General features: G+C 35.8%; 121 protein-coding genes, 1 tRNA gene, 3 pseudogenes and 2 other annotated features (2 of these 127 cut by a window edge). Of the genes and pseudogenes, 98 read left to right on the plus strand and 27 right to left on the minus strand.

The window, feature by feature from the left end:
• The 6 genes from ACLBXA_RS02550 to ACLBXA_RS02575 form a co-directional block, all read left to right on the plus strand.
• On the plus strand, nt 1-652 hold the 3' portion of the coding sequence (locus ACLBXA_RS02550) for a peptidase U32 family protein (protein WP_000217970.1). It extends 629 nt beyond the left edge of the window; the window shows 652 of its 1281 coding nt (coding positions 630-1281); the start codon falls outside the window, past its left edge; it ends in the stop codon at nt 650-652.
• 17 nt (nt 653-669) lie between these two features.
• Nucleotides 670-1308 carry a uridine kinase gene (udk, locus tag ACLBXA_RS02555; protein WP_000537080.1) on the plus strand — a complete coding sequence of 213 codons (639 nt, stop codon included), beginning with the start codon at nt 670-672 and terminating at the stop codon, nt 1306-1308.
• 278 nt (nt 1309-1586) lie between these two features.
• Nucleotides 1587-2063, plus strand: coding sequence for a transcription elongation factor GreA (gene greA, locus ACLBXA_RS02560; RefSeq protein WP_014894880.1), 477 nt, complete (start codon nt 1587-1589; stop codon nt 2061-2063).
• Nucleotides 2064-2220: 157 nt separating this feature from the next.
• Nucleotides 2221-2901: a hypothetical protein gene (locus ACLBXA_RS02565; RefSeq protein WP_000680875.1), complete on the plus strand. Its 681-nt coding sequence runs from the start codon at nt 2221-2223 to the stop codon at nt 2899-2901.
• Nucleotides 2902-2989: 88 nt separating this feature from the next.
• Nucleotides 2990-4744 (plus strand): peptidoglycan D,D-transpeptidase FtsI family protein, encoded by a 1755-nt coding sequence (locus tag ACLBXA_RS02570; protein ID WP_098900092.1) that lies wholly within the window; start codon nt 2990-2992, stop codon nt 4742-4744.
• Nucleotides 4745-4860: 116 nt separating this feature from the next.
• Nucleotides 4861-5523 (plus strand): YrrS family protein, encoded by a 663-nt coding sequence (locus ACLBXA_RS02575; protein WP_000897094.1) that lies wholly within the window; start codon nt 4861-4863, stop codon nt 5521-5523.
• Between the two features lie 35 nt (nt 5524-5558).
• Here the strand turns inward: ACLBXA_RS02575 and ACLBXA_RS02580 are convergent, their stop codons facing one another.
• Nucleotides 5559-5774, minus strand: coding sequence for a YrzA family protein (locus ACLBXA_RS02580; protein WP_000010984.1), 216 nt, complete (start codon nt 5772-5774; stop codon nt 5559-5561).
• Between the two features lie 136 nt (nt 5775-5910).
• Between ACLBXA_RS02580 and ACLBXA_RS02585 the strand changes: the two genes are divergently transcribed.
• The 13 genes from ACLBXA_RS02585 to ACLBXA_RS02645 all read left to right on the plus strand — a co-directional run bounded on the left by ACLBXA_RS02585 (nt 5911) and on the right by ACLBXA_RS02645 (nt 17920).
• Nucleotides 5911-6549: a class I SAM-dependent DNA methyltransferase gene (locus tag ACLBXA_RS02585; RefSeq protein WP_000536323.1), complete on the plus strand. Its 639-nt coding sequence runs from the start codon at nt 5911-5913 to the stop codon at nt 6547-6549.
• A gap of 14 nt (nt 6550-6563) precedes the next feature.
• Complete coding sequence (gene mtnN, locus ACLBXA_RS02590) at nt 6564-7259, plus strand: 5'-methylthioadenosine/S-adenosylhomocysteine nucleosidase (RefSeq protein WP_001217027.1); 696 nt, start codon at nt 6564-6566, stop codon at nt 7257-7259.
• Nucleotides 7260-7341: 82 nt separating this feature from the next.
• Nucleotides 7342-8265 (plus strand): O-acetylserine dependent cystathionine beta-synthase, encoded by a 924-nt coding sequence (locus ACLBXA_RS02595; protein ID WP_001103877.1) that lies wholly within the window; start codon nt 7342-7344, stop codon nt 8263-8265.
• Between the two features lie 3 nt (nt 8266-8268).
• Entirely contained in the window at nt 8269-9402 is a 1134-nt protein-coding gene (locus ACLBXA_RS02600; protein ID WP_001201921.1) for a bifunctional cystathionine gamma-lyase/homocysteine desulfhydrase, read from the plus strand.
• Nucleotides 9403-9664: 262 nt separating this feature from the next.
• On the plus strand, nt 9665-12268 hold the full coding sequence (gene adhE, locus ACLBXA_RS02605) for a bifunctional acetaldehyde-CoA/alcohol dehydrogenase (protein ID WP_000260461.1): 2604 nt from the start codon (nt 9665-9667) through the stop codon (nt 12266-12268).
• A 126-nt stretch (nt 12269-12394) separates the two neighbouring features.
• Complete coding sequence (locus ACLBXA_RS02610; RefSeq protein ID WP_000661454.1) at nt 12395-12622, plus strand: YrhC family protein; 228 nt, start codon at nt 12395-12397, stop codon at nt 12620-12622.
• 157 nt (nt 12623-12779) lie between these two features.
• Complete coding sequence (locus tag ACLBXA_RS02615; RefSeq protein WP_000748461.1) at nt 12780-13727, plus strand: ABC transporter substrate-binding protein; 948 nt, start codon at nt 12780-12782, stop codon at nt 13725-13727.
• A 5-nt stretch (nt 13728-13732) separates the two neighbouring features.
• Nucleotides 13733-14761, plus strand: coding sequence for a FecCD family ABC transporter permease (locus tag ACLBXA_RS02620; RefSeq protein ID WP_002082127.1), 1029 nt, complete (start codon nt 13733-13735; stop codon nt 14759-14761).
• A complete protein-coding gene (locus ACLBXA_RS02625) occupies nt 14748-15566 on the plus strand; it encodes an ABC transporter ATP-binding protein (protein WP_000626531.1) in 819 nt (272 codons plus the stop codon). Before ACLBXA_RS02620 ends, ACLBXA_RS02625 begins: the two co-directional genes overlap by 14 nt.
• Entirely contained in the window at nt 15533-15928 is a 396-nt protein-coding gene (locus ACLBXA_RS02630; protein WP_001192766.1) for an ankyrin repeat domain-containing protein, read from the plus strand. Before ACLBXA_RS02625 ends, ACLBXA_RS02630 begins: the two co-directional genes overlap by 34 nt.
• A 402-nt stretch (nt 15929-16330) precedes the next feature.
• The gene (locus ACLBXA_RS02635) at nt 16331-16894 is read left to right on the plus strand and encodes a GNAT family N-acetyltransferase (protein WP_118961582.1); all 564 of its coding nucleotides are present in this window, start codon (nt 16331-16333) and stop codon (nt 16892-16894) included.
• Nucleotides 16895-16962: 68 nt separating this feature from the next.
• Nucleotides 16963-17421, plus strand: coding sequence for a GNAT family N-acetyltransferase (locus ACLBXA_RS02640; RefSeq protein WP_000276126.1), 459 nt, complete (start codon nt 16963-16965; stop codon nt 17419-17421).
• Nucleotides 17422-17542: 121 nt separating this feature from the next.
• Nucleotides 17543-17920, plus strand: coding sequence for a MaoC/PaaZ C-terminal domain-containing protein (locus tag ACLBXA_RS02645; protein ID WP_000025008.1), 378 nt, complete (start codon nt 17543-17545; stop codon nt 17918-17920).
• 36 nt (nt 17921-17956) lie between these two features.
• On the opposite strand, the gene ACLBXA_RS02650 is transcribed toward ACLBXA_RS02645, so the two are convergent.
• Nucleotides 17957-18502, minus strand: coding sequence for a helix-turn-helix domain-containing protein (locus tag ACLBXA_RS02650; RefSeq protein WP_001020693.1), 546 nt, complete (start codon nt 18500-18502; stop codon nt 17957-17959).
• Nucleotides 18503-18658: 156 nt separating this feature from the next.
• Between ACLBXA_RS02650 and ACLBXA_RS02655 the strand changes: the two genes are divergently transcribed.
• The gene (locus tag ACLBXA_RS02655; RefSeq protein ID WP_001071553.1) at nt 18659-19063 is read left to right on the plus strand and encodes a DoxX family protein; all 405 of its coding nucleotides are present in this window, start codon (nt 18659-18661) and stop codon (nt 19061-19063) included.
• Between the two features lie 22 nt (nt 19064-19085).
• Nucleotides 19086-19943 (plus strand): VOC family protein, encoded by an 858-nt coding sequence (locus ACLBXA_RS02660; protein ID WP_000009842.1) that lies wholly within the window; start codon nt 19086-19088, stop codon nt 19941-19943.
• A 14-nt stretch (nt 19944-19957) separates the two neighbouring features.
• Here ACLBXA_RS02660 and ACLBXA_RS02665 read toward each other — a convergent pair whose 3' ends face one another.
• The 3 genes from ACLBXA_RS02665 to ACLBXA_RS02675 form a co-directional block, all read right to left on the minus strand.
• Complete coding sequence (locus ACLBXA_RS02665; protein WP_000979537.1) at nt 19958-20272, minus strand: 4a-hydroxytetrahydrobiopterin dehydratase; 315 nt, start codon at nt 20270-20272, stop codon at nt 19958-19960.
• Nucleotides 20253-22007 (minus strand): aromatic amino acid hydroxylase, encoded by a 1755-nt coding sequence (locus tag ACLBXA_RS02670; protein WP_447617096.1) that lies wholly within the window; start codon nt 22005-22007, stop codon nt 20253-20255. Before ACLBXA_RS02670 ends, ACLBXA_RS02665 begins: the two co-directional genes overlap by 20 nt.
• Before the next feature lie 163 nt (nt 22008-22170).
• Nucleotides 22171-22398 (minus strand) — a binding site (T-box leader).
• Nucleotides 22399-22448: 50 nt separating this feature from the next.
• Nucleotides 22449-22677 (minus strand) — a binding site (T-box leader).
• A gap of 220 nt (nt 22678-22897) precedes the next feature.
• A complete protein-coding gene (locus tag ACLBXA_RS02675) occupies nt 22898-25651 on the minus strand; it encodes a S8 family peptidase (protein ID WP_447617097.1) in 2754 nt (917 codons plus the stop codon).
• A gap of 227 nt (nt 25652-25878) precedes the next feature.
• On the opposite strand from ACLBXA_RS02675, the gene ACLBXA_RS02680 reads away from it, so the two are divergent.
• Nucleotides 25879-27111 (plus strand): eIF2A-related protein, encoded by a 1233-nt coding sequence (locus ACLBXA_RS02680; RefSeq protein ID WP_000826291.1) that lies wholly within the window; start codon nt 25879-25881, stop codon nt 27109-27111.
• 46 nt (nt 27112-27157) lie between these two features.
• Here ACLBXA_RS02680 and ACLBXA_RS02685 read toward each other — a convergent pair whose 3' ends face one another.
• Together ACLBXA_RS02685 and ACLBXA_RS02690 are read right to left on the minus strand one after the other, a co-directional pair.
• A complete protein-coding gene (locus tag ACLBXA_RS02685) occupies nt 27158-27280 on the minus strand; it encodes a DUF4023 domain-containing protein (protein WP_000071866.1) in 123 nt (40 codons plus the stop codon).
• Nucleotides 27281-27349: 69 nt separating this feature from the next.
• Nucleotides 27350-27688, minus strand: coding sequence for a hypothetical protein (locus ACLBXA_RS02690; protein WP_000871144.1), 339 nt, complete (start codon nt 27686-27688; stop codon nt 27350-27352).
• A 120-nt stretch (nt 27689-27808) separates the two neighbouring features.
• Between ACLBXA_RS02690 and ACLBXA_RS02695 the strand changes: the two genes are divergently transcribed.
• The 3 genes and pseudogenes from ACLBXA_RS02695 (at nt 27809) to ACLBXA_RS02705 (ending at nt 29720) form a co-directional block, all read left to right on the plus strand.
• Nucleotides 27809-28411, plus strand: coding sequence for a histidine phosphatase family protein (locus ACLBXA_RS02695; RefSeq protein WP_242297877.1), 603 nt, complete (start codon nt 27809-27811; stop codon nt 28409-28411).
• Nucleotides 28412-28428: 17 nt separating this feature from the next.
• Nucleotides 28429-28955, plus strand: a pseudogene (locus ACLBXA_RS02700) (delta-aminolevulinic acid dehydratase).
• Between the two features lie 264 nt (nt 28956-29219).
• Nucleotides 29220-29720, plus strand: coding sequence for a DoxX family protein (locus ACLBXA_RS02705; RefSeq protein ID WP_000236591.1), 501 nt, complete (start codon nt 29220-29222; stop codon nt 29718-29720).
• Nucleotides 29721-29761: 41 nt separating this feature from the next.
• On the opposite strand, the gene ACLBXA_RS02710 is transcribed toward ACLBXA_RS02705, so the two are convergent.
• Nucleotides 29762-30646: an alpha/beta fold hydrolase gene (locus ACLBXA_RS02710; RefSeq protein WP_242297879.1), complete on the minus strand. Its 885-nt coding sequence runs from the start codon at nt 30644-30646 to the stop codon at nt 29762-29764.
• Nucleotides 30647-30661: 15 nt separating this feature from the next.
• Complete coding sequence (locus ACLBXA_RS02715; RefSeq protein WP_447617098.1) at nt 30662-31495, minus strand: GNAT family N-acetyltransferase; 834 nt, start codon at nt 31493-31495, stop codon at nt 30662-30664.
• 261 nt (nt 31496-31756) lie between these two features.
• On the opposite strand from ACLBXA_RS02715, the gene ACLBXA_RS02720 reads away from it, so the two are divergent.
• Together ACLBXA_RS02720 and ACLBXA_RS02725 are read left to right on the plus strand one after the other, a co-directional pair.
• Nucleotides 31757-33142 carry an alkaline phosphatase gene (locus ACLBXA_RS02720; protein WP_000714908.1) on the plus strand — a complete coding sequence of 462 codons (1386 nt, stop codon included), beginning with the start codon at nt 31757-31759 and terminating at the stop codon, nt 33140-33142.
• Nucleotides 33143-33196: 54 nt separating this feature from the next.
• Complete coding sequence (locus ACLBXA_RS02725) at nt 33197-33664, plus strand: hypothetical protein (RefSeq protein WP_000732777.1); 468 nt, start codon at nt 33197-33199, stop codon at nt 33662-33664.
• A gap of 77 nt (nt 33665-33741) precedes the next feature.
• Here ACLBXA_RS02725 and ACLBXA_RS02730 read toward each other — a convergent pair whose 3' ends face one another.
• Nucleotides 33742-34392, minus strand: coding sequence for a GTP pyrophosphokinase (locus ACLBXA_RS02730; RefSeq protein WP_000456230.1), 651 nt, complete (start codon nt 34390-34392; stop codon nt 33742-33744).
• A 349-nt stretch (nt 34393-34741) separates the two neighbouring features.
• On the opposite strand from ACLBXA_RS02730, the gene ACLBXA_RS02735 reads away from it, so the two are divergent.
• From ACLBXA_RS02735 to ACLBXA_RS02745, 3 genes and pseudogenes are all read left to right on the plus strand, one after another.
• Nucleotides 34742-35368, plus strand: a complete 627-nt coding sequence (locus ACLBXA_RS02735; protein ID WP_000245980.1) for a nitroreductase family protein — start codon at nt 34742-34744, stop codon at nt 35366-35368.
• Between the two features lie 146 nt (nt 35369-35514).
• Nucleotides 35515-35664 (plus strand): 50S ribosomal protein L33, encoded by a 150-nt coding sequence (gene rpmG, locus ACLBXA_RS02740; protein ID WP_001265617.1) that lies wholly within the window; start codon nt 35515-35517, stop codon nt 35662-35664.
• Between the two features lie 88 nt (nt 35665-35752).
• Nucleotides 35753-37246: pseudogene (locus ACLBXA_RS02745) on the plus strand (YcdB/YcdC domain-containing protein).
• 49 nt (nt 37247-37295) lie between these two features.
• Here ACLBXA_RS02745 and ACLBXA_RS02750 read toward each other — a convergent pair.
• Nucleotides 37296-38189, minus strand: a complete 894-nt coding sequence (locus tag ACLBXA_RS02750; protein ID WP_000631115.1) for a hypothetical protein — start codon at nt 38187-38189, stop codon at nt 37296-37298.
• 182 nt (nt 38190-38371) lie between these two features.
• On the opposite strand from ACLBXA_RS02750, the gene sigK reads away from it, so the two are divergent.
• Together sigK and ACLBXA_RS02760 are read left to right on the plus strand one after the other, a co-directional pair.
• Entirely contained in the window at nt 38372-39085 is a 714-nt protein-coding gene (gene sigK / locus ACLBXA_RS02755) for an RNA polymerase sporulation sigma factor SigK (protein WP_000051382.1), read from the plus strand.
• A gap of 290 nt (nt 39086-39375) precedes the next feature.
• The gene (locus ACLBXA_RS02760) at nt 39376-40164 is read left to right on the plus strand and encodes a phosphatidylserine decarboxylase (protein ID WP_001254999.1); all 789 of its coding nucleotides are present in this window, start codon (nt 39376-39378) and stop codon (nt 40162-40164) included.
• 186 nt (nt 40165-40350) lie between these two features.
• On the opposite strand, the gene sda is transcribed toward ACLBXA_RS02760, so the two are convergent.
• Complete coding sequence (gene sda / locus ACLBXA_RS02765) at nt 40351-40506, minus strand: sporulation histidine kinase inhibitor Sda (RefSeq protein ID WP_000850094.1); 156 nt, start codon at nt 40504-40506, stop codon at nt 40351-40353.
• 246 nt (nt 40507-40752) lie between these two features.
• Between sda and ACLBXA_RS02770 the strand changes: the two genes are divergently transcribed.
• The 8 genes from ACLBXA_RS02770 to ACLBXA_RS02805 all read left to right on the plus strand — a co-directional run bounded on the left by ACLBXA_RS02770 (nt 40753) and on the right by ACLBXA_RS02805 (nt 45888).
• Nucleotides 40753-41265, plus strand: a complete 513-nt coding sequence (locus tag ACLBXA_RS02770) for a YqeG family HAD IIIA-type phosphatase (protein WP_000765316.1) — start codon at nt 40753-40755, stop codon at nt 41263-41265.
• A 3-nt stretch (nt 41266-41268) separates the two neighbouring features.
• Nucleotides 41269-42375 (plus strand): ribosome biogenesis GTPase YqeH, encoded by a 1107-nt coding sequence (gene yqeH / locus ACLBXA_RS02775; protein WP_153598979.1) that lies wholly within the window; start codon nt 41269-41271, stop codon nt 42373-42375.
• 15 nt (nt 42376-42390) lie between these two features.
• Nucleotides 42391-43224: a shikimate dehydrogenase gene (aroE, locus tag ACLBXA_RS02780; RefSeq protein ID WP_000812105.1), complete on the plus strand. Its 834-nt coding sequence runs from the start codon at nt 42391-42393 to the stop codon at nt 43222-43224.
• 5 nt (nt 43225-43229) lie between these two features.
• Nucleotides 43230-43523: a ribosome assembly RNA-binding protein YhbY gene (gene yhbY, locus ACLBXA_RS02785; protein WP_000955224.1), complete on the plus strand. Its 294-nt coding sequence runs from the start codon at nt 43230-43232 to the stop codon at nt 43521-43523.
• A 137-nt stretch (nt 43524-43660) separates the two neighbouring features.
• Nucleotides 43661-44230 (plus strand): nicotinate-nucleotide adenylyltransferase, encoded by a 570-nt coding sequence (nadD, locus tag ACLBXA_RS02790; RefSeq protein ID WP_001226031.1) that lies wholly within the window; start codon nt 43661-43663, stop codon nt 44228-44230.
• The gene (yqeK, locus tag ACLBXA_RS02795; protein WP_001078483.1) at nt 44220-44789 is read left to right on the plus strand and encodes a bis(5'-nucleosyl)-tetraphosphatase (symmetrical) YqeK; all 570 of its coding nucleotides are present in this window, start codon (nt 44220-44222) and stop codon (nt 44787-44789) included. The genes nadD and yqeK overlap by 11 nt, the downstream gene beginning before the upstream one ends.
• On the plus strand, nt 44786-45142 hold the full coding sequence (gene rsfS / locus ACLBXA_RS02800) for a ribosome silencing factor (RefSeq protein ID WP_000998173.1): 357 nt from the start codon (nt 44786-44788) through the stop codon (nt 45140-45142). Before yqeK ends, rsfS begins: the two co-directional genes overlap by 4 nt.
• Nucleotides 45139-45888, plus strand: a complete 750-nt coding sequence (locus tag ACLBXA_RS02805) for a class I SAM-dependent methyltransferase (RefSeq protein WP_000873064.1) — start codon at nt 45139-45141, stop codon at nt 45886-45888. The genes rsfS and ACLBXA_RS02805 overlap by 4 nt, the downstream gene beginning before the upstream one ends.
• Nucleotides 45889-46208: 320 nt before the next feature.
• On the opposite strand, the gene comER is transcribed toward ACLBXA_RS02805, so the two are convergent.
• Nucleotides 46209-47036 (minus strand): late competence protein ComER, encoded by an 828-nt coding sequence (gene comER / locus ACLBXA_RS02810; protein WP_001020554.1) that lies wholly within the window; start codon nt 47034-47036, stop codon nt 46209-46211.
• A gap of 77 nt (nt 47037-47113) precedes the next feature.
• Here comER and ACLBXA_RS02815 point away from each other — a divergent pair, with 77 nt between their 5' ends.
• The 3 genes from ACLBXA_RS02815 to ACLBXA_RS02825 all read left to right on the plus strand — a co-directional run bounded on the left by ACLBXA_RS02815 (nt 47114) and on the right by ACLBXA_RS02825 (nt 50670).
• A complete protein-coding gene (locus tag ACLBXA_RS02815; protein ID WP_000989935.1) occupies nt 47114-47713 on the plus strand; it encodes a helix-hairpin-helix domain-containing protein in 600 nt (199 codons plus the stop codon).
• Between the two features lie 63 nt (nt 47714-47776).
• Nucleotides 47777-48334: a ComE operon protein 2 gene (locus ACLBXA_RS02820; RefSeq protein ID WP_000439773.1), complete on the plus strand. Its 558-nt coding sequence runs from the start codon at nt 47777-47779 to the stop codon at nt 48332-48334.
• A gap of 14 nt (nt 48335-48348) precedes the next feature.
• The gene (locus ACLBXA_RS02825; RefSeq protein ID WP_097826030.1) at nt 48349-50670 is read left to right on the plus strand and encodes a DNA internalization-related competence protein ComEC/Rec2; all 2322 of its coding nucleotides are present in this window, start codon (nt 48349-48351) and stop codon (nt 50668-50670) included.
• 31 nt (nt 50671-50701) lie between these two features.
• Here ACLBXA_RS02825 and ACLBXA_RS02830 read toward each other — a convergent pair whose 3' ends face one another.
• Nucleotides 50702-50836 (minus strand): YqzM family protein, encoded by a 135-nt coding sequence (locus ACLBXA_RS02830; protein WP_000997609.1) that lies wholly within the window; start codon nt 50834-50836, stop codon nt 50702-50704.
• Between the two features lie 345 nt (nt 50837-51181).
• On the opposite strand from ACLBXA_RS02830, the gene holA reads away from it, so the two are divergent.
• Nucleotides 51182-52192 (plus strand): DNA polymerase III subunit delta, encoded by a 1011-nt coding sequence (gene holA / locus ACLBXA_RS02835; protein WP_001279923.1) that lies wholly within the window; start codon nt 51182-51184, stop codon nt 52190-52192.
• Nucleotides 52193-52277: 85 nt separating this feature from the next.
• Here the strand turns inward: holA and rpsT are convergent, their stop codons facing one another.
• Complete coding sequence (gene rpsT / locus ACLBXA_RS02840) at nt 52278-52535, minus strand: 30S ribosomal protein S20 (RefSeq protein ID WP_001274012.1); 258 nt, start codon at nt 52533-52535, stop codon at nt 52278-52280.
• Between the two features lie 180 nt (nt 52536-52715).
• On the opposite strand from rpsT, the gene gpr reads away from it, so the two are divergent.
• From gpr to ACLBXA_RS02910, 14 genes are all read left to right on the plus strand, one after another.
• The gene (gpr, locus tag ACLBXA_RS02845; RefSeq protein WP_447617099.1) at nt 52716-53819 is read left to right on the plus strand and encodes a GPR endopeptidase; all 1104 of its coding nucleotides are present in this window, start codon (nt 52716-52718) and stop codon (nt 53817-53819) included.
• On the plus strand, nt 53816-54181 hold the full coding sequence (locus ACLBXA_RS02850) for a YqxA family protein (protein ID WP_001207093.1): 366 nt from the start codon (nt 53816-53818) through the stop codon (nt 54179-54181). The genes gpr and ACLBXA_RS02850 overlap by 4 nt, the downstream gene beginning before the upstream one ends.
• A gap of 210 nt (nt 54182-54391) precedes the next feature.
• Nucleotides 54392-56215: an elongation factor 4 gene (gene lepA, locus ACLBXA_RS02855; protein ID WP_001030948.1), complete on the plus strand. Its 1824-nt coding sequence runs from the start codon at nt 54392-54394 to the stop codon at nt 56213-56215.
• 130 nt (nt 56216-56345) lie between these two features.
• Nucleotides 56346-56720 carry a winged helix-turn-helix transcriptional regulator gene (locus tag ACLBXA_RS02860; RefSeq protein ID WP_001293539.1) on the plus strand — a complete coding sequence of 125 codons (375 nt, stop codon included), beginning with the start codon at nt 56346-56348 and terminating at the stop codon, nt 56718-56720.
• A 51-nt stretch (nt 56721-56771) separates the two neighbouring features.
• Entirely contained in the window at nt 56772-57911 is a 1140-nt protein-coding gene (gene hemW / locus ACLBXA_RS02865; RefSeq protein WP_000249440.1) for a radical SAM family heme chaperone HemW, read from the plus strand.
• 133 nt (nt 57912-58044) lie between these two features.
• The gene (gene hrcA, locus ACLBXA_RS02870) at nt 58045-59061 is read left to right on the plus strand and encodes a heat-inducible transcriptional repressor HrcA (protein WP_000954943.1); all 1017 of its coding nucleotides are present in this window, start codon (nt 58045-58047) and stop codon (nt 59059-59061) included.
• A 114-nt stretch (nt 59062-59175) separates the two neighbouring features.
• The gene (grpE, locus tag ACLBXA_RS02875) at nt 59176-59742 is read left to right on the plus strand and encodes a nucleotide exchange factor GrpE (RefSeq protein WP_000392711.1); all 567 of its coding nucleotides are present in this window, start codon (nt 59176-59178) and stop codon (nt 59740-59742) included.
• 26 nt (nt 59743-59768) lie between these two features.
• Entirely contained in the window at nt 59769-61604 is a 1836-nt protein-coding gene (gene dnaK / locus ACLBXA_RS02880; protein WP_000034701.1) for a chaperone protein DnaK, read from the plus strand.
• Between the two features lie 204 nt (nt 61605-61808).
• The gene (gene dnaJ / locus ACLBXA_RS02885; RefSeq protein WP_000043947.1) at nt 61809-62924 is read left to right on the plus strand and encodes a chaperone protein DnaJ; all 1116 of its coding nucleotides are present in this window, start codon (nt 61809-61811) and stop codon (nt 62922-62924) included.
• Nucleotides 62925-62952: 28 nt separating this feature from the next.
• A complete protein-coding gene (gene prmA / locus ACLBXA_RS02890; protein WP_000872098.1) occupies nt 62953-63891 on the plus strand; it encodes a 50S ribosomal protein L11 methyltransferase in 939 nt (312 codons plus the stop codon).
• A gap of 144 nt (nt 63892-64035) precedes the next feature.
• Nucleotides 64036-64785 carry a 16S rRNA (uracil(1498)-N(3))-methyltransferase gene (locus tag ACLBXA_RS02895; RefSeq protein ID WP_063675696.1) on the plus strand — a complete coding sequence of 250 codons (750 nt, stop codon included), beginning with the start codon at nt 64036-64038 and terminating at the stop codon, nt 64783-64785.
• Between the two features lie 6 nt (nt 64786-64791).
• Nucleotides 64792-66144 (plus strand): tRNA (N(6)-L-threonylcarbamoyladenosine(37)-C(2))-methylthiotransferase MtaB, encoded by a 1353-nt coding sequence (gene mtaB, locus ACLBXA_RS02900; protein ID WP_000108679.1) that lies wholly within the window; start codon nt 64792-64794, stop codon nt 66142-66144.
• Between the two features lie 321 nt (nt 66145-66465).
• Nucleotides 66466-66639: a 30S ribosomal protein S21 gene (rpsU, locus tag ACLBXA_RS02905; RefSeq protein ID WP_000048061.1), complete on the plus strand. Its 174-nt coding sequence runs from the start codon at nt 66466-66468 to the stop codon at nt 66637-66639.
• 15 nt (nt 66640-66654) lie between these two features.
• The gene (locus tag ACLBXA_RS02910) at nt 66655-67098 is read left to right on the plus strand and encodes a GatB/YqeY domain-containing protein (protein ID WP_000054582.1); all 444 of its coding nucleotides are present in this window, start codon (nt 66655-66657) and stop codon (nt 67096-67098) included.
• 135 nt (nt 67099-67233) lie between these two features.
• Here the strand turns inward: ACLBXA_RS02910 and ACLBXA_RS02915 are convergent.
• Nucleotides 67234-67864: pseudogene (locus tag ACLBXA_RS02915) on the minus strand (DUF4253 domain-containing protein).
• Nucleotides 67865-68279: 415 nt separating this feature from the next.
• On the opposite strand from ACLBXA_RS02915, the gene yqfC reads away from it, so the two are divergent.
• From yqfC to ACLBXA_RS03005, 18 genes are all read left to right on the plus strand, one after another.
• Complete coding sequence (gene yqfC, locus ACLBXA_RS02920) at nt 68280-68573, plus strand: sporulation protein YqfC (protein WP_000732269.1); 294 nt, start codon at nt 68280-68282, stop codon at nt 68571-68573.
• A gap of 147 nt (nt 68574-68720) precedes the next feature.
• Nucleotides 68721-69920: a sporulation protein YqfD gene (gene yqfD / locus ACLBXA_RS02925; RefSeq protein WP_000792496.1), complete on the plus strand. Its 1200-nt coding sequence runs from the start codon at nt 68721-68723 to the stop codon at nt 69918-69920.
• A 3-nt stretch (nt 69921-69923) separates the two neighbouring features.
• On the plus strand, nt 69924-70883 hold the full coding sequence (locus ACLBXA_RS02930; protein WP_000840522.1) for a PhoH family protein: 960 nt from the start codon (nt 69924-69926) through the stop codon (nt 70881-70883).
• A 194-nt stretch (nt 70884-71077) separates the two neighbouring features.
• Nucleotides 71078-73222 carry an HD family phosphohydrolase gene (locus tag ACLBXA_RS02935; RefSeq protein WP_000091515.1) on the plus strand — a complete coding sequence of 715 codons (2145 nt, stop codon included), beginning with the start codon at nt 71078-71080 and terminating at the stop codon, nt 73220-73222.
• Nucleotides 73219-73689 (plus strand): rRNA maturation RNase YbeY, encoded by a 471-nt coding sequence (ybeY, locus tag ACLBXA_RS02940; protein WP_000054680.1) that lies wholly within the window; start codon nt 73219-73221, stop codon nt 73687-73689. The genes ACLBXA_RS02935 and ybeY overlap by 4 nt, the downstream gene beginning before the upstream one ends.
• Nucleotides 73686-74039 carry a diacylglycerol kinase family protein gene (locus ACLBXA_RS02945; protein ID WP_000715475.1) on the plus strand — a complete coding sequence of 118 codons (354 nt, stop codon included), beginning with the start codon at nt 73686-73688 and terminating at the stop codon, nt 74037-74039. Before ybeY ends, ACLBXA_RS02945 begins: the two co-directional genes overlap by 4 nt.
• A gap of 99 nt (nt 74040-74138) precedes the next feature.
• Nucleotides 74139-74537: a cytidine deaminase gene (locus tag ACLBXA_RS02950; RefSeq protein WP_001086287.1), complete on the plus strand. Its 399-nt coding sequence runs from the start codon at nt 74139-74141 to the stop codon at nt 74535-74537.
• A complete protein-coding gene (era, locus tag ACLBXA_RS02955) occupies nt 74530-75435 on the plus strand; it encodes a GTPase Era (RefSeq protein WP_001080236.1) in 906 nt (301 codons plus the stop codon). Before ACLBXA_RS02950 ends, era begins: the two co-directional genes overlap by 8 nt.
• Nucleotides 75436-75611: 176 nt before the next feature.
• Entirely contained in the window at nt 75612-75755 is a 144-nt protein-coding gene (locus ACLBXA_RS02960) for a YqzL family protein (RefSeq protein WP_000883924.1), read from the plus strand.
• A gap of 33 nt (nt 75756-75788) precedes the next feature.
• Nucleotides 75789-76535 carry a DNA repair protein RecO gene (gene recO / locus ACLBXA_RS02965; protein ID WP_000487007.1) on the plus strand — a complete coding sequence of 249 codons (747 nt, stop codon included), beginning with the start codon at nt 75789-75791 and terminating at the stop codon, nt 76533-76535.
• 107 nt (nt 76536-76642) lie between these two features.
• Nucleotides 76643-77275: a helix-turn-helix transcriptional regulator gene (locus ACLBXA_RS02970; RefSeq protein WP_000583756.1), complete on the plus strand. Its 633-nt coding sequence runs from the start codon at nt 76643-76645 to the stop codon at nt 77273-77275.
• A 29-nt stretch (nt 77276-77304) separates the two neighbouring features.
• Entirely contained in the window at nt 77305-78117 is an 813-nt protein-coding gene (locus ACLBXA_RS02975) for a pyruvate, water dikinase regulatory protein (protein ID WP_000368949.1), read from the plus strand.
• A 635-nt stretch (nt 78118-78752) separates the two neighbouring features.
• Nucleotides 78753-78896, plus strand: coding sequence for a hypothetical protein (locus ACLBXA_RS02980; RefSeq protein WP_000479749.1), 144 nt, complete (start codon nt 78753-78755; stop codon nt 78894-78896).
• 81 nt (nt 78897-78977) lie between these two features.
• A complete protein-coding gene (gene dnaG / locus ACLBXA_RS02985; RefSeq protein WP_000528221.1) occupies nt 78978-80774 on the plus strand; it encodes a DNA primase in 1797 nt (598 codons plus the stop codon).
• A gap of 59 nt (nt 80775-80833) precedes the next feature.
• Nucleotides 80834-81961 carry an RNA polymerase sigma factor RpoD gene (gene rpoD / locus ACLBXA_RS02990; protein ID WP_000764066.1) on the plus strand — a complete coding sequence of 376 codons (1128 nt, stop codon included), beginning with the start codon at nt 80834-80836 and terminating at the stop codon, nt 81959-81961.
• 386 nt (nt 81962-82347) lie between these two features.
• On the plus strand, nt 82348-82704 hold the full coding sequence (gene cccA / locus ACLBXA_RS02995; protein ID WP_000828142.1) for a cytochrome c550: 357 nt from the start codon (nt 82348-82350) through the stop codon (nt 82702-82704).
• A gap of 165 nt (nt 82705-82869) precedes the next feature.
• Complete coding sequence (locus ACLBXA_RS03000) at nt 82870-83577, plus strand: tRNA (adenine(22)-N(1))-methyltransferase (RefSeq protein ID WP_001006546.1); 708 nt, start codon at nt 82870-82872, stop codon at nt 83575-83577.
• A complete protein-coding gene (locus ACLBXA_RS03005) occupies nt 83574-84695 on the plus strand; it encodes a Nif3-like dinuclear metal center hexameric protein (protein WP_098832682.1) in 1122 nt (373 codons plus the stop codon). The genes ACLBXA_RS03000 and ACLBXA_RS03005 overlap by 4 nt, the downstream gene beginning before the upstream one ends.
• A 40-nt stretch (nt 84696-84735) precedes the next feature.
• On the opposite strand, the gene ACLBXA_RS03010 is transcribed toward ACLBXA_RS03005, so the two are convergent.
• Together ACLBXA_RS03010 and vrrA are read right to left on the minus strand one after the other, a co-directional pair.
• Nucleotides 84736-85686, minus strand: coding sequence for a 4-hydroxy-3-methylbut-2-enyl diphosphate reductase (locus ACLBXA_RS03010; protein WP_000706658.1), 951 nt, complete (start codon nt 85684-85686; stop codon nt 84736-84738).
• An 89-nt stretch (nt 85687-85775) separates the two neighbouring features.
• Nucleotides 85776-86507 carry a VrrA/YqfQ family protein gene (vrrA, locus tag ACLBXA_RS03015; protein WP_000484178.1) on the minus strand — a complete coding sequence of 244 codons (732 nt, stop codon included), beginning with the start codon at nt 86505-86507 and terminating at the stop codon, nt 85776-85778.
• Nucleotides 86508-86688: 181 nt separating this feature from the next.
• Here vrrA and ACLBXA_RS03020 point away from each other — a divergent pair, with 181 nt between their 5' ends.
• Both ACLBXA_RS03020 and ACLBXA_RS03025 read left to right on the plus strand, forming a co-directional pair.
• Nucleotides 86689-87999, plus strand: coding sequence for a DEAD/DEAH box helicase (locus ACLBXA_RS03020; protein ID WP_000192443.1), 1311 nt, complete (start codon nt 86689-86691; stop codon nt 87997-87999).
• Between the two features lie 168 nt (nt 88000-88167).
• A complete protein-coding gene (locus ACLBXA_RS03025; protein WP_098832681.1) occupies nt 88168-89064 on the plus strand; it encodes a deoxyribonuclease IV in 897 nt (298 codons plus the stop codon).
• An 18-nt stretch (nt 89065-89082) separates the two neighbouring features.
• On the opposite strand, the gene ACLBXA_RS03030 is transcribed toward ACLBXA_RS03025, so the two are convergent.
• Entirely contained in the window at nt 89083-89337 is a 255-nt protein-coding gene (locus ACLBXA_RS03030) for a DUF2624 domain-containing protein (RefSeq protein WP_001048959.1), read from the minus strand.
• Between the two features lie 149 nt (nt 89338-89486).
• On the opposite strand from ACLBXA_RS03030, the gene ACLBXA_RS03035 reads away from it, so the two are divergent.
• From ACLBXA_RS03035 to ACLBXA_RS03050, 4 genes are all read left to right on the plus strand, one after another.
• A complete protein-coding gene (locus ACLBXA_RS03035; RefSeq protein WP_000435962.1) occupies nt 89487-90365 on the plus strand; it encodes a YitT family protein in 879 nt (292 codons plus the stop codon).
• Between the two features lie 179 nt (nt 90366-90544).
• Nucleotides 90545-91315, plus strand: coding sequence for a metal ABC transporter ATP-binding protein (locus ACLBXA_RS03040; RefSeq protein ID WP_001059662.1), 771 nt, complete (start codon nt 90545-90547; stop codon nt 91313-91315).
• Nucleotides 91315-92148 carry a metal ABC transporter permease gene (locus ACLBXA_RS03045; RefSeq protein ID WP_000613815.1) on the plus strand — a complete coding sequence of 278 codons (834 nt, stop codon included), beginning with the start codon at nt 91315-91317 and terminating at the stop codon, nt 92146-92148. The genes ACLBXA_RS03040 and ACLBXA_RS03045 overlap by 1 nt, the downstream gene beginning before the upstream one ends.
• Before the next feature lie 13 nt (nt 92149-92161).
• A complete protein-coding gene (locus ACLBXA_RS03050; RefSeq protein WP_001054516.1) occupies nt 92162-92575 on the plus strand; it encodes a Fur family transcriptional regulator in 414 nt (137 codons plus the stop codon).
• Between the two features lie 79 nt (nt 92576-92654).
• Here ACLBXA_RS03050 and ispG read toward each other — a convergent pair whose 3' ends face one another.
• The 3 genes from ispG to yqgB all read right to left on the minus strand — a co-directional run bounded on the left by ispG (nt 92655) and on the right by yqgB (nt 95112).
• Complete coding sequence (gene ispG / locus ACLBXA_RS03055; protein WP_153578351.1) at nt 92655-93758, minus strand: flavodoxin-dependent (E)-4-hydroxy-3-methylbut-2-enyl-diphosphate synthase; 1104 nt, start codon at nt 93756-93758, stop codon at nt 92655-92657.
• Between the two features lie 164 nt (nt 93759-93922).
• Entirely contained in the window at nt 93923-94288 is a 366-nt protein-coding gene (gene yqfZ / locus ACLBXA_RS03060) for a protein YqfZ (protein ID WP_098832680.1), read from the minus strand.
• A 65-nt stretch (nt 94289-94353) separates the two neighbouring features.
• Entirely contained in the window at nt 94354-95112 is a 759-nt protein-coding gene (gene yqgB, locus ACLBXA_RS03065; RefSeq protein ID WP_000021895.1) for a protein YqgB, read from the minus strand.
• Nucleotides 95113-95354: 242 nt separating this feature from the next.
• Between yqgB and ACLBXA_RS03070 the strand changes: the two genes are divergently transcribed.
• The 14 genes from ACLBXA_RS03070 (at nt 95355) to glcK (ending at nt 109675) form a co-directional block, all read left to right on the plus strand.
• Nucleotides 95355-95428: transfer RNA gene (locus ACLBXA_RS03070), tRNA-Ile, on the plus strand.
• Nucleotides 95429-95648: 220 nt separating this feature from the next.
• Complete coding sequence (gene sodA / locus ACLBXA_RS03075) at nt 95649-96260, plus strand: superoxide dismutase [Mn] (RefSeq protein ID WP_001052031.1); 612 nt, start codon at nt 95649-95651, stop codon at nt 96258-96260.
• Nucleotides 96261-96376: 116 nt separating this feature from the next.
• Nucleotides 96377-97654 carry an MFS transporter gene (locus tag ACLBXA_RS03080; RefSeq protein ID WP_000871390.1) on the plus strand — a complete coding sequence of 426 codons (1278 nt, stop codon included), beginning with the start codon at nt 96377-96379 and terminating at the stop codon, nt 97652-97654.
• 109 nt (nt 97655-97763) lie between these two features.
• Nucleotides 97764-99890 carry a peptidoglycan D,D-transpeptidase FtsI family protein gene (locus ACLBXA_RS03085; RefSeq protein WP_000038981.1) on the plus strand — a complete coding sequence of 709 codons (2127 nt, stop codon included), beginning with the start codon at nt 97764-97766 and terminating at the stop codon, nt 99888-99890.
• Between the two features lie 331 nt (nt 99891-100221).
• Entirely contained in the window at nt 100222-101139 is a 918-nt protein-coding gene (locus ACLBXA_RS03090) for a PstS family phosphate ABC transporter substrate-binding protein (RefSeq protein ID WP_000871825.1), read from the plus strand.
• A 27-nt stretch (nt 101140-101166) separates the two neighbouring features.
• The gene (pstC, locus tag ACLBXA_RS03095; protein WP_000940890.1) at nt 101167-102117 is read left to right on the plus strand and encodes a phosphate ABC transporter permease subunit PstC; all 951 of its coding nucleotides are present in this window, start codon (nt 101167-101169) and stop codon (nt 102115-102117) included.
• Nucleotide 102118: 1 nt separating this feature from the next.
• The gene (gene pstA / locus ACLBXA_RS03100) at nt 102119-102985 is read left to right on the plus strand and encodes a phosphate ABC transporter permease PstA (RefSeq protein WP_001242568.1); all 867 of its coding nucleotides are present in this window, start codon (nt 102119-102121) and stop codon (nt 102983-102985) included.
• Between the two features lie 28 nt (nt 102986-103013).
• Nucleotides 103014-103829 carry a phosphate ABC transporter ATP-binding protein gene (gene pstB, locus ACLBXA_RS03105; protein ID WP_000226681.1) on the plus strand — a complete coding sequence of 272 codons (816 nt, stop codon included), beginning with the start codon at nt 103014-103016 and terminating at the stop codon, nt 103827-103829.
• A 286-nt stretch (nt 103830-104115) separates the two neighbouring features.
• A complete protein-coding gene (phoU, locus tag ACLBXA_RS03110; RefSeq protein WP_000251245.1) occupies nt 104116-104772 on the plus strand; it encodes a phosphate signaling complex protein PhoU in 657 nt (218 codons plus the stop codon).
• A gap of 340 nt (nt 104773-105112) precedes the next feature.
• Nucleotides 105113-107467, plus strand: a complete 2355-nt coding sequence (locus tag ACLBXA_RS03115; protein WP_000679330.1) for a sugar phosphate nucleotidyltransferase — start codon at nt 105113-105115, stop codon at nt 107465-107467.
• Between the two features lie 69 nt (nt 107468-107536).
• Complete coding sequence (gene rpmG, locus ACLBXA_RS03120; protein ID WP_001265616.1) at nt 107537-107686, plus strand: 50S ribosomal protein L33; 150 nt, start codon at nt 107537-107539, stop codon at nt 107684-107686.
• 103 nt (nt 107687-107789) lie between these two features.
• On the plus strand, nt 107790-108368 hold the full coding sequence (locus tag ACLBXA_RS03125; RefSeq protein WP_000656859.1) for a 5-formyltetrahydrofolate cyclo-ligase: 579 nt from the start codon (nt 107790-107792) through the stop codon (nt 108366-108368).
• A gap of 103 nt (nt 108369-108471) precedes the next feature.
• A complete protein-coding gene (locus ACLBXA_RS03130) occupies nt 108472-108672 on the plus strand; it encodes a YqgQ family protein (RefSeq protein WP_000253699.1) in 201 nt (66 codons plus the stop codon).
• A 19-nt stretch (nt 108673-108691) separates the two neighbouring features.
• Nucleotides 108692-109675, plus strand: a complete 984-nt coding sequence (gene glcK / locus ACLBXA_RS03135; RefSeq protein WP_000391701.1) for a glucokinase — start codon at nt 108692-108694, stop codon at nt 109673-109675.
• An 80-nt stretch (nt 109676-109755) separates the two neighbouring features.
• Here the strand turns inward: glcK and ACLBXA_RS03140 are convergent, their stop codons facing one another.
• A complete protein-coding gene (locus ACLBXA_RS03140) occupies nt 109756-109929 on the minus strand; it encodes a DUF2759 domain-containing protein (RefSeq protein WP_000524852.1) in 174 nt (57 codons plus the stop codon).
• Between the two features lie 169 nt (nt 109930-110098).
• Here ACLBXA_RS03140 and ACLBXA_RS03145 point away from each other — a divergent pair, with 169 nt between their 5' ends.
• Nucleotides 110099-110728, plus strand: coding sequence for an MBL fold metallo-hydrolase (locus ACLBXA_RS03145; RefSeq protein WP_000871228.1), 630 nt, complete (start codon nt 110099-110101; stop codon nt 110726-110728).
• A 9-nt stretch (nt 110729-110737) separates the two neighbouring features.
• On the plus strand, nt 110738-111850 hold the full coding sequence (locus ACLBXA_RS03150; protein ID WP_000525134.1) for a class I SAM-dependent methyltransferase: 1113 nt from the start codon (nt 110738-110740) through the stop codon (nt 111848-111850).
• A gap of 142 nt (nt 111851-111992) precedes the next feature.
• Here ACLBXA_RS03150 and ACLBXA_RS03155 read toward each other — a convergent pair whose 3' ends face one another.
• From ACLBXA_RS03155 to metI, 4 genes are all read right to left on the minus strand, one after another.
• Nucleotides 111993-112283 (minus strand): ArsR/SmtB family transcription factor, encoded by a 291-nt coding sequence (locus ACLBXA_RS03155; RefSeq protein ID WP_000894377.1) that lies wholly within the window; start codon nt 112281-112283, stop codon nt 111993-111995.
• 433 nt (nt 112284-112716) lie between these two features.
• Nucleotides 112717-113229: a cysteine hydrolase family protein gene (locus tag ACLBXA_RS03160; protein WP_000379187.1), complete on the minus strand. Its 513-nt coding sequence runs from the start codon at nt 113227-113229 to the stop codon at nt 112717-112719.
• A 166-nt stretch (nt 113230-113395) separates the two neighbouring features.
• On the minus strand, nt 113396-114559 hold the full coding sequence (gene metC, locus ACLBXA_RS03165; protein WP_000122298.1) for a cystathionine beta-lyase: 1164 nt from the start codon (nt 114557-114559) through the stop codon (nt 113396-113398).
• Nucleotides 114556-115343, minus strand: partial view of a cystathionine gamma-synthase/O-acetylhomoserine thiolyase gene (metI, locus tag ACLBXA_RS03170; protein WP_098832678.1) — the 3' portion only. Its footprint extends 325 nt past the window's final position; 788 of the gene's 1113 nt are visible here — the last part of the coding sequence; its start codon lies off the right edge, out of view; it ends in the stop codon at nt 114556-114558. The genes metC and metI overlap by 4 nt, the downstream gene beginning before the upstream one ends.

Raw genomic sequence — 115343 nt, forward strand, 5'->3', positions numbered from 1 at the left:
ATCTTGCCGCTGGGATTATGATTTAGTTCAAACAGTATCACAACATAAAGATGCAAAAGAGCTTCCTCTATTCCAAGAAGAAGATGCTCACTTTGCGATGAGTCCAAAAGATCTAAATTTAATTTTATCAATTCCGAAAATGATTGAAATTGGAATCGATAGCTTAAAGGTAGAAGGACGTATGAAATCAATCCATTACGTAGCGACTGTAGCAACTGTATATCGTAAAGTAATTGATGCTTATTGTGCGGATCCAGATAACTTTGAGTTTAAACAAGAATGGTTAGATGAGCTTGATAAATGTGCAAATCGTGATACAGCTCCTGCATTCTTTGAAGGGGTTCCAGGACATCAAGAGCAAATGTTTGGAAATCATAGTAAGAAAACAACGTATGATTTTGCTGGTTTAGTGTTAGATTATAATGAAGAAACGGGCATCGTAACGATTGAGCAACGTAATCATTTCAAACCAGGACATGAAGTGGAGTTCTTTGGACCAGAAATAGAAAACTTTACGCAAACGGTGGAGAAAATTTGGGATGAGGATGGAAACGAATTAGATGCAGCGAGACATCCGTTGCAAATCGTGAAATTCAAAGTGGATCAACGAGTGTATGTGAATAATATGATGCGCAAAAGCATACTTCAATAAGAAAGAGTGATAGTCGAATGGGGACGAATAAGCCTGTTGTAATTGGAATTGCTGGTGGTTCGGGATCAGGTAAAACGAGTGTAACGAAAGCGATTTTTGACCATTTTAAAGGTCATTCTATTTTAATCTTAGAGCAAGATTATTATTACAAAGATCAAAGCCATTTACCAATGGAAGAGCGTTTAAAAACAAATTATGATCATCCGCTTGCGTTTGATAATGATCTGTTAATTGAACATTTGCAGCAGTTGCTTGCATATGAGCAAATTGATAAGCCTGTATATGACTATACATTGCATACACGTTCAGAAGAAATTATTCCAGTTGAGCCGAAAGATGTAATTATTTTAGAAGGAATTCTTATTTTAGAAGACCCACGTCTTTGCGAGTTAATGGACATTAAATTATTCGTTGATACGGATGCTGACCTTCGTATTCTGCGCCGCATGCAGCGTGATATTAAAGAGCGCGGTCGTACGATGGATTCAGTTATTGATCAGTACGTAACTGTTGTACGTCCAATGCACAATCAATTTATTGAGCCTTCTAAGAAATTTGCGGATATTATTATCCCTGAAGGTGGACAAAACCATGTTGCAATTGATATTATGGTGACAAAAATTGCAACAATTCTTGAACAAAAAGTAAATTTGTAATAGCATAGTAAAAGATATACGGTAGGAAGGGATTTTTTCCCTTCCCATCGAATACAATGAAACATGCAACCTCATCTATATATAGGTGAGGGCATATTTATATCAACTTTCCATACATATCTTCTTTATATAAAGAAGAATTGGAAATACGGGGTTGTATGTGACAACTCCGCTAGTGCAAGGGTACTAGAAACCTCCGCTAACAATGGAAGCGGAGGAGTTTTCATATGGAACTCCTCTTTTTTTCGGGGGATTGGTATATAAAAGGAGTGGAAAATATGTCAACAGAAAAAACATACCCTATGACACAAGAGGGTAAGCAAAAACTAGAGAACGAACTTGAGCAATTAAAAACAGTAAGACGTAAAGAAGTAGTAGAACGTATTAAAATCGCACGTAGCTTCGGGGACCTTTCTGAGAACTCTGAGTACGATGCAGCAAAAGATGAGCAAGCGTTCGTAGAAGGACGTATTACACAATTAGAAAATATGATTCGTAACGCAGTTATCATTAAAGATAATGGCGAAGTATCTACTGTTGTTACATTAGGTAAAACAGTAACATTTAAAGAATTACCAAACGGAGATGAAGAAGCGTACACAATCGTAGGTAGCGCGGAAGCTGACCCATTTGAAGGAAGAATTTCTAACGATTCTCCAATCGCAAAAAGCTTATTAGGTAAGCAAATTGGTGAGAAAGTAACAATCCAAACACCAGGCGGAGAAATGCAAGTAGAGATTGTCTCTGTAAAATAAAAAAAAGATTCTCCTATCGGGAGAATCTTTTTTTTTTGTAGAATGAAAAAAATTGTGTAAACCTTAGAGTAATTCGACAAAAAATGTCAAAAAAACACTTTAAGCTTTGATATCATAATTGGAGAATATAGGTTTTAAAAGGGAAAAGGGGCTAATTATGAAACATAAAATCTTTACAGGATTGGTGTGTAGTATATCCATATTAGGACTTGCTGCATGCGGAACGAATGAAGAAACTACATCATCAAAGGGAGAAAAAGTAAAGCAAGAAGAAAAAAAGGATATTAAAGCAACTGAGAGTTCAAAAGCCTTAGAAAATCCAAAAGATAAAAAGGAATTTAATGATTTTGATGTAGCGTATCAATTAGCTATTGTTATGAAAATATTTCAAGATGTAACGATTAAGTATGATTACGCAATTGGAAATCCAGATTATTTATTGCGAGATTCGATGGATCAAAAAACAATAGATGATATGAAGAATATGTTACAAGAACAGGCGAAGAATAATGATAAAATTTTAAAAGATGAAGTGAATCAAGCGTATACATATTTAAAACAATCGAAAGTAAGTAATAAAGATGATATTCAAAAAATAATAGATGCACAAAATAATTATTTACATATTGTAGATAAGATGATTACTTGTATTGATTCTGTAACAGTTGAGAATGCAAAAGAAAAAAGAAATGAAATGGATAATCTTAGTAAGGATTATTTAAAAATAGCGGCTAATGTAACAACCACTGTAATTGAAGTTGCTAAAAACACTGGAGTGAATGAAACTGAATTTAGATCGCTTCTTATGAAATTTTTAGAGAAGCCAAAGAAACAATAATAACCTTATATAATATCTGTTTTTGTTTTGGGGATTGTATAAATAAAATAGTACCTCGTCTAAACTATAATAGACGAGGTGTTTTTTTATGAAAATAAAACGGAGAATTGCAATTGTTTTAATTTGTTTTATGGGCATTATGTTTTTATTGCTTTGTCGTTTAATTCAAATCCAAATTATAGATACAGAATCATTTACTAATCGCAAAATAAATTTAATTGAAAAAAGTGTTACGCAACGTACGCAATCCATTGCAGTAGACGATGGACGTGGGCAGTTTATAGATCGTAATGGTAAAGAAATAGGGGAGGAAAAGTATCCTGTTTTAATTGTTTTTCCATTTTTACAAATAAAAAATGACATGTTAGAGAAAATCGCGCATATCATTGGTGTGTCGAGACAAGAGATCAGAAGACAAATGAAAAATAAAAAAAATGCATTTATACTGCAAGGGGAAACTGCTCCATTTCGAGTGACACGAGAGCAGATGGAGAAGGTGAATCAATTACATGTATTAGGTATTGTAGCAGCTGAAGTGCGATTAAAACAAACTGGGGAGATAAATCATTTAATTGGTGATGTAGGGGAGAACGAAAGAGAATTTCAAAAGCGATATGGAGAAGTGAAAAAAATTTCAAAACAAACGCCGATAGGTATTTCAGGATTACAGCAATCATTTGATGAATTTTTATTGACTGATGGAGAGGCAAAAGTATTGTATCAAGTAGATCGGCAAGGAGAACCAATTTTCGGAAAGCAAGCGAAATATACTTCACCAGGAAATCCATTTTACCCAGTTAGGATTCAAACTACTTTACATAAAGGGTTGCAGCAAAAAGCAGAAGAAGTGATTGAAGCAAATGAAATAAAGAAGGGGGGATTAGTATTACTTGATGTAAAGACAAATGAAATATTAGCGATGGTCAGTAAGCCGTCTTTACAAGTAAGAGATAAGAATTTATATGAGACTACACTTGAAAATCAAATGTTAACGCCGCATTTTCCAGGCTCTGTTTTTAAAACAGTAGTTGCAGCTGCAGTCATTGATCAAAAAGTAAATTTGTTTAATCGGACATTTAATTGTAATAAAGATTTATATGGTGAAAACGACCCACAAGTTATGATGGGTACACTTAACTTCAAAGAGAGCTTTGCTAGGAGCTGTAACAGGACATTTTCCGAGTTAGGTAACGAGCTATTACAAAAGGATAGGACGGTGCTAGAAACATACGTAGCAGCTTTAGGAGCAAATGAAAAGGTCGGATGGAAAGGTTCTGTATTTCATACACCTCATTTCGAGCAAATGCCAGAAGAAAAAGGCTCTACTATTTGGGGGAATGAAGAAAACAAAAATAGTAAAAAAGCGGTAGAGCAAACAGCGATTGGACAGAAAGATGTACGTATATCACCTCTAGCAATTGCTAATATGATGGCGACGATTGCGAGGAATGGAAAAAAGATGGAAGTGAAAGCTGTTGAAAAAATAGTATATAAAAATGGAGCGGATTTTTTTACATTTGAGAACCATACGTTACATGGAAAACAGCTTTCGTATGAAACAGTGAAAACATTACAAGAGTTATTAAGAGGCGTTGTAACAAGGGAGAAAGGAACAGGAACGGCATTCCACTCGTTGCCGCTCAGTGTCGCTGGAAAATCCGGGACAGCGCAAACAGGGAAAGGGACGAGGGTGAATCGCTGGTTTGCAGGTTATTTTCCGTATGAGAATCCAAGATATGCTTTAGTTGTTGTTGATCTAGAGACTGATAACAAAGTGAATAAAGTCACACCTATTTTTAAAGATATGGTAGGAGCAATCTATCAATTGGAGAATAAAAAGTAATCTTGCAATTTATAGTGAATTGTTTTCATTTCATGAAAATATCATTGTAAATGTTCAACCTTTCTAGATTTAATGTTACAATAGCAATTAGGAAAAACTGCATGGAGGTTTGGAGAATGGCAGGAGGATCAAGATTCCAACAGAAACAACAAAAACGTCGTCAAAACGGTGTTTTAAATATTGCAATCGCTATTGTATTACTATTAGTAGCTATTGTAGCATATCAATTGTTCGTTCCTAGTACGAAAGAGCAAGCATCTTCTACTGATAAGAAAGTCTCTCAACAAACAACAAAGAATGAGAAAGCTGGAAAATCAGAAGATAAAGAATCTGCTAAGAAAAAAGAAAAAGAAAAAGAGCAAGCAGAAGCTAAGCAAAAAGCTGAAGAAGAGAAGTTAAAGGCTGAGGAAGAAAAGAAAAAAGCTGAAGAAGAAGCGAAAGCTAACGAGAAAGTATCAGCTGAAAAAACTGTATCCAAGGCAAAAGAGGCTTATACAAAACCTTCTTGGAAAGCTGTAGGAACAGAACAAGGTTCATCACCAGCGATGACGTTTAAACAGGGGTCATCAGATTGGAATGAGATGCAAAGTGCAATTGCTGCAGGTATTGAAGTACCGAAGGAGCAATTAGTATTCCATTTTGTTGGAAGAGACAAAACTGGAAAGAGTAAAGCTTATGGTGACGTTCAAGATAAGCAAAGTGGAAAAAGATATTACGTAAATATTGATTGGGTAGATAATGAGGGCTGGAAACCAGTACTTGTTCAAACTCTAAACTAAAAAAGAGAAGCTCCTTAGGAGCTTCTCTTTTTTAGTTAACGCAATTTCTTTAATTTAAAATGAACAACCGCGCTATAATACGGTCTTTTGCTTTCAGGATCCATAACCATTTGATGTGAGATGTGATGAACTTCAAGCATAAGTGCTTTATTATTATCGATTTGTTCACTAATTTTTCGTTCTAAAGAAGCTAAGTCTCCCGCTTCAAAAAATTCTACTTTATCTTCTAACATTTCAAAGGTAAATGACATGAAGACGGCCCCTCTCCTATGTAATCAACTATAGTGTAACAAAGAAAAGAAGGAAATACCATGTACATTTCAATTGACATTTTTAGAAAGAGGGAATATCATACTGATAAAACCGATAAGAAAAAGGGGAATTTTTATGGGCACAGAATTTAATGGTTTATTTGATGAGTGGGCTCATACGTACGACTCATTCGTACAAGGCGAAGATATACAATATAAAGAAGTTTTCGCCCATTATGAGGATATTCTAGAGGATGTAGTTAACAAGTCATTTGGTAATGTATTAGAATTTGGTGTCGGTACAGGTAATTTAACAAATAAATTATTACTTGCTGGCCGCACAGTTTACGGTATAGAACCGTCGCGTGAAATGCGTATGATTGCAAAAGAGAAATTGCCAAAAGAATTTTCGATTACAGAAGGTGATTTTCTTTCGTTTGAAGTCCCAAATTCAATTGATACCATTGTAAGCACCTATGCATTTCATCATTTAACAGATGATGAAAAAAATGTAGCGGTTGCGAAGTATAGTCAATTGCTAAACAAAGGTGGTAAAATAGTGTTTGCTGATACGATATTTGCAGATCAAGATGCATATGATAAAACTGTTGAAACAGCAAAACAAAGAGGTTTTCACCAGTTAGCAAACGATTTGCAAACGGAATACTATACACGTATTCCAGTTATGCAGACTATTTTTGAAAACAATGGCTTCCATGTAACGTTTACGAGATTAAATCATTTCGTTTGGGTAATGGAGGCAACTAAGCAATAGAAAGAGGGATTAGATTGAGAATTGCTGTAATTGGAGCAATGGAAGAAGAAGTACGTATTTTACGTGACAAATTAGAACAAGCAGAGACAGAAACGGTTGCAGGTTGTGAATTTACGAAAGGACTATTAGCAGGACATGAAGTAATCTTGTTAAAGTCTGGTATTGGTAAAGTAAACGCAGCGATGTCAACGACAATTTTATTAGAAAAATATAAGCCTGAAAAAGTAATTAATACTGGTTCAGCTGGTGGATTCCATCATTCTCTAAACGTTGGTGATGTAGTTATTTCCACTGAAGTTCGTCACCATGACGTAGATGTAACAGCATTTAACTATGAATATGGTCAAGTACCAGGAATGCCGCCTGGATTTAAAGCTGATGAGGCGTTAGTTGCATTAGCTGAGAAATGTATGCAAACTGAAGAAAATATTCAAGTTGTAAAAGGCATGATTGCAACAGGCGATTCATTTATGAGTGATCCGAACCGCGTTGCAGCCATCCGTGATAAATTTGAAAATCTTTATGCGGTAGAAATGGAAGCAGCAGCTGTCGCACAAGTATGCCACCAATATGAAGTTCCGTTTGTTATCATTCGCGCACTTTCTGATATTGCTGGTAAAGAATCAAATGTTTCATTTGATCAGTTTTTAGATCAAGCAGCTCTTCATTCTACAAACTTTATCGTAAAAGTGTTAGAAGAGTTAAAGTAATGTAACAAAAAGGCAACTGTCTCATATAAAGAAAATACATACAGTTGCCTTTTCTTTATTGGCAAACAAGGGGGAGAACACGATGAATGTATATCGTGGAGTTCATGAGTTAATTGGTCATACACCAATTGTAGAAATTACTCGTTTTTCACTTCCGAAAGGGGTCCGCTTATTTGCAAAGCTTGAATTTTATAACCCAGGCGGAAGCGTTAAGGATCGTTTAGGAAGAGAATTAATCGAAGATGCGCTAGAAAAAGGGCTTGTTACCCAAGGTGGAACAATTATTGAACCGACTGCTGGGAATACTGGTATTGGACTGGCACTTGCAGCATTAGAACATGATTTACGTGTTATCGTTTGTGTACCAGAGAAATTTAGTATTGAAAAACAAGAATTAATGAAAGCACTAGGTGCAACGGTCGTGCATACACCGACTGAGCAAGGAATGACCGGTGCAATTGCAAAAGCAAAAGAATTAGTAAATGAAATACCGAATTCATACTCTCCAAGTCAGTTTGCGAATGAAGCAAACCCGCGTGCTTATTTCAAAACACTAGGTCCTGAACTTTGGGATGCACTGAATGGAGAGATTAACATATTTGTTGCTGGAGCAGGAACTGGCGGTACGTTTATGGGGACTGCATCTTATTTGAAAGAAAAAAATATAGATATTAAAACAGTTATCGTAGAGCCAGAAGGATCTATTTTAAATGGTGGTAAGGCTGGTTCACATGAGACCGAAGGAATTGGACTGGAATTTATCCCGCCATTTTTGAAGACATCTTATTTTGATGAAATTCATACGATTTCTGATCGAAATGCATTTTTACGAGTGAAAGAATTAGCGCAAAAAGAAGGACTTCTCGTTGGGAGCTCTTCAGGAGCAGCATTTCATGCGAGCTTACTTGAGGCAGAGAAGGCAGCACCAGGTACAAATATTGTAACCATTTTTCCTGATAGTAGTGAGCGCTATTTAAGTAAAGACATATACAAAGGATGGGAATAAAAAATGAGAGCAAAGACAAAGTTAATTCATGGTATTCGCATAGGAGAACCTTCAACTGGATCTGTAAACGTACCGATCTATCAAACAAGTACGTACAAACAAGAAGCGGTTGGTAAGCATCAAGGATATGAATATTCACGTACAGGTAACCCAACACGTGCAGCTTTAGAAGAAATGATTGCCGTATTAGAAAATGGTCATGCTGGATTTGCATTCGGTTCTGGAATGGCTGCTATTACAGCGACAATTATGTTGTTCTCAAAAGGTGACCACGTTATTTTAACAGATGATGTTTATGGTGGAACGTATCGTGTTATTACGAAAGTATTAAACCGCTTCGGTATTGAACATACATTTGTAGACACAACAAACTTAGAGGAAGTTGTAGAAGCAATTCGTCCAAATACGAAAGCGATCTATGTGGAAACACCAACGAACCCATTACTAAAAATTACTGATATTAAGAAAATATCTACTCTTGCTAAAGAGAAAGATTTATTAACAATTATTGATAATACATTCATGACGCCATATTGGCAGTCGCCGATTTCTTTAGGAGCAGACATTGTACTTCATAGTGCAACGAAATATTTAGGAGGTCATAGTGACGTAGTTGCAGGTCTAGTAGTGGTAAATAGCCCACAACTAGCAGAAGACCTTCACTTTGTACAAAACTCAACAGGAGGTATTCTTGGACCACAAGATAGCTTCTTACTACTTCGCGGTTTAAAAACATTAGGAATTCGTATGGAAGAACATGAAACGAATTCACGCGCTATTGCTGAATTTTTAAATAATCATCCAAAAGTAAATAAAGTATATTACCCAGGTCTTGAATCACATCAAAACCACGAATTAGCAACAGAACAAGCAAATGGATTTGGTGCTATTATTTCGTTTGATGTAGATAGTGAGGAAACATTAAATAAAGTACTTGAGAAACTGCAATACTTTACACTTGCTGAAAGCTTAGGAGCAGTAGAAAGTTTAATTTCTATCCCATCTCAAATGACACATGCATCAATCCCAGCAGATCGCCGTAAAGAATTAGGAATTACAGATACATTAATTCGTATTTCTGTCGGTATTGAAGATGGTGAAGATTTAATTGAAGATTTAGCGCAAGCGCTAGCGTAATAAAAAATGCACTGCTAATGTGGAGCAGTGCATTTTTTATTATGTTAATTTGTGAAATATTTCACAAATTATACATACACAAATGAAATGATTTCATGTATATTGAATTCATGAAATGTTATTCACGAGTAAACTTGTGAAGTGTTTCACAAACAATAGGATTCATGTAGGACGGTAACTCTATTTTTTTTCGCTAATCGGGACTTATTATGACCTATAGGGACTTATAAAGACCGTGATAACAGAATAGGAGGAAATTTACATGGTAGTCAAAGAGAAAGTTGTAAATGAAATGCAAGAGGTAAAAGAGATGATTGATACGTTAGTAAATAACGGTCAACAAGCTTTACAAGCATTAGAAAGTTTTACACAAGAGCAGATTGACAACATTGTTCATGAAATGGCATTAGCAGGTGTTGATCAACATATGCCACTTGCAAAATTGGCTGTTGAAGAAACAGGCCGTGGTGTCTATGAAGACAAATGCATTAAAAATATTTTTGCCACTGAATATATTTGGCATAGTATAAAGCAAGATAAAACGGTAGGAATTATTCACGAAGATCCTCATGAAGAAATAATAGAAATTGCAGAACCTGTCGGTGTAGTAGCTGGGGTAACACCAGTAACGAATCCAACGTCGACAACAATGTTTAAAGCGTTGATTGCGATAAAAACGAGAAATCCAATTATTTTCGCATTTCATCCTTCTGCACAAAATTGTTCGGTGGCAGCAGCGAAAACCGTATATGATGCAGCAATGAAAGCTGGTGCACCAAAACATTGTATTCAATGGATTGAAAGACCGTCTGTCGAAGCGACGAAACAATTAATGAACCATGATGGTGTGGCACTCGTTCTAGCAACTGGAGGCGCTGGTATGGTGAAATCAGCTTACTCTACTGGAAAACCAGCGCTAGGTGTAGGTCCTGGTAATGTACCGTGTTATATAGAAAAATCAGCACATGTAAAACGAGCTGTTAATGATTTAATTTTATCGAAAACATTTGATAACGGTATGATTTGTGCATCGGAACAAGCAATCATTGTCGATAAAGAAATCTATGATGATGTTAAAACAGAAATGATCGAAAACAATTGTTACTTTGTAACAGAAGAAGAAAGAAAAAAATTAGAAAAGCTCGTTATAAATGAAAATACATGTGCAGTAAATAGTGATATTGTAGGAAAATCAGCACAGTATATTGCCGAATTAGTTGGGATTACTGTTCCTGAACATACAAAAATGCTTGTAGCTGAAATTCAAGGTATCGGAGCAGCATACCCGTTATCTCGTGAGAAACTGAGCCCAGTATTAGCCTGTGTGAAGGCGAATTCATTAGAAAAAGGATTTACATATTGCGAAGAAATGTTGAACCTCGGTGGGTTAGGACATTCAGCAGTTATTCATTCTACAAATAAAGAAGTGCAAAAGCAATTTGGATTACGTATGAAAGCTTGCCGTCTCATTGTAAATGCACCTTCATCACAAGGTGGAATAGGGGATATATATAACGGATTTATTCCATCACTTACACTTGGTTGTGGTTCTTACGGAAAAAATTCAGTTTCCCAAAATGTAACAGCGACTCATTTATTAAATATAAAAAGGCTGGCAAATAGAAAAAAGAATATGCAGTGGTTCAAATTGCCACCAAAAATTTATTTTGAAAAACATGCTACAGCGTATTTAGCAAATATGCCTAACATTTCACGTGCATTTATTGTAACGGATCCTGGAATGGTTGAACATGGCTATGTGGATACAGTCACGCACTATTTAAACAAGCATGCAAATGATGTGAAAATTGAAGTTTTCTTTGAGGTCGAACCAGATCCATCAGATGAAACTGTCTTTAAAGGTGCGGAAATGATGAGAAGCTTTAAGCCAGATGTAATTATCGCACTTGGTGGTGGTTCAGCTATGGATGCAGCAAAAGGAATGTGGTTATTCTATGAGCATCCAGAAACGACATTCTATGGCATTAAACAGAAGTTTTTAGATATAAGAAAACGTACATGTAAATATCCGGAATTAGGAAATAAGGCACAGTTTGTTGCGATTCCAACAACATCAGGAACAGGATCAGAAGTGACACCATTTGCGGTTATTACAGATAAGAAAAATAATATAAAGTATCCGCTCGCAGATTATGAATTAACACCAGATGTAGCAATTGTTGATCCACAATTTGTAATGACAGTACCACCACATGTAACAGCAGATACTGGTATGGATGTTTTAACACATGCAATTGAGGCGTATGTTTCTGTTATGGCAAATGACTATACAGATGGATTAGCATTAAAAGCTATTGATCTCGTATTCAAATATTTACCAAGAGCATATAAAGATGGAAATGATGAAGAAGCACGAGAAAAAATGCATAACGCTTCTGCAATTGCAGGGATGGCATTTGCAAATGCTTTCCTCGGTATTAATCACAGCTTAGCACATAAGATTGGACCAGAATTCCATATTCCGCACGGACGTGCAAATGCCATTCTAATGCCGCACGTAGTCCGCTATAATGCTATTAAGCCAAGAAAACACGCATTGTTCCCAAAATATGAGCACTTTGTAGCAGATGAACGCTATGCACATATTGCGAGAATGCTCGGGCTTCCAGCAAGCTCAATAGCAGAAGGTGTGGAATCACTCGTCAAAGCAATTACTGAGCTTGGAAAAAGCTTAAATATTAATATGAGTATTGCAGGACAAGGGGTAGATAAAGAGCAATTTGAAGAGGTTGTTGGAGTATTAGCAGAAAGAGCTTTTGAAGATCAATGTACAACTGCTAATCCAAAGTTACCGCTTATTTCAGAGCTGAAAGAAATTTATATGGAAGCATATAAAGGTGAATAATGATTAAAAAAGAGCCGCAGTAAAGCGGCTCTTTTTTTGTTGGAAAACATCTCCCAGAATGGCTGTATTTACTGGTCTTTCAGTTTCATAGAATATGATAAAGTGAAATGGAGGAGTGAGAATATAATGAAAGAATTACAAGGGAAAATAGAAGATTATACTAGGTTCGGACAAATTCTTCTCGCTGTAAGTACATTGTTAATGGTTGGCTTGTTGATTCCGGATGGAGCAAAAGAGACAATCCAATTTTTTGTTATGATGGGGAGTATCGTTATATTTTTAAGTTTATCGTTCTTTTTCTTTCAGCGTGTGAAAGTGATGCGTGACCAGTTAGAGGAAAATGAATGTGAATAATATTGTTAACTAGAGCGCGGCGAAAAGAAAGAATCTTTTTGTCGCGCTTTTTGTTTTTTGTAGAAAAATGTATGCGTTTCATGTTGACAATGATAATCCTTATCAATTAAAGTAGAATAGTAGTTAATGATTATCATTATCAATTAGAGGTGAAGGAATGAAAAAATCTATTACGCTATTTACAGCGATTTTATCTATTTTTTTCTTGTTAATAGGTTGCAGTGCCAAAGGGGACGAAAAAGCGTCTGCAACCAAAACAGAAAAAGGAAAAGAAAAAATCGAAATTACCGACCTGTCAGGGAGAAAGGTAACATTCGATAAAGTACCAGAAAGTTTTGCAACATTAAGTATGGGAGACATGGATATTATTCATGCTTTAGGTGGAAAAGTAGTAGGTCGTCCGGATACGAAATTAACTCTTCCAGAGGAGTTAAAGAAAGCAAAAGTAATCGGGAATGCACATCAACCGAACTTTGAGCAAATTGCTAGTTTAAAGCCCGATGTACTTGTTGCTAACAATGGATTCCAAAAGAATGTGCCAACGGTTGAAGGACAGGGAACGAAAGTAATCATTTCTTCTGCGAATTCTGTACAAGATATTCAAAAGAATATTGAATTATATGGAACGGCAATGAAGAAAGAAGATAAAGCAAAAGAACTTAATCAAAAAATCAATAATCAAATGAAGAAATATGAGAAAAAGAGCGATGTGAAAGCATTGCTAGTGTATGGCGCACCAGGTACTTATTTAGCGGCATTACCAACATCTTTATCAGGTGATATTTTAGAAAAAACAGGCGGAAAAAATATTGCTTCTGATTTTCCAGAAATGAAAGAATATCCGCAATATGCACAGCTAAGTGTAGAACGTATTATTGAGGCGAATCCAGATGTGATTTATTTAATTACACACGGAGATCCAACAAGTGTGAAAAAAGCATTCGAAGGCGAAATGATGAAAAATGAAGCGTGGAAAAATTTAGATGCAGTAAAACAAAACCGCGTAGTTATTTTGCCACCTGATTTATTTGGATCTAATCCTGGGACAAAAGTTACAGAAGCAATGGACTTTATGTATAAAAGTATACAAGATGTAAGGAAATGATACGTATGGAAAGTAGTGAAGTAGTAAGAGAAAAGGAACATCCTTTTGCGAAAAAAAGATGGATAATAGCAGTTACTTTAGTTGTATTAACAATTCTAGGCCTCTTTTACGGACTTTTCGCAGGAAGTTTATCTTTTTCTGTAAGAGACATTCTAACAGGTATACAAGATGAGGGTTCGACAGTTCATCGAATTGTATGGGATCTTCGCATACCGAGAGTTCTCGTTGGGTTTATAGTAGGAACATGTTTAGCTGCATCTGGTACACTGCTGCAAGGGGTTATGAGAAACCCTCTTGCAGATCCTGGTATTATCGGAGTTTCATCTGGGGCAGGCCTTGTAGCAATTGTCATCATGATTTTATTCCCACAGCATCTAGCTTTTTTACCACTAGGGGCGTTTTTAGGAGCTTTCATAACAGCGATGGTTATTTATGCTTTATCATGGCAAAAAGGGGCACCACCTTCAAGAATCGTCTTAGTAGGGGTGTCGATCAATGCATTAATTGGTGCAGCAACGTCAGCATTAATGTTATTACATAGTGACAAAGTACAATCCGTGTTACCGTGGCTAGCGGGTGGTATTGGTGGTGTAAGTTGGGCACATTTAAACATGATTATTTATTATGCAATATTCGCCATTATATTAGCTTTCTTTGGCATTAAGCATATTCGAGTGTTAATGCTTGGAGATGAAATGGCAAAGTTATTAGGACATAACGTGGAAAAAAGTCGGTTTTATTTAATCGTAGTAAGTACATTATTAGCTGGAATTGCAGTAAGTGTATCTGGTCTTATTGGATTTGTCGGTCTTGTCGTACCACATATGCTACGTTTATTAGTTGGAAATGATTATAGATATTTGCTACCTTTATCATGCCTTGGCGGCGGTGTATTACTTGTTTTTGCGGATGCAATAGCTCGAAGTTGGTTCGATCCAATCGAATTGCCTGTTGGTATTTTACTGTCCTTCTTAGGTGGTCCGTTCTTCTTATATTTAATTCATAGAGGAGGAAAACAACGTGATTTCCGTTAACAAAGTGTTTTATGCACACTCTGAAAGATTTCAAATGCAAAATATGAATGTACATATTAAGGCTGGAGAAATCGTTAGTTTAATTGGTCCGAATGGATCGGGAAAATCTACTTTGCTTCGTTTAATAGCAAGGCTACTGAAACAAAGCGAAGGGGACATCATTTTAGATGGGAAAAACATTCATATGATGAAGAGTGCTGATGTAGCGAAGCAATTAGCAATGTTACCACAAATGCATGATCATCAATTAGATTTAACAGTGAAAGAACTAATTGAGTTCGGAAGAGGTCCACATAAATCATGGAGTAGCCGCTTAAATAAAGAAGATGAAGAAATTGTTGATTGGGCATTGTCTGTTACAAATCTTGAAGGGTATGAATATCGTCTTTTACATTCTTTATCAGGAGGGGAACGGCAACGTGCTTGGATTGCCATGACGCTAGCGCAACGTACAAATGTCTTACTATTGGATGAACCAACAACCTTTTTAGATATCGTTCACCAGTTGGAAGTAATGGAACTTGTGAAACGATTAAATGAGGAGTATGGAATGACAATTATAATGGTTTTACATGACATTAACCAAGCTGCTCAATATAGCGATCGTTTACTCGTATTAAAGCGAGGAAAGATTCAGTATGATGGTATACCAGAAGAAGTGCTATGCCATGAAATGTTTCAACATGTATTTGGCATAGATGTAGATATCTTTCAAGGAAGTGACAAGCCGTTTTTTACACCGAAACGAATTTCTAAAAGGGGAGAAGAGCGATGCAAACAGAAGAGCGTATTACCACTGAATTAGTAAGAGAATTTGTTATGGCAGCTCACGGGGATTTAGAGAAAGTACAAGAGCTATTGGTTGAATCGCCAAGCTTACTTCACGCCTCTTATAATTGGGGTGGATCAGATTGGGAAAGTGCGTTAGGGGCATCGGCACATGTAGGTCGTAAAGATATTGCTCTTTATTTACTAGAAAAGGGTGCTCGGATGGATATTTTTGCAGCAGCTATGCTTGGTGAATTAGAAGTTGTACAAGCTATTTTAGTAGCTCAACCAGAAGCATTGCGTGCATCTGGTCCTCATGGCATTTCTCTTCTTCAGCATGCACGAATGGGTGGAGAGAAATCTAAGCGTGTATATGATTATTTAGCAATACTATCTTAATGAACGAAGGAAGTTCTTATGTGCGGTAAACTTTTCACTTGAAACAATTGGAAAGTTTACCGCCCGTTAGAACGGGATAAGTATCTAGTATATTTGAAAATCCTACACCCCCTCAACTGTAGTTTTCTTAATACTAGTTATGATATGGATGCAGTAGACGAAATTTGTCTACTGCTTTTTTTAGTCGTTAAGAATGAATATTCTGTATTTTATTGTAGGTTCATTTATCCCGCTATTTGCGGGCAGTAAGTCTCCCGCCTCAAAATTCAGCTAGAGCAAAGAAGTTAGATGGGAGATCCACTGCCCGTAAACGCTCGATTGGTGAGGGCTGATAATCAGTGGGGGTGAACAAAATTCCCCACTGATTAAAGTTTCACTTTATAATTAATAGTAACATTTCGTATGCATACAAAACATGATCGTGAAATTAAGAATAAATTAGTGGAAAGGAGTGCAGGCATGTTTCATACAGATTGTTTACAAATTCGCAAATATACAATGGATGATTTACAGTTCTATGCTTCACTATGGGGGAACGAGAAGGTAATGCGCTATATTGGAAATGGGACGTTAAAAACATATATACAGTGTAAAAAAAGTTTGGAGGAGTGGGTCATTCCTAGCTATAAAAACGGTCTCGGTTTATTTGTATTGATTGAAAAGGAAACGGGAACAAGAATTGGTCATGCAGGGCTGGTAAAGCAGCAGATTGATGGAAAAGAGGAAATTGAAATTGGTTATTGGTTACTTCCTCAGTATTGGGGAAAAGGGTATGCAAAAGAAGCGGCGGCAGCATTTCGAGACTACGGTTTCCAAGCATTACGAATGAATAAATTAATTTCTCTCATTAACCCGAATCATCCCGCCTCAATATTTGTTGCTAGAAAGACAGGGCTCAGCTATGAGAAAACAACTTTATTTCATGGGATGGATGTTCTTGTTTATTCCATTAAACGTGTTGGATGAAAAATTACTTTTTTAAAGGTAAATTGCATTTTTTGAAGAATGGTATATGAAAATAAAGGGGGGATTACATGTACATTTATCATAATGGACTTATTATTCGTGAGGGAACGAGTAGCGTACCAGCATATGCAATTAAAGCATTGTTTGAAGATGCCGGTTGGAGTAATGATAATATCCCTTCTTGGCAAATTGAAAAATTTACGATAGCATTTGAAAATTCAACATGGGCTTTCACAATTTGGGATGAAGAAGAGATGATTGCGATGGTTAGGGTCATTTCGGATGGAATTATGATCGCGAATATAGTAAATTTAGTTGTGAAGTGTGAATATAGAGGGAAGGGATTAGGTAAGAAGCTTGTAGCTCTTTGTTTGCAAAAACTTCCCCACGGTGATTGGTTTGCGCATACATCTGCGAACAATTTTGATTTTTATAGAAGTTGTGGATTTGAAGTTAGAGAGCTATCGAGAAATGGAACATGTGCGTACTATGGATATCAAGTCGCGAAAAGAGATGGTCACCGATAAATGAACGGAAAGTAAAAAAGTATAGCGAGGTAATTTTGAGACTTTTGATAATAGAGAATGGATTGAGGCTCTTTTTATGATAAAATAAAAGAAAATTCCGTTTATTATTAGGGGGATAAAAATGAGTATAAAAGTTGGGGATGTATTTAAATATGAAAGAAGATTTACTGAGGAGGAAGTTTTTGAATTTGCAAATATTACAGGTGATAAAGGTAGACACCATATGGAATACGATGAAAACGGAAGACTAATGGTTCATGGTTTATTGACTGCTAGTATCGGAACAAAGGTGGGCGAAGAGTTACATTACATAGCAAGAGAATTAGTAAGTGAGTTTATTAGACCAGTTTTTACAGGAGATACGATCACTTGTGAATTAACTTTAACAAATATTGAGCAAATGGAAGGTTATAAAAAAGTTTCAATCGAGTCAGTTTATCGCAATCAGCATGAAAAGACGGTACTAGTTGGGACAAGTTATGGAATTATAAGGGGATAAAAAAGAAGCCTGTTAATCAGGCTTCTTTTTTATTATTTAGTAAACACGTTTTCGATTTTCCGCATAACTCGAGATGAGTAATAATGCAGTTTCTTCTCCTATATTACGAACAATATGAGGAACGCATGCATTCCATGAGAAAGAATCACCTTCTTCTACAATTGCAATATCTTCACCGTGCTGAACTTCTAGTTTTCCGCGTAATACAAGGTGACATTCTTCCCCTTCATGGGCATTTGGTGAGTTTTCTTTCGGGAATCCAGTAGGGATTTCTACTAAAGATAGGCGAAGGCCCCCTTGCTCCGCAACATGTTCAATTCTTTGCTCATCTTTGCCGTATACACTGTATTTCCGTTCTTCTTTTTTGACAATTTTTAATCGATCTTTTTGCTCTAACAATAAATAGGGAAGGGGAACGTTTAAAAAATTGGAGATCGTTTCTAAAGTTGAGATAGATGGTGATGTTTTATTATTTTCAACCTGACTCATAAATCCTTTAGAAAGACCTGTTCCCTCGCAAATTTGTGCAATTGTTATGCCTCTACGTTGACGAATTTCACGTATTGCAGAACCGATATTCATAAAATCAAGCTCCTTTTTGTAAACAACTATTTGTATCATAGCAAAAAAAATATATTTTTTCCCAGTGAAAATGAATTGACGAATAAAAAAAATTAGTGTATGTTTTGTAATGTAAATAAAAGTTTTGTATAAGAAAACTATAAAGGAGAGAATGAAATGAATCAACATATTGGTAACTTAATTATTCGTATCGTGTTAGGGGTAACATTCTTCATGCACGGTTTAACAAAATTCCAATCAGGAATTGACAATATTGCAGGATGGTTTACAAGTATTGGTTTACCAGGAGGACTTGCATACGGTGTAGCAACGTTTGAATTAGTTGGAGGTCTATTATTAATTCTAGGTTTAGGTGTAAGATATATTGGATTATTATTTGCACTTGTTATGGTTGGAGCAATCGTAAAAGTGAAATGGTCAGCTGGTTTATTGGGAGATGGAAAAAATCCTGGTTTCGAATTAGAACTTGCATTATTAGCAATGGGTGCATACTTATTTGTTGCAAAAGCTGATGGTTTTGTAGATAATTTCTTAAAAGAAAAAATGTCAAAGAAGAACTAATTTAAATGGGGGGGCTAACAAGATGAGTTTTCAACTTCATCCCGATACAACACTTGATGTTGTTCATTTATACGTATCTAATGTAAAGAAATCACTAGAGTTTTATACGGAAGTACTAAGTATGAAGGTGCTAAAAGAAGAAGAAGCAGTCGTTACATTTGGGAATGAAAATGATGAACCACTTCTTATCATTGAAGAAAAGAAAGAAGCTTTTCCGAAGCAAAGAGGAAGAACAGGGTTATATCATTACGCAATTTTATTACCAAGTAGACAGGATTTAGCGAATGTTCTTCGTCATCTTGTAGAGATGGTATATCCACTACATGGCGGAGCCGATCATTACTTTAGTGAAGCTCTTTATTTAGCTGATCCAGATGGAAACGGGATTGAAATTTATCATGATCGACAAAAAGAAGTTTGGCGTGATGAGAATGGAGAACTCCCATTTGTTAGTAACCCGTTAGCTGGTGAAGAATTATTACAGCAAGGAAGTACATGGAATGGCTTTCCAGCTGGTACTGTGATGGGGCATATTCATTTCCATGTAGCTGATTTAGAGGAAGCGAAACGTTTCTATGTTGATGGTCTTGGTTTTGAAGTAACGATCCCAGCTCGTAATGGAGCATTGTTCGTATCTGCAGGTGGTTATCATCACCATATCGGTTTAAATACATGGCAAGGTGAAGGGGTACCACCGCAAATGCCAGGTTCTGTTGGTTTAAAATATTTCACAGTTGTACTAGCGAATGAAAAACAAAAAGAGCAAGTATGTGAAAGCTTAAAAAATATTGGCAAGATTGCTACGTACAAAGATGGAATATTACAAGTCGAGGATCCATTTGGACATTGTATCCATTTCAAAATAAAAGGAGAAGCCTAAAAAGGCTTCTCCTTTTATTTTCTTATAATTGCTTTTTCGTTTTGTAAAAATAGTTCATCAAATTGTTTTGCAAGCTCAAAATCTAGTTTCGTTAAACCTTTTGCATTCCAAGATGACAAAGTAATAATAACTGCTTTATACTGGATAAGGATAAATGGATGGTGATTATGTTCTTCTGATAGTTTGGCGGCTTCAGAGACAAATTCGACTCCTTTTAAGTAGTCGGAAAACATATATTTTCGTTCAATCCATTTCTCATCTTTTACCATCCATTTATCTACCTTCAATAATTCTTCGTGAACTTCTTCTTCAGTTAATCTTAGCATCATTTTTCACATCCTTTACTGGAAGTAACGCAAGACCATTGTTAATAAGGCGTGTTACAGCTTCGTCAGTTGTGAAAGTAGAAAGTTGATGTAGTAATGCTGCCGATGTTTCATGCCCTTTGTTATGCTCTAAAAGTAACTCTAATACTTCAAGGCGCAGCAACCATTCTTTCGCATAAAATTTATTTAATACTTCTTGAATTGCTACTAATTGATCGATATGCGCGTCGTGTAAAATCCCCTCACTTCGAATATCTCGCACTGTTTGATACATACGTTCAAGTTCATTCAGTACAAGTGGAGCAGGAATTTCGTGAACTTCTTCATCCATTGGGAAAAATGCTGCGGCATCTGCGGCACCTGGGAATACTGAAGTGATTTGTGAGCCAACAGCCATATCAAATGCGCCCCATGAAGCATCAAATAAAACGCGGGCGTTATAAGTAACTGTGCAATCGATAAAGGAAATAAGAGCAATTTTCTTATCGTTTTTTACAATATCTGTTACTGTTCCTTTTACATGAATACCACTTGCAAAAGTAAACTCAGCGATAGTTCCAATTGTAATTCCTAATGATTGTAGTTGTTCGTCTGTACAATTTTCTAATGCAATATTTTCAGTGAGTAATCCAATCGGTGTTCCAAATCCGTCACTGTGTACAGAAGTAGAATGATTTGCTAACTGTTTATTATGAAGCGCTAATGCCGTTGGCGAATTTGTTCGCATGTAAATTAATTCACCTGCATCGTTTTCAATTGTCTCGCTAAATGTACCTGTAATTTGTAATCCACTATTTAGCTCAGCTGTTGCATAGTTCTCAGAGCGAATTGCTTTTTCTAAACCTTCTTTTCCACCTGTTTTAAAGGCCATTGTTTTAGAAAATGTTTCAAGCGCATCTGTTAATTCTTCAAAGGATTCACAAACAAATAGTTGTGGTTGCATTTTTGTTACGTCATAAGTTGTCCCTGTACATGCTTCGATAGAAAATGGAACCTTTTCTACAGCGTCTGTTAAGCAATGTTTGCTTTCGCCAACAGAAGAAAGGAGACCAGCACCATATATCTTTGGATCATCTATATTTCCGATCAATCCATATTCTACTGTCCACCAGAAAAGACGTGAAATTTGTTCAGCTTCCGATAAACCAGAAACTAAGTTTTGTTTTTCAATTACAGCATTTTCAGCAGCCTTAACTTCATCAGGAGTAGAAGTAGGGCTTTCTTTTACTATCGTTAATGTACGAACAGCTTCAAATGCATCATGTTCTTCTTTTGTAGAGAAAGCTTTTGCACCAATTTGCCCAAAACGTTTCACATATTTTGCATATGTAGAATCAAGTAAAATCGGTGCGTGTCCTGCGGCTTCGTGTACGATATCTGGAGCTGGTGTGTACTCGATATTTTCTACTTTCCGGATATCTGTTGCAATCGGTAGTAATCCGTGTCCTTGAAAATCGAAGAATGCTACGCCAGGAATAAGTCCGTCAATTGTTACAGCGCCCCAGCCGCTTGGTGCCAAACACTCATTCATTTCTTCTACTTTTGGAATTGCATCTATATTAATACCAGATGATTGTAGTCCGTTCACATAGGCTGGATGAGCAACGTCTTTTAAGAAGCTATGATTTTGTCTCATAATATAACGCCACACAGCGTGATTCACCGGTGTGTATTGATCATAATGTTGTGTGGATACAAATGGTTTTAAATGCGATGGAATTTCTGTTTTCTTTGTCATTTAGACATCCTCCTTTTTTTCAATAAAATTGAATATCGATTTCGAATAGCTTGTATCACCCCCTTTCATTATTTGTAAGCGCTTATAAAATTTTATCATAAGATTCGGAATTATTTAACATATGTTTCTGTGATAAATAGAAAAAGCCCCTATCGGAAAATCCGATAGGGGCGAAAGAATCGCGGTACCACCCTATTTGTAAGTGAAAATATACTTACATCTCAATTAATGATAACGGAAAAATTCCGTCTTTTCCTTCATGCATAAAAGCACTACGAAAAAGAAGCTCCAGAATTGTAATTCATACTTATATATGTGCTAATTTCCACCGACCATTAGCTCTCTGTAACAGGGATATAAGGTACTACTGCGATTCTTTCAACGCGTATATATGAAATTGTGTAAGAGGATGGATGCAAAAAAGTCCCTATCGGAAAATCCGATAGGGACGATAAAAATCGCGGTACCACCCTATTTGTAAACAACTAATTGTTTACCACTCACTTTACGATAACGGAAAGATCCGTCTTTCTCTTCATGCATAAAAAGCATTACGGGAAAGAAGCTCCAGAATTGTAATTCACGCTTGTATATGTACTGATTCGCACCAACCATCAGTTCTCTGGGACAGTGATATAAGTCGCTACTAGCATTCCTTCAAAGCCGATATATAATTCGTTTAACTAAACTATGTTTTGTATTATAAAACTATATTAAAAAAATTGTCAACAAAAATTTTTTATCCCGTGTTAATGAGCAGTAAAATTCCTACCTCAAAATTCGGTTGGAGCAAAGAAGTGAGATGGGAGATTAACTGCCCGTAACTCCCGATTGGTGAAGGGTAATAATCAGTGGGGATGAACGAAATCTCTACTGATTAAAGTTTCACTTTATTTCACTTCTAAATTAACAGTTAAATTAGAGGTATTGCCAGCTGCATCAGTTGCTACAATGTGAATAGTATTTTTTCCTTCTTGTAATTGAGTACGGTCGAAATAAATGTCATAGCTTTTCTCCCAAGGGTTCAGGAATGCCTGGTCCCATACACCATTTCCGTTAATTTCATATTGCATTCTCACTGGAATACCAGGTGCTATCCAACCAGATTCTGACATCCAATCTAGTAGAATATCATCAACTTTTCCTCTAATTACGAGATTTTCTTGGTCAACTTCGTATGTTAACTTAGGTGCAGTTCGATCAAGAAATACAGCAGCTGTTTGCTTTGTTTCTCCGCCAGAATTTGAAGCAACTGCTTCAATTTGATATAGCCCGTCAGCTAAAGGAGTGCCATCTGCTTTTGTACCATTCCATTTGAAAGGTTTATACCCAGGAGTTGCATTTTTAGCTTGATGGATAATCCCTTGATAAGTTACACGTTCTTTCGTAACTAAATTTGCATGCAATGTGACATCATCCACAGGTGCAACTAAATAGTAGTTGATGAGATTATCATCTAGTACGTGGTCGCTATTTGGGCTAAAAGTAGAATTAATAATTTCAAGTCCATCAATACGTTTATAATCTTTAGGATCTATACTAAATGTGAATGGAATTCGAATTTCTTCTTTCGCCCCGTGTTCTTTTACATATACATTTCCAGTATACACACCTTGTGGTAGTGAGCTATCTACAGTGATAGTAAATGGTTTTTCGGTACTACTATTCGGTTGTATGCTAATCGATGAAGGGACAGAAGTTTTTACTTTTGTTTTTGTGTTTGCATCTAATAATTCCACCCGAGTTGAAAAACTTTTCTTTTTACTAGAAAGGTTTTGTAATGTAACATTTTGTGTTAGTTTTACTTTTCCGCTATTGGGCTTAATAAGACCAAAACTGACATTGTTAGGTTTTACTAATATATTTGTTTGAGCTGCTTTCGGAATGTTAATTAAACCAGATCCTTGTGCCATAACAGGGTATGTATTTTCATTGACATCATGTAATGTTTTTGCATTGTTAGCAAGTGCCGCTTTCAATTGTTCTGTCGTCCAATCAGGATGCATTTGACGCAAGAGGGCAACCGCTCCAGCTACTTGCGGAGCAGCCATACTTGTTCCGTTATGCGATTCATATCCGCCTCGCGGTACTGTACTAGTAATTTGTACTCCAGGTGCAACAACATCAGGCTTTATTAGCCAACTTCCTTGTGATGGTCCTCTTGAACTAAAGTTACCGATAAGTTCTGTGTGCTTTGGTTGTCCAATTTTTATATTTTTCTTTCGTTTTGTAATTAAAGTTTTTAATTCTTCCCCATTTGTATTTGATAATTGCATTACTGGGACAGCTAGATGTTCACGTGAAAAATATTCCGGCATCATATTAATTTCTTTTTCGCTAGAGATTAATAACACACCAAGTGCACCAGCTTGCTTCGCTTGTTCTGCTTTTACTAATGTACTAGAAGTACCTTGTAAAATAAGTGCGAATTTCCCTTTCACATCTTGTTTTGCATAATCACTTGGATTGCCATAACCAACATATACAAGAGGAGAATCATTGCCTATTGGAAAATCGGATTTTGATAATGGTAACCCTTGATATGTTTTGCTGGAACCAGTTACTTGGAATGTTGGAAACGGGATAGAAACCGTAGATGCTCCAACAGAAATGACACTACTTGCGTTACCGGGAGCATCAACAGACCAAGGTTTTGGTCCGTCATTTCCATTTGAAACGACAGCAGTAACACCAAGTTTCGCTGCTCGTTCTAACGTTAATGTTACAGGCTGATCAGGTACATTTAAATCCTGCCCAAGGGAGAGGTTTAACACATCCGCACCATCTTGAATTGCTCGCTCAATTCCTTGGATAATATCATCTGTTGTACCAGTTCCACCGTCATTCATTACACGATAGGCTAGAATAGAAACGTTTGGAGCAACGCCTTTAATTTTTCCATTACCTGCAATAATTCCAGCTACATGAGTACCATGTACGTTACCATCCATTGGATCGTTATCTTCATCAACCGTGTCATATCCACCGATATAATTTGCCTTTAAGTCAGGGTGTGTATAGTCTACGCCAGAATCGATAATGGCTACTTTCATGCCTTTTCCATCAAGCGGTTTGCCAGATGGATCTTTTAAATTCCACGCTTCAGGTGCACCAATTGTCAGTCCACCGATATTTGGTGCTTCTTCGTTAGTAGCAATTTTTGATGTTTCATGCAATTTATATGTTAAGTTCGGATAGACTGCTTTTACTTCATGTAAAGAGGCAAGAGAGGTAATTTGATCTCCAGGAACTGAAATAGAGAATCCAGAAAATAACGTATTATACACTTCTTTAATTTTTGCACCAGGTGCTTTTTCTTTTATTTTCTTAGTCGTATCTTCTTGTGCTTTTTTTAGCTCAGCATGATAAGACTGCGCATTACTATTTTGTAAATCTGGAGCATGCTGAATATTAGTTTGAGCAGCGAGAGGTGCATGTTGTAATTCTACAATTACTGATATTTCTTTTGTTGTTTTCGTTTCAACATTTTGAGCGATTTTATGTTCTCCCCACTGTTCAATCGTTGTTTTTAATTGTGGACTAAATTGCTTCTCCTTTTGTAGTGATTCAGCATGAGCGCTTAAAGCTCCAAAACTAGAAAAGACAAGCGCCATGCTTAATAGTGTAGATGTAGTTTTTTTCATTGATACTCCCCTTAATAAAAGTGCTAATATTCAGAAATAAAATCTTACATTTAATTTGGAAATTATAAATATAAATGTTGGCTAAACTATACTTTCGACATAATTCATACCAATCCTCTATGGATTGAAAATTTCTTGGGAAATTTTTTCTGATTATGTCGAATCGATATTTTTCACATATTGTAGGGAGAAAGTGAGGAATGCTATGAGGGAAATGGAGTGATGGTATGAAAAGGCTAATGGTAAGTGGTAGTGTAGTGTTGTTTATGTTTTTATGTTCTATCACTATTACTAGTGCAGAAAATAATAGTGTGAAAGTTGCTTTTATTCGTCATCATAACCTTTGGATTAAAGTTGATGGGAAAGAAATACAGATTACAAAAGGAGAGTACATAACAGGGCCGAAGTGGTCATATGACGGGGAGTGGCTAGCATATGTAAAAGGGAAGAAACAAAGTATTCTTGAGTTATATCGGCTGAAAGATGGAAAAAAAGTTACGCCGTTTCACTCAGAAGCATCGAATTATCAATGGTCACCAACAGAAAATATAATTGCATTTATATTTACAGGTACATTAAATACATTTGATGTAGAAAAAAAGAATGCAGATTTTGAAAATGTATCGGCTGGTGTAGGGGATTATGCATGGTACCCCGATGGAAAGAACTTTCTTGTATCCTCTGAAGCGAACTTACTTCCAACAGGATGGACAGGGGCTCAGCTATATGAAGTGCAAAAAGATGCACATATGAATCCTCACAAAATGAAGCATTTGTATGCATTGCCAAATGAACATGATGATTTTCTAGCGCTAGTAGCAAGTGGCTTTAAGTGGTCACCAGATCAAAAGTGGATTTCATTTTTAGCAGTACCGACAGCTTCATGGTCAGCTGATAGTAATACGCTTTGCTTAGTTCGAGCAGATGGAAGTCGGTTTGAAAAAGTAGATCAAATGTTATTAAACGAACAATGGTTTCAATGGTCACCATCAAAAAATATATTAGCTTATATTGAAGGGAGCGGAAGAGTGGCATTAGAAAATAAACATTTAAAAGTAAAGGAATTGCCAGCACTTCAGCAGAACATATTTACGCCGAAAGGATATGTTGATTGGGATTTTGTATGGAAGAACGATAGAGTAATTATCGTTTCACGAGCAAAAGAGGCAGGAATAGAAACTCCACCAGAAAAAAGGCCACTACCATCTTTATATGAGGTCGATAGTACAAGTAATGCACAGCATCAAATCACAAAGAAAACGAACAAGCAAGGGGATTACCACCCGATCTTCATGAAGAAGAGTAATCAATTAATTTGGATACGTTCAGACCGTAAGAAAGCGGATGTATGGCTTGCTCATAAAGATGGGAAACAGGAAAAGAAGTGGATTGAAAATATAGATGTACCAGCGTGGTATTATGAGAAATGGAATTGGGGAAATGTTATCTCGGTGAAATAACAATAAAAAAACTGCCTAAAAAATCATTTTAGGCAGTTTTTTATTGTTATTTATGTGTTTTATTTGGCTTTTTTTTCGCTGGGTTTCCGTTCCCTTGTCGCTTTCTATTTTGTTCATCTTTTGCTTGTTTTTCATGTAGTGTATCTAAAAATTCATTCGAGTTACTCATGTTTATATCTCTCCTTTCATTTTGTCATGATTACTATAACCATTTAGGAGGATAATCATGAGTTAGAAATTAGGCACTTAATTTTCTTCGATAATGTAAGTAAAATATTCCATACATAACAAATAGCATGAGTAAAACTTGTATCTCTACATTTTCTTTTAAAAAAGCTGCGATAGGGTCTGGTAAGTACGGTGATTTATCGTTTGTGCTTAAACCTAACCATTTATTTAAGAGGCTAATGGTACAAAACATAAAAACACCGGACCAGCTTGCCGTAATTGCTTTTTGTTTAATTTTTGTTTCACGTTCATCATCTGCAATCCAAGGATTAGCAGTTTTATCACTACTAAAGAAGCCGTTTATATATCCCCATACAATCATTCCAATAAAGACAATTATCCATTTCATATATGTAATTCTCCTTTCAGTGTAAAAAGTGTTTTACATATTGGTTTTCATACAGCAGGAATAAAGAATGCAATAGGGAAGAAATATGTGTGAGGATTTTATAGTAAGAGGAGGCTGAATATGAAACTTGTTTTTGTTCGGCATGGTGAAGGTGAACATACAACGGATTTACCAGAAAGTTTACAAGTGTTTGACCCACCATTGACGAGAGTAGGAAAGGCTCAAGCTAAGTTACTTCAACGTGATGTATCATTACAAGAAGCGGATATATTAATTGTTAGTCCTACACTTAGAACTTTACAAACGGCGACAATATGGAGTGCGAAAGTAGCTTGTCAAAAAATAGTCCATCCATATGTATCTCCACGTATTTTTCCTTATCGAGAAGGAGCGAAAACATTACCGTGCGATTATATAGTAGATCAGGGAATGATAACAAAGTTATTTCCGCATTTTTCGATAGAGAAAAGCTCAAATAATCAGTTATGGAAGGAAGGTATAAACACTATTTCAGAGAATAGTTTTCAGCAAATAGTAGATGAATTTCTTCTTTGGTGTTATGGACTGGGTGCTGAAAGAATTTGCATTGTATCTCACGATGGAACAATTACAGCATATAGACAATATTTACAGAAAGTCGTTTTAACTAGATCAGATTTTTTGAAAGAAACAGGTATATATGAAATGGATTTATCCCATAAAAGTCTGATTGATAAGGGCTGATTATAGGATGGGGTTGTATGTTGAATATTGCATTAGTAATTGGTTTTAATTCGGATTTAGAGGCGCAATTAATCCGAGCATCTCTTGAATATTTTGGTGCAAGGGTTGTGACATATTGGATTGGTAGACCGAAAGATTTTGTGGAAGTTCTTTCTGTAAAGAACTTATTTAACAATATTAATTATATTATTTTTTGCTTTCATGGTGAAGAAGGGAAGTTTGTCATGGAAGAGTTAGGCGAAGAAGTATATGAACAAGATGAACCGAGAGGGTATTTTGGTGCAGCAGAAATTTATAAATATGCAAAATTGCATAATACACATATTGTAAATAGCGGGTGCACGTTAGGGTACCAAAATCTTTTTTACATAGTGGTGCGAAATCATATATTGGATCGATTAATTATGTAGATGGAAATGCAGCACTTATGTTTACTATACGCTTATTTTATGGGGTTATTAACCATGGGAAAACGTTAGAAGAAGCGTTTCAAGAATCGAGTTTAATTGATGAGGAGACACATACATTTCGATTCTATAATTAGTGTGAAACACGTTTATTCTATATTCGAATAAACGTGTTTCACATTTAACTCACAATTTTTTTACATTTTTTTCAATGAAAATGATTATCACCTGTGGTATGATATGTTCAAGTTTTTACAGGTAATAAAAGTTACTATATAAACGTTAGTTTTTAATGTTTCATACATATGTCATGAATTATTCATAATTAACGTTTGAAAAATAAGTAACTAATGTTATTATATTAAATGTAACTAACTTAATTACAACTTTAGGAGGAAGATATGGTTATTCAATTTTTAAGAGAAAACAAAGCAGTTTCTTTTGCATTAGCAGTAATTCGAGTATATCTTGGTTACACATGGTTAATGGCTGGAATCGGTAAACTACAAGGAAAAGGATTCGATGCAACAGGTTATTTGCAAGGCGCAATTGAAAAATCTAAAGGCGCACAACCGGCTGTTCAATCTTGGTGGGCATCATTCTTACAAGAGTTTGCAATTCCAAATGTAGATTTGTTTAATACGCTTGTAACATGGGGAGAAATTTTAGTCGGAATTGGTTTAATTGTAGGCTGTTTAACAAAAACAGCGGTCTTTTTTGGTCTTGTAATGAACTTTTCCTATATGTTTAGTGGGTCAATTGGTGTGAATCCTGAGATGGTTATCTTATCTATGTTTGTTCTTGTTGCCGGTATGAACGCTGGGAAATTTGGAATGGATGGCTTCGTTATCCCGAAAGTATTAGGATCAAAAACTCAAAAACGCCAAAAGCAAGCTGCTTAATATATGAAAATGGGTATCTCACAATGAGATACCCGTTTATGTTATTTTTCAATTTTGATCGGATTGTTCTTAAAGAAGTCTTGTACATACCCGACAAATTCTTGTGGTTCTTGGCGAAATGGTGCATGATAACCTTTTTCAATAATATGTAAAGTGCTATTTTTTAAGAATTGATGATACGTTTCTCCTTCTTTCCAAGAAACGCTACTATCATTTCTGCCCCATATAATTAAAGTTGGCTGTTTCATTTCATTCGCATTAATTTTAAGACGTCTAGGCCATAGTTTCATTTTGTTATAATGTTCTTCATCATTACGTTTGAATTTCACTTTGCTCTCAACATAATCTGTAATAGAAAAAACGGCATTTAAATCAGTCGACAATTGTGGTTTTGGTGAGCCTTGTTTATTAACGAATGTATGAGGGCCACCTGTAGCATCAGTTAAAATAAGGTGAGTAACTGCTTCAGGATATAAATATGTTAAATTTAGAGAAATTTCTCCCCCCATGGAATGCCCCAGTATTGCGAATGAATCATATCCTAGTTTTTTCATTAATTTATAATACAAATTTGCATGAGTTGGAAAAGAATAATAAAAATCCATTGGCTTAGATGAGCGCCCGAATCCCAAAGCATCTACAGAAATAATTGTATGATCTTTTGCTAAATCGGAGTAGATCTTTTGAAAACCATCTGATGACCCTCCAAAGCCATGAATCATAAGTAAAGGTGGTTTTTCATTACCAATCTTTTTAAAGTAAATGGTTTGACCATCTATTTCTACCATTTTTTCCTCGGTAGCTAGTTTCGCTGTAATTGTATTTTTAACTTGCTTTACTTGTTCTACTGGCTTTTCTGCTGCACTACATCCTACTAATAGTGTAAGAGTAAGACAACCTACCATAAAATAGCTAAATCGCTTCAATTAGGTGTCTCCTTTCTAACATAACGCTGTATCTATCATAGCAAATAGCATATTACGATTTCCAGGAAGTTGGCTACCATTTTTTATCATAAGAGGTGAAAGGAGCGTTTCTTGGAAATTTTCTGTTTGAAGAAATTGACGAAATGTAAATTGTGAGTGTGGGACATCAATTCGTACTATACCATTCCAACATTCACATATCTTTTTTAATAATTGAATAGAATCTTCTTCTTGCTTGGCGATAAGTGGATTGATACATAATATATTGCCCTTTCGTATGCATAATGAAAAAGCTTCTATACAGTTATTTCTTTCAATTTTAAAAGAGTGTACGGCCCTTGGTAATAGCAAAGAGTAAAGTAGAGAACGATTCATACCAGTTGCAATTTGATCGAGAGAAGTAAGAGATATAAGGTCTTCTTCTTGTACTTGTTGTAAGTGAGAAGGGTACGTCTTAATAGTTTGCTTTTCAAAACGATGAATCGTTGTTGATGTTTGAAATCCGCATGATGTGTATAGAGGTTCGCCAGCTTTTGTCGCAATAAGTGCAATGGGTTGTTTTGGATGAATTTGTTCCAAGCAATGATTTAGCAACATGCGCCCGATTCCGCGTCCTTGAAAATTAGGGTGAACGATTAACATACCAATGGAAGTGAAGTTACTTGTAAAGGGAAATACTCCTCCAGTCGCAATGAGTTTGTTTTCATGAATGTAACCTACAAGTGTGCCGATAGAAAGATACATTTCGAATTGTTTTTTCATAAAAATTTCATCGTGTAACCATCCAACAGATTTGCAAAGATTAAGTAATTCAAAAATAAAAGATTCATTTAGCTTTACTATTTTCATAAAGGCTCACCGCATTTCTATTTATTTTCATAAACATAGAGTCAAAATGTAAAAAAAGAGATTTACGTTAAATGAAATCCAACTTGTTTATATTTAAATTGTAAAGGGCAGGATAGTTGATACGAAAAGACAAAGTTATACAAATTATAACTGATATTTACATAAGTTAACAAAAAATTTACATACAGCTAATTTTCTCTTAATAGTCTTCCATTAAATTTGATAGTGGGAAATGAATAACCTAATTAGGGGGACAAGACAGTGAAAAAGTTTGTGAAAAAAGCATGGCCATTTGCAGTTGTGGCATCATTAGCAGTTACTTCGGTAGCAACATGGAATTTTACTCGTTCTAGTGAGGTTAATGCAGATGAGAACGGAAGCAATGCAAAGATTAAAAATGTTATCGTATTAATTGGGGATGGTATGGGCCCTTCATATATGACGGCTCACCGGTATATGAAAGATAATCCAAAAACTTTTGAAATGGAATCTACAGAATTTGATAAGCATCTTGTAGGAACACAAAAAACATACCCAGAAGATGAACATGAAAATATTACAGACTCTGCATCAGCAGCAACAGCTATGTCAGCAGGGATTAAAACATATAATGCTGCAATTGCAGTTGATAATGATAAAGCGGAAGTGAAAACGGTTCTTGAGCAAGCGAAAGAAAAAGGGAAATCAACGGGACTTGTTGCAACTTCTGAAATTACACATGCAACACCAGCTGCTTTCGGTGCGCATGACATTAGCCGTAAAAATATGGACGCAATTGCAAATGATTATTTTGATGAGAAAATTAAAGGGAAGCATAAAGTAGATGTTATGCTTGGCGGCGGCGTAAAGAACTTTGTTAGAAAAGATCGTAATCTTACAGAAGAGTTTAAGAAATCTGGTTATAGCTATGTAACGGATCGAGATCAATTGTTAAATGATAAAAATGATCAAATTCTTGGTTTATTTGCACCAGGTGGATTAGATAAAATGATTGACCGTAATGATAAAACACCTTCATTAGAAGAAATGACTAATGCAGCAATTGAGCGTTTGAACAAAAATAAAAATGGTTTCTTCTTAATGGTGGAAGGAAGTCAAATCGACTGGGCTGGACATGATAATGATATCGTTGGTGCAATGAGTGAAATGGAAGACTTCGAAAAAGCTTTCAAAGCAGCGATTGAGTTTGCGAAAAAAGATAAAAATACGTTAGTTGTTGCAACGGCAGACCACGCTACAGGTGGATTATCTTTAGGTGCCAATGGCGAGTATAACTTTAAAGTAGATCCAATTAAAGCTGCAAAACGCACACCAGACTTTATGGCAAATGAGATTGCAAAAGGTGCAAATGTAGAAGAAACATTAAAAAAATATATTGATTTACAATTAACTCCAGAAGAAATTCAAGCTGTAAATGATATAGCTCCGTCAAAAGATGTAACAAAGATTGATAATGCAATTGAAGATATTTTCAATAAACGCTCGGTTACAGGCTGGACAACAGGCGGGCATACAGGGGAAGATGTAAACGTGTATGCATTTGGTCCAGGTAAATACTTATTCTCTGGCGTTCAAGAGAATACAAATATAGCGAAACGTGTCTTTGATATTGTTGGCGGCGGCGATCCGAATAAAGGAAGACGATAATTAAGAGCGAAAGTGAGGCGAACTGCCTCACTTTTCTTTTTAGGAGTTGGGAATATGAAAAAATTATTTAGGGAATTAAGATTCCTTCTAGTATTTGTAGTATTACTAGTTGGATGTCAACAAGAAGAGAATAACGTAGAACAAAAATCTATTATTAAAAAAACTGAGGAAAAGGTACAAATAACAAAAGAAGAAGAGAGATCTATTCAAGATGTTATGAATACATTTGTGCGAACGACGAATGAAAAAAATCTTGCAGAACATATGGAGTTATTTTCAAAGAAGATGCCTAGTGCTGAAGACTTAAAAACACAAAAAGAAGCCGCATTTCAAAAGGGAAATAAGAAAATTGAATTGGAACATATAGATATGAAAGCTAGTAAAGTAGGGTATGTTATTGTTGAAACGAAAGAAAAGGAAGTAGATGACAGTATCACTCTTCAAAAGAAAGTACAGTATGCTCTTGGAAAAGAAGATGATAAATGGAAGATTGAAGAGGTTCGAACAATAGAGAAAAAATAACGTGAAACTTTCATAAGTGTGGGGGTCGTACTTCCCAAACTGGTAGAAAAAAGGTTCTCATTGGCGAGAACCTTTTTTTATAGTGGTAGCATAATTTGATTTGAGCATGCCTCAATATCATCAATATCTTGACGAATTGTGGCCATTTTATTATCAAGATCTTCAGCTTTCATTGCTGCATCATGTAGTTCATCTTTTAAATACTCCGGTATTTTCCCTTCATATTTATAATAAAGTTTGTGTTCTAAACTTGCCCAAAAGTCCATTGCCAGTGTACGTAACTGAATTTCTGCAAATACATCTTTTGTACCAGAATTTAGTGATAAAGGATATTTAATAATCATGTGTAAACTTTTATATCCGTTTCGTTTTGGGTTAGCGATATAATCTTTTACTTCAATGACTTCCATATCTTCGCGTTTTTGAATGACTTCTTTCAAATGATAAATATCTTCTACGAAGCAACATGTAATACGAATACCAATAATATCTTGTAAATGTGTTTGAGCGTTTTCAACTGTTGGTAATAAGCTTTTGCGTTCTAGCTTTTTAATAATACTTTCAGGTTGTTTTAGTCTTGTTTTTATATGTTCAAACGGGTTGTAATCCTCTAGGAATTGAGCTTCCCGGTTCATAATTTCAAATTTAGTTTTTAACTCTTCTAAAGCAAATGTATATGGTAATACAAAAGCTTTCCAGTAGTTAACTGTTGATTGATTATATTCCATTTATATACACACCTTTTCCTATTTACAAGTGAGGTTGTTATTATACTAAATACCAAATCATATAAGCACAAGCAGCAAATGATGAGATCATAAAGCGATATTTAGTTTTCATACTTTCAACTCCTTTCGAGTAAGATTCTATATAAATAAACGTGATTGTTAATAAGTTCACTATGTACAATTTCTATAGTAATAGATTCGTGTGAATTTCGTATGAACTAATTGTTTCAGCTTTTTGTCTTTTTTGCTGTTAATCATAATTATTATTCGGATTTAAAGTGTTTTCATTTGATTTATCCATTTGTATAAATTAATGTATATTTAAATTTATAGTTATTAAGGAGGATATATGGTGAACTTTGAAGAATTAGCAATTGCTAGACGTTCTGCAATGAAATTTATACAAGGTATAGAAATCCCTGATGAGGATTTTAAAAAAATATTTGAGTTAACTAAGCTTTCTCCATCTTGCTATAATTTGCAGCACACACATTATGTTGTAATTCGTGATCAAGAGCGAAAAGAAAGATTAAAAGAATTAGCGTTCGGTCAATATAAAGTATCGAGTGCATCAGCGGTAGTGCTCGTTTGTGGTGATAAAAGAGCATACCAAAATGTTGAAAATATTTACTTCGGTATGAAAGTTTTAAAAATGATTGATGAATGCGAATATGAAGATACCATTAGGCAAACGAAAGGTTTATATGAAGGAAAAGGAGAGCGTTTCATGGAGGATGAAGCGATTAGAAATGCTTCGTTAAGTGCGATGACTTTTATGTACGCAGCTAAATATTATGGCTATGATACATGTCCAATGATTGGTTTCGATGAAAAAGCAGTACAAAGTGAATTAAATATGCCAGAGCATGTAATACCTGTTTTAATGATTACGATAGGGAAAAGTGATACGACTAAAGTTCGTCCAAGAGGATATCGAAAGCCAATTAGTGAGTTTGTTACATACGAATCGTTTTAATAAAATTTATTTAACTATAAAAACAAGGGGATTCTAAATAGAATCTTCTTGTTTTTGCAATTGACAAATAGAATGAAGTTTTATAATATATAAATCGTAATCATTACGTTTTAGTTTGCAATCTTTGAAAGAAAGGAGAATTACCTATGCGTGTAAATATTACATTAGCTTGTACGGAGTGCGGTGATCGTAATTATATTTCTAAAAAAAATAAACGAAACAATCCAGAACGTATCGAATTAAAAAAATATTGTCCACGATTAAAGCGAGTAACGTTACATCGTGAGACGAAGTAGAAGACTAGAGATATCTCTAGTCTTTTTTTGTTAATAAGTTTTGGTTTTCTTTGTTATAATTACCTTAAATTGTAACGAAGGAGAGGGTATGGTGAATCAAAAAGATAAAGAAAGAAAAGAGCACGTAGCTCATATTATTGAAATTCCAGATGAATATAGGCTTGTTGTAGATGATCAAGAAGGGGTTGATGACCCGTATCATCTATTATGGTGGGGACATAAAGATGATGAGGAGAAACAGATACAAATTACATTAAATAGACATAATGGTAATTTAATTGAATTTAGGATAGATGATGGAAATTCTTTTTCGAGTGATAAGGGAGCGATAGAGGAGAATAAAGCAAGAGAGGTTGCAAATACATTCTTAAAAAAATATACAAAAGAAGGATATGAATTCTATACATATGTAACGGTTAAGGACGACAGGCGCGGTTGGAAAGAAGTAAATTATATGCAAGAAGTGAATAGCTATCCATTGCCGAATACTGGGTGTGTTGTGCAAGTGCACCCTTCAGGTAATGTTGTGCATTTTCATTACAATGGACAAAAAGCCATAGAGAAAAAGCCGTTATGGCCAAGTGAAATTGTTGGGGAGAATATCGTTTTAGAAAATTTGAAAGCTAGACAAGATATGAGACTTGTATTTGTAGATTTAACATACTCTTCATGTGAGTATGAAAACGGGGAAGAAGTAAAAGGGTACCATCTTGTATATGAACCAGAGCCTAGTCATGCGTTTATTGATGCAAGTACAGGTAAAGATTTATATGGGCCAGAACACTATAAATTACCTTCTACAGTACTTGTTGATAAACCGCTAAAGAGTAATCAAAAAAAAGATGTGTTTGATTTATTTGATTGGGACAAGGGGAAGTTTGTCAAAATAGATGAAAAAGTAGATGAGGATGAAGTCCGGATAAAATTTGTATTAAAAGAAGAATTACAAAAAGAAATAGAAGAGAAGGATTCATATTCAATGGATGAGTTTTATAAAAAACATTTTCCAATGTTGAAACATGATGAATTCGTAGTAATTACTCTAGATAAAGAAACAAATCAATTGCTTTCTTTTTTTATGTGGAAGGATGAGAAAAAAAGGAAAACAATCTTATCAAGAGAGCAATGTTTAAGCAAGGCACTTCAATTTTTAGAGCATATTATCCGAGATGCGACAAAGTATGTTCAACTTTGGGATAATTATGAGGAGGAAGAGGGGATAGAGAGGTTTTCCTTTTCAATCTATGTAAATGACATTCATGTAGAGCGGAAATATATTATGATCAACATCAATGCAGAAAATGGTGCTGTGATGCACTACTCTGGAGAGTGTGGCAACTTTATAAAAGAATTACTTACATATGAAACAACACCAAAAGTAACAAAAGAAAAAGCGTTAGAAATATACAGAGAGGCTATCCGAGTTAAATTAGAATGATTTGTAGATCATGATGCAGAGGAAACGAAATACAAACTACTGTACAAACAAACGACAGATGAAAAACATAAAGAACCTTTTTATTGTAGTCGGGAAATTCGTTATATTGATGCTCAAACTGGGAGAAAGATTTGGAGTAAGTAAAATAAAAAGAGTTATTTTTCAAAGAATATAAAAATAACTCTTTTTATTTTTATAATTTGCCTGTTCGTTTTTCAAAAGTAAATGTGATAGGAAGATCGGAATGAGAACTATCATTTTTAAATGTTACTTTCCATTCTTTAGTATGGGCTTTAATTTCAAAATTAAGAAGATTCATTGCTCTACGTTTATCTATTTCTAAAAACATATTATGAATTTCCGGTTCTTGCTGTAAATTAAGAGCCTTTAGTGTGACTGTAAATGTGAAAAAATTCTGCCCTTCATATACTATCCTTGCTATTTTTGTTTTTGGTGTATTTAACACTACATAAAAACGGTCTGATTGAGTTAATTGTACAGAGTCATCGGTAATTTCATTCTCGCTATTATAAAGTTCAACTAAGAAAGATGTACTACGGGAAGAATCTGTTTTGCTTGTAATATGTAATTCAGTAGGAATCATGGGTATTTCATAAAACTCATTTTTTATTATAGTATTGTAGTCTTCTGAAAATTTACGAACTTCTTTTGGAAAAGAGTCTTCTTCTTGTGTATTTAAAAAGGTTTTATGTTGCTTTGGAAATTTTTTATTAAACTTTAATGTTTCTTTAAAGTAATAATTGGATCCAGTCAAAAATAAACAACTACAAATTAATAAAAAAATTCGATACGGATTTTGAAAGTGAAAGAAAAATAGTATACATGTAATAATTCCAATTACATAGAGAATAAAGATAAGTAGTTCTAGTTTTGAGTGAAAGGAAAAACCATAGTTATGAAAAAATTTCATTCCAGTTATAATTTGAGCTCCAAAAAATAAAGAAATTCCAAATTGAAAAAATAATAAATCAGGCCCTCTTTTAATAACAAAAGTAATGAACGAAATGAAAAGTAAAAATCCCCCTAAATAAATTGTTACATTTAATAATCGATCTAATGTAATCATGAATAGTGTCCCCTTTAATAGCATATTCATATATAAATAACAATTTCTTTTAATTATAATATAACGATAAAATATTTTAAATGTTAGAAGTGTTGAGTTTTATAAATAAACTGTACAGACACAAACAACCTCACGCCTACATACACATAATAAAGACCACTATTTTGGCGGAGGTGAAAGGTTTGAGTCTATTCGCCGCAATTGGATATATGGTTCGAGAAGTGTTTGTCTTTGTTTCTTATGTAAAGAATAATGCGTTCCCGCAGCCGTTATCATCAGATGATGAGAGAAAGTACTTAGAGTTAATGGAGCAAGGTGATGCTCAAGCGAGAAATCTTTTGATTGAACATAATTTACGGCTTGTAGCTCATATCGTTAAAAAATTTGAGAACACAGGAGAAGATGCAGAAGATTTAATTTCAATTGGTACGATCGGGCTCATTAAAGCGATCGAGAGCTATTCTGCAGGAAAGGGAACAAAGCTTGCGACGTATGCAGCACGCTGTATTGAAAATGAAATTTTGATGCATTTACGTGTACTAAAGAAAACGAAAAAAGATGTTTCACTTCATGATCCGATTGGGCAAGATAAAGAGGGCAATGAAATATCGCTTATTGATATATTAAAATCAGAGTCTGAAGATGTAATTGATATGATTCAGCTTAGTATGGAGTTAGAAAAAATTAAAGAGTATATCGATATTTTAGACGAAAGAGAAAAAGAAGTGATTGTGAAACGTTTTGGACTTGGGCTAGATAAGGAGAAAACACAGCGGGAAATCGCTAAGGCGCTTGGTATTTCTAGAAGCTACGTATCAAGGATTGAAAAGCGTGCTTTAATGAAGATGTTCCACGAGTTTGTAAGGGCAGAGAAAGAGAAAAAAGCGAAAGAGTAAAGTGTATTAGAAGCAGCCATATTTTAAAAGGGGCTGCTTTTCTTATTGTAAATAAGAAAAGAAAACGCGTTATGCTAAGAAGAAATACATGTTCACTGTTGAAAATGACGGATTCTATCTGTAATATTAGAAGGTGCTAAATAATTTAAGAATAATACCATACTTAGTTTTCTGTATGTATAATAAGGCTGCTTTATATGATATGTGGGAATAAGAACCAATTTTACATATGATATAGAAAGAAAAGAAGGGAAAACTAAAGTTATAGACTGATTAGGGGGTTTCGCAATTTGCGACGTACATTATATCGACTTATGATAGAACTTACAAATGGTCGCTTTACTTCTTATATATTACGTAAATTTGCACAATCTCGTTTGAGCTCTATCATTATTCCATCGTATGCGAAAGTTTTTCAAATTAATCAAGATGAGATGGAAAAGGGCTTGAAGGAATATAGAACATTGCATGAATTATTTACGCGTAAGCTAAAAGAAGGAAAGCGTAGTATTGATACAGATGCATCGAGTATCGTTAGTCCTGTTGATGGTGTTTTTGCAGATCATGGTCCTATTGAGGATACAAAAACATTTGATATTAAAGGAAAGCGCTATTCAATTGTGGATATGCTAGGTAATGAAGAACGTGCAACGCGATATGCAGGCGGTACATATATGGTAATTTATTTGAGTCCAAGTCACTATCATCGCATTCATAGTCCGCTTTCTGGTTCTGTGACTGAAAGGTTTGTACTCGGTAGAAAATCATATCCGGTAAATGCAGCTGGTATGGAATACGGGAAAGAACCGCTGTCAAAAAATTATCGTTCTGTTACAGAAATAAGCAGTGATGGTGAGCATATGGCTCTTGTAAAAGTAGGTGCCATGTTTGTTAATAGTATCGAGCTTTTGCATGAGAGAGATACTGTTCAAAAAGGTGAAGAAATGGCATACTTTACATTTGGTTCAACAGTTGTGTTATTGTTTGAAAAAGATATGATAGAAGTAGTGCAGGAATTAAAGAGTGGACAAGAGCTTCGTCTTGGTGAAAAAATAGCTACTCGATTAGCTCATAAATAAAGAAAAGCTTTTATAACCGTAAGTAAGAGTTATGGGCAAAGATACTTAATGATGAAATCCCCTAGATGGGAGTACTTGTTTATTCGAGAGCCATCGTAGGATGGCTCTTTTTACAGGGCATCCAATAATTTATCCTGTAACTGTTTGATTGGTACGGGCTAATTAAACCTTTCACTTTATATGTAATCAAGAAGATTTGACAAGCTTGTCCTCTAATGAGCGTCTAATGATTTCTTGTTTTATAAGTAAAATGAAGTCGGGATTTAATTTTAGTTCTTTTGCTTTATAATAAGACTCAGTGAGTAACTCAGTGGATAACTGTTCCATATGTTTTGTTTTCAAGGTGAGTCACCTCCTAATAATATAAGGATTGATTCGTTGATGCATTTAATGTACCAAAAAAATATGACAGTCACAAACGGGTGGTTATCCACATACCTAGGTGGATAAAGTGTGTATAGTTTGTTAGTAAATTCCAAATTAACTGAAAAATTAATGTGGAAAATGTGTACAATTTTATCCACAGGTTATATATCGAAAAATGTTGTCGAAAAATTTTATGAAAAATCCTCAAAGAGGTGAAAGAAATTGAAACTATTTTTACCAAATGAATATGTGAAAAATGTATATCATGTTCAACCAGAAGATTTAAAAAAACGTGGGATTAAAGGTGTTATTACTGATTTAGATAACACTTTAATTGAATGGGATCGTCCAAATGCAACCCCGCAACTTGAAAAATGGTTCTTGAAAATGAAAGAGCACGGCATCCAAGTAACGGTTGTTTCAAATAATAATGAGCAACGTGTAAAAGATTTTGCTGACCCATTAGGCATTCCATTTATTCATAGTGCACGTAAACCATTTGTTCGAGCGTTTAAGCGTGCGATACAAGAGATGCGTTTACAGGCAGAGGAAGTTGTGGTAATTGGAGATCAGTTACTGACTGACGTGCTTGGTGGAAACCGAGTAGGGCTTCATACAATTTTAGTTGTACCGGTAGCACAAACGGACGGATTAGTGACGCGCTTTAATCGAAAAATTGAACGCAGAATTATGAAAAATATGAAGAAAAAAGGTTTAATTAACTGGGAGGAATAAAGTTTGACTGAAACAATTAAATGTATTGGTTGCGGTGTAGAAATTCAAACAGAAAATAAAAACGAAGTGGGGTATGCTCCTACCTCATCTTTAGAGAAAGAACAAGTTATTTGTCAACGTTGTTTTCGCTTGAAGCATTACAATGAAATTCAAGATGTATCGTTAACAGATGATGATTTCCTACGCATTTTAAATGGAATTGGAAAATCAGATGCATTAGTAGTCAAAATTGTAGATATTTTTGATTTTAATGGTAGCTGGTTACCTGGTTTACATCGTTTCGTAGGAAATAATAAAGTATTACTTGTTGGAAATAAAGCTGATTTAATTCCAAAGTCAGTAAAACATGATAAAGTAAAGCATTGGATGCGCTATAGTGCAAAGCAACTAGGATTAAAACCAGAAGATGTCTTTTTAATTAGTGCAGCGAAGGGACAAGGAATTGCTGAACTAGCAGATGCTATTGAGTATTATCGCGGCGGCAAAGATGTTTACGTTGTTGGATGTACGAATGTAGGGAAATCGACATTTATTAATCGTATGATTAAAGAATTTAGTGATGAGACTGAAAATGTAATTACAACATCTCATTTCCCAGGAACAACACTTGATTTAATTGATATTCCATTAGACGAAGAATCTTCTTTATATGATACGCCAGGTATTATTAACCACCACCAAATGGCTCATTATGTTGGAAAGCAAAGCTTAAAGCTTATTACACCAACAAAAGAAATTAAGCCGATGGTATTCCAATTAAACGAAGAACAAACGTTATTCTTTAGTGGATTGGCACGTTTTGATTATGTAAGTGGTGGTCGTCGTGCGTTTACTTGTCACTTCTCGAATCGCTTAACAATTCATCGTACAAAGCTTGAGAAAGCAGATGAATTATATAAAAATCATGCTGGGGATTTACTAAGCCCACCAACGCCAGAAGAATTAACAAATATGCCTGAGCTAGTGAAATACGAATTTAATATTCGTGAACCTAAAACGGATGTTGTATTCTCTGGATTAGGATGGGTTACTGTGAACGAACCAGGAGCAAAAATTGTTGCACACGTACCAAAAGGAGTAAGTGTTTCACTACGTAAATCTTTAATTTAATATGGAGAGGGATTTATGAAACAATTATATGGTGTAATCGGAAATCCAATTGGACATTCATTATCACCCGTTATGCATAACAATGCATTTGAACACTTGAATATGGATGCCCATTATCATGCGTTTCTTGTTGAAGAGGAAGTGCTAGGGGAAGCAGTAAGAGGTTTAAAAGCATTAGGTATTTCAGGATTTAATGTAACAACTCCGCACAAGGTTGCTATTATGGAGTATTTGGATGAGATTGACCCATTGGCAAGGAAAATCGGTGCAGTAAATACAGTGGTTCATAAGAATGGAAGGTTAATTGGCTACAACACAGATGGGATTGGTTTTGTTCGAGCGTTGCAGTCAATTAGTCATGAACCACTTCAAGGGAAACGTATTTTGTTACTTGGTGCAGGTGGTGCTAGCCGAGCTATTTATTTTTCTCTTGCTGATGTAGGTGTAAAAGAGATTGATGTAGCCAATCGTACAGTAGATAAGGCGAAAGAACTTATTGCTGCACGTACGGCCGATGTTAATTCTGTTGCTTTGTCGTTAGAAAAAGCGACAGAAGAACAAGGGAATTATGATATTATCATTCAGACGACAACAATAGGTATGCATCCACACGTCGAACATACGCCATTACAAATTTGTTCGTTAAAAAAAGGAACGATTGTATCAGATATAATTTATAATCCATTTGAAACGAAAATTTTATGTGAGGCAAAAGAGCAAGGTGCAATCATTCAAAATGGTATTGATATGTTTGTGTATCAAGGAGCACTTGCATTTGAAATGTGGACAGGAAGTGTACCGAATATCGGGAGAATGAAACAATTAGTTATAGAAAAGCTTGGAGGCTAACATATATGTTAACAGGAAAACAAAAAAGATTTTTACGTGCACAAGCACATCATTTAACACCAATTTTTCAAGTAGGAAAAGGCGGAGTAAATGAAAATATGATTAAACAAATCGCAGATACTTTAGAAGCTCGTGAGTTATTTAAAGTAAGTGTATTACAAAACTGTGAATTTGATCGCCGTGAGGTTGCGGAAGAACTTGCAAAAGGTGCACGTGCTGAAATCGTTCAAGTAATTGGAAGCACAATCGTTTTATACAAAGAATCAAGAGAAAATAAACAAATTAAGCTTCCTCGATAAAAAGATTAGCATGCGCTATTTTTATCGCTGATGCGTAATGATGTAGAGAGCGAAACCAATTGAACTTTTATTAATAGCAACTCTCTTCATTCCTAACCAAGGAGAGTTGCTGTATGTAAAAGGAAGGGGCGTTTCTTTTGAGGAAAATTGGCATCATTGGCGGTACATTTGATCCGCCTCACTATGGACATTTGCTAATTGCAAATGAAGTATATCACGCTTTGGATTTGGAAGAAGTATGGTTCTTGCCAAACCAGATTCCGCCACATAAACAAGGACGTAATATTACAAGTATAGAAAGACGTTTACATATGTTAGAGCTCGCGACTGAGGCAGAAGAACACTTTTCTATTTGTTTAGAAGAGTTAAGCAGGAAGGGCCCATCTTATACGTATGACACTATGTTGCAATTGACGAAGAAGTATCCGGATGTGCAGTTTCACTTTATTATTGGTGGGGATATGGTTGAGTATTTACCGAAGTGGTATAACATTGAAGCTTTACTTAATCTTGTAACGTTTGTTGGAGTTGCGAGACCTGGGTACACATTGCATACGCCGTATCAGATTACTACAGTGGAAATTCCGGAATTTGCAGTTTCTTCATCCTTATTACGTGAGAGATATAAGGAGAAGAAAACGTGTAAATACTTACTTCCTGAAAAAGTACAGGTATATATCGAGAGGAATGGGTTGTATGAATCGTGAGAATGCACTTCATATTGTTAAACAACAAATGCATGAAAAACGTTATACACACACAATTGGTGTAATGGAGACAGCGATTGAGCTGGCTAAGTTATACGGTGTGGACGAGAAAAAAGCAGAGATGGCAGCTATATTCCATGATTATGCGAAATGTAGAGCGATTTCAGAGATGGAAGAGATTATTAAACGTGAAGATTTGCCGAAAGATTTACTTTGCTATAATAAAGAGTTGTGGCATGCGCCTGTTGGGGCATACTTAGTAGAAAAAGAGGTAGGCATTACGGATTCTGAAATTTTGCAAGCTATTACATATCATACAAGTGGTCATGAGAACATGACAATGTTAGATAAAGTGATTTATGTAGCTGATTACATTGAGCCAGGGCGAAAGTTTCCAGGTGTGGAAGAGGCTCGTAAACTCGCATATACGGATATAAATCAAGCTTTATTATTTGCGTTAAAGAAAACAATTCAATTTTTAATGGAAAAAAATCAGACGATTTATCCATTAACATTCCAAACATACAATGCAGTTATCAAGGAGGAAATGAGTAAATGAACGATAAAGATTTATTAGTATTAGCGGCAAAAGCAGCTGATGATAAAAGAGCAGAAGATATGGTTGTCCTAAATATGCAAGGTATTTCACCAATTGCAGATTATTTCATTATTTGTCACGGTAATTCAGATAAACAAGTGCAAGCAATTGCACGTGAAATTAAATCAAAAGCACATGAGTTCCAAATCGACGTACAACGTATGGAAGGTTTTGACGAAGCACGTTGGGTATTAGTTGATCTTGGAGATGTAGTTGCTCATGTATTCCATAAAGATGAGCGTAATCACTATAATTTAGAGCGTCTATGGGGCGATGTGCCACGTGAAGATATTACAGAAGAGCTAGGCCAATGAAATACGAACAATTTGCATTGTTGTACGACGAACTAATGAATGATGTCCCTTATGATAAATGGGTGGAATTCACAGAGGAAAGCCTGCAGCAAGCAGATATGAAAGAGGCAAAAATTCTTGATGTAGCATGCGGTACGGGTAATGTAACCCTTCCGCTTGTGCAAAAGGGTTACGATTTAATAGGTGTCGATCTTTCAGAAGAAATGTTAACAGTCGCTCAGCAAAAACTGGGAGCAGAGGGATACTTTATTCCTTTTTATCAACAAGACATGCGAGAGCTTGATGTTCCAGGTGAGTTTGATTGTGTAACCATCTTTTGTGATTCATTAAATTATGTATTGCAAGAAGATGGAGTGCAAGAAACATTTAGAAGAGTATTTCACCATTTACGCCAAGATGGCTTGTTTTTATTTGATGTACATTCTTTATATAAAATACATCATGTATTTCAAAATGAAACGTATACAGTGAATGGAGAAGAAATATCTCTTATTTGGAATTGCTTCCCTGGTGAAGAATCAAATAGTGTAGAGCATGATTTAACATTCTTTGTTCAAGATCCAGAAGAAGATGTGTACCATCGGTTTGACGAATGTCACGTGCAACGTGCATATCAAGTGGAAGAGTTAACGAAATGGCTTGAAGAAGCAGGTTTTACAGTGCTTCGTGTAACAGGTGATTTTGAGCGACTTGAAGTTACAGAACAAACAGAGCGTATTTTCTTCATGGCGAAGAAAAACGGATAAAGTGAAACTTTAATCAGCGGGGTGCGAAGCTCCCCGCTGATTATTAGTTGAACCAATCGGGCTTTTACGGGCAGCCCGACCCCCTCCTAACTTCTTTGCTTTCGCTGAGTTTTAAGGTGGGGATCTTACTGGCCGTTAATGCGGGATAAAACAAAAGCAACCGAGAAGGTTGCTTTTGTTTTATAAAGAAGATGTATTTTTAGTTCTAGTATAATCTGAAGATCGTATGCGTAAAGTGTGGGAATAGTAGTTGAAGTGAAAATGTATTGTAAAAAAGTAATTATTTATAAAAAGGATTTGGAATGTAAATGACGTATTTATTATGTGTGTTTATTGAATTGCTGATCAACGCATTCTAAATCTTCATCAAATTTTTCATGTGTTCGCTCGATTAACTTATGGAACATATCTCCAACGTGTTCTTCTAAAACCCGAATGCCTTCCCCAGTAACGCCGCCTTTCACGCAAACCTTTTCTTGTAAGGTAGGTAATGTGAAGATTTCTTTTTCAAGTAATTTCCCCATCCCCACGACCATTTCACTTACTAAAGTAGTAGCCTCTTCGTGTGTAATATTTGTTTTATCTACAGCAGCGTTAATGAAGCATTGTAGTAAATAACTAAAGAAAGCAGGACCGCAACTTGCTATATCAGATGAAACGCGCGTTATATCTTCTTCTATTACAAGAGGTGTAGAAATGTTTTTGAATAGACGAAGTAATTTTTGTTGCCATTCTTCAGAGCAATTATCTCCAAATGTAAATAGTGAGGCGCCAGAGAGGGCGCGGTTTGTGATACTTGGAATGATACGCGCGACGTGACAAGGTACGAGAGTCTCTAATTGTGATGGAGATATTGGACTCGTAATAGAAACTAAGCACGTTTCATCAGAAAAATGTTCAGCGTATTTTTTTAGGATAGGGTATATATCTATCGGCTTAACGCAAATAAAAATAAGTTGTGATTGTTCGATTACTTCCGGGATTGTTTTTGCTATATGAACAGAAGGGTATTTTTCTTTTATATGATATGCTTTGGCAGGCGTCCGATTAATGATTGTAAGGCACGAAGGTTTGACAGCACGGGTTTCTAAAAATGCATCGATTAGTATATTCCCCATGTTTCCTGTCCCTATAATTCCTATGTTCAAAGTTTCATCCCTCCTTCGTAACAGCTTTCTCCTAAACAATATGAATGATGTTATAAATTTATGATTAGAGGTGTAAAATGATGTGGGATTTTCCGAAAAAGTGGTTAGGTTTAGTAGCTATTATTGGAACTTTACTTTTTCTTGTTTTTTGGAAAACGAATCAGAGTGTAGAACGAACGCCTATTACAATGAATGTGCAAGAGAAGGAGATAGAAAAAAAGGGTAAACCGAAAATATCGGATACAAAGGAACAGAAAAGAACAATTATAATTGATGTGAAAGGAGCGGTTAATAAAGAAGGGGTATATGAAATGAAGGAAGGAGATCGCGTAAAGGATGCGGTTCAAAAGGCTGGTGGTTTTTTATCAGAAGTAGATATCAAAAAAGTGAATTTAGCACAAATTGTACAAGATCAAATGCTTCTTTATATACCGAGTAAAAATGAGTCAGAACAAGGGATGTTTACTTCTTCTAAGGAAGATGGCAAGATTCGAATAAATACAGCAGCGAAGGAGCAATTGGAAAAGATTACAGGAATTGGCTCTCGAAAGGCAGAAAGTATTTTGAAATATCGAGAAGAACATGGTCCGTTTCAGAAAATAGAAGATTTATTAGAGATTGATGGGATTGGTGCGAAGTCTCTTGAAAAGATAAAAGATCAAATTATTATTCCGTAAAAGATTGACGAAGTTTTTCTTCTTTCGCTACACTACAAGTAGACAAAAAAGTAGGTGAAAAATATGGAACGAATTTCATGGGATCAATATTTTATGACGCAAAGCCATCTACTATCGTTACGTAGTACATGTACAAGGCTTGCGGTAGGAGCGACAATCGTTCGCGATAAACGAATTATTGCTGGTGGATATAATGGTTCGATTAAAGGTGGCGTACATTGTATAGATGATGGTTGTTACGTAATCGATAATCATTGTGTTCGGACAATTCATGCCGAAATGAATGCTTTATTACAATGTGCCAAGTTTGGTGCGAAAACAGAGGAAGCAGAAATTTACGTTACGCATTTCCCTTGTTTACAATGTTGTAAGGCAATTATTCAAAGTGGTATTACAGCGGTTTATTATGCGCAGGATTATAAAAATCATCCATACGCCATAGAGTTATTTGAACAAGCGAATGTAACAGTGAAGCACGTTCCGCTAGAATATGATATTGCTGCATTAGAGGAGCAAAAACGTTATACGGAGTTAAAAGAATTATTTGCGTCTTTAGAAAAAGATAATTTATCAATGGAAGAATTACAGCATGTATTCACGAAAGCAAAAATGATGCTATAAGGAGTGAGTATAAGTTGCAGGAACAATGGGGGTATGTTGCAATCTCGTTTATAATAGGGATTGCAATTGCCTTTTCCTCGTCACTTTTATTGATAGTTTTTTGCCTCTTTTTAAATATTTTCTTCTGTTTATATCGCACTTCGCGTAAAACCTTCTTTTTTTGCATTGTAGCGTGCTTTAGTGGCGCTATATACACTTCTTATGTTCAAGGGTGGAATAAGTCTCTAGGAGAGTCCTATGGAGTTACAAGAGGTGTTATACAAAATACACCGCTTGTTAATGGCGATCGCCTATCTTTTCAATTTGAAGATCACAATAAAAATATAGTGCAATTAAGTTATAGAATAAAATCAGCTCTGGAAAAGGAAAAAATGCAACAATTATACGCAGGGATATCATGTGTATTCGAGGGTGAGAGGAAAGAACCACAAACAGCTCGGAATTTTCATGGTTTTAATTACCGTGATTATTTATACAAGCAACATATTCATTTCACATTTGAGGCTACATATATTTCTGAATGCTATAAAACATCACTGTCGCTTATGCAATGGATTCTCCTTTTGAGGCAACAAGCAATCTCGAAAGTTACAGAAATGTTTCCAGAGCAATCAGGTGCTTTTATGAATGCGTTACTATTTGGTGATAGACAACAAATGACGTTTGAAGTGGAAGAGCAATATCAACAGTTTGGTCTTATACATTTGTTAGCAATTTCAGGTTCGCACATTGTATTGTTAATGGGGATAGTATATTTTATTTTGCTAAGAAGTGGTGCGACGAGGGAGGTAGCAACAATTTGCCTTATCGTCTGTATTCCTTTGTATATGGTTTTAGCAGGGGCGTCACCATCTGTTATAAGGGCTTCTATAGCAGGAGTTTTGATGTTGATTGCTTTTATGTGCTCGATTCGTTTATCTAGTTTAGATGCTTTAAGTGTAACAGCTATATGTATGCTTATATATGACCCTTATCTTGTTTTTAATATTGGATTTCAGTTTTCTTTTGTAGGTAGCTTCGCTTTACTTTTGTCTGCTCCGTTCTTATTAGGGAGTAGCAACGGAGTAATCCGAAATTCTATTTATATTTCTATCATTTCACAGCTCGTTAGTACTCCGATCTTGTTATATCACTTTGGTTATTTTTCTCCATATAGCATTTTCCTCAATCTTTTATACGTTCCGTTTTTATCTATCATTGTATTACCATGTAGCATTATTATTTTACTGTGTATGCCAATTGTCCCGTTTCTCGCAAAAGGATTTGCGGATGTGTTATCAATAGGCTTGAGTATGTCTAATGTTCTTCTAAGTTATTGTGAAAGTTTACCATTTAACCAGCTTATTTTCGGGAAAACGTCCTTCAATCTTGTAGCTGTATATTGCACGAGTATTGTCAGTATATTGATAGTTTGGGAAAGGAGAGCGCCGAAAAAAATGGTTTGTATAGTTGTGAGTATATTTCTTTTTATTAGCACGTGTCATTATGTATATCCATATTTTAGAGGAAGCGGAAGTGTAACATTTATTGATGTTGGACAAGGTGATGCAATATTAATTCGCCTTCCGTATGATAAAGGGGTTTATCTTATTGATACAGGTGGAACGCTTCGTGTCAATAAGGAAGAGTGGCAACAAAAAAAGCATGAATTTTCTGTTGGAACTGATGTTTTAATACCCTATTTACAAAAAGAAGGTATTAAAACAATTGATAAATTAATCGTAACGCATGGAGATGCAGATCATATAGGTGCTGCGCAAGAATTATTATCATATATACCTGTAAAAGAAGTTGTATTTGGCCGGAAGGGAAAAGATGCAGTATTAGAAAAAGTAGTAAAGAAACAGGCATTAGAAAAGGAAATGAAAATAACTGAAGTGGGGGAAGGGGAAAGTTGGAGTGTAAATGAAGCTGAGTTTTTCGTTTTAGCTCCAAAAGGAAAAGAAAAAAGTGAAAATAATGCTTCAATTGTAATATGGGCAAAATTTGGAGGATTGACGTGGCTATTTACAGGCGATTTAGAAGAAGAAGGAGAGCAGTTTTTAGTATCTGCGTATCCAGATTTGCGAGTGGATGTTTTAAAAGTTGCTCATCATGGAAGTAATACGTCATCTATAGAGTCTTTTTTGAACGTTATACAGCCCCGTGTAGCGATTATATCTGTTGGTAAGCAGAATAGATATGGACACCCGCATAAAGAAGTAATAGAACGTTTGGAGAAGATGGGGAGTGCGATATGGCGCACGGACAAGCAAGGTGCTATTTCCTATGTTTTTAAAGGGGAAAATGGAACCTTTCAAAGTAAAATCACATATGATAAGACATATAATAGGTGAAAAAGAGAAGACTGCCATGAAGTGGCAGTCTTTAAGAACCGATAAATTTAATAACAGTTGCAATGATGAAAAGTGTTGCGAAAAAACCAAATGAGACGATAAATCCTACCCCTGAATCAATAGCGTCATTGCGTTTACTTTGAACGTTTTGTTCAAAATCATTCATTTAGAATCCCTCCCCAACATTCCACTTTAGTATAAAATATTGTCAGAAAAAAATCTACAATTTCAATGTGAAGAGAAAATGAGCTTTTTGCGAATTTTAGATTATGAAGTAACGTGAGTTTTTTGTTTCCAAGCATGTTAACAGTTGGCACTTATACTGGAATTTTTATTGTGAATAATAAAGGGAAGGTGATTACCGCACACCAATAAGAAACCCGGGGCTTATTGCGTGGCGTTTAATATAAATAAAGGGACGGGTTATAAAGCCTGTTCCTTTGTACTTGTAAAACAAAAGCTAGGGCATTAGTATAAATATATATTGCCAAGTTAGGGAGTAGGAAAAAGTATGAGTGATATACATAAAAAAATTAAAAAGAAACAGTTTGCTCCGTTATATTTACTATATGGGACGGAAGCTTTTTTTATAAATGAAACGATAAAGCTTATTACGACAGAAGCACTTGAAGAAGAAGATCGAGAGTTTAATGTTGTGACATACGATTTGGAAGAAGCGTATTTAGAAGATGTGGTTGAGGATGCGCGTACGCTTCCTTTCTTTGGAGAGCGGAAAGTACTGTTAATAAAATCACCGCTATTTTTGACTTCGCAAAAAGAAAAGTTAGAGCAAAATATAAAAATTTTAGAAGAATACATTGGTGAACCTTCTCCATTTTCTATTCTTGTTTTTGTTGCGCCTTACGAAAAACTTGATGAGCGAAAAAAAATTACAAAACTATTAAAGAAAACAGCAGATGTAGTAGAAGCGAATGCGATGCAAGTGCAGGATGTTCAGAAGTGGATTGTTGCTCGAGCAGATGAAGTGCATGTGCACATTGATAACGCGGCTGTTAGTTTGTTGCTAGAGCTTGTGGGAAGTAATGTAACGATGTTGGCGAAGGAAATGGACAAGTTAACGTTATACGTTGGTATGGGCGGAGAGATTACGACGAAACTTGTTGCAGAGCTTGTGCCAAAATCAGTTGAGCAAAATGTATTTGCTTTGACAGAAAAAGTGGTGAAAAAAGATATTGCAGGTGCAATGCAAATTTTGGATGGATTATTTACGCAGCAGGAAGAACCGATTAAATTGCTTGCGTTATTAGTGAGTCAATTCCGTTTGTTGTATCAAGTGAAAGAGTTACAGCAACGTGGTTATGGGCAAAATCAAATTGCATCTCATATTGGTGTACATCCGTATCGTGTAAAATTGGCGATGAATCAAACGAAATTTTTCTCTTTTGAAGAATTAAAAAAAGTGATTATAGAATTAGCGGAAGCTGATTATAGTATGAAGACGGGAAAGATGGATAAGAAACTTGTGCTCGAGTTTTTCTTAATGCGATTAAATCATATGTGATGACACAAAAAAAGTTCATGTACCTAGTGCATGAACTTTTTTTGTATATAAAAAAACGATCCAAATGGATCGTTTTTTAAACGCCTTACGCGTTTACTTGTTTCGCTAAGCGAGATTTTTGACGAGATGCAGCGTTTTGGTGGATAAGACCTTTACGAGCTGCTTTGTCAAGTTTTTTAGAAGCAGTTTTGAAAGCTTCTTTAGCATTTTCAAGATCGTTATTAGTAACTAAAGCTTCTACAGTTTTAACAGCAGAACGCATGTCAGACTTGATAGAAGCGTTATGTGCACGACGCTCTTCGCTAAGTTTAGCGCGTTTGATAGCAGATTTGATGTTTGCCATACTTTTCACCTCCCTGGTGCAATCGAATGACTCGATTCTTACATAGAACAAGTGATATTCTATCAAACGGTGAAGAGAATTGCAATAGTATATCCATGAAATTTCACGTAAAGGAAAGAATGACCTTATATAACTTTGGGAAATCTAACGATATTTACTATGAATTACGGAGGAGATACGATGAAAGAACCATTGGATTTAAGTAAATATAGCGTTAGAACTGACCTTGCTGTAGAAGCTCATCAAATGTTGCAAGAAAGCCAAGAAGAACAAAAAGGGATACAGGGGGTAATTGTAAAAGAGAGGGAAGAAGAAGGTACTATAATTACAAAAGTAACAATTGATGAAGCTGCCTCTGAAGCGATGGGTAAAAAACCTGGAAATTATTTAACGCTTGAAGTACAAGGTATACGTCAGCAAGATACAGAACTTCAACAAAAAGTGGAGCGTATTTTTGCAAAAGAATTTTCTTATTTCTTAGAAGAGGTTGGTGTTACAAAAGAAGCGAGCTGTTTAATTGTAGGCCTTGGGAATTGGAATGTAACACCGGATGCTCTTGGGCCAATAGTTGTAGAAAATGTATTAGTAACGAGACATTTGTTTCAATTGCAGCCTGAAAGTGTAGAAGAAGGATTCAGACCTGTTAGTGCAATTCGGCCGGGAGTAATGGGGATTACAGGCATCGAAACGAGCGATGTTATTTATGGGATTATTGAGAAGACAAATCCAGACTTTGTAATTGCGATTGACGCATTAGCTGCCCGTTCTATTGAACGAGTAAATAGCACGATACAAATTTCTGATACTGGAATCCATCCTGGATCAGGGGTTGGGAATAAACGTAAGGAACTAAGTAAAGAGACATTAGGTATCCCTGTTATCGCAATTGGTGTTCCGACTGTGGTCGATGCCGTTTCGATTACAAGTGATACGATTGATTTTATTTTGAAACATTTTGGTCGAGAGATGAAAGAAGGAAACAAACCTTCAAGATCTTTGTTACCAGCGGGATTTTTATTTGGAGAAAAGAAAAAATTAACAGAAGAAGATATGCCAGATGAAAAGAGCCGAAATATGTTTTTAGGTGCTGTTGGTACGTTAGAAGAAGAAGAAAAAAGAAGGTTGATTTATGAAGTGCTATCGCCTCTTGGTCATAACTTAATGGTGACCCCAAAAGAAGTAGATACTTTTATTGAGGATATGGCGAATGTAATAGCGAGTGGTTTAAATGCAGCGCTGCATCATCAAATTGATCAAGATAATACGGGAGCGTATACACATTGAGGGAGAAAGATGATAATAGTTTGAGTCGTTTTGCGCTTTTGTGTATATGTAGTGTAGCTTTATGTTTACTTATGATGATAGCAGGAGTGTCACTTGCTAATCATGGTTTGAAAAGTATGAAAGGTTATCGGCAATTGTCGTATGAACAAATAGCTCATATGACAGGGACAGAGAGTACAGGTGCTGAATCAGAAATTTTGGGTAGTTCGTTTTCAGCTTCAGAAAAACAACAACAATTAGAACGTTTAAGAAGTTTTAATGTTGTAGAAGGAATTGGGATGGCGTTAGCAAGTGTAGCTTATGAAATGACGAAGTTCGGAACGGATATAGTTGTTGGGAAAATAAAGGGGATTTTTAGCTAAGAGTAGCATGGGAGATGGTTGTTTTACTGATTTGTAAGACAACCGTTTTAAAATTTGAAAAGGGTTTGTCTCTTATGGTTTATTCGCATAAGATATAGATAGAATGATTTGTATCGTAAGCAGCACGAGTTTTCATTGAATCTTTGTTGCTCTATTGATATAATCAGTGCTAGTGTATATTGGCGAGACTATTAGGAGTTGAGAACATAGATGAACAAAGAAGAAAGAGCAAAAAGACAGTCCAAAATTCGTAATTTCTCTATTATTGCTCATATTGACCACGGAAAATCAACGTTAGCAGACCGTATTTTAGAGAAAACAAATGCGTTAACACAACGCGAAATGAAAGCTCAGTTGCTTGACTCTATGGATTTAGAGCGTGAGCGTGGTATTACAATCAAATTAAACGCAGTACAATTAAACTATAAAGCAAAAGATGGTGAAGAGTATATTCTTCATTTAATTGATACACCAGGACACGTCGACTTTACGTACGAAGTATCTCGTAGTTTAGCGGCTTGTGAAGGCGCGATTCTTGTAGTAGATGCAGCGCAAGGTATTGAAGCGCAAACGTTAGCGAACGTATACTTAGCGCTTGATAACAACTTGGAAATTTTACCAGTTATCAATAAAATCGACTTACCAAGTGCGGATCCAGAACGTGTACGTCAAGAGGTAGAAGATGTAATTGGTTTAGATGCATCAGAAGCGGTACTTGCTTCTGCAAAAGCTGGAATTGGTATTGAAGAAATTTTAGAACAAATTGTTGAAAAAGTACCAGCTCCGGCAGGTGATTCAGAAGAGCCGTTACAATGTATGATTTTCGACTCTTTATATGATCCGTACCGTGGTGTAATTGCTTATATCCGTGTTGTAAATGGAACGGTAAAAGTTGGCGATAAAGTACGTATGATGGCAACGGGTAAAGAATTTGAAGTAACAGAAGTAGGTGTATTTACACCGAAAACTACGCAACGTGACGAGTTAACAGTAGGTGATGTAGGTTTCTTAGCAGCATCTATTAAAAACGTAGGTGATACACGTGTTGGTGATACGATTACACATGCGAAACGTCCAGCTGCAGAGGCGTTACCAGGTTACCGTAAATTAAACCCGATGGTATTCTGTGGGCTGTATCCAATTGATTCTGCTCGTTATAACGATTTACGTGATGCGTTAGAAAAATTAGAGTTAAACGATTCTGCTCTTGAGTTTGAACCAGAAACATCTCAAGCGTTAGGATTTGGTTTCCGTTGTGGATTCTTAGGACTTCTTCACATGGAAATCATTCAAGAACGTATTGAACGTGAATTTAAGATTGACTTAATTACAACAGCGCCAAGCGTTATTTATAAAGTTTATTTAACAAACGGTGAAGATGTTATTGTTGATAATCCATCTAATATGCCAGACCCACAGTCTATCGATCGTGTAGAAGAGCCGTTTGTGAAGGCTTCAATTATGGTTCCGAATGACTATGTTGGAGCTGTAATGGAAATTTGCCAAGGTAAACGTGGAACGTTTATTGATATGCAATATTTAGATGAAACGCGTGTTACATTAACATATGAAATCCCGTTATCAGAAATCGTATATGACTTCTTCGATCAATTGAAATCAAATACGAAAGGGTATGCATCATTTGATTATGAGTTAATTGGTTATAAACCATCTAAACTTGTGAAAATGGATATTCTTTTAAATAATGAACAAGTGGATGCTTTATCATTTATCGTACACCGTGATTCAGCGTATGACCGTGGTAAAGTAATTGTAGAGAAATTAAAAGAATTAATTCCGAGACAACAGTTCGAAGTGCCAATTCAGGCGACTATCGGAAATAAAGTTGTAGCACGTTCTACAATTAAGGCGATGCGTAAAAACGTACTTGCAAAATGTTACGGCGGTGACATTTCTCGTAAGCGTAAACTTCTTGATAAGCAAAAAGAAGGTAAAAAACGTATGAAGTCTGTTGGTTCTGTAGAAGTGCCGCAAGAGGCATTCATGGCTGTACTGAAAATGGATGACAACTAATATTTGAAATAAAAAAGAAGTCGTTTGTACGGCTTCTTTTTTCTGTATAATTACTTTTTAGACATCTGAGCAGCTCTCATTTACAATAATGAGAGAGCTTTTTAGTTCATATAGAGTTAGGAGATTGTTAATGTCCGAAAATATTCGAAAAGATATTCAAGATAAAATACAAAATGGCAATTTTAATTGTGAAAAGGAATTGACGCTTTCTATTATTAGTGGAAAGTGGAAAGTTGTGATACTGTGGCATCTTGGTGTGGAAGGGCCTCATCGTTTTAGTGAATTACAACGGTTATTCCCAAGCATTTCTCATAAAGTTTTGTCGAACCAATTAAAAGAGTTAATGGAAGATGGGATTGTTGATCGAACAGTATATCCCGAAATTCCTCCTCGTGTTGAGTATTATATGACGGAACTAGGCATGTCACTTTTACCGATCGTTGAAATGATGTATGATTGGGGAAAAATGCGAATGGAACAAATTCGTAATACGTTAGAGAAGTAGAGAATCCTCCGGAGTGCGGAGGTTTTCTTTTTAGAAAGGTAGGAGTTATATTTGGTACAAGCTGCATATATTCATATCCCGTTTTGTCAGCACATTTGTCACTATTGTGATTTTAATAAAGTGTTTATTGAACGCCAACCGGTTGATCAATATTTAGATTATTTAGAGAAGGAAATAATAAATACGGTTCAAAGAGTTCCGTTTGATAGTATGAAAACGATTTTTGTGGGCGGTGGAACTCCGACAGCGTTAAATATGGAACAGACAAAAAAATTACTCGAGATTATTAATCGTCATTTGCGCCCGTTTGCTCCGAATTGTGAATTGACATTTGAAGCGAATCCAGGAGATCTACCGAAAGAGAAGTTGAATGTACTACTAGAAGGTGGAGTGAATCGAATTAGTTTTGGTGTGCAAACGTTCCGTGATGAACTGCTTGAGAAAATCGGGCGCAAGCATACGAGGGAAGATGCATTCCTAGCGATTCGAGAAGCTCAGGAAGTAGGCTTTAAAAATATTAATGTAGATATTATTTATGCTTTGCCAGGACAAACGATAGAAGATGTGAAGGAAACATTAGACATTGCTTTTACGCTTGGTGTACAACATTTCTCGGCATATTCATTAATTGTGGAACCTAAAACAGTGTTTTATAACTTAATGAATAAAGGGAAATTGCGTCTTCCGGGTGAAGACCATGAAGCGAAAATGTATGAAATGGTAATGGATGAAATGGAGAAACACGGTTATAACCAGTATGAAATTAGTAATTTCTCAAAAGGTGACAATAAAAGTAGACATAATCTCACATACTGGAATAATGAAGAGTATTATGGCTTTGGAGCTGGAGCTCATAGTTATGTGAATGGGGAACGTATTCAAAATGTAGGTCCGCTGAAGCAATATTTTAATAAAATTGATGAAACAGGATTTCCGTATTTAGATGTTCACGTGGTGACGGAGAAAGAAAAGATGGAAGAAGAGTTGTTCTTAGGACTTCGAAAAACAAAAGGTGTATCTAAAATAGCATTTCAAAAGAAATTTAATATGGAGATGGATCAAGTTTTCGCGAAGCAGTTACAAAACAACCAAGAACAAGGATTGCTTGAAGAGAGCGATGGATATGTTCGTTTAACGCGAAAAGGAAAATTATTAGGGAATGAAGTATTCCAATCATTTTTAATTGACTAATTAAATGTTCCATTAACGTGAAAAAGTTTCATTATTTCGTGACGTTTCCGTTGACAATTGAATGTCAATTTTGGTAAGTTATTAATAGATTTAGCACTCAAAGACAAAGAGTGCTAACAGAGGTGATGATGAGATGCTTACGGAACGTCAGCTCTTAATTTTACAAACAATTATTGATGACTTTATTGGATCAGCGCAGCCTGTTGGGTCTAGAACGTTGGCTAAAAAAGATGAAATTACATTTAGTTCAGCTACTATTCGAAATGAAATGGCGGACTTAGAAGAATTAGGTTTTATTGAAAAAACGCACAGTTCTTCTGGACGTGTTCCTTCTGAGAAAGGCTACCGATTTTATGTAGACCATCTTTTAGCGCCGCAAAACTTACCGAACGCTGAAATTGTACAAATTAAAGATTTATTTGCTGAAAGAATTTTTGAAGCGGAAAAAATTGCACAGCAATCTGCTCAAATTTTATCAGAACTTACGAATTATACGGCCATTGTTCTTGGACCGAAGTTAAGCACAAATAAACTTAAAAATGTACAAATTGTGCCGCTTGATCGTCAAACTGCAGTCGCTATTATTGTAACTGATACAGGGCATGTACAAAGTAAAACGATTACCGTTCCGGAATCTGTTGATTTATCAGATTTAGAAAAAATGGTTAATGTTTTAAATGAAAAGCTATCTGGCGTACCGATGGAAGAACTTCATAATAAAATCTTTAAGGAAATTGTTACAGTTTTACGTGGGTATGTTCATAATTATGATAGTGCAATAAGAATGTTAGATGGTACATTTCAAGTTCCGTTATCGGAAAAGATATACTTTGGAGGAAAAGCAAATATGCTTTCGCAGCCAGAGTTCCATGACATTCAAAAGGTTAGATCTTTGCTTACCATGATTGATAATGAAGCTGAATTTTATGACATTTTGCGTCATAAACAAGTCGGGATTCAAGTGAAAATTGGTAGGGAAAACACTTCGACGGCTATGGAGGATTGCAGTTTAATTTCTGCAACATATTCGATCGGCGAAGAGCAACTTGGAACAATTGCTATTTTAGGTCCGACAAGAATGCAATATTCTCGTGTAATTAGTTTGTTACAGTTATTTACGAGACAATTTACAGATGGACTTAAAAAGTAAATGAGAGTAATACATTCGCTCAAGTGATGAAATTTTCATTGCTGTGTGTAATATATAATGCTTAGGTAATCATGCTATGCATGATACCTAATACCTTTTAAGGAGGTGAATATTGTGGAAGAGCGTAACGAACAAGTGGTAGAAGAAGTAAAAGAAGCGCAAGTTGAAGAAGCTGTCACGCCAGAAAACAGTGAAGAAACTGTAGAAGAAAAAAGTGAGGCTGCTCTTTTACAAGAAAAAGTAGATGAGTTACAAGCGAAACTAACGGAAACGGAAGGTCGCACATTACGTCTACAAGCTGATTTTGAAAATTATAAGCGCCGCGTCCAAATGGATAAACAGGCTGCTGAAAAATATAGAGCACAAAGTCTAGTTTCAGACATTTTGCCAGCTCTTGATAATTTTGAAAGAGCAATGCAAGTGGAAGCGACTGATGAGCAAACGAAATCCTTGTTACAAGGCATGGAAATGGTGCATCGTCAATTGTTAGAAGCGCTGACTAAAGAAGGTGTGGAAGTGATTGAAGCTGTTGGTAAACAGTTTGATCCTAATGAACACCAAGCTATTATGCAAGTGGAAGATAGTGAATTTGAATCAAACGCGGTTGTGGAAGAATTCCAAAAAGGTTATAAATTAAAAGACCGTGTGATTCGCCCATCAATGGTAAAAGTAAATCAATAATTTACATAAAACTAGGAGGATTCGCCATGAGTAAAATTATCGGTATTGACTTAGGTACAACAAACTCTTGTGTAGCTGTTATGGAAGGTGGAGAACCAAAGGTTATCCCAAATCCAGAAGGAAACCGTACAACACCTTCTGTTGTAGCTTTCAAAAATGAAGAACGTCAAGTTGGGGAAGTTGCAAAGCGCCAAGCAATTACAAACCCAAATACAATCATGTCTGTTAAACGTCATATGGGTACAGACTACAAAGTAGAAGTTGAAGGTAAAGATTATACACCTCAAGAAATTTCTGCAATCATTTTACAAAACTTAAAAGCTTCTGCTGAAGCATACTTAGGTGAAACAGTAACGAAAGCTGTTATTACAGTACCTGCATACTTCAACGATGCAGAGCGTCAAGCAACGAAAGATGCTGGTCGTATCGCTGGTTTAGAAGTTGAGCGTATCATTAACGAGCCAACAGCAGCAGCACTTGCTTACGGTTTAGAAAAACAAGACGAAGAACAAAAAATCTTAGTATATGACTTAGGTGGCGGTACATTTGATGTATCTATCCTTGAGTTAGCAGACGGCACATTCGAAGTTATTTCAACTGCTGGTGACAACCGTCTTGGTGGCGATGACTTTGACCAAGTTATCATCGATCACTTAGTAGCTGAGTTCAAAAAAGAAAATAACATTGATTTAAGCCAAGATAAAATGGCGCTTCAACGCTTGAAAGATGCAGCTGAAAAAGCGAAAAAAGATCTTTCTGGTGTAACACAAACTCAAATTTCATTACCATTCATTAGTGCTGGAGCTGCTGGTCCATTACACTTAGAATTAACGTTAACAAGAGCGAAATTCGAAGAGCTTTCAGCAGGTCTTGTTGAAAGAACATTAGAGCCAACTCGTCGTGCATTAAAAGACGCTGGTTTTGCTCCAAGCGAATTAGATAAAGTTATTCTTGTTGGTGGATCTACTCGTATCCCAGCTGTACAAGAAGCTATTAAACGTGAAACTGGTAAAGAGCCATATAAAGGTGTAAACCCTGATGAAGTTGTAGCATTAGGTGCTGCAGTTCAAGGTGGCGTACTTACTGGTGATGTAGAAGGCGTTCTATTATTAGACGTAACTCCACTTTCTTTAGGTATTGAAACTATGGGTGGCGTGTTCACGAAATTAATCGAGCGTAACACTACAATTCCAACAAGTAAGTCACAAGTATTCTCGACAGCTGCTGATAATCAACCAGCAGTAGACATTCACGTATTACAAGGTGAGCGTCCAATGTCAGCTGACAACAAAACGTTAGGTCGTTTCCAATTAACTGACCTTCCACCAGCACCACGTGGTATTCCACAAATCGAAGTAACATTCGATATTGATGCGAACGGTATCGTTAACGTACGTGCGAAAGACTTAGGAACAAGCAAAGAGCAAGCTATTACAATCCAATCTTCTTCAGGTCTTTCTGATGAAGAAGTAGAACGTATGGTACAAGAAGCGGAAGCAAATGCTGACGCTGACCAAAAACGTAAGGAAGAAGTTGAACTTCGTAACGAAGCTGACCAACTTGTATTCCAAACAGACAAAGTTGTAAAAGATTTAGAAGGTAAAGTAGATGCAGCTGAAGTTGCAAAAGCAACAGAAGCGAAAGAAGCATTACAAGCTGCAATTGAGAAAAACGAGCTTGAAGAAATTCGTGCGAAAAAAGATGCTTTACAAGAAATCGTACAACAATTAACTGTTAAATTATACGAGCAAGCTCAAGCAGCTGCTGGTCAAGCAGAAGGTGCGCAAGGTGCACAAGACGCTGGCACGAAGAAAGACAATGTAGTTGACGCTGAGTTTGAAGAAGTAAAAGAAGACAAGTAATTCAACTGTAAACATAATAAGTAAGATGACAAAAAGTCAAAGTCAAGCGTGCCTTGACTTTGGCTTTTTTCACGAATGAGAAGTGATGTGTGAGGATCTTAAGTTTTTCGCTTTGCATACTGTAAGTGAGGAAACTTTGTTGCAAAGCACTTTCTTTCGGTGTTAAAATTACGTTTATGTGAAAGATTCGGGGGTTGTAAATTTATGAGTAAACGAGACTATTATGAGGTCCTTGGACTTAGCAAGGGCGCTTCAACAGATGAAATAAAAAAAGCGTATCGTCGTTTGGCTAAAAAATACCATCCAGACGTAAGCAAAGAAGAAAATGCAATTGAAAAGTTTAAAGAAGTACAAGAAGCATACGAAGTGTTAAGTGATGATCAAAAGCGTGCGCAGTACGATCAATTTGGTCATGCTGGTGCAAATCAAGGATTCGGTGGATTTGGCGGCGGAGGAGACTTCGGCGGTGGCTTCGGTTTTGAAGATATATTTAGTTCTTTCTTTGGCGGTGGCGGCGGCAGACGCCGTGATCCAAATGCTCCGCGCCAAGGTGCTGACTTACAATATCAAGTCACTTTAGATTTTGAAGAAGCTATTTTTGGTAAGGAATTAAATGTGGAAATTCCAGTAGAAGATCCATGTGATACTTGTAAAGGTAGTGGAGCAAAACCAGGAACTTCAAAAGAAACATGTAAACATTGTTCAGGCTCTGGTCAAGTGAGTGTAGAGCAAAACACACCGTTTGGTCGTATCGTAAACCGTCAAGCTTGTGGTCATTGTTCAGGAACTGGACAAATTATTAAAGAAAAATGTACGACATGTCACGGTTCAGGTAAAGTTCGTAAACGTAAAAAAATCAATGTTAAAATTCCAGCGGGTATCGATAATGGTCAACAAATTCGTGTGTCTGGAAAAGGTGAAGCCGGCGTAAATGGCGGACCAGCAGGAGACTTATATGTTGTCGTTCATGTAAGAAATCATGAATTCTTCGAGCGTGAAGGAGATCACATTATTTGCGAAATGCCATTAACATTTGCGCAAATGGCGCTTGGTGATGAAGTGGAAGTTCCTACTGTTCATGGTAAAGTGAAGCTGAAAATTCCAGCAGGAACACAAACTGGAACAGAATTCCGCTTAAAAGGAAAAGGTGCTCCGAACGTACGTGGATACGGCCAAGGAGATCAATATGTAGTCGTTCGTGTTGTTGTACCGACGAAATTGACTTCACAGCAAAAAGATTTATTACGTGAATTTGCAGGACAAGAAGAGCAGGATGATAGTTTATTCGGAAAGCTTAAACGTGCTTTCAAAGGGGAATAATGGAAATAAAAAATGGAGTTGGTAAATTGTGAAATGGTCAGAAATTAGTATTCATACAACAGAAGAAGCAGTAGAAGCTGTCTCTCATATTTTACATGAAGCTGGTGCTAGCGGAGTTGCGATTGAGGATCCAGCGGAGTTAACGAAAGAGCGCGAGCAACAATATGGTGAAATTTATGCATTGAATCCAGATGAATATCCGGCGGAAGGTGTATTAATAAAAGCATATTTCCCGCAAACGGATTCTTTACATGAAACGATTGCAGGTGTAAAATCATCTATTGATGTGCTTCCATCTTACGACATTGAAATTGGTACTGGAAATATTACCGTTAACGAAGTCAATGAAGAAGATTGGGCTACTGCTTGGAAAAAATATTACCATCCAGTACAAATTTCTGATACATTCACAATCGTACCGACGTGGGAAGAATATACACCATCTTCTCCTGATGAAAAAATCATTGAATTAGACCCAGGTATGGCGTTTGGTACAGGAACTCATCCAACAACAACGATGTGTATTCGTGCTTTAGAAAAAACAGTACAGCCAGGTGACGCTATCATTGATGTAGGAACAGGTTCTGGTGTGCTTAGTATTGCAGCGGCAAAATTAGGTGCGTCTTCTGTTCAAGCATATGATTTAGATCCGGTTGCAGTTGAAAGTGCAGAAATGAATGTGCGTTTAAATAAAACAGATGATATCGTGTCTGTTGGGCAAAATAGTCTTTTAGAAGGTATTGAAGGTCCTGTTGATTTAATCGTAGCTAACTTATTAGCAGAAATTATTCTTTTATTCCCTGAAGATGCAGCGAGAGTTGTGAAGTCAGGTGGATTATTTATTACATCGGGCATTATTGCTGCGAAGGAAAAAGTAATTTCTGAGGCGTTAGAACAAGCTGGATTTACAATTGAAGAAGTGTTACGAATGGAAGATTGGGTAGCAATTATTGCACGAAATGCGTAATATAGATTTTAGTCTATAATGAAAAGGGGAGTCTCTCACTATAAGGTGAGGGACTTGCCGTTTGTTATATGAAAAATGATAATGTTTCGTTCTTTTCGTAAGTGTTGACTTACGAAAGGAACGAAACTCTACTAAGGTGATTATATGCAACGTTATTTTGTAGAAGAAAAACATGTAAGTGAAGCAAAAATTCGCATTGTAGGTGATGATGTACATCACATTGCGAGAGTAATGCGTATGACAGCTGGCGATCAAATTTATTGCTGTGTAAACGGAAAAACAGCAGTATGTTCAATTGATGAAATTACCAGTGAATTTATTAATACGGCTATTGTAGAATGGGTAGAGGCGTCAAGTGAACTTCCTGTTTTCGTGACGATTGCAAGTGGACTGCCAAAAGGAGACAAGCTAGAGTTGATTTTTCAAAAAGGAACTGAGCTTGGGGCAGCTGCATTCTTACCATTTCAAGCATCTCGCTCTATCGTAAAATGGGATGCGAAAAAAGCTGATAAAAAAGTTGAGCGTTTAAGAAAAATTGTGAAAGAAGCTGCGGAACAATCACATAGAAGTGAAATTCCGGAAGTACATGCTCCGGCATCATTTAAGCAACTGCTTAAAATGAGTGGTGAGTATGATGTTTGTCTTGTTGCTTACGAAGAGGAAGCAAAACAAGGCGAGAAATCTAATTTTGCGAAAGCTTTAACGACAATGAAACCAGGTCAAAAGCTATTGATTGTATTTGGCCCAGAAGGCGGTTTAGCTGAGGAAGAGATTACAGCGCTTCGTGAACATAAATTTGTACCATGTAGTTTAGGACCAAGAATTTTAAGAACAGAAACGGCGCCGTTATACGCGTTAAGTGCTGCTTCGTATCATTTTGAATTGATGGGGTGATGATCAATGTCAACTGTTGCGTTCCATACGTTAGGTTGTAAAGTAAACCACTATGAAACAGAAGCCATTTGGCAATTGTTTAAACAAGGTGGTTATGAAAGAACAGAATATGAAAAGAAAGCTGATGTTTATGTTATTAACACATGTACAGTAACGAATACTGGGGACAAAAAAAGCCGTCAAGTAATCAGACGTGCTGTGCGTCAAAATCCAGATGCAGTTATTTGCGTAACGGGATGTTATGCACAAACATCTCCAGCTGAAATTATGGCGATTCCAGGTGTAGATATTGTAGTTGGTACACAGGATCGTGAAAAGATGTTAGGTTACATCGAAGAATTCCGTAAAGAGCGTCAACCAATTAATGCTGTCCGCAATATTATGAAAACACGTGTGTACGAAGAACTTGATGTACCTTATTTCACGGATCGTACACGTGCGTCTTTAAAAATACAAGAGGGTTGCAATAACTTCTGTACATTCTGTATCATTCCTTGGGCGCGTGGTTTAATGCGTTCTCGTGATGGAAAAGAGGTTATTAAACAAGCACAACAATTAGTGGATGCAGGCTATAAAGAAATCGTATTAACGGGTATTCATACAGGTGGATACGGCGAAGATATAAAAGATTATAACTTAGCTGGATTACTTCGTGATATGGAAGCGGAAGTAGGCGGATTAAAACGTCTTCGTATTTCTTCTATTGAAGCGAGTCAAATTTCAGATGAAGTAATTGAAGTGTTAGATAAATCTGAAGTAGTTGTACGTCACTTGCATATTCCGTTGCAATCTGGTTCTAATACTGTATTAAAACGTATGCGTCGTAAATATACGATGGAATTCTTCCAAGAGCGTTTAGATCGTTTGAAAGAAGCGTTACCAGGCCTTGCGATTACATCTGACGTAATCGTTGGTTTCCCAGGTGAAACAGAAGAAGAATTCATGGAAACATACAATTTCATTAAAGAGAACCGCTTCTCTGAGTTACACGTGTTCCCTTATTCAAAACGTACAGGAACACCTGCAGCACGCATGGAAGATCAAGTTCCTGAAGATGTGAAGAACGATCGTGTTCATCGTTTAATTGAGCTATCTAATCAATTAGCGAAAGAATATGCATCAGCGTTTGAAGGTGAAGTGCTTGAAATCATTCCAGAAGAGCAATTTAAAGACGGCGACCGTGAAGGGTTATATGTAGGGTATACAGATAACTACTTGAAAATTGTATTTGAAGGATCAGAAGAATTAATTGGTAAGCTAGTGAAAGTGAAAATTACGAAGGCTGGCTATCCATATAACGAAGCGCAATTTGTTCGTGTTCTTGAAGATGATGTGAAAAAAGAATCAGCAAGCGCATAAAAAAGAGCGTGCAACCGGAAATGGTTTGCATGCTTTCTTTATTTGAAGCGGTTAAGTACTAGAAGGTAGGGAGGCGTTTCGTGCATCCCTGTATGAAAAAAGTTGAAATGATAAAAATATAGTTGTCTTCATGAAAGAAGGATACTAGATATTTGTATAACTTTTGAAAAGGAAATGCTTCTATTCTTCTTTTATTCTGCCAAATAGTTGACCTGAAGTGATAAAATGTATTATAATCGTAAAAGACATGCTGAAGAAGTGTTTCTTTTTGCATGCTGAAGTTAGTATGTAAGTGTGATGTTTCGGAGGGAGGGAAAGAGAATGTCAAAAACAGTCGTTCGTAAAAACGAGTCTTTGGAGGATGCACTTCGCCGTTTTAAAAGATCGGTTTCTAAAACTGGTACACTTGCTGAAGCAAGAAAGCGCGAGTTTTATGAAAAACCAAGTGTAAAACGTAAGAAGAAATCTGAAGCGGCAAGAAAGCGTAAATTCTAAGAGAGGGTGTAAGTTATGAGTCTTCTCGGTCGTTTAAACGATGATATGAAACAAGCGATGAAGAATAAACAAAAAGAAAAATTAACCGTTATCCGTATGGTTAAGGCTGCTTTACAAAATGAAGGTATTAAACTGCAACATACTCTTACTGAAGAAGAGGAAGTAACAGTTTTAGCTCGTGAAGTAAAACAGTATAAGGACTCCCTCCTTGAATTTAAAAAAGCTGGTCGTGAAGACCTTGTTAATAAACTGCAAAGTGAAATTCAGATTTTAAGCGCATATTTGCCAGAGCAATTAACTGAAGAAGAACTAGTTGATGTAATCAAACAAGTTATTTCTGAAGTTGGTGCGACTTCTAAAGCAGATATGGGTAAGGTGATGACTGCTGTTATGCCGAAAGTAAAAGGTAAAACAGACGGATCACTTGTGAATAAGTTGGTTATCCAGCTATTAGCATAAAAAAACGTCTCATTTCGTATGAGACGTTTTTTTATTGTTCTTATTAAGGAAAAACACTATATTGCTTAAAAAGCGTTTCTGTAAGTGATAGAAACGCCTCTGGTATGTAAAAAAGGGTAACGGCCTTAGTTATGATTAATCCCACCATAAAAAAAGCTTTTTCGTTTTCTTAATTTCTTCGACTAACTCCTCAATGCTTTCTGTTCCTTGTTCCACTATATCTGGACAAAATTCATACATTTCTTGCGCGAAAGATTGCATTTCGGCGTCTGTAGGTAACACGCTAAAAATGGTATCAACCCAGTCATAATCTGCACTGATTATGATAAAAGGATAGCGATCATTCCATTTTCTTAGTTTAAAAATAACATCTTTATTGCTAACTTCGTAATTAACGCCATTTGTTGGTTGGATTGCAAGGATATCAAATTGGCCATTTCCTTGTATACTTCCAATGCTACACTTACTCTTACTTCCTTGACTAAAACTTCTTTCACAAATAAAAGCTAAGTATGGGGGGCTGAAGTTCAGATTGAAGTTTTATAACTTGCTGTTCAGCATAATCTTCAAAGGTAACGACAGAGACTCCAGCTATTTTAGATTTTGAATCAGTTGCATAGAAGGGCTAGATGCTACTGTCAGTGACTTGTTTTATAACATTCAAAATTTCTTGACTAAATCCAATTTCCTTTCGTATTTCCTCGCTTATTAATTCATTTTTTTGTTTTTTAGTGAATCCTAATATTTTTTGAAATTCATATAACAACTACCTATAAAGTATTCTTACTTACAACGTAAAATTTAGAGTGGAGCAATTTCTTTTTCGAATTTTATTTCATTTGTCTAATGAATGACAACTACTTATTCTATGGTCAGTATGTCACGCCCAGAACAAATTGTAACAGGGTTTTTCAAGTTTCTAACTTCTCACTAGGCTCAATTTCTTCATGCAACTTGTACTGATATCCCCTAGGGGCGCATATTCTTGTATTAATACTTCTATTATTAAGGATCACATCCTCTGATCCATCATTGTCCCGATAAATATGATTTCATATAGCGACTGTTTTATTAACATGATATGAACTCTTACAGAATATAGTTATGTTAGTGAAGTCGTTATAACACGATAGGCACTTGTGAAGAAATACATATATGGGATGAGAGGGGGGTCTTTCGAGATGAAGAAATTAGAACAAATGAAAAATTGGTTAACAAAACAAGTAGACCTACCAGTGGATGTATTAATGGATCTACCTCGGATTACTCTTGTTGGGCAAATACATATTTATATAGAAAATCATCGGGGACTATTAGTGTTTTCAGATAAAGAAGTGCGATTGCTTTTAAAACACGGTCAATTACTAATTAAAGGACAATCCTTTGTTATTAAAACGATTCTTCCAGAAGAGCTTTTGCTCGAAGGGATAATTGAGCAAGTAACATTTTTAGAAAATGAAAAAAAAGGTGATTGAAGTGAAACTTCCATTAGTGAAGTTTTTCTTCTTTATCCTGTAAAAGTTTCGTTGATAGAGATCGATTACAGTTTTACTTTGTTTCATTTTAGTACGAGCTATTTTAATGCTTCAAATCTACTTTTAGAAAGGTAGTGAAGGTGGTAAATGAAAAATAAATGGTTTATAAAGTGGCTTGGATATGTAAAAGTGCGAATTGAAGGTAGAGGAGCGGAACGGTTTGTTAATGAATGTGTACGGAGGAATTTATTAGTTTGGGATGTTAAGAAGATAGCTGATGAAACGTTAGTTTTTTGTATGTTGTTACGCGATGTGAAAAAAATAAAACCAATTTATAGAAAAAATGAATGTAAATTATACTTTATTGGACGTTATGGTTTTCCTTTTTGGAATAAGCGTTTAATTAAAAACAGTGGATTTTTAATTGGGTTTTTAATTTTCTTTTTTGGCGTGATTGCAATGTCCAATATGGTTTGGAAAATTGAAATTACAGGAGCAAAACCTGAAACAGAATATATATTGATGAAAGAATTGGATAAAATGGGTATTAAAAAAGGAAAACTACAGTTTCAAATGCCGAATGTAGAAGATGTACAACGCCATTTGACAGATAATATTAATGCCATTACTTGGGCGGGATTAGAAGTAAGAGGAACGACGTATCATTTTAAAATTGTTGAAAAAAACGAACCGAAAAAAGAAAAGGAACAAATGCCGCAAAATTTAGTAGCAAAAAAAGAAGCGATTATTACAAAAACGTTTGTAGAAGTTGGAAAGCCGGTTGTACTGAAAAATGATCATGTGGAAAAAGGGCAGATTCTCGTATCGGGAATATATGGTAATGAGGAAAGTCCAACGATTGTTTCAGCGAAAGGTATTGTGTATGGCGAAACGTGGTATACATCTAAGGTGGATGTCCCGTTAAAGACGCAATTCCAAGTGTATACTGGTAATGTATACAATGAACATTTTCTTAAATTTGGGGGTACGAAAATAAAAATATGGGGATTTCAACATGATAAGTATAAACGCTCTCGTACTGAAAGCGTAAAGCATGATGTGAAATTATTTGGTTTTACACTGCCGATTGCATATGAAAAAGATGTTGTGAGAGAAGAGGAAGAAGCGAACCGAGAATATACAGAAAAGCAAGCGCTGAAAGTAGCGAAAGAGATGGCCGAAAAAGAACTAAAGAAAAAATTGGATGAACATGCTATGATTGTAAGTGATAAGATTTTGAGTAAAGAGGTTGAGGCGGATCAACTAAAAGTCACATTGCATTATACTGTGATTGAAAATATTGCAGAGCCACAACCAATATCCGAATCCGATATTCAAGGAGACTGAGTAATGGCAGAACAATTAGTAGAAATGAACCAACAATTGGAAAATACTAACGAAGCAATCGCTCTTTTTGGAGTCAATGATGCGCATTTAAAAGTAATTGAACGAGAACTGAATGTATCGATCGTAACTAGAGGAGAAACTGTTCATGTATCTGGGGCAGTTGAAACGGTGACACTCGTAGAAAAAATCTTACAGCAATTACTTGTTGTAATTCGTAAAAGTATATCAATTTCAGAGAGAGATGTTGCGTATGCAATTCAGCTCGCACAACAAGGGAAAGTTGCTCAATTTGAAGAGTTATATGAAGAAGAAATTTTCAAGACTGCAAAAGGTAAATCCATTCGTGTAAAAACAATGGGGCAAAGACGATATATTCATGCAATGAAGAAGAATGATATTGTCTTTGGGATAGGGCCTGCAGGAACTGGAAAAACATACTTAGCCGTAGTAATGGCTGTGAGAGCTTTAAAACAAGGATATGTAAAGAAAATCATTCTAACAAGACCTGCTGTAGAAGCTGGAGAAAATTTAGGTTTTTTACCAGGGGATTTGAAAGAGAAGGTAGATCCATACTTACGCCCATTATATGATGCCTTACATGATATTCTTGGACAAGAATATACGCAGCGTATGATGGAACGAGGAGTAATTGAAATCGCGCCGCTTGCTTATATGAGGGGGCGTACGCTTGATGATTCATTTGTTATTTTAGATGAGGCTCAAAATACAACGGGTGCTCAAATAAAAATGTTTTTAACAAGATTAGGTTTTAGTTCTAAAATGGTTATTACAGGCGACCCTTCACAAGTAGACTTGCCAAAAGGGGTAAAATCAGGGCTATCTATAGCTGCTAATATTTTATCTGGTGTATCAGGTCTGTCATTTATTACATTAGAACAAACAGACGTTGTCAGACATCCATTGGTGCAACGTATTATTGAGGCATATGATAAAATGGAATGATCCTATTTGTCAGGATCATTTCTTTTTGTATGATAAGGTTGGCGAACGGCATATTTTTTACTATCATGAAAGATAAGGAAAATAAACTATAGGTACTGGTGTATAAAATGTTACCTCAAAGTATCGTTGGGTAGAAGAAATGAAAGCTATAAATAGTTTCACTTTATTTCTGGAGAGGAGAAGGTATTGAAATCATGTCAAGATCTCAAGAAATTTCTAAGTGGTTTCGTAATTTACAACATTCGAAAAAACTAAGTTGGATTTCTTACGTTGTATTAGGAGCAGTGCTGTTTTTTGCGCTTATGAATAATGTAAAACCAGAGCAATTAGATGTTAACATGTATTCTATTGCGAAAAAGACAATCCATTCTCCTATAAAAATTGAAGATAAAGTTACAACGGATAAAAAGAAAAAAGAAGCCTCTACAAAAGTTGAAGATCAATATACATATAAAAGTGAGTATAAACAAAATAAAGTTGATATTGTGAATGACGTCTTTGCTAAAGTGGATGAAGTGGTGCAAGAGATTAAAGCTGTTGGACCGGATGATCAAAAAAAGATGACTGATGCTGAGAAAGTGGACAAGTTAAAAAAGAAACTACCCGCTGACTTAACGAAAGAATTATCTGATTCAAACTTACTAAATTTGATTAATGCAGATTCGAGCCAATTAGTATTAGCGAAAGATGCTGCGGTCACAGCGATTAATAGTATCATGACTGAGCACATTAAAATGGACGAATTGAAAGATGCGAAAGAACGATATGTAAGTGAGATGAATAGTGTTAATGTTGATAATGGTTTAAAAGAGTCAATTAAGGCGCTAGGAAGATATGCAATTTCAGCGAATTATTTTTATGACCCGATCTTAACGAAAGAGAAGAGAAAAGCAGAGGAAGATTTAGTTCCACCTGTTTATATTCTTCAAGGACAAGTTCTCGTTAGAGAAGGTGAAACAATTTCAAGTGATGTGTATAATCAGTTGAAATTAGTTGGCTTGTTAGAAAAAGGGAACGGTTTTCAACCTTATGTTGGATTAGCGGTACTCATTGGTGTGTTACTATACTTTATGCATAAACAATTTGAATTATTTTTAAAGAGAAAAAGAGAAGATAGACCGTATGTTTTAGCGTATATCACAATTTTGTCTATCACAATCGTTTTAATGAAAATCATTAGTTTGTTTCAAAAACTTGAATATGCAGGGATTGCATATGTTGTCCCGGTTGCGATGGGAACAATACTTGTGAAATTAATGATTGGTGATCGATTTGTCTTTTTAACGAGTATGATTTTTTCTGTATGCGGAAGTATTATGTTTAATGAAGGAGTAACGAGTACATTAAATTATAGTGTAGGGATTTACGTATTGTTAAGTTCATTATCGGTTAGTATTTTCTTGAGAGAAAAAAATCGTCGTACAATGATTTTACAAGCTGGTATACTCGTTTCTGTATTAAATGTAGTCGTATTGGCGGCGCTCTTATTATTACGTAATGGGAATTTTTCGCCTCTTGAAATTGGTACGCAATTATTAATGGCTTCACTTTCAGGGATTATATCATCCGTTTTGGCTATGGGGATTTTACCATATTTAGAAAGTGGACTTGGAATCGTATCAAGTATGAAGCTTATGGAACTATCAAGTCCAAATCATCCGCTTTTACGCAGAATTTTGTTAGAAGCGCCAGGGACATATCATCATAGTGTAATGGTAGCGAATCTTTCTGAAGCTGCTTGCGAAGCAGTCGGGGCAAATGGTGTATTAGCGCGTGTAGGGGCATATTATCATGATGTAGGAAAAACAGTACAACCACAATTCTTTATTGAAAACCAAATGGGGATTGAAAACCCGCATGATAAATTAGATCCTGTAACGAGTAAAGATATTATAATTGCTCACGTAACGGATGGAGTAAGAATGCTCGAAGAATATCATATTCCACAAGAAATTATTGATATCGCTGGGCAACATCACGGTACAACGTTACTGAAATATTTTTATTATAAAGCGATTAAAGAAGATAAAGAAAAATATACAGAAGAGATGTTCCGTTATCCGGGTTCAAAAGCAACTTCGAAGGAATCGGCAATTGTTGGTATTGCTGATAGTGTAGAAGCTGCGGTACGTTCTATGAATCACCCAACGCCAGAACAAATTAATAATTTAGTGCAAAGCATTATTAAAGATCGATTGCAAGACGGTCAATTTAGTGAATGTGATTTGACGTTTAAGGAACTACAAATCGTTGGGAAAACGTTATGTGAAACGTTAAATGGTATTTTCCATTCGCGTATTACATATCCGGAAATTCCGGAAGAAAAGGAGAAAGAATGAGTTTGTTAATTGATTTTATTGATGAAACAGAAGAAGTAAAAGAAGCGTATATGAGTTTAATTCGTGAAGTGTTAGAAAAGGCAGCTCAAATGGAAAATATCGAGGATGGCGCGGAGGTATCGGTGACATTTGTAGATAATGAGCGCATTAGAGAAATTAATCGTGATTACCGAGATAAAGATCAACCTACAGATGTAATATCCTTTGCCATGGAAGAGATGGGAGAAGGGGAAATGGAGATTGTTGGTGCAGAGATGCCGCGCATGTTAGGTGATCTTATTATCTCTATTCCAAGGGCGAAAGAGCAGGCTGAAGAGTACGGCCATTCTTTCGATCGTGAACTTGGATTTTTGGCGTTACATGGCTTTTTACATTTGCTTGGTTATGATCACATGACAGAAGAAGAAGAAAAAGAAATGTTCGGAAGACAAAAAGAAATTTTAGAAGCTTTTGGATTAGGACGATGAAAAAAGGAAAACTTATAGATAGTTTTGGATATGCTATAGCTGGTATGTTCTTTTGTCTTCGTCATGAACGAAATATGAAAATTCATTATTTAGCCGCAGTCATTGTTATATGCTGCGGCTTTTATTTCCATATTACGAAAATAGAGTGGATGATATTACTTATTGTAATAGGGAGTGTAATGAGTTTAGAAATGGTAAATACGGCTGTAGAAAAAACAGTAGATTTAGCGACTGCTGATATTCATCCGTTTGCAAAAATTGCAAAGGATGTTGCAGCAGGAGCGGTTTTATTGTTTGCAATTATAGCTGTTATAATTGGTGCTATTATCTTTTTACCGTATATGGTATAGTTGCATTCCGAAGCTTTTATTAAGCTTTGGAAGTGCCGTAAGGGCCTTTAATGAGAGAGTGTATCTCTTCATAGCTGTGAACAGGAAGGATGCGGGAATATGAATAGTAAACAATTAATTTTAGAAGCAATCGAAGCGCGTAAACAAGCGTACGTACCATATTCTAAATTTCAAGTAGGTGCAGCATTATTAACGAGCGATGGAAAAGTATATCGTGGATGTAATGTTGAGAATGCATCATATGGCTTATGTAATTGTGCTGAAAGAACAGCTTTATTTAAGGCGGTTTCTGAAGGAGATAAAGAATTTGTAGCCATTGCGGTTGTAGCAGATACAAAGCGTCCAGTACCTCCTTGTGGAGCATGTCGACAAGTTATGGTAGAATTATGTAAACAGGATACGAAAGTATACTTATCAAATTTACATGGTGACGTTCAAGAGACGACAGTCGGAGAATTGTTACCAGGAGCATTTTTAGCGGAGGATTTACATGAATAGAAAAGGTTATAAATCAGGTTTTGTCTCTATTATTGGCAGACCGAATGTTGGAAAATCTACATTTTTAAACCGTATTATCGGCCAGAAAATTGCTATTATGAGTGATAAGCCACAAACGACTCGTAATAAAATTCAAGGTGTATATACAGAAAATGATTCACAAGTTATTTTCATTGATACACCAGGAATACATAAACCTAAACATAAATTAGGCGACTTCATGGTAAAGATGGCTCAAACGACATTGAAAGAAGTTGATATTGTTCTGTTTATGGTCAATGCAGTTGAAGGATTTGGTCGTGGTGAGGAATTCATCATTGAGAAATTAAAAGAAACGAAACAACCAGTATTTTTAGTAATTAATAAAATTGACCAACTTCATCCAGAACAATTACTAGAGTTAATTGATCAATATCGTAAACTACATGAGTTTGCAGAGATTGTACCAATTTCTGCGTTAGACGGTAATAATGTGGATGCTTTAATTGGAACAATTAAAAAGTATTTACCAGAAGGACCACAATACTATCCAGATAATCAAGTAACGGATCATCCGGAGAGATTTATTATTGCGGAGCTTATTCGTGAGAAAGTACTACATTTAACACGTGAAGAAGTGCCGCATTCTGTGGCTGTTGTTATCGATGCGATTCAAAAGCGTGAGGGCGGCGCAGTTTATATAAATGCAACGATTGTTGTTGAACGTGCATCGCAAAAAGGAATCATCATCGGAAAACAAGGGAAAATGTTAAAAGAAGTTGGTAAGCGAGCTCGTTTTGATATTGAAGCGCTACTTGGTTCTAAAGTATTTTTAGAAGTATGGGTAAAAGTGCAAAAAGATTGGCGTAACAAGCTGTCACAGCTTCGAGACCTTGGTTTCCGTGAAGACGAGTATTAAAATATAGTAAAGCTGTAATCAGTGGATGGTTTGTTCATCCGCTGATTATTGGTTTTTATGAACTTTGATAAATTAGGAAAAATTTTTCTCACATGAAAATGGACAAAATGGGTCAATTTAATAACAACAAAGGAAATTGGTTTATAGGCTACGCTTATTGAGAAAGGTGGATTCTTATGCTAGATTTTACCTGGAAGTTTTTCTCCAAAACAGGAAGCATTGAAACGTACTTGCTTTTGAAAGAAATGGAAAAAGACGTAAACGATGAGATGGATCAACATGAAGAGGAGCTAGCACATCTAGACTCTCCAATTTCTTGACCCGTTTTGTTCAAACCTTGGATGGTGACGAACATGTTTCAAAAAGTTGAGGGCATCGTTATCCGTACGACAGATTACGGAGAAACGAACAAGATTGTTACAATATTCTCAAGAGAACTTGGTAAGATAAGTGCAATGGCAAGAGGGGCAAAAAAACCGAAAAGCCGGTTAGCATCTGTGTCGCAATTAATGACACATGGCCATTTTCTTATTCAAATGGGATCAGGGCTTGGAACATTGCAACAAGGCGAGATTATTTCAACTATGAAAGAAATTCGCGAGGATATATTTTTAACTGCTTATGCATCATTTATTGTTGAGTTAACTGATAAAGCAACAGAAGATAAAAAACATAATCCGTATTTATTTGAAATGTTATATCAAACGTTGCATTATATGTGTGAGGGTGTTGATTCAGAAGTATTATCATTAATTTATCAAACGAAAATGCTTCCGGTATTAGGGATGCGCCCGTACTTTGATACATGTGCGATTTGTCATCAAGAAACAGACTTTGTCGCCTTCTCCGTCAGGGAAGGCGGTTTTCTGTGCTCACGTCATGCAGAGCAAGACCCATATCGTATACCGGTAGGAGAAGCTGTTCATAAATTATTACGTCTTTTCTTCCATTTCGATTTACATAGGCTCGGAAATGTATCGGTAAAGGATAGCACAAAAAAACAAATGCGTTTAGTATTGAATACATATTATGATGAATATTGCGGAATTTATTTGAAATCAAGACGTTTCTTAGAACAACTTGATAAGTTTCAAATATAATTTTGGGCCGTATACGGTCCTTTTTACATACTTTCTTTTTCGAATAGCATATTTAGTATATAATATTTAAGAGATAGTATAACTTTTTTCGTTGTGCATTAAAGGTGGTGATTATCATAGAGCTGAATAAACGGCAAGAACATATCATTCAGATTGTAAAAGATCACGGTCCTATTACAGGGGAATCAATTGCAGCGCAATTGGGTCTAACACGTGCGACGCTAAGACCAGACTTAGCAATTTTAACGATGGCTGGTTATTTAGAAGCACGTCCACGTGTAGGTTATTTTTATACGGGTAAAACTGGGGGACAGCTATTATCTGAAGCTGTTAAGAAAATTAAAGTACAAGATTATCAATCTAGACCGGTTGTAATTGATAAAAATGTTTCCGTATACGATGCAATTTGTACGATGTTTTTAGAGGACGTTGGTACATTGTTCGTTGTAGATCAGATGACTCTATTAGTTGGGGTTGTGTCTCGTAAAGATTTATTAAGAGCGAGCTTAGGAAAGCAGGATTTAACCTCTCTTCCGGTTAATATTATCATGACAAGGATGCCAAACATTGCGATGTGTCGTAGAGAGGATTCTTTATATGATATTGCGATGGAATTAATAGAAAGACAGATTGATGCAATGCCAGTTGTAAAAGATACGAAACAAGGTTTAGAAGTGATTGGGCGAATTACAAAAACAAATATTACACGTGCGTTTGTAAATTTAGTAAATAACGAATAAGTGTAATTTGTTTAAAGTGAGGTAATGTAATGGATAATAAAATCGTATATGTCGTATCTGACTCTGTAGGGGAAACGGCTGATTTGGTTGTTCGAGCAGCAATGGGGCAATTCCCGTTTGCTCCTGATATTAGACGTGTACCGTATGTAGAAGATACAGGGACATTAAAAGAAGTGATTTCGATTGCTAAGAGTAATCAAGCACTTATATGTTTTACGTTAGTTAAGCCTGATATGCGCCAGTATTTAGTGACGGAGGCTGCAAGAGAAGGGGTAGAGGCATACGATATTATCGGCCCTCTTATTGATCAAATTGAAGAAATTACGGGGCAAGTGCCGAGGTATGAGCCAGGTGTTGTCCGTAGGTTAGATGAAGAATACTTTAAAAAAATTGAAGCGATTGAGTTTGCTGTGAAGTATGATGACGGCAGAGATGCAAGAGGTATTTTAAAAGCAGATATCGTGTTGATTGGTGTTTCGCGTACATCAAAAACACCACTTTCTCAATATTTAGCTCATAACAAACGCTTGAAAGTTGCGAATGTACCACTCGTACCAGAAGTTGACCCACCTGAAGAACTATATCAAGTGGCAAAAGAAAAATGTTTCGGTTTGAAAATTACGCCAGATAAGTTAAATCATATTCGAAAAGAACGATTAAAATCACTTGGATTAAGTGATGGAGCAACGTATGCAAATATTAATCGTATTCAAGAAGAAATTGATCACTTTGAGGAAGTAATTAGTAAAATAAATTGCCAAGTAATCGATGTATCTAATAAAGCGATTGAAGAAACAGCAAATATTATTGTGAATGCAGTGCAAAACCAAAAAATGTTTTAGCACATTTACCAAAGGTGAATGTGCTTTTTTCGCTCTGGTGAAATATGATATCTATGGATTTTGTAATAGATTGTAGTGTAATGGTTATACTTATACTCCTTTGTCTTTTAGTATATTCAAGGTGTGAGTTTGTCATCCTGAAATGTAAGATGAAAAAATAAAGGGATATGTAGCGTAGTTGAAGAAAATATATTATAATAAAAAATTGTGATAAAAACCTATATTTTACGTTTAGACTTTAATTTTTCAGAATAAACTAGGGATAGGATTTACGAAAAAGACATGTAATTACGTTAAATCGACAAAATCTATACAAGAAAACGCACATTATGGAAGGATTCACAGAAGGGATGTAGAATACAGAAATATGCAAAACATCAACAACATATTAGTTGGTATAGATGCATGTCCCGTGAAGAATGAAATTGTGCAAGTTGGAGCGGAATTTCATGTCGGAATTTTGTTTGTCGCATCATATGCTCATCCTTTAAGGAAATAGCAAGGCAATTGGATCTTTGTAGATACTGAACAAAATGGAGTTGATTGTTATATGGATCAACATGAAAAAGCTACAGATCTCAAGATCAAACAGTATATGTGACTTGCTACTGTTCTTGTAAAAAGGTGTATATGTATTGTTTCTAAGAGGTACATTTGTAACAGATGAGCAAATGTATACAATTTTATATAGCAGGTATGTATCTGCGATTTATGCAGATAAAGGACCTATAGGAAAGGTTCAAAACCGTTTATACAATGTAATCGGCAACACTTTCTAACAAGTTTAGAAAAATATTGTCGAATTATAAAGGAATTTTTTAATTTATATCGAATACAAAATACGACACGGAGATGGAGTTATGGGGAACAGAATTCCCGAAGAAGTTGTTGAACAGATTCGGACATCATCCGATATTGTAGAAGTAATTGGTGAATACGTTCAACTTAGAAAACAGGGGCGTAACTATTTCGGCCTTTGTCCATTTCATGGTGAGAATTCTCCTTCATTCTCTGTTTCATCTGATAAGCAAATTTTTCATTGCTTCGGATGTGGAGAAGGCGGAAATGTATTTTCATTTCTAATGAAAATGGAAGGACTGGCTTTTACCGAGGCTGTTCAAAAGCTAGGCGAAAGAAATGGAATTGCGGTTGCAGAGTACACATCAGGGCAAGGACAACAAGAAGACATATCTGATGACACTGTCATCATGCAACAAGCTCATGAATTATTGAAAAAGTATTATCATCATTTATTAGTAAATACGGAAGAGGGAAATGAAGCACTTTCATATTTATTAAACCGTGGTATTACGAAAGAGATGATTGAGAAGTTTGAAATTGGTTATGCATCACCTGCTTGGGATGCAGCGACGAAAATTTTACAAAAAAGAGGTTTATCGCTGTCTAGTATGGAACAAGCTGGCCTTCTAATAAGAAGTGAGAAGGATGGTAGTCATTACGATCGCTTCCGTGGAAGAGTTATGTTCCCGATCTATACGTTACAAGGTAAGGTGATAGCGTTTAGTGGAAGGGCGTTAGGAGATGACACTCCAAAATATTTAAATAGCCCGGAAACGCCAATTTTTCACAAAAGTAAATTGTTGTATAACTTCCACCAAGCAAGACCGTTTATTAGAAAGCGTGGGCAAGTGGTTCTTTTTGAAGGATATGCCGATGTACTAGCTGCGGTAAAAAGTGGCGTGGAAGAAGCCGTTGCGACAATGGGAACGGCTTTAACTGAAGAACAAGCAAAACTTCTGCGACGTAACGTTGAAACTGTTGTTCTTTGCTATGATGGTGATAAAGCAGGGCGAGAAGCGACGATGAAAGCAGGGCAATTATTGCTAAAAGTTGGTTGCCAAGTGAAAGTCACATCCTTGCCAGATAAGCTTGATCCTGATGAATATGTGCAACAATATGGGACTACCGCTTTTGAAAATCTTGTGAAATCAAGTGTGAGTTTTGTTGGTTTTAAAATAAATTATTTGCGTTTAGGGAAAAATTTGCAAGATGAGTCTGGCAAAGAAGAATATGTGAAAAGTGTTTTAAAAGAGTTATCGTTGTTACAAGATGCGATGCAGGCAGAGTCATATTTGAAGTCATTATCGCAAGAATTTTCGTATTCAATGGAAACACTTTTGAATCAATTGCACCAATATCGCAAAGAACAAAAGGTACAGCAAAAACAAATAAAGCAGGTTGCTAAACCGTCTCAAGTCGTTCAAACAAAACCGAAGTTAACAGGTTTTGAAAGAGCGGAAAGAGAAATTATTTACCATATGTTGCAAAGTGCAGAAGTAGCTGTTCGTATGGAATCCCATATAGAAGATTTTCATACAGAAGAACATAAAGGGATTTTATATGAACTATACGCATATTATGAAAAGGGAAATGAACCTTCAGTCGGAACATTTTTAAGTTGGCTCTCTGATGAAAAGTTGAAAAATATTATCACTGATATTTCGACGGATGAATTTATTAATCCAGAATACACAGAAGAAGTGTTGCAAGGCCATTTGGAGACGCTTAGACGGCATCAGGAAAAACTTGAAAAGATGGAGATCATCTTTAAAGTGAAACAAATGGAAAAAACAGATCCTGTAGAGGCTGCTAAATATTATGTAGCATATTTACAAAATCAAAAAGCGAGAAAATAGCTTTTTTGATAAAGTTTTAGTATAATGAATGTTTGTATCTCGCGTAAGGAGGGGAACAGATGGCTGACAAACCAGCTCGTTCTAAACAAATTGAAACTGAAATGACCCTTGAGCAAGTGAAAGAGCAACTCACTGAGCTCGGAAAAAAACGTGGCGTTCTTACATATGAAGAGATTGCAGAACGCATGAATGGATTTGAAATTGAATCCGATCAAATGGATGAATACTATGAATATTTAGGTGAACAAGGCATTGACTTAGTTGGTGATAATGACAACGAAGAAGGCCCTAATAATCGCCAAATTACAAAAACAGAAGAAGAGTTTGACCTCAATGATTTAAGTGTACCACCTGGGGTTAAAATCAACGATCCTGTTCGCATGTATTTAAAAGAAATTGGTCGTGTAGACTTACTATCTGCAGAAGAAGAAATTCGACTTGCAACGCGTATTGAAGAAGGCGATGAAGAAGCGAAACGTCGTCTTGCAGAAGCAAACTTACGTCTTGTAGTAAGTATTGCAAAGCGCTACGTAGGCCGTGGTATGCTTTTCTTAGACTTAATTCAAGAAGGTAATATGGGTCTAATTAAAGCTGTTGAAAAGTTCGATTATCGTAAAGGTTTCAAATTTAGTACGTATGCAACTTGGTGGATTCGCCAAGCTATTACACGTGCCATTGCAGACCAAGCGCGAACAATTCGTATTCCAGTTCATATGGTTGAAACGATTAATAAGTTAATTCGTGTACAACGTCAATTATTACAAGATTTAGGTCGCGAACCGTCTCCTGAAGAGATTGGTGAAGAAATGGATCTTGCTCCAGAAAAAGTACGTGAAATCTTAAAAATTGCACAGGAGCCAGTTTCTCTTGAAACACCAATTGGTGAAGAAGATGACTCCCATTTAGGTGACTTTATTGAAGACCAAGAAGCAACATCGCCTGCGGACCATGCAGCCTATGAATTGCTAAAAGAACAATTAGAAGATGTGTTAGATACACTAACAGATCGTGAAGAAAATGTTCTGCGTCTTCGTTTCGGTTTAGATGATGGACGAACTCGTACGCTTGAAGAAGTTGGGAAAGTATTCGGCGTAACGAGAGAGCGTATCCGTCAAATTGAAGCAAAAGCACTTCGCAAATTAAGACATCCAAGTCGTAGTAAGCGTCTTAAGGATTTCTTAGAATAGGTTATTTTTTAAGTTTACTTCACCTTTGTGAAGTAAACTTTTTTATTTTGTTAATTTTTGTTAAAATTTAGCTATCGGCAACGATTACAATTTCTTGTAATTTATTTTACAGAATTGTCTTTTGATTTGCAAATGCTCATTTTTCGATTTTTCGATTAATTTTGTTTATTCTATACAAAAATATATGTAGAAAAGCGAAAAATATGATGAGAAACGTTAATAATTATCGAAATAATAAGCTATATGACAATAAAAAACAATAAACTGAATTTATGGAATATTTTTAACAAGTAGTAGTTTACTCTTTTCTGATAGAGCGTTTTCAAGTACAATGGAAATGACTGAATCATCTAACTATTTAGGGGTATAGAGGGGGGAGAAGAGATATGAAACGTAATCCGCTGATTCCGTTCGCTCTTATTGCAGCATTAGGTATTATCGTTATGTTTGTATTTTCATTTCAGGGGCTAAATAAATCTAAAGAGTTAGCTGATGCAAAAAATGGCGGGAAGCCAGCACAAACAGCATCAAAACCAGAGGATATTGTGAAGCAAAGCTGTACGAGCTGCCACGGTGATCAGTTACAAGGGGCGGTAGGACCTAACTTACAAAAAATTGGTGGGAAACTTTCAAAGGATGAAATTAAAGAAATTCTTTCGAAAGGAAAGGGCAATATGCCTGCTAATATAGTTCCAGCTGATCAAGCCACTAAAGTAGCTGATTGGTTATCGAAGAAAAAATAAAGTCCCGTATGACAAGCCTTTTGCTTATGCAAATGGCTTGTTTTTCTATATTTTCTAAAATACGATGAATGATATAGAAGTGAATTGTTGTTATGGGCTTGCAACAACTACTATAAATTCATTATCATGGAGACAGACTGACAAGAGAAGGAGTAATGGAAATACATGAATGAAGTAAAGCTTTCAAAACGATTAGAAGAAGTTGTGCGTGAAATACCAGTAGGATCTACAGTTGCTGATATTGGATCGGATCATGCGTATTTACCGTGTTATACAATTATAAATAATATTGCTACAAAAGCAGTTGCAGGAGAAGTTGTAGATGGACCATTTCGTTCTGCACAAGCAACTGTAGCTGAAAGTGGCTTACAAGATAAAGTAGATGTACGTAAAGGGAATGGATTAGCTGTTATCGCGCCAGGAGAAGTAGATGTTATTACGGTTGCTGGAATGGGCGGAGCGTTAATTCGTGACATTTTAGAAAGTGGTAAAGAAAAATTAGAAGGTGTAACACGTTTAATTTTACAGCCGAATATTGCAGCACATCATATTCGTGAATGGTTTGTTGAAAATGGTTGGGAGCTTATCCATGAAAAAATCGTAAAAGAAGATGGGAAAATTTACGAGATTTTAGTAGGAGAGCGAGGAAATGTCGAAGCACCTTACTCGGAAAATAAACAAGCGGGATTGTTTATGGGGCCATTTCTAATAAAAGAGAAAAATGAAGCTTTTGGTGAGAAATGGGAAGGGGAATTGAAAAACTTCCAAAATATTTTAAAACAGTTAGAACGTGCGGCTAATTCTGAAGAAACAAAAGCGAAACGTGCAGAAGTAGAAGCGAAAATGAAAATGATAGGGGAGATTTTATCATGAGTAAAATTCCAAACGGCCATGAAATTATTTCTTTATTTGAAAGTATGTATCCGAAGCATTTGGCGATGGAAGGAGATAAAATTGGTCTGCAGATTGGAGCGCTTAATAAATCTGTACAACACGTATTGATTGCGTTAGATGTAACGAAGGAAGTTGTGGAGGAAGCGATTCAATTAGGAGCGAATGTCATTATCGCGCATCATCCTTTAATTTTTAATCCGTTAAAAGCGATTCATACAGATAAAGCGTACGGAAGAATTATTGAAACGTGTATTAAAAATGATATTGCCATTTATGCAGCGCATACAAATGTGGATGTTGCCAAGGGCGGAGTAAATGATTTACTTGCTGAGGCGTTAGGGTTGCAAAATACAGAAGTTCTAGCACCAACATATGCGGAAGAAATGATAAAAGTTGTTGTGTTTGTGCCAGTAACTCATGCAGAAGAAGTACGAAAAGCATTAGGAGACGCAGGTGCTGGTCATATCGGCAATTATAGCCACTGTACGTTTAGTAGCGAGGGTACAGGTACGTTTGTACCTCAAGAGGGGACAAATCCTTATGTAGGGGAAACTGGACAGTTAGAGCGCGTAGAAGAAGTGCGAATCGAAACGATTATTCCAGTTTCACTACAACGAAAAGTGATTAAAGCGATGGTAACGGCACATCCATATGAAGAAGTAGCGTATGATGTGTATCCACTTGATAACAAAGGCGAAACATTAGGGCTTGGGAAAATAGGATACTTAAAAGAAGAAATGACACTTGGACAGTTTGCAGAACATGTAAAGCAATCATTAGATGTAAAGGGTGCACGAGTTGTTGGGAAATTAGATGATAAAGTGCGCAAAGTAGCTGTACTTGGTGGTGATGGTAACAAATACATCAATCAAGCTAAATTTAAAGGAGCGGATGTATATGTAACAGGTGACATGTATTATCATGTTGCTCATGATGCGATGATGCTCGGTTTAAATATAGTTGACCCAGGACATAACGTTGAAAAAGTAATGAAGCAAGGTGTGCGAAAGCAATTACAAGAAAAAGTGGATGCAAAGAAACTCAATGTACACATTCATGCTTCGCAATTACATACAGATCCATTTACATTTGTATAAGAAAAATAAAAACCGTTGCTCATATAGGCAACGGTTTTTATTATTGTTCTTTTTTCACTTTTACACGAGGTAATATTTTTTGTAACGGTACTTTTCGAACTCTCTCCCATGTAGCGGGATTCATTGGGTCATATTGATCTAAGAAAGCGATAACTTCTTTTGTAATTGGAGTTGGAGTAGAAGCGCCTGCTGTAACAGCTACGTTTTCTACACCTTGTAGCCACTCTAATTGGATTTCGCTTACATCAGCAACTCGATATGCTTTTGTACCTGCGATTTCTTGTGATACTTGTGCTAAGCGATTTGAATTGTTACTTTTCGGATCACCAACAACAATTGTTAAGTCTGCAACATCAGCTTGTTTAGCGACAGCTTCTTGGCGAACTTGGGTTGCTAAACAAATTTCTTTATGGAATTCTGCTGTTGGGAATTTTTTTTGAATGTCCTCCATCAAATGTTGAACATCCCATTGACTCATTGTTGTTTGATTCGTTACTAAAATTTTATCTGTTGGGATTTCTAATGTTTTTAAATCATCGGCTCTTTCGATAAGGTGAACGATGTCAGGTGCAATACCGACTGCGCCTTCTGGCTCTGGATGATTTTTTTTACCGATATAAATGACATGATACCCTTCCGCTTTCTTAGCTTCGATAAGGTCATGCGTCTTGGTAACATCTGGACAAGTGGCATCGATTGTTGTTAAACCTTTTTCTTTTGCACGTTGTTTAACTTCTGGAGAAACACCGTGTGCAGTGAAAATAACAGTACCAGAATCAATTTTATCTAAAATTTCTAAGCGACTTGGACCGTCTAATGTGATGATTCCATCTTCTTCAAAAGCGTCTGTAACATGTTTATTGTGAACAATCATACCTAAAATATAAATGGGTCTCGGCAATGATTTATCTAATGCGGCGTTACGTGCAATTACCATTGCATCGACAACACCGTAGCAATAACCACGAGGGGAAATTTTAACAATTTTCATATGAGTAATCCTCTCCTTCTAAACAAGGGATACTTTTGTGCATAGTCTTTTACATTATAAAGGAGGAGTGGATAGAAAACAAAGGATTGTTACACATATAGTTTTGGTTTTGTTGCTGTTTGTTGAACTGGTTCTTTCGGTAACTCTTTTTCTATTACAGGTTCAATCACTATTTTCTTTCGTTTTCGTTTCTTTTTTTGAGGTGTAGGAGGCGGACTTTTTACCTCAACTGGCTCTGTTACATTTTCCGTTTGATTTTCTTCCGTACTTTTTCCAGAGGTGAGGATTTTAACAATGCTTGGTAGACTACGCATAATAGGACCGTACTGTTCGACGACAGGACCTACAGATTGAACGACTTGGGATACTTTTTCGATGTTATTTATCATATTAGTTGGATTCGAAATTAAATTCGAAAAAAAACTGCCGATGCCACTGCTTGCTGCAGCTGTAGTTGCTGCCCCGCCGCGCGTTTCATTTGATTCATACATTTGAGGCGGTATCATTTGCTCAGGATGTTGCTGCATGTATGGTTGATATTGTGGATGTTGCTGAGGATATTGTTGCTGGTATTGCTGCTGATATTGCTGTTGATATTGCTGCGGCGGTGGTTGCTGATGCATCATCGGTGGGCCTTCCATTTGTCGGTAAGGCGGAACCATTTGCATAAAAGGCTCGGTTGGATCGTGTTTTTTAAAAAGCTTAGCAAGAAAACCTTTCTTTTTTTGCGCCATTGGTGGTAGTTGTGGAATGGGATATGGTGTATAAGGTTGTTGTCCTTGATTCGGATACATTTGCCTTGTAGGGGATTTCGGAAACATGTGAGAAATCCTCCTTTCTTCAGTTAGGTATATACACATACAATATGCAATAAAAGGGAAGAAGGTTAGTTTTTGAAGTGAAAACCTAAACTAAAGATGGATTTTACTTGTAGATTTCGATATAATGTAGACTTGACTGATTTGTGCGCGCAGTAGAAATTTTAGAAAGAAGGTGTAACTTATGACACAAAAAACTTTTACACAGTATGATTTTAAACCATTTTTAATAGATGCAGTTCGTGAACTACGCTTTACAGAGCCGACAGGAATTCAGCAGAAAATTTTCCCGGTCGTGAAAAAAGGTGTAAGTGTAATTGGGCAATCCCAAACAGGTTCTGGGAAAACACATGCATACTTACTTCCTACATTAAACAGAATTAATGCAAGCCGTGAAGAAGTACAACTTGTTATTACAGCACCTACTCGTGAGTTAGCACAACAAATTTACGAAGAGATTGTGAAATTAACAAAATTCTGTGCGGAAGATCAAATGATTACAGCGCGTTGTTTAATTGGTGGAACTGATAAACAACGTTCAATTGAAAAATTGAAAAAACAACCTCATATCGTAGTTGGGACACCAGGGCGTATTAAAGACTTAGTTGAAGAACAAGCATTATTTGTTCATAAAGCAAATACGATTATTGTCGATGAAGCAGACTTAATGCTTGATATGGGATTTATTCATGATGTAGATAAAATTGCAGCACGTATGCCTAAAAACTTGCAAATGCTAGTTTTCTCTGCAACAATTCCTCAAAAACTAAAACCGTTTCTGAAGAAATATATGGAGAATCCAGAGCATATTCATATCAATCCAAAACAAGTTGCAGCTGGAAACATTGAACACTATTTAGTGCCTTCTAAACATCGTAATAAAATTGATTTAGTGAATAAAATGCTACTTCAATTTAAACCGTATTTAGCAGTTGTTTTCACGAATACGAAAAAGATGGCGGATCAAGTTGCTGATGGATTAATGGAACGCGGCTTAAAAGTTGGACGAATTCACGGGGATTTATCACCACGTGATCGTAAAAAAATGATGAAACAAATTCGTGACCTTGAATTCCAATATATTGTTGCGACTGATTTAGCAGCACGTGGTATTGATATTGAAGGGATTAGCCATGTTATTAACTATGAGCTACCATCAGATTTAGATTTCTTCGTTCACCGCGTTGGAAGAACAGCACGTGCGGGGCATTCTGGTATTGCAGTGACGATTTATGATCCAGCAAACGAAGAAGCGTTAGATAGCTTAGAAAAACAACGTCATATCGAGTTTAAACATGTAGATTTACGTGGAGATGAGTGGGCGGATTTAGGTGAGCGTCGTCGTCGTAAGAGCCGTAAAAAACCAAATGACGAACTTGATGTTATGGCAACAAAAGTTATTAAAAAACCGAAAAAAGTAAAACCAAACTATAAACGTAAACTTGCAACAGAACGTGACAAAGTGAAGAGAAAATATAGCAATAAAAAAAGATAAGGGGTTTCCCTTATCTTTTTTTAATCCCGCTAATTTAAATGAAAAGTATAGTCTGTTTAAATAGTCAAATAAATTTGTGTAGTGCGTCTTTTGTGAACAAACAATTCACTACATATTTCTACAAATTATGCTATCATTATATCTATTGTATATTGAAGAGGTGATTGTATGTTAAAGATTGGATCTCATGTTTCCATGAGTGGTAAGAAAATGTTATTAGCAGCAAGTGAAGAGGCTGTTTCATATGGTGCAACGACGTTTATGATTTATACAGGTGCACCGCAAAATACACGAAGAAAACCAATTGAAGAATTGAACATAGAAGCAGGAAGAAAACATATGGAGCTGAATGGAATTGAGGAGATTATCGTCCATGCACCGTATATTATTAATGTTGGGAATACGACAAAGCCAGAAACATTCCAATTAGGTGTAGACTTCCTTCGTATGGAAATTGAAAGAACATCGGCATTAGGTGTAGCGAAACAAATTGTTCTTCACCCAGGAGCGCACGTTGGTGCTGGAGCAGATGCTGGTATTCAACAAATTATTAAAGGGCTTAATGAAGTATTAACGCCAGAACAGACGGTTAACATTGCATTAGAGACGATGGCAGGAAAAGGAACAGAATGCGGTCGTAGCTTTGAAGAAATTGCAAAGATTATTGATGGTGTAAAATATAATGAAAAGCTATCTGTATGCTTTGATACGTGCCATACGCACGATGCAGGATATGATATTGTAAATGACTTTGACGGCGTGTTAAACGAATTTGATAAGATCGTTGGTATAGATCGTTTACAAGTACTTCATATTAACGATAGTAAAAATGTACGCGGAGCAGGAAAAGACCGTCATGAAAATATTGGATTTGGTCACATTGGGTATAAAGCATTGCATCACATTGTACATCATCCACAGTTAATGCATGTACCAAAAATTCTTGAAACACCGTATGTAGGGGAAGATAAAAAAGATAAGAAACCACCATACAAATTGGAAATCAAAATGCTGAAAAACGGTAATTTTGATGAAGGGATTCTTGAAAAAATTAAAGCACAATAAGGAGGGGAAATCCCCTCCTTATTTTAGTAGTTGCTGAAATAATGTATTTACTTGTTGGGCAGTGGCAGGGGAAGTTACTCTTGCGATCTGTTTTAAGAGCTCTAGTCGCTCGTTGTTATCGTAAATATTAATATTTTTACCTTTCATAAGTAAAACGATTTGGTCAGCTTGTGCAGTCGTAATAGAAACTTCATATTCTTTGCTATATTTTAATAACTCTTTTGTAGAAATATGATTTAATTTTTTATTAACAATTTGTTTTATGAGGTTCATCTTGTTATCCTCCTTCACGCGTTCTTCTATCGAAATATATGAGCATATAGCTTGTACATATTCGTATGGAGTTTCTTTTTTCATGAGGAAAAGAAGCGTATGTTATAATATAAGGACAAAACTACAGAAAAAGAGTAAAGGGAGGACCTATGGAGCAAAAGCAACATCGAAAAGAAAGTGTTATTCATCTCATTTATCGTTTAGTTATGATTATTTTTGGAGCAGCATGCGCGGCGGTAGCGATTGAACTATTTTTAATGCCAAATAAAATTATTGATGGTGGAATTATTGGTATTTCTCTTATATTAGATTATCTTACTCCTAACATTTGGTGGTTAAGTTTTTCTACTTTAGTCGTTGTTCTCAATATCCCATTTATGTATTCGGGTTATAAGCAAATTGGAAAAACATTTATGTTATCTTCGACATTTGGTATTGTAGCGTTAGCTTTCATTGAGTCAACGTTACATGCGGTGCCACCATTTACAACAGAACCTATTTTAGCGACAGTGTTTGGTGGGCTTATTTTAGGTCTTGGTGTAGGACTTGTAATTCGTCATGGTGGGTCGTTAGATGGAACTGAAATTATGGGGATTTTATTAACGAAGAAATTACCGTTCTCTGTTGGTGAATTCGTAATGTTTGTGAACTTATTTATTTTTGCATGGGCAGCATTTGTGTTTGGTGTGGAACAAGCGATGTATTCTGTTATGACCTACTATATTGCATTTAAAACGATCGATACAGTAATTCAAGGGCTAGATGAAACGAAGGCGGTTTTAATTGTATCTGATCAATACGAGGAAGTATCAAACGCGATTTTGCATCGTCTTGGCCGTGGAACTACAAAGCTGGTAGCAAAAGGTGGTTACACGGATAAAGAAAAAGAAGTTATTTATGCAGTTGTAACGCGTCTAGAAGTGACGAAGTTAAAATCAATTGTGCATGAAATTGATGAAAATGCGTTTGTGACGATTATGAACACGCAAGAGACAAATGGTGGTAAGTTTAAATCGGCTATTCACTAAAAATTTATAGGAATATTTTTCGAAAGCAGAGAATTTTTCTCTGCTTTTTGTTATAATAGTAAGGTTTCTTGAAAAAATAGATATATTTTAGGCAGATTGGTTTACAACTATAATAAGCTGTACTATAATTCAAATAGATATAAATCGGAATCATTCTGAATTAAAATAGGTGAGATGCTATGAATAATATATTAGAGATTGAAGGTTTAACATTCCGATACGAAGATCGGAATGTGTTAGAAAATATTAATTTGCAAGTTCCGAAGGGAGCTTTTTTAGGTTTAGTGGGACCGAATGGTTCAGGTAAATCAACTTTACTTAAGTGTTTATTAGGCGTTTTAAAGCCAAAAGAAGGAAGCATTCGCGTGTTTGGCGTTGATAGTAAGAAGTTTAAGGAATGGAACAAAGTTGGTTATGTATCCCAAAAGGCAAATAGTTTCAATTCTGGTTTTCCAGCAACTGTTTCTGAAGTTGTGTCAATGGGACTTGTTTCGAAAAAAGGGCTTTTTCGCTTTTTCACAAAAGAAGATAAGAAAAAGGTAGAAAAAGCAATTGCTGATGTAGGGATGAGTGAGTTTCAAGGTCGTAACATTGGAGAGCTTTCTGGTGGACAGCAACAGCGTGTATTTATTGCTCGTGCGCTCGTTAGTGATCCTGAATTGCTTATTTTAGACGAGCCTACTGTTGGAATTGATGTAAAAAATGTGGAAAGTTTTTACGAAATATTAGAGGATTTAAACAAAAGGTTGGGAATCACATTAATTCTTGTTACTCATGATATGGGAGCTGTTACCGAAAAAGTAACACATGTTGCATGCCTAAACCAACATCTACATTTCCATGGAAATGTAGAGAAGTTCCGAGAGTTAGAAGATGCAGAAATGTCCGTCTTATATGGACATCATGTTCATCGTTTAGAACACGAACATGAGCATCACGGGAGGATATAATGATACAAGATTTTTTACAATATGACTTTTTACGTAATTCTTTATACGCAGGTATTTTAATTGGACTTGTTGCACCGCTAATTGGTGTGTTTGTTGTTATTCGTCGTTTATCTCTTATTGCGGATGCATTAAGTCACGTGACTTTATCAGGTATTGCAGCAAGTTTATTACTTGAAAAAACCATTTTTACAGGTGGATTTTTAAACCCCTTATATATGGGGATGATTTTTTCAATTGGTGGAGCGCTACTAATCGAAAAGTTAAGAACTGTATATAAGCACTATCAAGAATTAGCAATTCCGATTATCCTTTCGGCAGGGATGGGAGTTGGAGTTATTTTCATTTCACTTGCAAATGGATTTAACACAGACTTATTTAGTTATTTATTTGGTAGTGTTAGTGCTGTAACAAGTACGGATTTAATTATTATTGGGATTGTAGCAATTGTTGTTGTTGCGACAATTATTTTATTATATAAAGAGCTGTTTCTACTATCATTTGATGAGGAATACGCAGTATCAACTGGTTTAAGAGCGAAATGGATTCACTTTATTTTCATTATATTAGTTGCTCTTGTCATTGCAGTATCAATGCGTGTAGTAGGGGTTCTTCTCGTATCATCATTAATGACGTTGCCAGTTGCAGCGAGTATTCGTATTGCTAAAGGATTTAAACAAACAATTTTCTTTTCCATTTTATTTGGTGAAATTGCAGTTATTGGTGGAATGTTTGCTTCGTATCAACTTGATTTAGCGCCAGGTGGTACAATTGTTATGATAGCAGTTCTTATTTTAATCGGTGCGATTTTATGGAAGAAGAAAAAAACTGCATAAAGTAGGGATAGGTATGAATCTAACGGAAGCTTTACGCCTAATGAAAGAAAAAGGATACAAACATACTGGAAAAAGAGAAGAGATGCTCAGATTATTTGCAGCACATAATCGTTATTTAACTGCGAAAGACGTTTTAGAGCATATGAAAGACGACTATCCAGGGCTTAGTTTTGATACGATTTATCGTAACTTAACAGTTTTTGCTGAGATTGGTGTTTTAGAACAAACGGAATTAAATGGTGAAAAACATTTTCGTTTTACTTGTTCTATTATGGAACATCATCATCATTTTATTTGTTTGGATTGTGGGGGGACGAAAGAGATTACTTCCTGCCCAATGGATTTTATGAATAAAGATTTTACTGGTTATGAAGTAACGGGTCATAAGTTTGAAATATATGGTCGTTGTCCAAAATGTGCAAAGTAAAAGCTCGTCGGTTATATAACTGACGAGCTTTTTTACGTAGAAAAGAAGGTTGCTCACAAATATTGTGGCAACCTTCTTTTTATTGTTCTTGTGTCTCTTTTTCTTTTTCTCGTTCAGCAGCCATTTCAGCAGCAATTACGTCGATTTCTTTTTTCAGTTCTTCTACCATTGTTTCTTCTGGTACTTTACGAACGACTTGCCCTTTACGGAATAATAATCCCTCTCCACGTGCACCAGCAATACCGATATCAGCTTCACGAGCTTCACCAGGGCCATTTACAGCGCAACCAAGTACTGCAACTTTAATTGGTACTTGAAGTGTAGAGATGTATTCTTCCACTTCGTTAGCGATGCTAATTAAATCGATTTCAATACGACCACAAGTTGGACAAGAGATAAGTGTCGCTGCGTTAGACGCAAGACCGAATGATTTTAATAATTCACGAGCAACTTTTACTTCTTCAACTGGATCAGCACTTAATGAAATACGTAGTGTATTTCCGATGCCTTTACTTAAGATTGCTCCAAGACCAGCGGCACTTTTTACAGTTCCAGCAAACAATGTTCCAGATTCTGTAATACCTAAATGTAATGGGTAATCAAAAGCGCGAGCAGCTTTCTCGTATGCTTCGATTGCTAAGTTAACATCAGAGGCTTTCATAGATACGATAATATCGTGGAAATCTAAGTCCTCTAAAATTTTAATATGATGTAGCGCGCTCTCAACCATACCATCTGCAGTTGGGTACCCGTACTTTTCTAAAATGTGACGCTCTAATGAACCGGCGTTTACACCAATACGGATTGGAATACCGCGCTCTTTTGCTGCATTTACAACAGCTTCTACTTTATGGCGACGACCAATATTACCTGGATTGATACGTACTTTATCAATGCCACCTTCAATTGCTTTTAAAGCAAGGCGATAATCAAAATGAATATCAGCAACAAGTGGAATGTTGATTTGTTTTTTTATATCAGCAATAGCATCTGCTGCGCGTTCATCTGGAACGGCAACGCGGACGACTTGACAGCCGGCTTCTTCTAAACGCTTGATTTCAGCAACTGTTGCTTCAACATCATGTGTTTTTGTTGTTGTCATACTTTGTATAATTAATTCATTATTACCGCCGATTGTTAAATTACCGACTTTAACTGGACGTGTTTTTGTACGATGAGTCATTTCATTCACGAATAGATCGCTCTCCTTATAAAAGAAGTTTCTTATTTAGTCCCTCATATCAATGATAGTATACGTGATATAGGGCTATAGAAACCGAAGTGCTCGGTTTCACTTTTACTATTGTATCAGCGCCTTTATGTAATTGACAAGGATTAAGTGATAGCTTATTGATATAACGGGAATTTATAAGACTTTCCAATTTGGATTTTTGTAGCAGATGTACTTTTGTTTAATAGTTTAAAGTCGTCAATGACTTTTTCTATGGAAGGAATTTTTTTCTTGTTAATTTGTTCTGTAATAGAAAGAACTGTCTCACCAGTTTTTACTTCAATTGTTTTATAGGATGTATCCGTTTCTTTTTCTGTTTTATTCTCTTTATTTTGTTGGTTGTCTGCGTTCTCTTTTTTAATCGTTTGGGCAGAGGTTGTTTTTTTATATGAACTTAACATCGGTAAAGTACCGATTTTTATATCGTAATAAAATACATAACCGAGAACAAGCACGAATAGGAATATACCTAACCTCTTCATATTCTTCACTCCTTTGCTAGGAATATATGCTTGTCCAAAAAAAAAATGCCTATTTAGGCATTTTTTTATTTTTCTTTCGGTTGGGGTACCTCTTTAATCGTTAAGTATAGAACGATTAAAACAACAGCGATATAAATGAATGTTGCCCCAGGTACGACGATTTTGAATAAGTCCATAATCATGAAGAAAATGGTTGGGATTGTGTAGCTGTATGCAGTTAGTGTCCAAACTTGTTTATAGGATAGTTTACGTTGACCGCTCATAGCAGAACCGATGAACGCAAGTAAGGTCACGCCTACAAAAGTGATGAATAATTGGAATAGGTACACTAAGAATCCGATAACGAATAATAAAATTGGATAAATATTATCGAATAAAGAAATAAATTCTTGTAGATCTTTTTTCTCAAGAGATGCACCTAACAAATCGTTATAAGAATACGTTTGTGTTTGACCATTTCCCATAGAGACTACTTTATCTTTTAAAACAAATAAACCTGTTTTATTTTGATATTTTTCTAGGTCTGTTGAATTTGGATCAAATACGAAAAGTGCATTTCCTTCTTCTTTTTCAATGGGTTGATCAATATCGGCTTTTAGTTCGCCATTTTCAATCTTAAAGTCAGGTAAATCTTTATCGATGACTTGATTTACCATGCCTACACCATCTTGGATAAAACTACCGTACAAAAAAGTTCTTGGAATAGTAGTAATTAAGCAAAGTAGCATAATATACAAAATGGTTTTACCGATTTTTTGAAAACGGAATAGCGCCATATCTTTAGGCGAGTATATGCTTTTTACGAATTGGGTAAATATGGACATAGATTCACTTCCTTTATGTATGTATAAAATCATTGTAACGTAGGAATCTAGAGAATCTCAAGATATATTATATTTACATATAGTGGAGATAACTAAATTTCTTTTTATTAACTTTCTTCTTTTAAATAAGAAAAATACAATTGACACTTTTCTTTTCTATATGGTAAATTTATCTTACCTTTCTTAAAGGGCATATCCGATAGGAATTCCTTTATTTGATATGTTGTTACATACATAATTGTGGACCCTTAGCTCAGCTGGTTAGAGCAGACGGCTCATAACCGTCCGGTCGTAGGTTCGAGTCCTACAGGGTCCATATCCATTTCGCATGTTTATTATGTTAGCAGGAAGCTTCCTTGTAGAAGGAAGCTTTTTTTACGGAATATATGAGCATTTTAATTGAAAAGAAGTGGGAATTTTGCTACTTTAATGATAGCAAGACAATGTGATTTATTTGTTTGCACCCTATGGCAATTAGGGTAGAATGAAGTTGTATGTCACTAAGTGGCAATACATAAACTGGGAGGAATATAACAATGGCAAAACACGAATTACCAAATTTACCTTATGCGTATGATGCTTTAGAGCCTCACTTTGACAAAGAAACAATGAACATCCATCATACAAAACATCACAACACGTATATTACAAACTTAAACGCTGCTTTAGAAGGTCATGCAGAATTAGCTGACAAAAGCGTAGAAGAATTAGTTGCAAACTTAAACGAAGTACCAGAAGCGATCCGTACAGCAGTACGTAACAATGGTGGCGGACACGCTAACCATACATTCTTCTGGACAATCTTATCTCCAAACGGCGGAGGACAACCTGTAGGTGAACTTGCAACTGCAATTGAAGCGAAATTCGGTAGCTTCGATGCATTCAAAGAAGAATTCGCAAAAGCTGGCGCAACTCGCTTCGGTTCTGGTTGGGCTTGGTTAGTAGTAAACAATGGTGAGTTAGAAGTAACAAGCACTCCAAACCAAGATTCTCCTTTAACTGAAGGTAAAACTCCAGTTATCGGTTTAGATGTTTGGGAGCACGCTTACTACTTAAACTACCAAAACCGTCGTCCAGACTACATCGGCGCATTTTGGAACGTTGTAGATTGGAACGCTGCTGAAAAACGTTACCAAGAAGCAAAATAATCGTAATAAATATAGAAAAAGCTAGGGGAGAGCCCCTAGCTTTTTTCTATGCTTTCCTTTTACATAATTGGGCTTGTCTTTGGAAGACTAGAACATGAAGTAAAGGAGAGTTGTGTATGAAGTGGAAACATATAATTGGTGACGTTGAAGTGAATCGGGATTTAGTGTTATTGCTCCTTATAGGAGGTTTATACACGCTCGCAATTTCTTTATCGAATACGTTTGTAAATATTTATTTATGGAAGCAAACACAAAATTATGTGAATCTTGGCTTGTATAATTTGGCCAGCGTTGTATTACAGCCTCTCACATTTCTTGTAGGGGGGAAATTAGCGAAACGTATCGATCGCTCGATTTTATTACGAATAGGAGTAGGAACGCTCGCAATTTTTTTTATCGTTGTTTTAGTGGCTGGAAAAAGTGCTTCTCAGTATATTTTATTAATGGGGGCTCTTTTAGGAGTAGGATACGGTTTTTACTGGTTGGCTTTTAACTTATTGACATTTGAAATTACAGAACCAGAAACAAGAGATTTCTTTAATGGATTTCTTGGACTTCTTACATCTTTCTCTGGGATGATTGGACCAATAGCAGCAGGATACACAATTTCACGCATGGAGAAATGGAGTGGTTATACTGTTATATTCTTTCTTTCATTAGTTTTATTTGCAATTGCTGTCGTCTTAAGTTTCTTTTTATCTAAAAGAGAATGTGAAGGGCGTTATGAAATTGTGCAAGTATTGAAAGAACGAAGAGTTGATAAAAATTGGGGAAAGATTACACGAGCTCATTTTGTCCAAGGATTGAGAGAAGGAACGTTTATTTTTGTCATTTCAGTATATGTGTATTTAGCAACTAATAGTGAGTTCGCATTAGGGAAATATAGTTTAGTGAACTCTGCTGTATCCTTTGTATGTTATTACTTGGTCGCTCGCATGTTAAAGAAAGAGTGGCGAAAAAAAGCAATTTTACTTGGGGGCATTATTTTATATGCTGTCGTCTTTTTAGTTATTTTCAATGTTACATACACGAAATTACTTATTTATGCGGCATGTATTGCGGTTGCATATCCTATTTTACTTGTTCCATACGGGTCAATGACATATGACGTAATTGGTAGAGCTAAAAATGCGAGAGAATGGCGTGTGGAATATGTCGTTGTCCGGGAGTTATGGTTAAATGCCGGAAGAATCTGTTCCATTTTAAGTTTTTTATGTGCTGTACTATTCTTTCCACCTGAAAAAAGTTTACCTTACTTATTATGTATTTTAGGTGCTGGACATTTTCTTATTTATTTTGCAGTTAAAAATGTCAAATATGATGGGGAAAATGCAGATAAAACAAGTGTTGTAACGCAAGGAACTACGCAGAATCAAACTGAACCAGAAGGTTAACTTCTCGTTTGTTTTATGCTAGAATAGAAAAAGATGTAAAACAGCAGTGAGGACACCTGTATGAAGGTGTCCCTTTCACATTACATAGCTGTTGGTAGAGGGGGTTTGTATGAGCAAGAAGCAGAAGCAAAATAAGAAAAAGACCCACGTTCCTTTTCGGTTAAACGTGCTGTTTTTCTGTGTGTTTTTAATGTTCTCCGCGGTTATTGTAAGGCTCGGATATGTACAAATTGTTCGCGGTGAAGAATATAAGAATGAAGTGGAGAAGAAAGAAAACTCAACGATAAGTAATCCTGTACCGCGTGGGAAAATATTTGACCGTTATGGGCGACCTGTAGTAGATAATGCAGCCATTCGTACTATTACATTTACAAAAATGAAAGGATCAACGGCAGAGGATCGCTTAGAAACAGCGAAAAAGCTAGCAGATTTGATTGAAGTACCGACAGATAAATTAACAGATCGCGATAAAAAAGATTATTGGCTTGCTATGCATAAAGAGGAAGCTAAAGAAAAAATTACGAATAAAGATCGTCAAGAGTTTAAAGATAAAAAAATTGATGATAAAGAATTAGACGAGCGTCAGCGAAGTCGTGTAACAGAAGAAGAGATTAATCAATTATCCGCAAAAGACCTAGAAATATTAGCGATTAAAAGTAAGATGGACGGCGGATATGCAATGACACCTCAAGTTATTAAAAAGGATGCTACAGAAAAGGAATATTCGATTATTAGTGAAAACCTAGCAGCATTACCAGGTGTAGATACGAATGTTGATTGGGATCGAAAATATACGTACGATGATTTATTCCGAAGTGTACTTGGTGGGGTGTCGACATCTGATGAAGGCTTACCGAGAGAAAGACTAGATTACTATCTTGTCCGTGATTATAATCGGAATGATCGAGTAGGCAAAAGTTATCTTGAACAACAGTATGAAGATAGCCTGCACGGTACGAAAGCAGAAGTTAGAAATGTTACAGATAAAAACGGTAATATTTTAGAAACGATTAATGTATCAAAAGGGCAAAGTGGTAATGACTTGAACTTAACAATTGATATGGAATTACAAAAGCGTGTAGAAGATATTCTTGCGAATAATTTAATGAGATTTAAAGGAAGCGAACCTCTTTTAGATCGCGCATTCGTTGTAATGATGAATCCGAAAAATGGTGAAGTTTTATCCATGGCTGGGAAACAATTAGTTAATGAAGATGGTCAAACGAAAGTAAATGACTTTGCATTAGGTACCATGACAAGTTCTTATCCGATGGGGTCAACTGTAAAAGGTGCAACAGTACTTACTGGATATCAAACTGGTGCGATTCAACCAGGGGCAGTACAATTGGATGAACCAATTAAATTAAAAGGTACACCTACGAAGTCGTCTTGGAAAACGATGGGATATATTAATGACCTTACAGCTTTAAAAATGTCTTCTAACGTTTATATGTTTAAAACAGCGATGAATATCGCTGGTGTTCCATATGTGAGAGGTGGTACGTTAGATATACCTCAAAAAGCATTTGATACGATGCGTTATTATTTCGGACAGTTTGGACTGGGTGTAAAAACAGGAATTGATTTACCCAATGAATCTGCTGGTCAGATGGGTAGAAGTAGTCAACCAGGTTTCTTACTAGATTTATCAATTGGACAGTATGATACGTATACACCGCTTCAATTAGCGCAATATATTTCGACGATTGCCAATGGCGGATATCGTATGCAACCACAAGTTGTAAAAGAAATTCGTCAACCAGCAGTGAAACCAGATGAAGTTGGGAAAGTTGTTCAATCTATGGAACCGAAAGTATTAAATCGTGTTGATATGCCAGAATCGCAAATTAAACGTGTTCAAGAAGGATTTAGACAAGTGTATAATGATTCAGGTGGTACAGCTACAAAATACTTTACAGGTGCAAAATATAAAGCGGCAGGGAAGACAGGTACCGCGCAAACTGTGTATGGCGGAGATAAAGAGATTGGTAGAAAGGCAAACGGTGAACGTGTGGAAACATATAACCTAACATTAGTAGGTTATGCGCCACTTGAAGATCCAGAAGTAGCATTCTCTGTTGTCGTTCCGTGGGTACATGATGATAAGACTGGTATTAATGGATATATTGGTCGTGAAATTATGGACGCTTACTTTGATTTGAAAAACAAAGAAGTAAATGGTGAAACTCCAAAAGATGACAAAGACAATAAAAATAAAGATCAAGATGATGAATAAAAAAATTGTAAAAAAGCACACTATCTGAAAAGATAGTGTGCTTTTTTTTATGGTTTATGCATATCGTGTAATAAATGTGGACAAGTATACAACACTGAAAAACACGCGGCCGTATAAATGATACTTGTATATGATGAGATAGGGGATAACTGTTTTATAGGGAAATCATCAGAGAAAATGAATAGCTACTACTGATTAAAATTGTATCGTATGTTGATCTTTGTGGAACTTTACAAAACTTTTACAAACAATTAAAACCGAATTAATAGTTTAGCAGTATTCTTATATCTGTAATCCTGTTATTTCCGGTTACTTCTAGGAGGAAGAACACGTGAAATGGATGCGTACACCGATTAAAATTTTCGTACTATCAATATGGTTCCTCTGTTTTGAAATGTCTACTGCATTTGCTTTAAATAATACGGGAGAAGTGAGAGTTGATGGATCCTCAACGGTTTTTCCTATTATAGAAGCAGTAGCGGAGGAATATACAAAGGTGCATCCAGACGTGAAAATTTCCATCAGTATTTCTGGAACTGGGGGAGGATTTAATCGTTTCGGTAAAGGAGAAGTAGATATAAATAATGCTTCGAGAGTAATGAAACAAGTCGAGAAAAATGAAATGAAGAAAAATTCTATTCAATTCACACCTTTTGAGGTGGCTAACGATGGTCTTACAATTGTTGTGAATTGGCACAATACATGGGTAGACGATATGTCAGTAGACGAGTTACGTCTACTGTGGAGTGAAGATGGAAGTGAGAAGCGATGGTCACAAATTCATTCAACATGGCCACGTGAACAAGTGAACTTTTATGCACCAGGCGTAGACTCTGGTACGTATGATTATTTTCAAAATGTCATCTTACAAAATCATCGCATTGTAAAAAAAGTCTCTTTGTCTGAAGACGATCAAGTTATTATGCAAGGGGTAATGAATGATAAACATGCCATTGCTTTTGTAGGATATGCTTATTATATGGCTAATCGAGATAAGGTGAAAGCAATAAAAGTAAATGGTGTATTTCCGACGAAAGAGACCATTCAATCAGGTAAATATAAGCCGTTATCTAGGCCGCTACTTACTTATGTGAATAATGCATCTATCCGAAATAAAATGAATGTAGCAAACTATGTTGAGTTTATGATTCAGCATGTTGGTAACCTCGCTGAAGAGGTCGGTTATGTAAAATTGCGAAAAGAAAAATACAATGAACAGCTGCGTATGTTAACAGAAATAAAAAGGTAATGTCAGGGTGGAAAGGGGTTTTCATCTTTGGCTCATAATGACAAAAATCAAATTACATTTTCTGTACAACATTTGATTGAAAGAAATAAAAAGCAAAGAAAAAAAACGCAGCGAATCAATCGAATAGTACCTTTATTACTAAAAATAATTGCTAGCGTTTCTATTGTGACGACACTTGGAATTGTTTTTACGCTCTCTAATGAAACAATCATGTTTTTTCAAAAAATATCACTATACTCCTTTTTGACGGAGAAAGAATGGTTACCATTTTTTGAAGATCCTAAATTTGGTATAGTACCACTTATATGTGGAACGTTCCTTGTAACAGCGCTTGCTATGTTTGTGGCAATTCCTATCGGTTTAGCGTGTGCTGTATTTTTAAGCGAATATGCTTCAAATAGTGCACGGAAAATATTAAAGCCGATGTTAGAGCTATTAGCAGGTATCCCGACAATTGTATACGGTTTTTTTGCATTAACAATTGTTACACCGCTTTTACAAAGGATTATACCAGATTTACAGTTTTTTAATGCGATTAGTCCAGGAATCGTTATCGGATTTATGATGATGCCTACAGTTGCATCTCTATCTGAAGACGCGATGAGATCTGTGGCGAAAGGGACGAAAGAAGCTTCATTAGCACTCGGAGCGACGCGGTTTGAAATGGTAAAACAAGTGGTGTTTCCGTCCGCTTTTACAGGGATTATGGCAGCAATTATATTAGCGGCTTCTCGTGCAATTGGTGAAACGATGATCGTTGTAATTGCAGCAGGATCCACACCAAATGTATCGCTTGATCCGACACATTCTATTCAAACGTTAACAGCCTATATTGTGCAAGTAAGTTTAGGTGATGCTCCGCATGGAACGGTTACGTATTACAGCATGTATGCTGTAGGTGCAACTTTATTTATGTTTACTTTTATTATGAACATCATTTCGCAGTCTATTATGCGCCGTTTTAGGAGGATGACATAATATGCGAATGTTGAATCATAATAAAATACAAAAAAACATGGCATCACGCTTTTTAAAAGATCGAATTTACAAATTGTTATTTTATATAGCAATTTTATTTTCAATCGTAATTTTGTCTGTGTTACTGTTTCAAATTGTTGAAAAAGGCATAAGTTATCTTTCAATAGATTTCTTTACAAATTTCGCTTCACGTAATCCGAAAGAAGCTGGTATTGCTGCAGCTTTGTCAGGGACAATATTATTTATGAGTATTGTTATACCTGTTTCTTTTATATTTGGAGTTGGAACAGCTCTTTATTTAGAGCAATATGCGAAGGAATCTCTATTTAAAAAAATAGTAGAGATTAATAATCAAACGTTAGCAGGAGTACCATCCGTTGTATTTGGATTGCTTGGTTTAACTATTTTTGTATATGCTCTTCATTTAGGAGAGAGTATAGTTGCAGCAGCACTGACGATGAGTTTACTCGTCTTACCAACAGTTGTTGTGGCGAGTCAAGAAGCAATCCGATCAGTACCAAGTGTATTATTAGAGGGTTCTTACGGATTAGGTGCTACGAAGTGGCAAACGATGTATCAAATTGTATTGCCATATGCTTTTCCAGGGATTATAACGGGCTGTACGTTAGCGATATCAAGAGCAATTGGAGAAGCAGCACCACTATTAGTGATCGGGGCACTTGCGTTTGCGAATTATGTTCCATTTAGTATGTTTGATAGATTTACAGTTTTACCAATCCAAATTTTTAATTGGATGAGTAGGCCACAAGAAGAATTTCAGTATGTAGCAGCAGCTGGGATGATTGTTTTGTTAGGTTTGTTGCTATTTATCAATATATTTGTTTTATGGTTACGAAATCGAAAATAAGTTGGAAGTGGATGAAAGGGGAATTCAAATGGTAGCAACAGTAGTAAATGTACAGGTGAAAAACGAAGAGAAAATCGAGACTGCGCCAAAGAAAGTAGTATTTGATACGAAAAACTTAAATTTATGGTACGGGGAAGACCATGCTTTAAAAGATATTAATTTAAGTATTCATGAGAATGAAGTTACAGCCATTATCGGTCCAAGTGGCTGTGGTAAATCAACGTACTTAAAAACGTTAAATCGCATGGTAGAGTTAGTACCGATCGTTCGAACTACAGGTGTAATTGAATATAGAGAACGCAATATATTTGATAAATCATATCCAGTTGAAGAATTAAGAACACATGTAGGAATGGTGTTCCAAAAGCCAAATCCATTTCCAAAATCTATTTATGAGAATGTAGCATACGGTCCAAAAATCCATGGTATTCGTGACAAAAAGACATTAGATGAAATTGTTGAAAAAAGTTTACGTGGAGCAGCGATTTGGGATGAATTAAAAGATCGTTTGCACGATAATGCATACGGTTTATCTGGTGGACAGCAACAGCGTCTATGCATCGCACGCTGCTTAGCTATTGAGCCAGACGTTATTTTAATGGATGAGCCAACATCGGCATTAGATCCAATTTCAACATTAAAAGTAGAAGAATTAATTCAAGAGTTAAAGAAAGACTTTAGTATTGTTATCGTAACGCATAATATGCAACAAGCAGCGCGTATTTCAGACAAAACTGCTTTCTTCTTAAGCGGGGAAGTTGTGGAGTATACAGATACAAACAAATTATTTACGACTCCTTCAGATAAGCGTACAGAAGATTATATTACAGGTCGCTTTGGCTGATATCGTCGCAAAGCTAAGAGAAAATGCCCTCTTAACAGAGGGCATTTCTTATTTTTATCTCACTTTAATAGGGAAGTAATACTTCCCTTATTTTAAGTTTTATTACAAGCGTAAGAGGCTATGTAGGAGATTTATCCCGCTATTTGCGGGCAGTAAGACCGGATTTCAAAATTCAACAAAAGCAAAGAAGTTAGATGGCGGGCCGCCTGTAAAAGCCCGATTGATGAGGGTTGATTAAAGTTTCACTTTATATATAATGGCACATAATATTGAGGGGGAAGAAAAAATGGTAAGAGAACAGTTTCAAGGTGATTTAAAAGTGTTACAGCAAAAGGTAATCGAGCTTGGAGAATTAGCAAATGCGGCTTTATTGATTGCTATGGAAGGTCTGCATACAAGGGATGTAGAGAAAGCGTTAGAGGTCATTGATGGTGATTACCGCATGGATAATTTAGAAGAGGAAATAAACGATCTTGCACTTATGCTTATTACGAAGCAGCAACCTGTAGCAAGTGACTTAAGAAGGATCTTTATTTCAATTAAAACAGCGACAGATTTAGAGCGTATTGCAGATCATGCTGTTAATATTGCAAAGGCTACAATTCGTCTTGGGGAAAAAGAAGTGGCTGTTAGTTTGCACAACCTGGATGAAATGTTTGCGATTGCAAATGAAATGTTGCATTTAGCGTTAGAAGCATATGAACAAGAAAATTTAACTTTTGCGAAACAAATCGCTGAAATGGATGATTCTGTTGATGAAATATATGGAAAATCAATTCGTGAGTTTATATCTTCAGTTCCGGAACAACCAGAAGCAATTACGCAAATTACACAATTATCATTTGTGGCGAGATATATTGAGCGTGTAGCAGATCATATTACAAATATTGCTGAAAATGTCTTTTATTTAGTAAAAGGAAAGCATTATTTATTGAATGAGTAGGAATTAAAGCAGGTGATGAGAAATCACCTGCTTTTTTTAGTCAAAACATGACAAAAAAAGCTCGTTGTTTCCTTTAGTTTATGATGATAAGATGTATCATAATGTAATGGGAAAATTAGTATATATGTTGTTCGTTAATAAGTATTATTTATCAATTAATAGTAAGCGCTTTCTTTGAGTTTGAACCGTACGTTTTTATAGGTGGGACATTTAATTATAGGGTCTTTTAAATGAGGATTCGTTTAACTAATCAAGTTTATGCTGCTAGTTCATGTGGGATAGAGAATATACATATGGTATATGGAGCTACTGAACATTATATAAGTGGAGGCTGAAGTATATGAAGGGGGTTATTTTAGCTGGAGGAAAAGGAAGACGCCTTAGACCATTAACATGTAATACTCCAAAGCCGATGTTACCATTATTAGAAAAACCAGTTTTAGAATACAATATTGAGTTATTACGCCAGCATGGTATTCGTGAAATTGCAATTACTGTTCAATATATGAGTACGACCATTAAGCAATATTTTGGTGATGGTAGTAAATGGGGAGTTAACTTGTATTATTTTGAAGACTCTCCTCCGCTTGGTACAGCAGGGAGTATTAAACAAGCAGAACAATTTTTAGATGAAACATTTGTTGTGATAAGTGGGGATGCATTAACTGACTTTCAATTATCAGAAGGAATTAGGTTTCATGAACAAAAGAAAAGAATAGTAACAATGTTTGTGAAAGAAGTAGAAAATCCACTCTCATTTGGATTGGTTGTAATGAATAAAGACCAGGAGGTTACACGATATATAGAAAAGCCGGGCTGGAATGAGGTAGTCTCTAATGTTGTGAATACAGGCATATATATTATGGAGCCAGAAATCTTTTCTTACATACCGCCTAGGCAATTTTTTGATTTTAGTCATGATGTGTTTCCGTTATTGGCAAATAAAAATGTGTTATTCGCATATTTGTCAGAAGGTTATTGGTTAGATATCGGCACATTTAATCAATATCGACAAGCACAATTTGATTTGTTAACGAAAAAGTTACAAGTACCTATTCCTTATACGGAAGTATTACCGATGGTATGGATGGGAGAAGGGGTGACGATTGGCAAAGGGACGAAAATTCATGGCCCCTCTTTTATTGGAGAAGGAGCAAAGATTGGTACAGGAGCTGTAATTGAGCCATATTCTATTATTGGGAAAAATAGTATCGTTTCAAATTATTCTCATCTTCAAAAAAGTATTGTTTTTGCAAATGCCCACATTGGGAAGTATTGTGAACTATTAGAAACGACAATAGGAGAGCGTACAATAGTTGAAGATGACGTTACACTGTTTCAAAAAAGCGTTGTAGCGGATCACTGTCATATTGGGAGAAGCACGGTAATTAAGCAAAAAGGAAAACTATGGCCTTATAAGGCCATTGATAGTCATTCGATAGTAGGAGCAGCTGGTATTCAAGAGAGTGAAATGAGTGCAGGTTGGTTACAAAAAAGCCGCATTGTAGGAAGAGGGAATGTTGAAATTACTCCCCAGTTTATCGTGAAGATTGCGATGGCGTATGGATCTCTTTTTACAAAAGGAGAGAGTATATTAATTGGAAGTCAAGAAAATATAGAAACAACCTCTTATAAAAATTTATTTTTACATGCTATTCATGGTATAGGGATTCATACGATGGAATGTAAAGAAATGAACGAGTCACTTTTTCAATATAGTGTTCATCATTTGCAATGTGCAGGTGGTGTTTTCATTCAAGTGGAGAATGAGAATGAGATTGTTATAAAGTTATACAGTCAAGCTGGCATGCCGTTAACGTATAAGCAGCAAAAAGAGATAGAACAAGTATATATGTCCGAATTGTTTTATTACGTACATGAGAAAGAAATGGGGCGTAATGAGCTGGTTCATGTTTCTATGAATGAGTATATAGAAGTTATATTGGAGCATATTGATATCGAGAAAATACAGATGCAGAAGTTTCATCTTCTTATTAATAAGAGAAATGATACGTTGCAACATTTACTTATGCTCTTTCTGCAAAGACTTGGTTGTACAGTTACATGGATTTATGCAAGCGAACAAAAAGATCATGTGAAAGCTTTGATGAAATCAAGTAAAGCGAATATGGCTCTTATGTTTTCTGAGCAAGGAAATCATTTCGAGTTATACGATAAACATAGTAATATTTACCAGGGTACAGATTTGGAAGAGGTAGATATTCCGGATTTCTTACTCGAATCGACAGGAAATATTTACCCGATGTCTTTGAAGTTAGGAGAATGTTATCTTCTATTTTATACGCAGGATGAAAGAAAGTCGTTTCAAGTAAGGTGGAAGCGAGATATTTTATATCGAATTGGAAAATTATTCGAGCTAATAGCATTGCAAGGAAAAACGTTTCTCAGCATAGTAGAGCAATCACCGCCGCTCTATTTACTTTATGATGAAGTGGTATGTTCATGGAATGAAAAAGGGGAAATTATGAGGAAATTATTGGATGATATAGAAAGGAAGGGAGAAGGTATATTTGAAGGAGTACAGTTCAAATATACTGAAAAAGAGTGGTCTTATATCGTTTCTGACACAAAACAACCAAAATTTTTAGTGTATTCACATGCTAGAAACCCAGTAATAGCAAGGGAAAACATGAAAAATCTTATAGAAAAAATTAGACAATATCAAAAGGTGTAGAATTTTTATTTTAAAAGTGGTATTATAGTATAGTCTGATTTAAGTTATTAGTACTGGAGGGAAATAAGAATGCGTGTGAATATTACTCTAGCATGTACAGAATGCGGAGATCGTAACTATATCTCAAAGAAAAATAAACGTAACAACGCTGAGCGTATCGAGCTTAAAAAGTATTGCAAGCGTGACAAGAAGTCTACGTTACACCGTGAAACAAAGTAAGCAGTAGGAATATTTTCCTACTGTTTCTTTTTTTATTCGATTCCTATGTTAAAAGTGATACACTATCATCATAGAGAAAAGTGTCACTGTAGGGGGGAAATGTGTGAAAGAAGAGAAAGTGCGTTTGCGTAAACAAATAATAGAACACATGAATTCTTTATCAGAAGAACAGTATACAACTTTATCAGAACAGATTGCATTTTTGCTGTATGCGCAAAAAGAGTGGGTTGAAGCTAAAACAATTGGAATTACTCTTTCAATGGAAAATGAAGTGAATACATATCCTATTATTGAAAAAGCTTGGGAAGAAGGAAAGAAAGTTGTAGTTCCTAAGTGTAATAAAGGAACAAGAACGATGTCCTTCCGGCAAATTAATAATTTTGATCAATTAGAAACGGTGTATATGAATTTACGCGAACCGATTCCCGGGCTTACGGAAGAAGTGAATGTGGATGGAATTGATCTTCAAATTGTGCCGGGCGTAGCTTATACAGAACGAGGAGAGCGAATTGGGTACGGCGGTGGCTATTATGATCGTTATCTCGTGCATTATAAAGGGAAAACGCTATCATTAGCGTATGGTTTTCAAATGGTAAAACACATTCCGGTAGAGCCATTTGATAAAAATATAGAAAAAATTATTACAGAAAAAGGAACAATGCTCATAAATGAGCTTGTCTAGACAAATAAAAATTGACGAGACTTTTTCTTCTTGATTATAATAAAATATGTGAACGTTTTCTTATTATAATTTTTTATAGTAAGCGAGCATAGAGGGTGATGAAATGGTATCTATTTATGATATTCAGCAATTGCTAAAGAAATTTGGTACGATTATTTATACGGGAGATCGAATTGCAGATTTACAATTAATGCAAGATGAATTGCGTGAATTAAATCAATCACAGCTAATCGATCCACAAGACTATCAAACAGCTTTATTTTTATTGAAGCAAGAAATTCAAAAAGAGCTAAATAAGAATTAGATAAAGGTAGGTAAGCAACATGGAAGAGAAATGGTTAGTTGGTGTTGACCTTGGTGGTACAACGATTAAATTAGCATTTATTAATGTATACGGTGAAATTTTACATAAGTGGGAAATCCCTACGAATACAGGTGAGCAAGGAAAACATATTACACTTGATGTTGCGAAAGCAATTGATAAAAAGCTAGAAGAATTAGGCGAATTGAAGAGCAAGTTAATTGGTATTGGTATGGGAGCTCCTGGCCCTGTACATGTGGCATCTGGAATGATTTATGAAGCGGTTAATTTAGGGTGGAAAAACTATCCGCTAAAAGATTTATTAGAAGTAGAAACAGGATTACCTGTTGTTATTGATAATGATGCAAACTTAGCAGCGCTTGGTGAAATGTGGAAAGGTGCTGGTGAAGGTGCAAAAGATTTAATCTGCATGACACTTGGTACGGGCGTTGGTGGTGGTGTAATCGCCAATGGTGAGATTGTACACGGCGTGAGTGGTGCTGCTGGTGAGATTGGACATATTACAGTAGTTACAGAAAATGCTTTCCCATGTAATTGCGGGAAGTCTGGTTGCTTAGAAACAGTAGCATCTGCAACAGGTATCGTACGTGTTGCTATGCAAAAAATACAAGAGACTAATAAAGAAAGCATGTTGCGTTCTATGTTAGCTGAAGAAGGACGTATTACATCAAAAGATGTCTTTGAAGCACTTGGACAAGGTGATGAATTAGCAGGCGAAGTAGTAGAAAAAGTAGCTTCTTATTTAGGATTAGCTGTAGCGAACCTTTCTAGTACGTTGAACCCAGAGAAAATTGTTATTGGTGGAGGCGTGTCTAAAGCTGGAGATGCGCTATTAGAACCAATTCAACGCTATTTCGAGCAATACGCTTTCTCACGTGCTGTAAAGAGCACGAAGTTAGCTATTGCAACACTTGGTAATGATGCAGGTGTTATCGGAGGAGCTTGGCTTGTAAAAAAGCACAAATACGAAGCGAAGATGATATAAGATGTGAAATATGAAAAGAGGAAGGGGGAACCCTTCCTCTTTTTGTGTGAAATCTCGATGAAGAATAAAGTGTAAACGAATTAAGCTGCTGGTGGATACCCGTTATATAGAACAGTCATGATCGTAAACCATCCGAAAACGAGTACAGTTGCAATTGCAAAGCCGCTCGCGAAAAAGTTTTTTTCACGAAGTGTTCTAAGCGTAGCAAATACAGCTAACAGAGTGACAAGTGTAAAAATAATAACAAGGCCCATACAATATCCTCCTCTGTCTACCCATTTCTTATTATGAGTTTTTGGAATATTTACTCTTTTATATTGTACATGTTTTAAAAATGATTGTCGAGATAGCATCCTTTCTTTTCCTCAGAGAAAGAAATGTTGTATCATTAAAAGTAAGTTTAATAACTGGAGGAGATTTCATATGAAATGGATACAAATGCCGTTAGGCCCATTGCAAACCAATGCTTATATTTTAATGAACGATCAAAAAGAGTGCATTATCTTTGACCCTGGTCATGAAGGTGAAAAGCTCGTTACATATTTACAAGAAGAACAATTAAAACCATTGGCGGTTTTATTAACACATGCTCACTTTGATCATATCGGTGCTGTTGATGCGGTAAGAGACGCTTTTTATATTCCTGTATACGTACATAAAGAAGAAGCAGATTGGTTAGGAGATGCAACTGTAAACGGCTCTCAAATTTTTATGATCAACCGCAGTATTACAGCAAAACCAGCGGATCATATTATTGATGCAGAAGGTACATTAACAATTGGATCATTTAATTTTGAAATTTTTGAGACGCCGGGACATTCTCCAGGAAGTATTTCTTATTATAGTAAAGAGGCGAATGCTGTATTCTCAGGAGATGTATTGTTCCAAATGAGCATTGGAAGAACAGATTTGCCTGGTGGAAGTTTTGCTGAATTAATTGGAAGTATTGAAGAGAAATTATTTGTATTACCAGATGAAACAGCGGTGTTATGTGGACATGGTCCAGAAACAAGCATTGGCTTTGAAAAAGAAAATAATCCGTTTTTACAATAAGGAGTCATTATGGGAATGGAGCTCATTTTAAGAGAATGGATGGGGAAAGAAAAGGATTATTCAATTTCATATAGTACGTATATGAACCTTGTATTGTATACAGAAGGTCATGGATATTATATGAAAGAACGTGAAAAGATTGGAAGAAAAGGGGATTTTTTTACAAGTAGCAATGTATCCTCTGTTTTTGCAAAAACTTTTGCTAAACTTTTTATTCGTCTTGTTGAAAATGGTGAAGTTGCTTCGAATATTTGTGAGGTTGGTGGGGGAACTGGAAAGTTTGCCTATGATGTTTTACAAGAATGGAAGCAATTATCTCCAAAAACCTTTATTGATTTAAACTATTCAATGATTGAAGTGAGCCCTTTTCATAGGAAATTACAGCAGGAGCAACTTGGCTCATTTTCTAATGTATCGTACTATACCTCCTATAGTGAAATGGGAGATTCTTTCGAGGGAATTCTTTTTTCGAATGAGTTGTTTGATGCATTTCCTGTTGAAATAATTGAGAAAAGAAATGGTATGTTGTATGAAGTACGTATTACATATACAGAGGAAGGAAACCTTTCAGAAGTATGTAGGCCGTTAGATAAAAGAATTGGTCGATATTTATTGAAATATAATATTCATATTGCTGAAGGGCAACGTTTTGAAGTACCAATTGTGATGGAGGAGTATATAAAAGAAATTGCGAAATGGTTTCAAAAAGGTATATGTATTACAGTTGATTACGGATACACAAAAGAAGAATGGATGCATCCAGCACACCGTGAAGGAAGTTTGCGAGGGTATTATCAGCATAAGCTAATACGAAACCCACTAGCGTATCCAGGTGAAATGGATCTTACTACTCATATTCATTGGGACGAGCTAACTGAGATGTTTAGTCTGCAGGGAATGAGTGCAGTATGGCATAAGAAACAATCTGAGTTCTTGTTAGCTGCAGGAATATTAGAACAGCTTACGAGCCATCAAGATACGAATCCTTTTTCTGAAACGCAAAAAAAAAATCGAGCAGTTCGTTCTATGATTTTGAATGGAGGAGTAGGGAGTGCGTTTGATGTTGTTATACATACAAAAGATATGCAACATTTGCATTTGGAGCAGTATGTAACAATATAAAAAACAAGACACAGTATATACTGTGTCTTGTTTTTTAATACGACTTATGTAGTATTATATATTTCCTCTCATGATATATATTTATATTAAAGATATGAGATGAAAAATATAGAATACGTTCTTTTTCTTCGATTATTAGTCCCTAACCTAATAATACGCGAACGAGTTGAATTATTGTTTCGTTCTCTACTTTGTAATAAATTTCTAATCCTTTTCTTTCACTAGAAACGATTTTAGCGCTTTTTAATTTTGCTAAATGCTGTGAAATTGTAGATTGTGGCATGTTTAAGCCAGTATACATTGTAGAAACGTTGCTTGGACCGCGCTCAATTAATCCTTTTACGATACATAAACGAACAGGATGAGCTAGTACTTTTAATAATTCTGCATTACTTTCATATAGTTCTAATTCTTTTTGAAAGGTTTCTAACATGTTCTTTTCCACCTCCGTGTGAGCTATTATACCATACTATACATACCAAAAATTTAAAGAAAAGAAAATAGTTGTTGCAGAAAAAAAGTCCTAAAGTAAAGAAATTGTAAGAAAAGAGACCCTGATGTAAATAAAATAGGTAAATTAGCACGTTTTTGTAAAATAAAATTTTTGGGTGAAAATTTCGATGCGTTTTAAAAATTGAAAGATATAGATATATTTGTAACACAATTTTATCATGATTTTCTTATTCTTTCAAATGAATATACAAAATTTTTAAAATAATATGACAAAGGAATTGTAATGATATATATAGAATATAAAACAGTTTAAAAGAAAAGAAGCTGAATGTAATTCGCTTCTTTATGATGATAACGAAATATTTGATTACAGCTGATAAATCTTAGGATAATCAAGTCATTAGTCATTTATTCTAAAATTCATCTTTTAGCAACGTTAAAAACCTGTGATTCCATATGTTCTCGTAAAAATCAATCGTCTCTTTTGCGGACATAAAAGGATTCTTCAACGTAGAGGTTGTTTTCTGTGCCATAAAGTTTTCGTATCCCAGTCCGTGGGCAAACTTAATCGTAGCATCCATACAGTACTCTGTTTGGGCACCACAAAATTCAATGCGCTTTACAGATAATTGATCTAAAATTTCTTTTAAGTTTGTTTTATAAAATGAATTTGCATGTGTTTTTCTTACAAAAAAATCTTGTTCTTGAACATCTAGATCGGTATGAATAGCCCAATTTTCTTTCTCGGGTACTAAATCATCATCACAATATTGAACAAAAAGGATTGGTTTATTTAATTTTCTGTATGAAGAAATTCTTTGATTTACTTTTGTTAGTAAGTTCTGTAAATCAAATAAATGCTCTCCGCTATAACATACTCCATTTTGTAAATCGATAACGATTAAAATATCTGTACAAGTATCCATTATTTTTGCTCCTTTTTATTTCTTAATATATCAATTAATCCATTACTTGGAAATAGATAAAAATTTTATTTTTTAATGAACTATATAGACAGAAAAGCACTAAAACGAGTATGGTAGACAGCATAAAAAAAGATATGAAAACTTAATTTCATATCTTCTATTCATTCTATACATTTACAGGTTCTTCTACATAAGAAAGGGCATTTTCAAAATCGGATATTAAATCGTCAACATTTTCAAGGCCAACTGATAACCGAAGTAATGAATTAGAGATCCCTCTTTCATCACGAGCTTCTTGCGACAGTGCTGCATGTGACATTTTTGCTGGGTAAGAAAGAATTGACTCTACCGCTCCTAAACTAACTGCAAAAACGGGTAATTTTACTTTTGACAAAAATTGGCGGAGTGCATCTTCTGACTGCAAAGTAAACGATAAGACCGCTCCAGCTGATGTTGCTTGAGATTGTTGAATATCAAATCCGAGATGCGTTTGTAATCCAGGATAATAGACATTTTGTACTTTAGTGTGCTCTTGTAAATAATGTGCAATTTTATTGGCATTTTTAGCTGAATGCTCGAGGCGTACATGCAATGTTTTTAGGCCACGAAGTACGAGAGAACAATCTTGAGGCCCTAAAATAGCACCGAATGCATTTTGTAAAAATCCAAGCTTTTGAGCGAGTTCTGCATCTTTTACTACTGCTAATCCGGCAGTAACATCACTATGACCAGCAATAAATTTTGTAGCACTATGAAGAACGACATCAGCTCCAAGTTCAAGTGGTTTCTGGAATAGTGGTGTCAAAAAAGTATTATCAACAAAAGTAAGAGCGCCAATAGATTTTGCAAGTTTAGAAACTTCGCGGATATCTGTCACTTTTAAAAGTGGGTTAGAAGGTGTTTCTACATAAAAGAGCTTTGTATTTGGTTTAATGTTTTGTTTTATTTCTTCTAAATTGGTCATATCAACAAATGTATGTGAAACACCGTAACGGGAGAGTACCTCAGTTATCACTCTGTAAGTGCCTCCGTATACATCTTCTGAAATGAGTACGTGATCACCTTGTGAAAGAAGGAGGAATGCAGTGGAAATCGCTGCAATGCCTGATGCAAAGGCGAATCCCTTTGTTCCACCTTCTAATAAAGCAATGATATCTTCAAGAGCTTCACGAGTTGGATTTCCTGACCTGCTATAGTCATATTTTCCGAACGTATCTACATCAAACTGGTGAAAAGTTGATGTGTTATAAATGGGAACGTTCACAGCGCCCGTTTGTGAGTCATGTTTATATTGGTTGTGTAGTAAGAGTGTATCTATAGAATAGCTCATATTTTTACACCTTCTTTTATGAGTTTAATGGCTTGCTTTAAGTCTTGAATTAAATCGTTACTATTTTCAATGCCAACGGAGAATCGAAGAAGACGATTGCATACACCGTTTGCTGTTCTAATATCTTCAGGAATATCAGCATGTGTTTGCGTTGCTGGATAAGTCATTAAACTTTCTACACCACCAAGACTTTCTGCAAATGTAATTAAGGATAAAGATTGTAAGAATGGATTAATCCAAGCTTCATCTTTAAGGCGGAATGAAATCATGCCGCCTCTTCCTGGATAAAATACATCTGTCACCCCGTTTTCATCATTTAAATATGCAACAACTGCTTTCGCATTTTCTTCATGTTGTCTCATGCGAAGCGCTAACGTTTTCATACCGCGAATTAATAACCATGAGTCAAATGGGCTTAAAACCGCGCCTGATGCATTATGATAATGAGCGATTTCCTCGCAAAGTTCCATTCCTTTTGCAACGACAAGTCCGCTTAGTACATCGTTATGTCCCCCTAAATATTTCGTTGCGCTATGGAGTACAATGTCAGCACCTTCTGTTAATGGTTGCTGTATATAAGGTGTGTAGAATGTGTTGTCTACAATAAGAAGTAGTCCGTGCCTTTTCGCTACAGTTGCGACAGCAGCAATATCAGTAACTTGCATTAATGGATTAGTTGGAGTTTCTATGAAAATAGCCTTCGTTTCAGTTGTGATAGCTTGCTCAATTTGTTTAATAGATTGTGTATTTACGTATCTACATCGAACATTCCACTTTTTTTCGT

Source organism: Bacillus sp. D48C (assembly GCF_053345735.1).

Excerpts from the sequence above, each read along its gene's own strand:
- ACLBXA_RS02630 (WP_001192766.1), top strand. The coding sequence starts at position 15,533 with ATGCAAACAGAAGAGCGTATTACCACTGAATTAGTAAGAGAATTTGTT.
- ACLBXA_RS03020 (WP_000192443.1), top strand. The coding sequence starts at position 86,689 with ATGACACAAAAAACTTTTACACAGTATGATTTTAAACCATTTTTAATA.
- ACLBXA_RS02945 (WP_000715475.1), top strand. The coding sequence starts at position 73,686 with ATGAAAAAAGGAAAACTTATAGATAGTTTTGGATATGCTATAGCTGGT.
- ACLBXA_RS02815 (WP_000989935.1), top strand. The coding sequence starts at position 47,114 with ATGATGTGGGATTTTCCGAAAAAGTGGTTAGGTTTAGTAGCTATTATT.
- ACLBXA_RS02645 (WP_000025008.1), top strand. The coding sequence starts at position 17,543 with ATGAGTATAAAAGTTGGGGATGTATTTAAATATGAAAGAAGATTTACT.
- ACLBXA_RS02585 (WP_000536323.1), top strand. The coding sequence starts at position 5,911 with ATGGGCACAGAATTTAATGGTTTATTTGATGAGTGGGCTCATACGTAC.
- ACLBXA_RS03080 (WP_000871390.1), top strand. The coding sequence starts at position 96,377 with ATGAAGTGGAAACATATAATTGGTGACGTTGAAGTGAATCGGGATTTA.
- dnaJ (WP_000043947.1), top strand. The coding sequence starts at position 61,809 with ATGAGTAAACGAGACTATTATGAGGTCCTTGGACTTAGCAAGGGCGCT.
- ACLBXA_RS03155 (WP_000894377.1), bottom strand. The coding sequence starts at position 112,283 with ATGTTAGAAACCTTTCAAAAAGAATTAGAACTATATGAAAGTAATGCA.
- ACLBXA_RS02675 (WP_447617097.1), bottom strand. The coding sequence starts at position 25,651 with ATGAAAAAAACTACATCTACACTATTAAGCATGGCGCTTGTCTTTTCT.
- ACLBXA_RS02595 (WP_001103877.1), top strand. The coding sequence starts at position 7,342 with ATGAATGTATATCGTGGAGTTCATGAGTTAATTGGTCATACACCAATT.
- ybeY (WP_000054680.1), top strand. The coding sequence starts at position 73,219 with ATGAGTTTGTTAATTGATTTTATTGATGAAACAGAAGAAGTAAAAGAA.
- yqfZ (WP_098832680.1), bottom strand. The coding sequence starts at position 94,288 with ATGAAGAGGTTAGGTATATTCCTATTCGTGCTTGTTCTCGGTTATGTA.
- ACLBXA_RS02705 (WP_000236591.1), top strand. The coding sequence starts at position 29,220 with ATGGTTATTCAATTTTTAAGAGAAAACAAAGCAGTTTCTTTTGCATTA.
- lepA (WP_001030948.1), top strand. The coding sequence starts at position 54,392 with ATGAACAAAGAAGAAAGAGCAAAAAGACAGTCCAAAATTCGTAATTTC.
- adhE (WP_000260461.1), top strand. The coding sequence starts at position 9,665 with ATGGTAGTCAAAGAGAAAGTTGTAAATGAAATGCAAGAGGTAAAAGAG.
- era (WP_001080236.1), top strand. The coding sequence starts at position 74,530 with ATGAATAGAAAAGGTTATAAATCAGGTTTTGTCTCTATTATTGGCAGA.
- ACLBXA_RS02960 (WP_000883924.1), top strand. The coding sequence starts at position 75,612 with ATGCTAGATTTTACCTGGAAGTTTTTCTCCAAAACAGGAAGCATTGAA.
- aroE (WP_000812105.1), top strand. The coding sequence starts at position 42,391 with ATGAAACAATTATATGGTGTAATCGGAAATCCAATTGGACATTCATTA.
- cccA (WP_000828142.1), top strand. The coding sequence starts at position 82,348 with ATGAAACGTAATCCGCTGATTCCGTTCGCTCTTATTGCAGCATTAGGT.
- ACLBXA_RS03145 (WP_000871228.1), top strand. The coding sequence starts at position 110,099 with ATGAAATGGATACAAATGCCGTTAGGCCCATTGCAAACCAATGCTTAT.
- ACLBXA_RS03160 (WP_000379187.1), bottom strand. The coding sequence starts at position 113,229 with ATGGATACTTGTACAGATATTTTAATCGTTATCGATTTACAAAATGGA.
- hrcA (WP_000954943.1), top strand. The coding sequence starts at position 58,045 with ATGCTTACGGAACGTCAGCTCTTAATTTTACAAACAATTATTGATGAC.
- gpr (WP_447617099.1), top strand. The coding sequence starts at position 52,716 with ATGAAAGAACCATTGGATTTAAGTAAATATAGCGTTAGAACTGACCTT.
- ACLBXA_RS02910 (WP_000054582.1), top strand. The coding sequence starts at position 66,655 with ATGAGTCTTCTCGGTCGTTTAAACGATGATATGAAACAAGCGATGAAG.
- ACLBXA_RS02580 (WP_000010984.1), bottom strand. The coding sequence starts at position 5,774 with ATGTCATTTACCTTTGAAATGTTAGAAGATAAAGTAGAATTTTTTGAA.
- vrrA (WP_000484178.1), bottom strand. The coding sequence starts at position 86,507 with ATGTTTCCGAAATCCCCTACAAGGCAAATGTATCCGAATCAAGGACAA.
- ACLBXA_RS03050 (WP_001054516.1), top strand. The coding sequence starts at position 92,162 with ATGAATCTAACGGAAGCTTTACGCCTAATGAAAGAAAAAGGATACAAA.
- ACLBXA_RS03040 (WP_001059662.1), top strand. The coding sequence starts at position 90,545 with ATGAATAATATATTAGAGATTGAAGGTTTAACATTCCGATACGAAGAT.
- ACLBXA_RS02680 (WP_000826291.1), top strand. The coding sequence starts at position 25,879 with ATGAAAAGGCTAATGGTAAGTGGTAGTGTAGTGTTGTTTATGTTTTTA.
- yhbY (WP_000955224.1), top strand. The coding sequence starts at position 43,230 with ATGTTAACAGGAAAACAAAAAAGATTTTTACGTGCACAAGCACATCAT.
- ACLBXA_RS02715 (WP_447617098.1), bottom strand. The coding sequence starts at position 31,495 with ATGAAAATAGTAAAGCTAAATGAATCTTTTATTTTTGAATTACTTAAT.
- ACLBXA_RS02860 (WP_001293539.1), top strand. The coding sequence starts at position 56,346 with ATGTCCGAAAATATTCGAAAAGATATTCAAGATAAAATACAAAATGGC.
- ACLBXA_RS02695 (WP_242297877.1), top strand. The coding sequence starts at position 27,809 with ATGAAACTTGTTTTTGTTCGGCATGGTGAAGGTGAACATACAACGGAT.
- ACLBXA_RS03150 (WP_000525134.1), top strand. The coding sequence starts at position 110,738 with ATGGGAATGGAGCTCATTTTAAGAGAATGGATGGGGAAAGAAAAGGAT.
- pstB (WP_000226681.1), top strand. The coding sequence starts at position 103,014 with ATGGTAGCAACAGTAGTAAATGTACAGGTGAAAAACGAAGAGAAAATC.
- ACLBXA_RS02650 (WP_001020693.1), bottom strand. The coding sequence starts at position 18,502 with ATGAATATCGGTTCTGCAATACGTGAAATTCGTCAACGTAGAGGCATA.
- holA (WP_001279923.1), top strand. The coding sequence starts at position 51,182 with ATGAGTGATATACATAAAAAAATTAAAAAGAAACAGTTTGCTCCGTTA.
- ACLBXA_RS02600 (WP_001201921.1), top strand. The coding sequence starts at position 8,269 with ATGAGAGCAAAGACAAAGTTAATTCATGGTATTCGCATAGGAGAACCT.
- ACLBXA_RS02805 (WP_000873064.1), top strand. The coding sequence starts at position 45,139 with ATGAAATACGAACAATTTGCATTGTTGTACGACGAACTAATGAATGAT.
- ACLBXA_RS02735 (WP_000245980.1), top strand. The coding sequence starts at position 34,742 with ATGGTGAACTTTGAAGAATTAGCAATTGCTAGACGTTCTGCAATGAAA.
- ACLBXA_RS02570 (WP_098900092.1), top strand. The coding sequence starts at position 2,990 with ATGAAAATAAAACGGAGAATTGCAATTGTTTTAATTTGTTTTATGGGC.
- dnaG (WP_000528221.1), top strand. The coding sequence starts at position 78,978 with ATGGGGAACAGAATTCCCGAAGAAGTTGTTGAACAGATTCGGACATCA.
- dnaK (WP_000034701.1), top strand. The coding sequence starts at position 59,769 with ATGAGTAAAATTATCGGTATTGACTTAGGTACAACAAACTCTTGTGTA.
- ACLBXA_RS02685 (WP_000071866.1), bottom strand. The coding sequence starts at position 27,280 with ATGAGTAACTCGAATGAATTTTTAGATACACTACATGAAAAACAAGCA.
- ACLBXA_RS03000 (WP_001006546.1), top strand. The coding sequence starts at position 82,870 with ATGAATGAAGTAAAGCTTTCAAAACGATTAGAAGAAGTTGTGCGTGAA.
- ACLBXA_RS03130 (WP_000253699.1), top strand. The coding sequence starts at position 108,472 with ATGGTATCTATTTATGATATTCAGCAATTGCTAAAGAAATTTGGTACG.
- rsfS (WP_000998173.1), top strand. The coding sequence starts at position 44,786 with ATGAACGATAAAGATTTATTAGTATTAGCGGCAAAAGCAGCTGATGAT.
- yqgB (WP_000021895.1), bottom strand. The coding sequence starts at position 95,112 with ATGTCCATATTTACCCAATTCGTAAAAAGCATATACTCGCCTAAAGAT.
- ACLBXA_RS02565 (WP_000680875.1), top strand. The coding sequence starts at position 2,221 with ATGAAACATAAAATCTTTACAGGATTGGTGTGTAGTATATCCATATTA.
- ACLBXA_RS02930 (WP_000840522.1), top strand. The coding sequence starts at position 69,924 with ATGGCAGAACAATTAGTAGAAATGAACCAACAATTGGAAAATACTAAC.
- rpmG (WP_001265617.1), top strand. The coding sequence starts at position 35,515 with ATGCGTGTAAATATTACATTAGCTTGTACGGAGTGCGGTGATCGTAAT.
- ACLBXA_RS02640 (WP_000276126.1), top strand. The coding sequence starts at position 16,963 with ATGTACATTTATCATAATGGACTTATTATTCGTGAGGGAACGAGTAGC.
- ACLBXA_RS02665 (WP_000979537.1), bottom strand. The coding sequence starts at position 20,272 with ATGATGCTAAGATTAACTGAAGAAGAAGTTCACGAAGAATTATTGAAG.
- metC (WP_000122298.1), bottom strand. The coding sequence starts at position 114,559 with ATGAGCTATTCTATAGATACACTCTTACTACACAACCAATATAAACAT.
- rpsU (WP_000048061.1), top strand. The coding sequence starts at position 66,466 with ATGTCAAAAACAGTCGTTCGTAAAAACGAGTCTTTGGAGGATGCACTT.
- ACLBXA_RS02830 (WP_000997609.1), bottom strand. The coding sequence starts at position 50,836 with ATGAATGATTTTGAACAAAACGTTCAAAGTAAACGCAATGACGCTATT.
- pstA (WP_001242568.1), top strand. The coding sequence starts at position 102,119 with ATGCGAATGTTGAATCATAATAAAATACAAAAAAACATGGCATCACGC.
- ACLBXA_RS02935 (WP_000091515.1), top strand. The coding sequence starts at position 71,078 with ATGTCAAGATCTCAAGAAATTTCTAAGTGGTTTCGTAATTTACAACAT.
- mtaB (WP_000108679.1), top strand. The coding sequence starts at position 64,792 with ATGTCAACTGTTGCGTTCCATACGTTAGGTTGTAAAGTAAACCACTAT.
- ACLBXA_RS02635 (WP_118961582.1), top strand. The coding sequence starts at position 16,331 with ATGCATACAAAACATGATCGTGAAATTAAGAATAAATTAGTGGAAAGG.
- ACLBXA_RS02610 (WP_000661454.1), top strand. The coding sequence starts at position 12,395 with ATGAAAGAATTACAAGGGAAAATAGAAGATTATACTAGGTTCGGACAA.
- ACLBXA_RS02895 (WP_063675696.1), top strand. The coding sequence starts at position 64,036 with ATGCAACGTTATTTTGTAGAAGAAAAACATGTAAGTGAAGCAAAAATT.
- phoU (WP_000251245.1), top strand. The coding sequence starts at position 104,116 with ATGGTAAGAGAACAGTTTCAAGGTGATTTAAAAGTGTTACAGCAAAAG.
- ACLBXA_RS03010 (WP_000706658.1), bottom strand. The coding sequence starts at position 85,686 with ATGAAAATTGTTAAAATTTCCCCTCGTGGTTATTGCTACGGTGTTGTC.
- ACLBXA_RS03030 (WP_001048959.1), bottom strand. The coding sequence starts at position 89,337 with ATGAACCTCATAAAACAAATTGTTAATAAAAAATTAAATCATATTTCT.
- ACLBXA_RS02575 (WP_000897094.1), top strand. The coding sequence starts at position 4,861 with ATGGCAGGAGGATCAAGATTCCAACAGAAACAACAAAAACGTCGTCAA.
- rpmG (WP_001265616.1), top strand. The coding sequence starts at position 107,537 with ATGCGTGTGAATATTACTCTAGCATGTACAGAATGCGGAGATCGTAAC.
- ACLBXA_RS02620 (WP_002082127.1), top strand. The coding sequence starts at position 13,733 with ATGGAAAGTAGTGAAGTAGTAAGAGAAAAGGAACATCCTTTTGCGAAA.
- ACLBXA_RS02730 (WP_000456230.1), bottom strand. The coding sequence starts at position 34,392 with ATGGAATATAATCAATCAACAGTTAACTACTGGAAAGCTTTTGTATTA.
- ACLBXA_RS02670 (WP_447617096.1), bottom strand. The coding sequence starts at position 22,007 with ATGACAAAGAAAACAGAAATTCCATCGCATTTAAAACCATTTGTATCC.
- ACLBXA_RS02615 (WP_000748461.1), top strand. The coding sequence starts at position 12,780 with ATGAAAAAATCTATTACGCTATTTACAGCGATTTTATCTATTTTTTTC.
- ACLBXA_RS02690 (WP_000871144.1), bottom strand. The coding sequence starts at position 27,688 with ATGAAATGGATAATTGTCTTTATTGGAATGATTGTATGGGGATATATA.
- yqfC (WP_000732269.1), top strand. The coding sequence starts at position 68,280 with ATGAAGAAATTAGAACAAATGAAAAATTGGTTAACAAAACAAGTAGAC.
- ACLBXA_RS02655 (WP_001071553.1), top strand. The coding sequence starts at position 18,659 with ATGAATCAACATATTGGTAACTTAATTATTCGTATCGTGTTAGGGGTA.
- ACLBXA_RS02750 (WP_000631115.1), bottom strand. The coding sequence starts at position 38,189 with ATGATTACATTAGATCGATTATTAAATGTAACAATTTATTTAGGGGGA.
- ACLBXA_RS03035 (WP_000435962.1), top strand. The coding sequence starts at position 89,487 with ATGGAGCAAAAGCAACATCGAAAAGAAAGTGTTATTCATCTCATTTAT.
- udk (WP_000537080.1), top strand. The coding sequence starts at position 670 with ATGGGGACGAATAAGCCTGTTGTAATTGGAATTGCTGGTGGTTCGGGA.
- ACLBXA_RS02950 (WP_001086287.1), top strand. The coding sequence starts at position 74,139 with ATGAATAGTAAACAATTAATTTTAGAAGCAATCGAAGCGCGTAAACAA.
- recO (WP_000487007.1), top strand. The coding sequence starts at position 75,789 with ATGTTTCAAAAAGTTGAGGGCATCGTTATCCGTACGACAGATTACGGA.
- rpoD (WP_000764066.1), top strand. The coding sequence starts at position 80,834 with ATGGCTGACAAACCAGCTCGTTCTAAACAAATTGAAACTGAAATGACC.
- ACLBXA_RS03085 (WP_000038981.1), top strand. The coding sequence starts at position 97,764 with ATGAGCAAGAAGCAGAAGCAAAATAAGAAAAAGACCCACGTTCCTTTT.
- ACLBXA_RS02660 (WP_000009842.1), top strand. The coding sequence starts at position 19,086 with ATGAGTTTTCAACTTCATCCCGATACAACACTTGATGTTGTTCATTTA.
- ACLBXA_RS03045 (WP_000613815.1), top strand. The coding sequence starts at position 91,315 with ATGATACAAGATTTTTTACAATATGACTTTTTACGTAATTCTTTATAC.
- sodA (WP_001052031.1), top strand. The coding sequence starts at position 95,649 with ATGGCAAAACACGAATTACCAAATTTACCTTATGCGTATGATGCTTTA.
- yqeK (WP_001078483.1), top strand. The coding sequence starts at position 44,220 with ATGAATCGTGAGAATGCACTTCATATTGTTAAACAACAAATGCATGAA.
- rpsT (WP_001274012.1), bottom strand. The coding sequence starts at position 52,535 with ATGGCAAACATCAAATCTGCTATCAAACGCGCTAAACTTAGCGAAGAG.
- ACLBXA_RS03140 (WP_000524852.1), bottom strand. The coding sequence starts at position 109,929 with ATGGGCCTTGTTATTATTTTTACACTTGTCACTCTGTTAGCTGTATTT.
- yqfD (WP_000792496.1), top strand. The coding sequence starts at position 68,721 with ATGAAAAATAAATGGTTTATAAAGTGGCTTGGATATGTAAAAGTGCGA.
- ispG (WP_153578351.1), bottom strand. The coding sequence starts at position 93,758 with ATGACTCATCGTACAAAAACACGTCCAGTTAAAGTCGGTAATTTAACA.
- ACLBXA_RS03025 (WP_098832681.1), top strand. The coding sequence starts at position 88,168 with ATGTTAAAGATTGGATCTCATGTTTCCATGAGTGGTAAGAAAATGTTA.
- ACLBXA_RS02725 (WP_000732777.1), top strand. The coding sequence starts at position 33,197 with ATGAAAAAATTATTTAGGGAATTAAGATTCCTTCTAGTATTTGTAGTA.
- glcK (WP_000391701.1), top strand. The coding sequence starts at position 108,692 with ATGGAAGAGAAATGGTTAGTTGGTGTTGACCTTGGTGGTACAACGATT.
- ACLBXA_RS03005 (WP_098832682.1), top strand. The coding sequence starts at position 83,574 with ATGAGTAAAATTCCAAACGGCCATGAAATTATTTCTTTATTTGAAAGT.
- ACLBXA_RS03115 (WP_000679330.1), top strand. The coding sequence starts at position 105,113 with ATGAAGGGGGTTATTTTAGCTGGAGGAAAAGGAAGACGCCTTAGACCA.
- ACLBXA_RS02820 (WP_000439773.1), top strand. The coding sequence starts at position 47,777 with ATGGAACGAATTTCATGGGATCAATATTTTATGACGCAAAGCCATCTA.
- ACLBXA_RS02975 (WP_000368949.1), top strand. The coding sequence starts at position 77,305 with ATGGATAATAAAATCGTATATGTCGTATCTGACTCTGTAGGGGAAACG.
- greA (WP_014894880.1), top strand. The coding sequence starts at position 1,587 with ATGTCAACAGAAAAAACATACCCTATGACACAAGAGGGTAAGCAAAAA.